The 115,343-nt window shown below is 48.7% G+C and carries 83 protein-coding genes, 15 pseudogenes and 2 riboswitches (2 of these 100 only partly in view); of the genes and pseudogenes, 76 read left to right on the forward strand and 22 right to left on the reverse strand.

Annotated elements, in window-relative coordinates; genetic code table 11:
- Positions 1-351, forward strand: partial view of a peptidoglycan D,D-transpeptidase FtsI family protein gene (locus ASL14_RS19865; RefSeq protein WP_189338185.1) — the 3' portion only. 1,458 nt of this gene lie to the left of the window's left edge; only the last 351 of its 1,809 coding nucleotides appear in the window; the start codon falls outside the window, past its left edge; its stop codon occupies positions 349-351.
- Here the strand turns inward: ASL14_RS19865 and ASL14_RS19870 are convergent.
- Positions 306-1,459, reverse strand: a pseudogene (locus tag ASL14_RS19870) (AI-2E family transporter). The gene ASL14_RS19865 and the pseudogene ASL14_RS19870 overlap by 46 nt on opposite strands.
- Positions 1,460-1,727: 268 nt before the next feature.
- Here ASL14_RS19870 and ASL14_RS19875 point away from each other — a divergent pair.
- Positions 1,728-3,176, forward strand: a complete 1,449-nt coding sequence (locus tag ASL14_RS19875; protein ID WP_134913174.1) for a polysaccharide deacetylase family protein — start codon at positions 1,728-1,730, stop codon at positions 3,174-3,176.
- An 89-nt stretch (positions 3,177-3,265) separates the two neighbouring features.
- On the opposite strand, the gene ilvD is transcribed toward ASL14_RS19875, so the two are convergent.
- From ilvD to ASL14_RS19890, 3 genes are all read right to left on the reverse strand, one after another.
- Complete coding sequence (ilvD, locus tag ASL14_RS19880; RefSeq protein ID WP_187644804.1) at positions 3,266-4,954, reverse strand: dihydroxy-acid dehydratase; 1,689 nt, start codon at positions 4,952-4,954, stop codon at positions 3,266-3,268.
- 236 nt (positions 4,955-5,190) lie between these two features.
- A complete protein-coding gene (locus ASL14_RS19885) occupies positions 5,191-5,439 on the reverse strand; it encodes a KGG domain-containing protein (protein ID WP_014282920.1) in 249 nt (82 codons plus the stop codon).
- Between the two features lie 175 nt (positions 5,440-5,614).
- Positions 5,615-6,649: an acyltransferase family protein gene (locus ASL14_RS19890; RefSeq protein WP_134913175.1), complete on the reverse strand. Its 1,035-nt coding sequence runs from the start codon at positions 6,647-6,649 to the stop codon at positions 5,615-5,617.
- 316 nt (positions 6,650-6,965) lie between these two features.
- Here ASL14_RS19890 and ASL14_RS19895 point away from each other — a divergent pair, with 316 nt between their 5' ends.
- The 4 genes from ASL14_RS19895 (at position 6,966) to mgrA (ending at position 10,403) form a co-directional block, all read left to right on the forward strand.
- Positions 6,966-7,772: an alpha/beta fold hydrolase gene (locus ASL14_RS19895; RefSeq protein ID WP_134913176.1), complete on the forward strand. Its 807-nt coding sequence runs from the start codon at positions 6,966-6,968 to the stop codon at positions 7,770-7,772.
- Between the two features lie 16 nt (positions 7,773-7,788).
- A complete protein-coding gene (locus ASL14_RS19900; protein WP_134913177.1) occupies positions 7,789-8,568 on the forward strand; it encodes an HAD family hydrolase in 780 nt (259 codons plus the stop codon).
- Positions 8,556-9,299 carry an NAD-dependent protein deacylase gene (locus ASL14_RS19905; protein ID WP_134913178.1) on the forward strand — a complete coding sequence of 248 codons (744 nt, stop codon included), beginning with the start codon at positions 8,556-8,558 and terminating at the stop codon, positions 9,297-9,299. The genes ASL14_RS19900 and ASL14_RS19905 overlap by 13 nt, the downstream gene beginning before the upstream one ends.
- Positions 9,300-9,383: 84 nt before the next feature.
- The gene (gene mgrA, locus ASL14_RS19910) at positions 9,384-10,403 is read left to right on the forward strand and encodes an L-glyceraldehyde 3-phosphate reductase (RefSeq protein WP_134913179.1); all 1,020 of its coding nucleotides are present in this window, start codon (positions 9,384-9,386) and stop codon (positions 10,401-10,403) included.
- Positions 10,404-10,598: 195 nt separating this feature from the next.
- Here the strand turns inward: mgrA and ASL14_RS19915 are convergent, their stop codons facing one another.
- A complete protein-coding gene (locus ASL14_RS19915; RefSeq protein ID WP_134913180.1) occupies positions 10,599-11,465 on the reverse strand; it encodes an AraC family transcriptional regulator in 867 nt (288 codons plus the stop codon).
- Between the two features lie 219 nt (positions 11,466-11,684).
- Here ASL14_RS19915 and ASL14_RS19920 point away from each other — a divergent pair, with 219 nt between their 5' ends.
- The 10 genes and pseudogenes from ASL14_RS19920 (at position 11,685) to ptsP (ending at position 24,589) form a co-directional block, all read left to right on the forward strand.
- Positions 11,685-12,863: a galactokinase gene (locus tag ASL14_RS19920; RefSeq protein ID WP_134913181.1), complete on the forward strand. Its 1,179-nt coding sequence runs from the start codon at positions 11,685-11,687 to the stop codon at positions 12,861-12,863.
- Position 12,864: 1 nt separating this feature from the next.
- Complete coding sequence (gene galE / locus ASL14_RS19925) at positions 12,865-13,854, forward strand: UDP-glucose 4-epimerase GalE (RefSeq protein ID WP_134913182.1); 990 nt, start codon at positions 12,865-12,867, stop codon at positions 13,852-13,854.
- Between the two features lie 18 nt (positions 13,855-13,872).
- Positions 13,873-15,516 carry a UDP-glucose--hexose-1-phosphate uridylyltransferase gene (locus tag ASL14_RS19930; RefSeq protein ID WP_134913183.1) on the forward strand — a complete coding sequence of 548 codons (1,644 nt, stop codon included), beginning with the start codon at positions 13,873-13,875 and terminating at the stop codon, positions 15,514-15,516.
- 187 nt (positions 15,517-15,703) lie between these two features.
- Entirely contained in the window at positions 15,704-16,867 is a 1,164-nt protein-coding gene (locus ASL14_RS19935; RefSeq protein WP_134913184.1) for an iron-containing alcohol dehydrogenase, read from the forward strand.
- Positions 16,868-17,041: 174 nt separating this feature from the next.
- A pseudogene (locus ASL14_RS19940) lies at positions 17,042-17,556 on the forward strand (protease).
- A 48-nt stretch (positions 17,557-17,604) separates the two neighbouring features.
- Positions 17,605-19,139, forward strand: a pseudogene (locus ASL14_RS19945) (SPFH domain-containing protein).
- A 192-nt stretch (positions 19,140-19,331) separates the two neighbouring features.
- A pseudogene (gene glcT / locus ASL14_RS19950) lies at positions 19,332-20,187 on the forward strand (glucose PTS transporter transcription antiterminator GlcT).
- 254 nt (positions 20,188-20,441) lie between these two features.
- Positions 20,442-22,488, forward strand: a pseudogene (gene ptsG, locus ASL14_RS19955) (glucose-specific PTS transporter subunit IIBC).
- Positions 22,489-22,608: 120 nt separating this feature from the next.
- Positions 22,609-22,884, forward strand: coding sequence for an HPr family phosphocarrier protein (locus tag ASL14_RS19960; protein WP_134913185.1), 276 nt, complete (start codon positions 22,609-22,611; stop codon positions 22,882-22,884).
- The gene (gene ptsP / locus ASL14_RS19965; RefSeq protein WP_134913186.1) at positions 22,877-24,589 is read left to right on the forward strand and encodes a phosphoenolpyruvate--protein phosphotransferase; all 1,713 of its coding nucleotides are present in this window, start codon (positions 22,877-22,879) and stop codon (positions 24,587-24,589) included. Before ASL14_RS19960 ends, ptsP begins: the two co-directional genes overlap by 8 nt.
- Positions 24,590-24,706: 117 nt before the next feature.
- Here the strand turns inward: ptsP and gcvPB are convergent, their stop codons facing one another.
- The 3 genes from gcvPB to gcvT form a co-directional block, all read right to left on the reverse strand.
- A complete protein-coding gene (gcvPB, locus tag ASL14_RS19970; protein WP_442953169.1) occupies positions 24,707-26,233 on the reverse strand; it encodes an aminomethyl-transferring glycine dehydrogenase subunit GcvPB in 1,527 nt (508 codons plus the stop codon).
- Positions 26,154-27,584 (reverse strand): aminomethyl-transferring glycine dehydrogenase subunit GcvPA, encoded by a 1,431-nt coding sequence (gene gcvPA / locus ASL14_RS19975; RefSeq protein ID WP_269465359.1) that lies wholly within the window; start codon positions 27,582-27,584, stop codon positions 26,154-26,156. Before gcvPA ends, gcvPB begins: the two co-directional genes overlap by 80 nt.
- A gap of 130 nt (positions 27,585-27,714) precedes the next feature.
- On the reverse strand, positions 27,715-28,815 hold the full coding sequence (gene gcvT, locus ASL14_RS19980; RefSeq protein ID WP_134913187.1) for a glycine cleavage system aminomethyltransferase GcvT: 1,101 nt from the start codon (positions 28,813-28,815) through the stop codon (positions 27,715-27,717).
- An 80-nt stretch (positions 28,816-28,895) separates the two neighbouring features.
- Positions 28,896-28,992: riboswitch (glycine riboswitch) on the reverse strand.
- Positions 28,993-29,184, reverse strand: a riboswitch (glycine riboswitch). It abuts the riboswitch before it with no gap.
- 299 nt (positions 29,185-29,483) lie between these two features.
- Between gcvT and gcvH the strand changes: the two genes are divergently transcribed.
- From gcvH to ASL14_RS20065, 16 genes and pseudogenes are all read left to right on the forward strand, one after another.
- Entirely contained in the window at positions 29,484-29,879 is a 396-nt protein-coding gene (gcvH, locus tag ASL14_RS19985; RefSeq protein WP_134913188.1) for a glycine cleavage system protein GcvH, read from the forward strand.
- A gap of 393 nt (positions 29,880-30,272) precedes the next feature.
- Positions 30,273-31,751 (forward strand): PTS mannitol transporter subunit IIBC, encoded by a 1,479-nt coding sequence (locus ASL14_RS19990; protein ID WP_134913189.1) that lies wholly within the window; start codon positions 30,273-30,275, stop codon positions 31,749-31,751.
- Positions 31,752-31,831: 80 nt separating this feature from the next.
- A complete protein-coding gene (locus ASL14_RS19995; RefSeq protein ID WP_134913190.1) occupies positions 31,832-33,910 on the forward strand; it encodes a BglG family transcription antiterminator in 2,079 nt (692 codons plus the stop codon).
- Positions 33,907-34,340: pseudogene (locus ASL14_RS20000) on the forward strand (PTS sugar transporter subunit IIA). Before ASL14_RS19995 ends, ASL14_RS20000 begins: the two are co-directional and overlap by 4 nt.
- Entirely contained in the window at positions 34,337-35,482 is a 1,146-nt protein-coding gene (locus tag ASL14_RS20005) for a mannitol-1-phosphate 5-dehydrogenase (protein WP_134913191.1), read from the forward strand. The pseudogene ASL14_RS20000 and the gene ASL14_RS20005 overlap by 4 nt, the downstream one beginning before the upstream one ends.
- 268 nt (positions 35,483-35,750) lie before the next feature.
- Positions 35,751-35,986, forward strand: a pseudogene (locus ASL14_RS20015) (DUF454 family protein).
- Entirely contained in the window at positions 35,983-37,857 is a 1,875-nt protein-coding gene (locus ASL14_RS20020; protein ID WP_223264049.1) for an ABC transporter ATP-binding protein/permease, read from the forward strand. The pseudogene ASL14_RS20015 and the gene ASL14_RS20020 overlap by 4 nt, the downstream one beginning before the upstream one ends.
- A complete protein-coding gene (locus ASL14_RS20025; RefSeq protein ID WP_134913192.1) occupies positions 37,850-39,505 on the forward strand; it encodes an amino acid ABC transporter ATP-binding/permease protein in 1,656 nt (551 codons plus the stop codon). The genes ASL14_RS20020 and ASL14_RS20025 overlap by 8 nt, the downstream gene beginning before the upstream one ends.
- Before the next feature lie 293 nt (positions 39,506-39,798).
- Positions 39,799-42,299: pseudogene (gene pulA, locus ASL14_RS20030) on the forward strand (type I pullulanase).
- Positions 42,300-42,531: 232 nt separating this feature from the next.
- Positions 42,532-43,172: pseudogene (locus tag ASL14_RS20035) on the forward strand (50S ribosomal protein L25).
- A gap of 281 nt (positions 43,173-43,453) precedes the next feature.
- Positions 43,454-44,950, forward strand: coding sequence for a methyl-accepting chemotaxis protein (locus ASL14_RS20040; protein ID WP_134913193.1), 1,497 nt, complete (start codon positions 43,454-43,456; stop codon positions 44,948-44,950).
- Between the two features lie 186 nt (positions 44,951-45,136).
- Entirely contained in the window at positions 45,137-45,457 is a 321-nt protein-coding gene (locus tag ASL14_RS20045) for an LD-carboxypeptidase (RefSeq protein WP_257721128.1), read from the forward strand.
- Positions 45,458-45,508: 51 nt separating this feature from the next.
- Complete coding sequence (locus tag ASL14_RS20050; protein WP_269465360.1) at positions 45,509-47,170, forward strand: sensor histidine kinase; 1,662 nt, start codon at positions 45,509-45,511, stop codon at positions 47,168-47,170.
- Entirely contained in the window at positions 47,167-47,931 is a 765-nt protein-coding gene (locus tag ASL14_RS20055) for a LytR/AlgR family response regulator transcription factor (RefSeq protein WP_044647226.1), read from the forward strand. The genes ASL14_RS20050 and ASL14_RS20055 overlap by 4 nt, the downstream gene beginning before the upstream one ends.
- A gap of 190 nt (positions 47,932-48,121) precedes the next feature.
- Positions 48,122-49,369, forward strand: coding sequence for an L-lactate MFS transporter (locus ASL14_RS20060; RefSeq protein ID WP_134913194.1), 1,248 nt, complete (start codon positions 48,122-48,124; stop codon positions 49,367-49,369).
- 178 nt (positions 49,370-49,547) lie between these two features.
- Complete coding sequence (locus ASL14_RS20065) at positions 49,548-50,459, forward strand: serine/threonine protein kinase (protein WP_134913195.1); 912 nt, start codon at positions 49,548-49,550, stop codon at positions 50,457-50,459.
- A gap of 49 nt (positions 50,460-50,508) precedes the next feature.
- On the opposite strand, the gene ASL14_RS20070 is transcribed toward ASL14_RS20065, so the two are convergent.
- A complete protein-coding gene (locus ASL14_RS20070) occupies positions 50,509-52,599 on the reverse strand; it encodes a VWA domain-containing protein (RefSeq protein WP_223264050.1) in 2,091 nt (696 codons plus the stop codon).
- Between the two features lie 631 nt (positions 52,600-53,230).
- Between ASL14_RS20070 and ASL14_RS20075 the strand changes: the two genes are divergently transcribed.
- The 17 genes and pseudogenes from ASL14_RS20075 (at position 53,231) to ASL14_RS20155 (ending at position 70,600) form a co-directional block, all read left to right on the forward strand.
- Positions 53,231-55,399 carry a transcriptional regulator gene (locus ASL14_RS20075; RefSeq protein WP_134914589.1) on the forward strand — a complete coding sequence of 723 codons (2,169 nt, stop codon included), beginning with the start codon at positions 53,231-53,233 and terminating at the stop codon, positions 55,397-55,399.
- A 119-nt stretch (positions 55,400-55,518) separates the two neighbouring features.
- Positions 55,519-55,944 carry a hypothetical protein gene (locus ASL14_RS20080; RefSeq protein ID WP_013311475.1) on the forward strand — a complete coding sequence of 142 codons (426 nt, stop codon included), beginning with the start codon at positions 55,519-55,521 and terminating at the stop codon, positions 55,942-55,944.
- A gap of 131 nt (positions 55,945-56,075) precedes the next feature.
- A complete protein-coding gene (locus ASL14_RS20085) occupies positions 56,076-56,525 on the forward strand; it encodes a J domain-containing protein (protein ID WP_044647230.1) in 450 nt (149 codons plus the stop codon).
- Positions 56,526-56,557: 32 nt separating this feature from the next.
- Positions 56,558-57,106 carry an FHA domain-containing protein gene (locus ASL14_RS20090; protein ID WP_134913196.1) on the forward strand — a complete coding sequence of 183 codons (549 nt, stop codon included), beginning with the start codon at positions 56,558-56,560 and terminating at the stop codon, positions 57,104-57,106.
- Between the two features lie 39 nt (positions 57,107-57,145).
- Positions 57,146-57,673, forward strand: coding sequence for an FHA domain-containing protein (locus ASL14_RS20095; RefSeq protein WP_044647232.1), 528 nt, complete (start codon positions 57,146-57,148; stop codon positions 57,671-57,673).
- A gap of 33 nt (positions 57,674-57,706) precedes the next feature.
- Entirely contained in the window at positions 57,707-58,534 is an 828-nt protein-coding gene (locus ASL14_RS20100; RefSeq protein ID WP_134913197.1) for a PP2C family protein-serine/threonine phosphatase, read from the forward strand.
- Positions 58,535-58,556: 22 nt separating this feature from the next.
- Complete coding sequence (locus tag ASL14_RS20105; protein WP_134913198.1) at positions 58,557-60,449, forward strand: serine/threonine protein phosphatase; 1,893 nt, start codon at positions 58,557-58,559, stop codon at positions 60,447-60,449.
- 47 nt (positions 60,450-60,496) lie between these two features.
- Complete coding sequence (locus tag ASL14_RS20110; protein WP_134913199.1) at positions 60,497-61,816, forward strand: normocyte-binding protein; 1,320 nt, start codon at positions 60,497-60,499, stop codon at positions 61,814-61,816.
- Positions 61,813-62,502 carry a hypothetical protein gene (locus tag ASL14_RS20115; RefSeq protein WP_025685512.1) on the forward strand — a complete coding sequence of 230 codons (690 nt, stop codon included), beginning with the start codon at positions 61,813-61,815 and terminating at the stop codon, positions 62,500-62,502. Before ASL14_RS20110 ends, ASL14_RS20115 begins: the two co-directional genes overlap by 4 nt.
- A 31-nt stretch (positions 62,503-62,533) precedes the next feature.
- A pseudogene (locus ASL14_RS20120) lies at positions 62,534-65,184 on the forward strand (molecular chaperone).
- Positions 65,185-65,221: 37 nt separating this feature from the next.
- Complete coding sequence (locus ASL14_RS20125; RefSeq protein ID WP_134913200.1) at positions 65,222-65,734, forward strand: RDD family protein; 513 nt, start codon at positions 65,222-65,224, stop codon at positions 65,732-65,734.
- Positions 65,735-65,962: 228 nt separating this feature from the next.
- Complete coding sequence (locus ASL14_RS20135; RefSeq protein WP_134913201.1) at positions 65,963-66,739, forward strand: DNA and RNA helicase; 777 nt, start codon at positions 65,963-65,965, stop codon at positions 66,737-66,739.
- Between the two features lie 452 nt (positions 66,740-67,191).
- Positions 67,192-67,509, forward strand: coding sequence for an RNA polymerase sigma factor (locus tag ASL14_RS20140; protein WP_223264052.1), 318 nt, complete (start codon positions 67,192-67,194; stop codon positions 67,507-67,509).
- Positions 67,510-67,529: 20 nt separating this feature from the next.
- Entirely contained in the window at positions 67,530-68,111 is a 582-nt protein-coding gene (gene clpP / locus ASL14_RS20145; RefSeq protein WP_134913202.1) for an ATP-dependent Clp endopeptidase proteolytic subunit ClpP, read from the forward strand.
- Positions 68,112-68,300: 189 nt separating this feature from the next.
- Positions 68,301-68,552: a hypothetical protein gene (locus tag ASL14_RS20150; RefSeq protein ID WP_134913203.1), complete on the forward strand. Its 252-nt coding sequence runs from the start codon at positions 68,301-68,303 to the stop codon at positions 68,550-68,552.
- 331 nt (positions 68,553-68,883) lie between these two features.
- Positions 68,884-69,081, forward strand: a complete 198-nt coding sequence (locus tag ASL14_RS27460; RefSeq protein WP_187644818.1) for a hypothetical protein — start codon at positions 68,884-68,886, stop codon at positions 69,079-69,081.
- Positions 68,987-70,600, forward strand: coding sequence for a cellulase family glycosylhydrolase (locus ASL14_RS20155; RefSeq protein WP_134913204.1), 1,614 nt, complete (start codon positions 68,987-68,989; stop codon positions 70,598-70,600). The genes ASL14_RS27460 and ASL14_RS20155 overlap by 95 nt, the downstream gene beginning before the upstream one ends.
- Before the next feature lie 321 nt (positions 70,601-70,921).
- Here the strand turns inward: ASL14_RS20155 and ASL14_RS20160 are convergent, their stop codons facing one another.
- Positions 70,922-71,926, reverse strand: coding sequence for an LLM class flavin-dependent oxidoreductase (locus ASL14_RS20160; RefSeq protein WP_134913205.1), 1,005 nt, complete (start codon positions 71,924-71,926; stop codon positions 70,922-70,924).
- A 172-nt stretch (positions 71,927-72,098) separates the two neighbouring features.
- Between ASL14_RS20160 and ASL14_RS20165 the strand changes: the two genes are divergently transcribed.
- Positions 72,099-72,422, forward strand: a complete 324-nt coding sequence (locus ASL14_RS20165; RefSeq protein WP_134913206.1) for a DUF3817 domain-containing protein — start codon at positions 72,099-72,101, stop codon at positions 72,420-72,422.
- 137 nt (positions 72,423-72,559) lie between these two features.
- Here the strand turns inward: ASL14_RS20165 and ASL14_RS20170 are convergent, their stop codons facing one another.
- Both ASL14_RS20170 and ASL14_RS28245 read right to left on the reverse strand, forming a co-directional pair.
- Positions 72,560-73,510, reverse strand: a complete 951-nt coding sequence (locus tag ASL14_RS20170) for an acetylxylan esterase (protein WP_134913207.1) — start codon at positions 73,508-73,510, stop codon at positions 72,560-72,562.
- 38 nt (positions 73,511-73,548) lie between these two features.
- Entirely contained in the window at positions 73,549-73,812 is a 264-nt protein-coding gene (locus tag ASL14_RS28245; protein ID WP_134914591.1) for a YkgJ family cysteine cluster protein, read from the reverse strand.
- Positions 73,813-74,109: 297 nt separating this feature from the next.
- On the opposite strand from ASL14_RS28245, the gene ASL14_RS20180 reads away from it, so the two are divergent.
- Positions 74,110-74,367 carry a GlsB/YeaQ/YmgE family stress response membrane protein gene (locus ASL14_RS20180; protein WP_134913208.1) on the forward strand — a complete coding sequence of 86 codons (258 nt, stop codon included), beginning with the start codon at positions 74,110-74,112 and terminating at the stop codon, positions 74,365-74,367.
- A 105-nt stretch (positions 74,368-74,472) separates the two neighbouring features.
- On the opposite strand, the gene ASL14_RS20185 is transcribed toward ASL14_RS20180, so the two are convergent.
- On the reverse strand, positions 74,473-75,774 hold the full coding sequence (locus tag ASL14_RS20185; protein ID WP_134913209.1) for an MFS transporter: 1,302 nt from the start codon (positions 75,772-75,774) through the stop codon (positions 74,473-74,475).
- A 297-nt stretch (positions 75,775-76,071) separates the two neighbouring features.
- Between ASL14_RS20185 and ASL14_RS20190 the strand changes: the two genes are divergently transcribed.
- The 3 genes from ASL14_RS20190 (at position 76,072) to ASL14_RS20200 (ending at position 78,433) form a co-directional block, all read left to right on the forward strand.
- The gene (locus ASL14_RS20190; RefSeq protein ID WP_134913210.1) at positions 76,072-76,923 is read left to right on the forward strand and encodes an amino acid ABC transporter substrate-binding protein; all 852 of its coding nucleotides are present in this window, start codon (positions 76,072-76,074) and stop codon (positions 76,921-76,923) included.
- Positions 76,924-76,997: 74 nt separating this feature from the next.
- Entirely contained in the window at positions 76,998-77,666 is a 669-nt protein-coding gene (locus ASL14_RS20195) for an amino acid ABC transporter permease (protein ID WP_134913211.1), read from the forward strand.
- Between the two features lie 14 nt (positions 77,667-77,680).
- Positions 77,681-78,433, forward strand: coding sequence for an amino acid ABC transporter ATP-binding protein (locus ASL14_RS20200; protein WP_134913212.1), 753 nt, complete (start codon positions 77,681-77,683; stop codon positions 78,431-78,433).
- A 75-nt stretch (positions 78,434-78,508) separates the two neighbouring features.
- On the opposite strand, the gene ASL14_RS20205 is transcribed toward ASL14_RS20200, so the two are convergent.
- Both ASL14_RS20205 and ASL14_RS20210 read right to left on the reverse strand, forming a co-directional pair.
- Complete coding sequence (locus ASL14_RS20205) at positions 78,509-79,789, reverse strand: AAA family ATPase (protein ID WP_134913213.1); 1,281 nt, start codon at positions 79,787-79,789, stop codon at positions 78,509-78,511.
- Between the two features lies 1 nt (position 79,790).
- The gene (locus ASL14_RS20210; RefSeq protein WP_134913214.1) at positions 79,791-81,248 is read right to left on the reverse strand and encodes an RtcB family protein; all 1,458 of its coding nucleotides are present in this window, start codon (positions 81,246-81,248) and stop codon (positions 79,791-79,793) included.
- 551 nt (positions 81,249-81,799) lie between these two features.
- Here ASL14_RS20210 and ASL14_RS20215 point away from each other — a divergent pair.
- From ASL14_RS20215 to ASL14_RS20235, 5 genes and pseudogenes are all read left to right on the forward strand, one after another.
- The gene (locus ASL14_RS20215) at positions 81,800-82,129 is read left to right on the forward strand and encodes an ArsR/SmtB family transcription factor (protein WP_014282840.1); all 330 of its coding nucleotides are present in this window, start codon (positions 81,800-81,802) and stop codon (positions 82,127-82,129) included.
- Positions 82,130-82,159: 30 nt separating this feature from the next.
- Positions 82,160-83,943: pseudogene (locus tag ASL14_RS20220) on the forward strand (SulP family inorganic anion transporter).
- A gap of 594 nt (positions 83,944-84,537) precedes the next feature.
- Positions 84,538-86,163 (forward strand): S8 family serine peptidase, encoded by a 1,626-nt coding sequence (locus ASL14_RS20225; RefSeq protein WP_134913215.1) that lies wholly within the window; start codon positions 84,538-84,540, stop codon positions 86,161-86,163.
- A 643-nt stretch (positions 86,164-86,806) separates the two neighbouring features.
- On the forward strand, positions 86,807-92,311 hold the full coding sequence (locus ASL14_RS20230) for a S8 family serine peptidase (RefSeq protein ID WP_134913216.1): 5,505 nt from the start codon (positions 86,807-86,809) through the stop codon (positions 92,309-92,311).
- Between the two features lie 179 nt (positions 92,312-92,490).
- On the forward strand, positions 92,491-92,841 hold the full coding sequence (locus ASL14_RS20235) for a prenylated flavin chaperone LpdD (protein ID WP_134913217.1): 351 nt from the start codon (positions 92,491-92,493) through the stop codon (positions 92,839-92,841).
- Positions 92,842-92,858: 17 nt separating this feature from the next.
- Here the strand turns inward: ASL14_RS20235 and ASL14_RS20240 are convergent, their stop codons facing one another.
- The gene (locus ASL14_RS20240) at positions 92,859-93,446 is read right to left on the reverse strand and encodes a hypothetical protein (protein WP_134913218.1); all 588 of its coding nucleotides are present in this window, start codon (positions 93,444-93,446) and stop codon (positions 92,859-92,861) included.
- Between the two features lie 574 nt (positions 93,447-94,020).
- On the opposite strand from ASL14_RS20240, the gene ASL14_RS20245 reads away from it, so the two are divergent.
- The 4 genes and pseudogenes from ASL14_RS20245 (at position 94,021) to ASL14_RS28840 (ending at position 96,071) form a co-directional block, all read left to right on the forward strand.
- Positions 94,021-94,389 (forward strand): DUF4190 domain-containing protein, encoded by a 369-nt coding sequence (locus ASL14_RS20245; protein ID WP_134913219.1) that lies wholly within the window; start codon positions 94,021-94,023, stop codon positions 94,387-94,389.
- 92 nt (positions 94,390-94,481) lie between these two features.
- Positions 94,482-94,685 (forward strand): hypothetical protein, encoded by a 204-nt coding sequence (locus tag ASL14_RS20250; RefSeq protein ID WP_134913220.1) that lies wholly within the window; start codon positions 94,482-94,484, stop codon positions 94,683-94,685.
- A 204-nt stretch (positions 94,686-94,889) separates the two neighbouring features.
- Positions 94,890-95,186: pseudogene (locus tag ASL14_RS29645) on the forward strand (DUF4179 domain-containing protein); the annotation flags it as partial.
- Complete coding sequence (locus tag ASL14_RS28840) at positions 95,187-96,071, forward strand: DUF5643 domain-containing protein (RefSeq protein WP_442953268.1); 885 nt, start codon at positions 95,187-95,189, stop codon at positions 96,069-96,071.
- A 186-nt stretch (positions 96,072-96,257) separates the two neighbouring features.
- On the opposite strand, the gene ASL14_RS20260 is transcribed toward ASL14_RS28840, so the two are convergent.
- Positions 96,258-96,410 (reverse strand): DUF1540 domain-containing protein, encoded by a 153-nt coding sequence (locus ASL14_RS20260; protein WP_134913222.1) that lies wholly within the window; start codon positions 96,408-96,410, stop codon positions 96,258-96,260.
- 293 nt (positions 96,411-96,703) lie between these two features.
- Positions 96,704-97,891: an enoyl-ACP reductase FabV gene (gene fabV, locus ASL14_RS20265; protein ID WP_134913223.1), complete on the reverse strand. Its 1,188-nt coding sequence runs from the start codon at positions 97,889-97,891 to the stop codon at positions 96,704-96,706.
- A 189-nt stretch (positions 97,892-98,080) separates the two neighbouring features.
- Here fabV and ASL14_RS28260 point away from each other — a divergent pair, with 189 nt between their 5' ends.
- The 7 genes and pseudogenes from ASL14_RS28260 (at position 98,081) to ASL14_RS20290 (ending at position 107,737) form a co-directional block, all read left to right on the forward strand.
- Positions 98,081-98,440, forward strand: coding sequence for a hypothetical protein (locus ASL14_RS28260; RefSeq protein ID WP_223264053.1), 360 nt, complete (start codon positions 98,081-98,083; stop codon positions 98,438-98,440).
- 26 nt (positions 98,441-98,466) lie between these two features.
- On the forward strand, positions 98,467-99,534 hold the full coding sequence (locus tag ASL14_RS28265) for a hypothetical protein (RefSeq protein ID WP_223264054.1): 1,068 nt from the start codon (positions 98,467-98,469) through the stop codon (positions 99,532-99,534).
- Positions 99,516-103,547 (forward strand): WIAG-tail domain, encoded by a 4,032-nt coding sequence (locus ASL14_RS20270; protein ID WP_223264055.1) that lies wholly within the window; start codon positions 99,516-99,518, stop codon positions 103,545-103,547. The genes ASL14_RS28265 and ASL14_RS20270 overlap by 19 nt, the downstream gene beginning before the upstream one ends.
- Before the next feature lie 156 nt (positions 103,548-103,703).
- Positions 103,704-104,191: pseudogene (locus ASL14_RS29335) on the forward strand (hypothetical protein).
- A 169-nt stretch (positions 104,192-104,360) separates the two neighbouring features.
- On the forward strand, positions 104,361-105,074 hold the full coding sequence (locus ASL14_RS20280) for a response regulator transcription factor (RefSeq protein WP_025683506.1): 714 nt from the start codon (positions 104,361-104,363) through the stop codon (positions 105,072-105,074).
- Between the two features lie 2 nt (positions 105,075-105,076).
- Positions 105,077-106,455, forward strand: a pseudogene (locus ASL14_RS29340) (sensor histidine kinase).
- Positions 106,456-106,670: 215 nt separating this feature from the next.
- A pseudogene (locus tag ASL14_RS20290) lies at positions 106,671-107,737 on the forward strand (ABC transporter ATP-binding protein).
- A 135-nt stretch (positions 107,738-107,872) separates the two neighbouring features.
- Here the strand turns inward: ASL14_RS20290 and ASL14_RS20295 are convergent.
- Positions 107,873-109,156 (reverse strand): pectate lyase family protein, encoded by a 1,284-nt coding sequence (locus tag ASL14_RS20295; protein ID WP_134913224.1) that lies wholly within the window; start codon positions 109,154-109,156, stop codon positions 107,873-107,875.
- Positions 109,157-109,639: 483 nt separating this feature from the next.
- Between ASL14_RS20295 and ASL14_RS28290 the strand changes: the two genes are divergently transcribed.
- From ASL14_RS28290 to ASL14_RS20305, 3 genes are read left to right on the forward strand one after another with little or no spacing between them, the layout of a single operon-like run.
- On the forward strand, positions 109,640-109,936 hold the full coding sequence (locus tag ASL14_RS28290) for a hypothetical protein (protein WP_223264060.1): 297 nt from the start codon (positions 109,640-109,642) through the stop codon (positions 109,934-109,936).
- 4 nt (positions 109,937-109,940) lie between these two features.
- Entirely contained in the window at positions 109,941-110,258 is a 318-nt protein-coding gene (locus ASL14_RS28295; RefSeq protein WP_237171585.1) for a GH12 family glycosyl hydrolase domain-containing protein, read from the forward strand.
- A gap of 45 nt (positions 110,259-110,303) precedes the next feature.
- On the forward strand, positions 110,304-111,041 hold the full coding sequence (locus tag ASL14_RS20305; protein WP_134913225.1) for a cyclase family protein: 738 nt from the start codon (positions 110,304-110,306) through the stop codon (positions 111,039-111,041).
- A gap of 157 nt (positions 111,042-111,198) precedes the next feature.
- Here ASL14_RS20305 and ASL14_RS20310 read toward each other — a convergent pair whose 3' ends face one another.
- Positions 111,199-111,612, reverse strand: coding sequence for a DUF4183 domain-containing protein (locus ASL14_RS20310; protein WP_134913226.1), 414 nt, complete (start codon positions 111,610-111,612; stop codon positions 111,199-111,201).
- Between the two features lie 400 nt (positions 111,613-112,012).
- On the opposite strand from ASL14_RS20310, the gene ASL14_RS20315 reads away from it, so the two are divergent.
- Complete coding sequence (locus tag ASL14_RS20315) at positions 112,013-112,687, forward strand: DUF4183 domain-containing protein (RefSeq protein ID WP_223264061.1); 675 nt, start codon at positions 112,013-112,015, stop codon at positions 112,685-112,687.
- Positions 112,688-112,715: 28 nt separating this feature from the next.
- On the opposite strand, the gene namA is transcribed toward ASL14_RS20315, so the two are convergent.
- Positions 112,716-113,723 carry an NADPH dehydrogenase NamA gene (namA, locus tag ASL14_RS20320; protein ID WP_134913227.1) on the reverse strand — a complete coding sequence of 336 codons (1,008 nt, stop codon included), beginning with the start codon at positions 113,721-113,723 and terminating at the stop codon, positions 112,716-112,718.
- Between the two features lie 237 nt (positions 113,724-113,960).
- Between namA and ASL14_RS20325 the strand changes: the two genes are divergently transcribed.
- Both ASL14_RS20325 and ASL14_RS20330 read left to right on the forward strand, forming a co-directional pair.
- Positions 113,961-114,545, forward strand: coding sequence for a TetR/AcrR family transcriptional regulator (locus ASL14_RS20325; RefSeq protein ID WP_134913228.1), 585 nt, complete (start codon positions 113,961-113,963; stop codon positions 114,543-114,545).
- A gap of 76 nt (positions 114,546-114,621) precedes the next feature.
- Entirely contained in the window at positions 114,622-115,203 is a 582-nt protein-coding gene (locus tag ASL14_RS20330; RefSeq protein ID WP_134913229.1) for an NAD(P)H-dependent oxidoreductase, read from the forward strand.
- A 4-nt stretch (positions 115,204-115,207) separates the two neighbouring features.
- Here ASL14_RS20330 and ASL14_RS28300 read toward each other — a convergent pair whose 3' ends face one another.
- Positions 115,208-115,343: the 3' portion of a hypothetical protein gene (locus tag ASL14_RS28300; protein ID WP_223264062.1), read on the reverse strand. It continues 239 nt past the right edge of the window; the window shows 136 of its 375 coding nt (coding positions 240-375); its start codon lies off the right edge, out of view — the gene reads right to left on this strand; the stop codon is at positions 115,208-115,210.

Below are 115,343 nucleotides of genomic sequence, written 5' to 3' on the forward strand. Positions count from 1 at the left end.
TCTCCATCACCCGAAGGAAGCCATCCGATTCACGCTTCCACAGCTCGTACGCTTCGCGAAGCGATGGAGAAGGTCGTAGCCCACGGCACAGGTGCATCCTTGCGTGGCAAGTCGTGGCATCTGGCTGGAAAATCGGGCACAGCCCAGGCTCTAAAGGATGGTCAACCCGTGAATCACCAATGGTTTATCGGGTATGGCCCGGTGGAGCACCCTCGTTATGCCGTTGCCGTCTTGGTACAAAATGCGCCACAGCATTCTGCAAATCAGGCAACAGCACTGTTCGGTCAAGTGATGGACCTGTTAGCTCAATTTTCCTCGGTCCCACGAGAAGCTACACGCTCTTCCTCCTGAATTTTGACGATAAAGGGAGGCTCCTCGAATTCCTCTGTCGGAAATCGAATCCATTGCTGCAAATAGCCTTGCTGCCATAATTCCTTCAGTAAAATGATCAGGATTGGAGACAGGATCAACCCGGCCAATCCGAAGATCGACAACGAGATGATGGCAAAGGAAAGCATCAGATAAGCGGATGAAATGCCGATGGAATTACCGGTGATTTTAGGCTCTGCGAGCTGGCGGACGATTACCGTAACAGCCATGACTATGAGCAGCCCTACAGCCAGGCCGGTGTTGCCCGTGATGAACAAATAGACTGCCCACGGAATAAAAATAACAGGTACACCCAGCAGTGGCAAAATATCGAACAAAGCCGCCACAAGAGCCAACGACAGGGCATTATCCACCTGCAAAATGAGTAAACCTATAAATACGAGAACAAAGGTAATTCCCACCAGCATGGCTTGTGCCTTCAGAAAGGCTGAAATCGCTTTGAGTACATGATTTTTTAGAAAAAGATAAGCGGTTTTAAGCGTCTTGGGTGTTTTACTGCGAGCAATGCCCTTCCAGAGATTGATCTCCATACTTAAAAAGAAAGCTAAAATAATGGCAACTGCAAAGTTGCCCATAAAGACAGTGAAGGAGCTGAGAAACTGTATGAAAAGGATAGCCCCAGCTGTGCCCATTTGGTGGCAATGGCGGTCGCAGTTTCAAAATAATCATTAACACGTTCGGTAATCCCCGGCGGTAAAGCGGCAATTTTATCTTGGGAAAGATGAAGATACCGCGTGAATTCCGTTTGGATAATTTGGGTATACTGTGGGAGATTTTGCGCCACTTTCGTAAATTGCGTAACCAGAATCAGACCCAGTCCAAAAAAAATAGCGAGTAAAAGGATGATAAACAGCAAAACGGAGAGCGCGGAAGCGAAGGGCTTCTTCATACCTTTGCGGTTGAAATAACGGGCCACAGGTTCAATGCACCAAAACACAACGAACGACAGGAACACAGGGGCCGCGAGCTGATACAGCTTACTGGATACGAACATAATTAAATACACGGTTAATACAATCAGGCCGATATCAAAAACGGTCCGCCAATATTTTTTGTACAATGGTAACATATGTATACAACGACTCCTTTAAGATTTTTACCTATTGTACACTAAATTGGATCTCTATGCTGCTTGTATAGGTACTCAAAGTAGAGAATCCAGATCAGCAGTATAACCGCCTTGAGCAGCATTGGGTTAGATCCGTAGTTGATTGTTATGCTCAAGAAAGAATGCAGCAAAATCTCGGCACGCTTACGACTTTGTGATAACATATAAGTAAGTGAGTTTTCCTCAGAAGCCTGCTTGGTAGTCAGAAATAGAAAAGTGGGGATAAAACGTGCAGACTTTGCTGTTATGGATGTTTTACATTTCAACTTTTTATGCTTTTATTCCGGCGCTGGTCAGTCGAATGTTTGGATTCCGGGTGTTCCGGCGGGGCAAAAGTGAGCAAGAGTATGCGCTCACCTTCGATGATGGTCCTGATCCGGTGTATACCCCGCAGTTGCTTGATTTGCTGAAACGTTTTGATGCCAAGGCTACTTTTTTTGTTGTAGGCATGCATGCGGAAAAACACCCGGAGCTTTTGAAACGCATGCATGACGAAGGTCACTTGATCGGTATTCATAATTATGTGCACAAATCGAATTGGCTTATGCGGCCCGTCACGGTCAGAAGACAAATTGCCCGGACAGAGGCAGTGATTCGCCGGGTAACCGGAGAGGGAACGACCTTTTACCGCCCACCATGGGGAATTGTGAATTTCTTTGATATTTCCAACGCGAATGGTCGCCGAATCGTATTATGGTCCTCCATGTTCGGGGACTGGAAGGCAAGCATCGGAGCAAAACAGTTGGCTGAGCGGATGCTCAAAAAGCTGAGAGGTGGCGAGGTGATGCTGCTCCATGACTGTGGTACGACACTGGGGGCAGACGCAGGCGCTCCGCAAAATATGCTGATTGCGCTGGAGAAGCTGTTGGTGGTTGCCCAAGAACGGAAGCTGCGCAGCGTACGTGTCGATACCTTGTTTTGTCGTCAGTCTGCCAGAAGACCCGCTACGACCGAAATATCCAGTATGGGCTGGTTTAAAAAAACGTTGGTATTCGGATGGTTGCTGTATGAGCGGCTATTTCACGCCTTGTTCCGTCTGCGTCCGGTGCGCAAGGAGGACACGATCTTTTACTACCGTCGGTGTATCTATCATGGGCCAAATGTGAACATGGAGAACGGCAGGTGGCTGGAAAAAGGGGACGCCATCGTCGAGCTGCATTTTGATAATAAAATGCTGTTTCAATTAGGCACAACCGCCAAGTCTATGGTACATTTGGCTATTCAACTGATTCGGATTGTGAAACGACAGCTTCCTGATCTAGCCTACCGGATTGCAGATGACCCCAAAATGAACGGTATTAAGGCCGTTTATGCAGTGAGTATGATTAACCGGGGCCCAGAGAAACTGGGTTTTCAGATACGAGATCTTCCCAAGGGACTGTTCAGGATAGTGTCAACCATATATTTAAAGCTGCTATTTAGTGTTATCCATCCTTCCGGCCCAGAGCAGTTGCATGAAAAAAGGGACGTAATGGTGCCAAAGATGATTGTGATGCCGATTGATACTCTGTTTGACCGTTTTTGGACAGGAAATTCATACCATACGGGTCAAGGCCAAAGCACAACCGACTCACGGGACGCTGCTCCTGTTCTCCACAGCGGAGTGACCCAGGATGCTAACGCTATTCAGGAAATAGTCAGAGCCTCACAAGCAGCGGATACAAGATCAAGTAGTTGAAATTAATGCAAAAAAGCCTCCCAACCCCTGTGATCAGGGTGTTCGGGAGGCTTTTGTTTATTCGTTTTTAAAACATATCATGATAAAGATTAGATTTTCATAATGCCGCCGTTGCTTGCATTGGTCACCAGCTTGGAGTAACGTGCCAGGTAACCTGTTTTAACTTTCGGCTCGAAGCCTTTCCAATTTGCGCGACGATGTTCAAATTCTTCGTCACTAATTTGCAGTTCAATCGTACGATTGTTCAGATCCAGCTCAATAATATCGCCGTCCTCAACAAAAGCAATAGGGCCGCCTTCTGCTGCTTCGGGGGAAATGTGACCGATGGAGATACCACGAGATGCGCCTGAGAAGCGTCCGTCTGTAATCAGGCCGACCTTGGCACCAAGTCCCATACCAACGATTTGTGAAGTTGGAGCGAGCATTTCAGGCATACCTGGTCCACCTTTAGGACCTTCATAACGGATAACAACAACATGGCCTTCTGCGATTTTACCGTTTGCGATGCCAGCCAGCGCATCTTCCTGTGAATCAAAGCAGATGGCAGGACCTTTGTGATAACCACCAACAGACGGATCAACTGCACCGACTTTAATGATGGAGCCTTGCGGTGCCAGGTTACCAAACAATACTGCCAAACCGCCGCGTTCGGAATAAGGGTTGTCCAGCTTGTGGATAACATTGGTATCCAGAATTTCCTGACCCTCTACGTTTTCACGGATTGTTTTTCCGGTTACAGTAATACAATCACCATGCAGCGCGCCCGGCTTCTTCAACAGTTCATTCAGCACTGCGCTGACGCCGCCTGCATTATGAACATCCTCGATATGGTAGTCGGAAGCAGGTGCCAATTTGGACAAATGAGGTACGCGGTTCGCCACTTCATTAATCCGTTCGATAGGGTAGTCTACTTCAGCTTCATGAGCCAGTGCCAATGTGTGCAATACTGTATTGGTAGAGCCACCCATTGCCATGTCCAGCGCAAATGCGTTATCAATAGCTTCTTTAGTCACGATATCACGTGGTTTCAGGTCCAGCTTGATCAATTCCATCAATTGACGTGCAGATTGTTTGACGAATTCTTTACGTTCTTCCGCTACTGCGAGAATGGTGCCGTTACCGGGCATAGCCAGACCCATCGCTTCTGCGAGACAGTTCATGGAGTTCGCTGTGAACATACCTGAGCAAGAGCCGCAAGTTGGACAGCCGTATTGTTCTAATTCCAGCAGGCTTTGATCGTCGATTTTACCAGCCTGATATGCACCTACACCTTCGAAGACGGAGGTCAGGGAGATCGAGCGTCCATTTTTGTCTTTACCAGCTTTCATGGGGCCGCCGCTGACGAAAATAGTCGGGATGTTCACGCGCAATGCGCCCATCATCATGCCGGGTGTGATTTTATCACAGTTTGGAATGCAGACCATGCCGTCAAACCAGTGAGCGGAAACAACAGTTTCCAGGGAGTCGGCAATAATTTCGCGGCTTGGCAGAGAATAACGCATACCAATGTGTCCCATGGCAATGCCGTCATCTACACCAATGGTGTTAAACTCAAAAGGTACGCCGCCTGCTTCACGAATGGCTTGCTTGACAATTTTGCCGAATTCCTGCAAATGAACGTGGCCCGGTACGATGTCGATATACGAGTTACATACTGCGATAAATGGTTTGTCAAAATCTTCTTCTTTAACGCCCGCTGCGCGCAGCAAGCTGCGGTGAGGAGCGCGGTCAAAGCCTTTTTTAATCATATCGGAACGCATTTTCGTCTTAGCTGTCATGATGCTGGTTTCCCCCCAAAGTATAAAATAGTATGGCGTTCAATGGACGCCGTAATAGCGCAGATGTTTTCTAAAGAGTCTATCATACATGTGCGCATATTTCTACATATATAGAAAGTAATCGATTGGATTTTTGTGATGTCGGCCAAATATGAAAAAGCCCACTCCGCAATAAAGCGGGATGGGCTTGAGCTTGCTTTTATAGTGATGAAGGGTATTTTATGTGGTACTGCACATTAATTTCTGCCGCCTTTGCGTCCAATGTCCCTGTAAAAATCTTTGTCATGGGACTCAGCCGTAGCATCGCCGCCACGTTTACCAATTTCCTGATAAAATTCTTTATCATGGGAGTTAGCGGTGGCTTGCCCGCCTTTTTTACCAATCTCCTGATAAAATTCCTTATTGTGCTTCTTGGATGTAGCTTCTCCCCCCATACGACCTGCCTCTTCGCGACTCATTTTACCCTGATCCTGATTACGTGCCATGACAAATCACTCCTTTATGAAAAGTTGTTTTTTGTTGCGCGCATCCATTACTTACCACATCACGCCTTGATGAAACAGGCCCTTTGCTAAGTAAAGAGGGTCAGGGTCCGCCTGATTTTTCGTCTGATAGCGGATTGTCGCGTGCAGATACTTGAATCAGAATGGACATAAAAAATTATGCGGATCGTTTAAAAAGGTAAGGAGACGGTTTAAGCATCCAGTCGACCCGTGGCTCGATTAAAGGATGTGTTGCATTCCGCACCCAAGGCAGAGTCAGCAGACAGCACAGACCCGCAGCACACGCTACAATCAGCATCACTTCTACCGGAGTGTCTATATAATCGTAAATTCCCTTGGCAACAGTGGTGCGGACAATCAGACCATGAAGTAAAAAGACGTATAATGTCCGCCGCCCCATTTCAGTTATACGTCCAGTGACGGCTGGAACAAAGCTCAGAAACGCGATAGCCGCTATGAATTGCACTCCGTAAATGCCAATGCGGTAAATCCCCGCATACCATTCGGTATGACCAAGCTCACCATAAGTCATGCTGCCATACAGCCAGCCTGCCGGAATGCCGTAGTACGACGTTCCCGCCAGTACCATAAGCAGAAGGGATACAACGCCTGCGATCACACGAACTGGAGTCGTGAAGAAGCGGCGAACATCGGCATAATGCAGATGATACCCTGCTACGAAAAAGGGCAAATAAACAAAGGTTCTGCTTATGCTGAGCCAGATGCCATCCACTGGTAGATACCCGACAAGGATACCCAGCAGCACGGAGATACCTATTTGGACAACAGGCGGCATTCCCTGGAAAGCAAGCATCAGCAGTCTCCAGCAAATATGACTGGCAAGGAACCAGAGCAGCAAATAAGGTGCAAAAAAAGAATGATGAATATGAGGGACATGGAAGAGCGCAGCATCCAATATCGAATAGAGGGTTTGGAAAATAAGATATTGCATACCGATCTGAAGCAAGACTTTCCGGCCTGCGTGCCCAGCTAACGAGGTTTTGGCAAAGTACCCTGTAACGAGCACGAACAACGGCATATGAAACATGAATATCCAGCTAAACCATTGTTGGGCGATGTGAAGCGAGCCGACCAATGGCTCCAGAGCATTGCCTGCAAATACGCATATGATCAGCATAAAGCGCAAATTGAGAAAGAAGCTTTCTCCTTGTATGTCATGGCTTGTCGTCATGTAATTCCCTCCGAACGGCACTCAGCCGAGTAAACTCTGTATAAAATAATCCTTACAAGGAACAAGGTACGATACTCTGAGCCTTATCATTGTGATTTTATTCACAATAGTAAGCGCTGTCATGTCCTTATTATGTGGCGGAAGCTTGAACAGGGGGAAAAGACCGGGCTAATGTCTGGAAATGTCTTCTTATTTGACCCTGTGTGCGCAACGATGGTACCCTAACAAGGCTATAGATAAGCTGATTTGCGCAGCAAAAAAATTTCATACACAAGTCATGAATCATGAGGTGCGAAATACGAAAGGAACATTTAAAATGAGAAGAAGAACGAGAAGATCATACAGCTCATATGGGACACGCGGTCCCCGGAAAATATGGAAAATTCTTTTGGGTATCCTGATTGTCATTGTGCTTATCGCAGGCTGGGGAGCATGGAAGGTATTTACGCCCTATCAGCCTGACAACACGGCCACTGCCGCATTAGCAGAAGTAGCCGATGCTGTGAAGGTGAACGAACAGGAGCATTGGGTTGGTTTTGAGCCTGCAAAAAGAAATGGTATCGGAGTTATTTTGTACCCGGGTGCTTTGGTGAAGCCTGAAAGTTACGCTCCTTTAGCCCACCGTCTGGCGCAAAAGGGTCATCATGTGATCATTGCAAAAATGCCGCTGAATCTTGCATTGATTTCCCCGGATTTGGCGGGTGAGGTACTCAAGGCATATCCGAAAGAAACTTTTGTGATTGGAGGCCATTCGTTAGGTGGTGTTATAGCTGCCCGCTATGCGGCTGCACATCCCGATCAGGTCAAGGGCGTATATTTCCTTGCTTCCTACCCAGACAATAAGGGTAATTTGAAGGATAAAAATCTGCCGGTCATTTCCCTGCTTGGAAGTGATGATGGAGTTATTAAAATGGATAGTGTTCAGAGTGGAAGAGCTTATCTACCAGCCAATACGCTGTATTTTACAGTTGAGGGCGGCAATCATGCCCAATTCGGCAGCTACGGAGCCCAAAAGGGGGATAGCCCAGCGAAAATTAGCCCAGCCGAGCAATGGAATCAGACGGTTTCAGCTTTGCAGGACTGGATGAAAGAGAGTGTAGATTCAGCTCCAAAAAACCAGTAATGAGGAGGCGGGCTGCATGTCTGAGTTAGTCGTTCAGGGACAGCGCTTTCCATGCCGTGGCATTTTATTGGACAAGGATGGCACACTGCTGGATTTTATTCAGTTGTGGGGTCCCTGGGCCCGTTCTATACTGGATATGCTGGAACAGCATCTTGCCGTGGCAGGTACAGATTTTATGGTGGAAAAAGGCAGCATTCTGGGTACGATCCACGACCCTGAGGGGCGCGTGATCGGCTATGATCCTTCCGGCCCGCTGGCGATGGGGACAGTGGATGAAAGTACGGGCGTACTGGCTTGGCAGCTTTATACTGCCGGTGTACCATGGAATGAAGCAGTGAGGCTGGTTCGGGATTTTAACAAAGCGGCGATGGCTGATGTGCGGCGACATCGGGCAGCGAAGGTGTTTCCGGGCTTACGGACGCTACTGGAGCAAAGCTGCCGTGCCGGATTGAAGCTGGCAGTCGTGACCTCTGACAGTACAGAGGCTGCGCAGGAGCACCTGGAGTGGATGGGGCTGACGTCATATTTTGACGAGGTCATCGGACACGACAGGGTTACATACGGTAAGCCGGATCCGGAAATGGCTGAAAAAGCTTGCTCCTTGCTGGGACTGTCACCAGCGGATGTAGTTGTCATCGGAGACAGCAACGGGGATATGCAGATGGGCAAGCGTGCCGGGGTGCGGCGGGCCATCGGATTTGCGCCAGAGCCGGAACGTTCCGGTCATTTGCTGGATGCGGACATCATCGTCCGCGGATATGAAGAGCTGGAGGTGCGTGAAACATGGACAAAATAAAAACGTTGGCTGATTGGATACAGCAATCACAAAACATTGTTTTTTTCGGCGGGGCGGGTACGTCGACGGAGAGCGGTATCCCGGATTTTCGTTCGGCGGCCGGTCTGTATCAGAGTGAGGAAAAATTGCCTTATCCCCCAGAGGTTATGCTTAGCCGTTCCTTTTTTGTGAAGCATCCTGAAGTGTTCTTCGGCTTCTACCGTAGCAAAATGCTGCATCCGGATGCAGAGCCGAACGGCTGCCATCGTTTCCTTGCGTCACTGGAACAGCAAGGCCGCCTCAAAGCAGTCGTGACGCAAAACATTGACGGCTTGCATCAGGCCGCAGGCAGTGTGAATGTGCTGGAACTTCACGGCTCGGTGCACCGCAATCATTGTATGGAATGCGGGCGCTTTTACAGTTTGAACGAAGTAATGGACAGCTCCGAGGCAGTGCCCAAATGTCCGGTAGACGGGGGAATTATCAAACCGGATGTCGTTTTATACGAGGAAGAGCTGGATCAAGATACGCTTGTCCGGTCCATTCAAGCCATTTCGCAGGCCGATCTGCTATTCATCGGCGGAACCTCGCTGACGGTGCATCCTGCGGCGGGGCTGATTACTTATTTTCACGGTAAACATACGGTACTGCTTAATACAGACCCCACTTCATATGATCACAAGGCGGATCTCCTGATTACCGATCCCATCGGCAGGGTTATGGGAGAACTCGGCAGTCAATTGAGTTTGTAATCGTTTTCTTGTCAACGGCTGGATAAAGGCGCTATGATGTTGTTGTAATGGACATAACAATGTTTCGAGAGAGGCTGGGATAGCATGGTTTATTTGGCTGGCGATGATCGTTATGAAAATATGAAATACAACCGCACAGGGAGATCGGGCCTTAAGCTTCCTGCCATTTCACTGGGCTTGTGGCACAATTTTGGCGGGATTAACAATGCGGAGAACGGCCGTAACATGGTTACCCGCTCCTTTGATTTGGGGATTACGCACTTTGATCTAGCTAATAACTATGGTCCTCCAGCGGGTTCGGCAGAGGAATTTTTTGGGCAAGTGTTGGCGAGTGATTTGAAGCCGTACCGGGATGAGATGATCATTTCGACCAAGGCTGGCTACTATATGTGGCCGGGGCCTTATGGTGAATGGGGCTCACGCAAGTATGTGATATCCAGTCTGGATCAGAGCTTGAAGCGGTTGGGGCTGGATTATGTCGATATATTCTACTCCCACCGTTTTGATCCTGATACGCCGCTGGAGGAAACAATGCAGGCACTGGATCATATCGTACGTTCCGGCAAGGCGTTGTACGTGGGCGTGTCTAATTATAGCGCGGAGCAAACGGCAGAAGCCGCTCGTATTTTGAAAGAGCTGGGAACACCGATGCTGATTCATCAGCCAAAATATTCTCTGCTCGACCGCTGGATTGAAAACGGATTGCAGGATGTACTGGACGAAAATGGGATCGGCAGTATTGCCTTTTGCCCACTGGCTCAGGGACTGCTGACCAATAAATATTTGAACGGAATTCCCGAGGATTCTCGGGCGGCGAGTACGTCTGTTTTCTTAAATGAGAACCATGTGACGCCAGAAACGCTCCGTAAGGTGCGCGCCTTGAATCAGATGGCGGCTGCACGCGGACAAAGCTTGGCCCAATTTTCACTTGCCTGGTCTCTGCGCGGCGGTCGCTTAACCTCTGCTCTGATTGGGGCAAGCCGTGTGAGTCAAATTGAAGAAAACGTTGCTGCCTTGTCCAATCTGGACTTTTCACAGGAAGAACTGGATCGGATTGATTCGATTCTGAATGCCGGGAACGGACAGGACGGCGGCACAGCCTAAAGGCCCCAAAATATTTCATCATCATCGGTATAACGTGCATGTTATCATATCCGAAATACACGCAACAGCCCGCATCGTTGAAGGATGCGGGCTGTTTGCCATGTTCCGAACCATACGGATTGGTCGTTGCTTATGCTGCAACGGAGGATCAATCCCCGAACGGAGCAGGCAGAATAAATGAACGATTAAAGTCTGCTAAGGTTGCGGATATTGCTGAACCTTGCTTCGATACTGAGTTGGCGACTGACCGCAGAAGCGCCTGAATTGACGTGAGAAATACAAAGCGTCGGTCAATCCCACCGAAGCGGCCACCTGCTCCACCGAAAGCTCGGGACGCTCGCGCAGCAGTTGGCGAGACTTGTCAATTCGCAGCTTGAGCAGATAGGTAACAGGGGAGACGCCTGTTTCCTTCTTGAATATGCGTGACAAATACGCACGGTTATAACCAAGTCCTTCGGACATTTGTTCGATAGAAACGGGATGTGCATATTGAGTGGACATATATTGGACCATCTGCTTGACCGTCCGCCGAATTTGCGAATCCGCCCCGGTCGGGTCAGACCAGTCGCTTAAATGATTACCCGCTTCCCCCATGATCAGATACAGGTAACCGAGGGCTGCAAGATGTGAGCTGGATTTTCGGCTGTAAAAGGCTAACTGCATCTGCTCCAAATAGCCGGGGATCAGGCTCTCACCGGAAGCGTGGAAGACAGGCTGATGCACGTGTAGCCCTGCTTCCTGCACCATCTGTTCGGTATGCTGTCCCGTAAATGCAGACCAGCGATACCGCCACGGTTCCTCTTCATCGGAGGTGTAGCTTACAAGCTGACCGGGATGAATCAGGAAAAAATCATTTTTTTCAAGCTGATATGCGTGCTGCTCTGTTCGGAAGATACCTTTTCCCGATTCCACGAAATGGAGTAGATAGTAATCATAGAGCTTCGGCCCAACAGCATGACCGGATTTGGTTTGGCTCTCCCCGGCAAAAAGCACGTGCAGTGGGCTATTTTCATAAAAGACCGGATTGGAGGCCACAGCATAACTATATGAATGCGTTTGCAAATATGGTCATCCTTCCTAGATTTGTGAATGGTTTAATAGATGCGGTATACTTACATTGTACATATCCAAGTCACATTTATCCATAGCTTTAACACATGGATGCATTACATTATTTAACGCTTTCATTTATACTGAAATCATAAGAAGTGTCAACCTGATTAAGTTTGTTACAGGGAAGTCAGGGGGGCCTTTACTAACGGTGATGAGGTGGATGCGGATATGAACACTACTGAAATAAAGAAACGTTTTATCGACAAATATGGTGAAAGCAGCCATGAGCTGCGGATATTTCATGCTCCCGGGCGTGTCAATTTGATTGGGGAGCATATCGACTACAACGGTGGTTATGTACTCCCGGCTGCACTGGAATTCGGTACAACGCTGATTCTCCGTGCACGAAATGATGATGAAATTCATTTTGCTTCGACAAACCTGTCATATGAAGTGTCCATACCGCGTGGAGAAATAGGTAACAACAAAACGGACGAATGGGTGGACTATCCAGTGGGTGTGATGGTGGAGCTGGCTAAAAAGGAAGTTTATCCGTCTAGCGGATACGACCTGCTCTATCATGGAGAAATACCGAATGGTGCCGGATTGTCATCATCTGCTTCCATTGAGGTCGTAACAGGCTACGCGCTGCTCACTGCCGAAAAGCAGGCAACAGACACGGTTGAAATTGCGCTGTTGTCCCAGCGGGCAGAAAACAATTATGTAGGCGTCAATTGCGGCATTATGGATCAGTTCGCCGTAGCCAACGGTGCGGCCGATCATGCGATTCTGCTGATGTGCGATACGCTGGAGTACCGCAAGGTGCCTTTTCGTACGGGCGTTTATAAGCTGGTCATCGGCAATACGAACAAACGTCGTGGGCTGGTAGACTCAGCCTATAACGAGCGTCGCAGCCAATGCGCCGAGGCGTTGTCGATATTGCAGCAGCAGGAGCCGTCACTGGAATATCTCGCTCAGCTGGATGAAGCCCGCTTCGGTAAGCTCCAGCATTATATTGCGGATGAAACAGTACGCCGCCGGGCACAGCATGTGGTGGAGGAAAACGCTCGTGTGCTGGCTTCTGTCGATGCCCTTGCGGCGAATGATCTTGCAGCCTTTGGACAGTTGATGAACGCTTCACATGATTCGCTACGCGATCTGTATGAGGTCAGCTGTACGGAGCTGGATGTAATGGTGGAAGAAGCAAGACGTATTCCCGGCACGCTGGGCTCGCGTATGACGGGAGCCGGATTTGGGGGCTGTACGGTTTCACTGGTTCATGAGGACGATGTGGAACGGTTTGTGAAGGAAGTCGGCGAAGCTTATCAGACCCGGACAGGGCTGGAAGCCAGCTTTTATGTATGTAAGGCGGGAGACGGAGTTAAAGAACAGAAGGAGGACGAATAACATGGCCATTTTAGTAACAGGCGGAGCCGGATATATCGGTTCACATACCGTAGCAGAACTGTTGGATCGGGGAGAAGAGGTTGTGGTGCTGGACAATTTGCAGACCGGGCACAAGGCAGCACTGCTCGGAGGCAAGCTGTATGAAGGCGATCTGAGAGATAAAGAACTGCTGTCCAGACTGTTTTCCGAAAATAGTATCGACGCGGTTATCCATTTCGCAGCCAACTCGCTGGTTGGGGAAAGTATGCAAAATCCGGGTAAATATTATGACAACAACGTATTCGGCGCGTTGAGCTTGCTGGAGGCCATGAAGGATGCTGGTGTGCGCAGGATCGTATTTTCCTCCACTGCGGCTACCTATGGCGAACCGGAAAAGGTGCCGATTGAAGAGGGAGACCGTACAGAGCCAACGAATGTATATGGTGAAACGAAGCTGATGATGGAGCGCATGATGTCGTGGTTTGATAAAGTATTGGGCATCAAATATGTGTCCTTGCGGTATTTTAATGCGGCTGGTGCGCATGAGAGCGGCAAAATCGGCGAGGATCATCGTCCGGAAAGTCATCTGATTCCGCTGGTACTTCAGACAGCACTGAAACAGCGCCCGCACATTGCGGTGTTTGGTGAGGACTATGCTACACCTGACGGAACATGCATCCGGGATTACATTCATGTGAGCGATCTGGCAGATGCCCATGTGCGTGCGGTGAATTATTTGCGCGAAGGCCATGACAGCAACGTGTTTAATCTGGGCAACGGACAGGGCTTCTCGGTGAAGGAAGTTATCGAGACGGCGCGCAAGGTCACTGGACTCGACATTCCGGTCGTTACAGAGCCACGGCGCTCGGGTGATCCGGCAGTATTGGTTGCCTCTTCTGACAAGGCACGTTCGGTGCTGGGCTGGAGTCCGGCGCGTACCCAACTGGAGGACATTATCAGCGGAGCTTGGGGCTGGCATCAGTCGCACCCTCAGGGCTACGGCGACGAATAGACGGGAGACGATGACATAATGAGCGAGAGTCAATCCGCAGCTAGAGGCCAAGACCGGGACCATTCCCGGCCTGTGGCCCATGACATCGACGAAACTGTACAGCAATCCGCTCTGTATGCGATTGAGCAGCTGGTTGCATTCGCACAAAACCGGGGATTGATCGGTCCGCAAGACACAGATTACAGTCGTAATCTGCTGCTGGAGCAGTTCGGGTTCTCTGAGCCTTACTCCGGCGGGGAGGCAGGGGGCATCACAGCCCCCGAAGTTCTCCAGCCTGTGCTTAATGTATTGATTGATTATGGCTATACGATTGGACTCATATCGGAAAACACAGCTACGTACCGTGATTTGCTGGATTCCAAAATTATGGGTCTCCTGATGGCAAGACCGTCTGAAGTCATCCGTGACTTTCGCCAAACGGAGGCTGAACGCGGCATAGAGGCGGCGACAAATGCTTTTTATCAACTGTCCATCGACTCGAATTACATCCGAATGGGCCGCGTTGCCAGCAATGTGTTCTGGAATCAGCAGACACCGTACGGAGATATGGAAATCACGATTAATCTGTCCAAGCCGGAGAAAAGTCCAAAGGAAATCGCAATGGCGAAGCTTCTTCCGCCGCCCGTTTATCCAAAATGTCAATTATGCCGTGAAAACGTTGGGTATGCCGGAAGGGTGAATCATCCGTCCCGCCAAAACCTGCGTATCATTCCGCTGGAATTGAACGGGGAACCGTGGTTCTTCCAATATTCGCCCTATGTGTACTACAACGAGCATTGCATCGTATTCCATCACGATCATGTGCCGATGAAGCTTACGAAGGATACACTGCGGCGGTTGCTGGCATTTACGAAAGCGTTTCCGCACTATTTTATCGGTTCCAATGCCGATCTGCCGATTGTCGGGGGCTCTATTCTGACTCACGATCATTTTCAAGGTGGACGTCATACGTTCCCCATTGAAAAAGCGGAGGTGGACGTTGTGTACCGCAATGAAGCCTTCCCGCAAGTCACAGCAGGTATTGTGAACTGGCCGATGTCAGTGATCCGCTTTACTTCAACGGATGTCGAAGCGTTGCTGGAGGCGGGAAATGCCGCTTTTGAAGCCTGGAAGACATACAGCGATCGCGCAGTGGATGTCCTCTCTCATACGGAGCAAGACGGAGAAGCGGTGCCGCATAATACGGTTACACCGATTGTACGTCGGGATGCGGAAGGAAAGTACCAGATGGATCTGGTGCTGCGCAACAACCGGACGAGTGATGAGTACCCGGAAGGTATTTTTCACCCTCATCGGGAGATGCATCATATCAAGAAGGAAAATATCGGCCTAATCGAGGTTATGGGGCTTGCGATTTTGCCGGGGCGGCTTAAGGATGAACTGGATGAAATTGCAGATATTTTGTGTGGGAACGACGAGCTGGCTGTAGCTATGCAGCAGGAAGGGCATCCGCTATTCAAGCATGCGGACTGGATTTACCAGTTGAACACCCGATTCGGTCGCCTGCCTGACAAGGAGACGGCTGTTCGTACCGTACAAAATGAGGTCGGACTGAAATTCAGTGAAATATTGGAGCATGCAGGGGTGTACAAGCGCAATTCGGAAGGTCAGCAAGCGTTTGGACGATTTATACAGCAACTGGGTTATACTACAGGGGAATAAAACAAATGCAGGCAGCGCATAATACAGTGCGAGAACCCTCCCAAGATATGACATGGAACCATGCTCCTCAGGAGCGTGGTTTTTTTTTCTGAAAAAGAAGCAAATTTGTTTCCTGTAACTGAAAAGGTTATAATAGAGGAGTTCCTTAACATTAAACTTTAGAAAATATTGGAGGCGAACGTTTGCGATGAAAGCATTCGAATTTTATAATCCTACTCAATTGATCTTCGGTAAAGGGCAATTAGAGGCTCTCAAGCGTGAAGTTCCTAAATACGGTAAACGTGTACTGCTTGTATATGGCGGCGGCAGCATTAAGCGCAGCGGCTTGTATGATAATGTAATAAGTCTGCTTAAAGAGATTGGCGCAGAGGTAACGGAACTGGCTGGTGTAGAACCAAATCCTCGCTTGTCTACAGTACATAAAGGCGTGGAATTGTGTAAAACACATCAAATCGACCTCGTACTGGCTGTTGGCGGCGGTAGTGTGCTGGATTGCTCCAAAGCGATTGCTGTCGGGGCGAAATATGATGGCGACATGTGGGATTTTGCAGAGCGTAAAGCGGCTCCGCAGGCAGCATTGCCTTTAGGTACAGTTCTGACGATGGCAGCTACCGGTTCCGAAATGAACGCAGGTTCTGTCATTACGAACGAAGAAACACAGGAAAAACTGGGATGGGGCAGTGTATTTGCGTTCCCTGCGTTTTCCATTCTTGATCCGGTGAACACGTATTCTCTGCCACAAAATCAAACGGTGTACGGAATCGTGGATATGATGTCACATACGCTGGAGCATTACTTCCATTTGGAATCTAACACTCCGGTTCAGCTTGGCTGGTGTGAAACGATTTTGCGTACAGTTATTGATGCGGCTCCTGGCCTGGTCAACGATCTGGAAAACTACGAGCTGCGTGAAACGATGATGTACTGTGGTACGATGGCGCTGAACGGCTTCCTGAACATGGGGCTGACAGGTGACTGGGCAACTCATAATATCGAGCATGCAGTGTCTGCTGTTTATGATATTCCACATGGCGGAGGACTGGCGATTTTGTTCCCGAACTGGATGAAGCACAATCTGCATGTGAAGCCTGAACGCTTCAAGCAACTGGCTGTGAATGTGTTCCATGTGAACCCGGAAGGCAAGAGTGATGAAGAAGTAGCGCTGGAAGGTATTCAGGCGTTGCGTGATTTCTGGAACTCGATTGGTGCGCCAAGCCGTCTGGCTGATTACGATATTGATGATTCCAAAATCGACGTTATGGCTGATAAAGCTGTGAAATTCGGTTCTTTTGGTGGCTTTAACAAGCTGAATCGCGAAGATGTAGTGGAAATTTACAAAGCATCCCTGTAATTCAGTTTTTAGATAATTGTAAGCGCGTTTGTACGTCAATAGACGTATGGACGTGCTTTTTTGGGTTTGATTTGGAATTTAAGAGGAAAATTTTGAAACTTTTTAAGGTTGAATACGTAAACATAGTTATAGGCTGGAAACCAGACTGAAAAGGTACATGGAAGGAGGAGCCGCATGGAAACCATATTTTGGTGGTTATTGGCAGGGGCGCTATCTTTACTGTGGTCAGTGTATTGATCGGGGATGTACTTGGTGGCTGGCTGGATGGATTGGAGCTGCCGGGCCTCGATTGGTTCAGACCCGTCGTTTTACTTGGAGCGATGACCGCTTTTGGCGGGGCTGGTGTGTTGCTGACGAAATATACCGGGCTGAGCATGGGCTGGGTCGTTGTGTTTGCCTTTGCGATTGCATTTGTGATCGGAGTGCTTGTGTTTTTTGCGTTTATCAAGCCCATGGCGAACTCGGAGGTGTCCAGCGGCTTCTCGATGCGTGAGCTGACCGGAAGGATCGGTGAGGTCACCGTTCCGGTACCTGAGGTTGGTTACGGGGAGGTTATGATCCGCTTGGGTGCAGGCAACACCATACATACAGCATCGAGCTTTGATCACAAACCGCTAGCTGCGGGAACCCGTATCGTCGTGGTTGAGGTCGCAGAGGGTGTCGTCCGCGTAGCGTATCTGGATACGTAGACGGCGCATTCGCTTAACTTGAAGGGAGCGTGAACGGGAGTGTCAAGTTTGCAGGATATTGTGTTGGTCCCGGGGATTGTCGTCATCGTTATCGTCATATTAGGGATTGCTTTTTGGGCCCGTTACAAAACGGTAGGACCGGATGAAGGAATGATCGTTACGGGTTCATTTTTGGGAAATAAAAATATTTCCGAGGATGATTCCGGTCGTAAAATCAAAATTGTGCGCGGCGGGGGTGCCTTTATATGGCCTATTTTTCAGCAGTCCGAATTTATTTCTCTATTGTCCCACAAACTGGATGTAACAACACCGGAAGTGTATACGGAGCAAGGAGTTCCCGTGATTGCGGACGGTGTGGCGATCATCAAGGTCGGCAGCTCCATTGAGGATATAGCAACAGCAGCGGAGCAGTTCATCGGGAAGCCGCTGGAGGCCCTCAGGGGAGAAGCTCAGGAAGTGCTGGAGGGCCATTTGCGTGCGATCCTCGGCTCGATGACAGTGGAGGAAGTATATCGTAATCGAGATCGGTTTGCGCAGGAAGTACAGGGCGTGGCTGCTCGCGATCTGAAAAAGATGGGTCTGCAAATTGTCTCGTTCACGATTAAAGATGTGCGTGATAAGCACGGATATCTGGATGCGCTTGGTAAGCCGAGAATTGCCGCTGTGAAACGGGACGCAGAAATTGCCGAAGCCGAGGCGGTACGGGATGCCCGGATACAAAAGGCGCGTGCCGAACAGGAAGGGCAGAAGGCTGAACTGTTGCGTGATACAAACATTGCCGAGGCAGCCAAGGAGAAGGAACTGAAAGTGGCTTCGTTTAAAAAGGAGCAGGATACAGCCAAGGCGGAAGCCGATCAGGCTTATCACATTCAGGAGGCCCGTGCCAAGCAGACTGCCGTCGAGGAGCAGATGAAGGTCGAGCTGGTGCGCAAGGAGCGCGAAATTGATCTTCAAACCAAGGAAATTCAGGTACGTGAAAGCAATATGATGCGGAAGTGAAGAAGAAGGCGGAAGCGGATCGGTATGCGGTAGAGCAAGCCGCGGAGGCGGATAAATCACGTAAAATGCGTGAGGCGGAATCGCTGCAATACTCGATTGAGACACAGGCTAAAGCGTCTGCTGAACAAAAACGACTGAATGGGCAAGCGGAAGCGGATGCGGAACGCGCCAAAGGTACGGCGGATGCTGACGTCATCCGTTTGCGTGGTCTGGCGGAAGCCGAGGCCAAGGAAAAGCTGGCGGAGGCGTTCCAGAAGTTTGGTGAGGCAGCCGTACTCGATATTATCGTGAAAATGCTGCCTGAACTGGCCGGCCGGATTGCTGAGCCAATTGCGTCCATTGATAAATTAACGGTTGTGGATACAGGCAAGGGAGAAGGAGCAGCGCGTGTCAGCAATTATGTCACAGAGCTAATGGCTACAGCTCCAGAGATGCTCAAGAGTGTGTCCGGTATTGATGTAGAGCAGTTAATTAAGGGGCTGACCACGGGGAAAAAGGGCCTTCATTCCGTATCGTCCTCCGGTGAAACGGATAAGCTGCACATTCATGCCCCGGTTGAGGTTGCGCCGCGGGATAAAGAATAGCCGCAGGGCTTACAGGAGCAGATACCCCTTAACAGAAAGAACGCTTTTCATCACAGCTTTTCCCGGTTATTGTGATGAAAAGCGTTTTCTTTTTATTGACCTTTAGCGGAATATTTGGTACTTTAACGTGGATTCCTCTGAGCTTCATGCTCTAATTCTTAGGATCAAGGTTCAGATAAAAGAGGTGCGGATGTGAGCAGCCTACAAGTGGCGAAAGCGCTGAATAACAATGTGATTATCGGGATGCATCCCGAGCATGATGAGGTTGTTGTGATTGGAAAAGGAATCGGTTTCAATCGCAAAAACGGCGATCTTATACCGTTGGATTCAGTTGAAAAATTATTTATATTAAAAGCCATGAGGAGCAGGAGCAATACAAGCGATTGCTTCCCGAGCTGGATGAAAAGCTCATTGAGGTCATTGGTGAGGTGCTTCACCATGTTCAGCTTCAAGCGAAGAAGCCTCTGAATGAGCACATATTGATTGCTTTAACCGATCACATCGCCTTTTCCATTAATCGTCAGAAACAGGGCATTACGATCCATAATCCGTTTTTGTATGAAACGAGAGAAATTTACCCTCAGGAATACAAGATGGCTGAACAGGCAGTCTCTTTGATCAAGGACAAGATGGGTGTGGATCTGGGAGAAGATGAAATCGGATTCGTGGCCTTGCATATTTACAGTGCCATGACGAACCAGCATATTTCCGAGGTCAGGAAGGATTCTCGATTGATTGCTGATATGGTACAGGTAGTAGAGACTACGCTGGATTATCGCATTCCTCTCCAATCCCTGGATTACTCACGTCTGCTGACTCATCTGAGGTTTGCGATTGAACGTGTACGTCGGGGAGAGATTGTGCAGGAGATTTACCGATTGGACAAGCTTTGAATGAAGAGTATCCGGAAATGTATATGTTAGCCTGGAAGCTCACGAAGATTATGGAGAAAAGGCTTCGCAAACCCGTATATCCGGCTGAGGTTAGCTATTTGACGATGCATTTACAGCGGTTGTCCCAACGCAAAGAGCAGGGAGATCAATGTTAGAACAGCTAGAATCGAAAAAGTATTGCCTCACTTTTGGCAGAATGCTATAATGAATTTCGTAATGAGCAAGACAACAATTGAATATCTAACGTGTTACTGATTCGATCAGGCATGAGTTGTTTTAAGTTATGATTGTTTACAGCCTACCGGGGTAAGCTATATCCCAAGGTTGTGTTCAAACATACTTAAATCGGCTCATGCCTTTTTGTTGTTTTGCCTCTCTATTCTAATTTTCAGAGAAGGAAGTGGAACGTATGTTTAAAAAGCTTTTCGGTGTTTTACAGCGTGTCGGCAAAGCTTTAATGCTTCCTGTGGCCATTTTACCGGCAGCGGGACTTTTATTGGGAATCGGCAACATGTTGGTCAATCCCGATTTCTCCAGTACATTCCGGCATTAAATGCGGGCTGGGTTCATCGGTAGCGACGATCATGATGAATGCCGGACAAATTGTTTTTGATAATCTGGCACTGTTGTTTGCAGTCGGCGTAGCCGTCGGTCTGGCAGGCGGTGAAGGTGTAGCAGGTTTGGCTGCGATCATCGGTTACCTCGTCATGAACATTACATTGGGTACAGCTGTGGGTGTTACACCGGGTCTGATCGCTCAAAAATACCGGGCTATGCGAACGTGCTGGGGATTCCAACGCTGCAAACCGGGGTGTTCGGCGGGATTATCATCGGTATACTGGCCGCGGCCATGTACAATCGCTTTTTCAAAATTGAGCTTCCTTCGTATCTGGGCTTTTTCGCAGGTAAGCGCTTCGTTCCGATTGCAACAGCAGTATCTTCGTTGTTGATTGGACTATTGCTGGTCATTGTATGGCCTCCCGTACAATCTGGACTGAACGTCGTGTCTCACTTCATGGTTGATTCCAACCCGACACTGGCCGCTTTCATTTTTGGGGTCATTGAACGCTCACTTATTCCTTTCGGATTGCATCACATTTGGTATTCACCGTTCTGGTTTGAGTTCGGCGAGTACGTGAACAAGGCAGGTCAAACGATTCATGGTGACCAGCAAATCTTCTTTAACCAGCTTCGTGATGGAGTTACATTGACAGCAAGTACGTTCCAAGTGGGTAAATTCCCGTTCATGATGTTCGGTTTGCCAGCCGCAGCGCTTGCAATGTATCATGAAGCAAGACCGGAACACAAAAAATATGTAGCAGGTATTATGGGTTCAGCAGCTTTGACCTCGTTCTTGACAGGGATTACGGAGCCACTGGAATTTTCCTTCCTGTTCGTAGCTCCATTGCTGTTCGCGGTGCATGCTGTGTTTGCAGGGCTGTCGTTTATGACCATGCAAATTTGAATGTTAAAATCGGTATGACCTTCTCTGGTGGATTTATCGACTTCCTGATTTTCGGGATTATTCCGAATCGTACGTCTTGGTGGTACGTCATCATCGTCGGTCTGATTTTGGCGGTTATTTACTACTTCGGATTCCGATTCATCATACGGAAGTTTAACCTGAAAACACCAGGGCGTGAAGAAGCTACAGAAAATGTTGAAGGAGCCGCAGTCGGTACCACAGACGAGCTTCCAGGCAATATTTTGGCAGCTTTCGGCGGGGCGTCCAATATCAAGCATTTGGATGCTTGTATCACACGTCTTCGTATTGAAGTTAACGAGAAGTCCAACGTTGACAAGGCTCGTCTCAAACAGCTTGGCGCAGCGGGTGTACTCGAAGTCGGCAACAACGTACAAGCCATTTCGGTACACGTTCCGACACGATTAAAACGCAAATGGCTGATATTATGGCGGGACGCACACCTGCTCCGGCTCCGGCTTCGTCTCAACCTGCTCCGCAAGAAGAGAAGGAAGCTGGTGAAGAAAAACAGACCATCATCGTTGAAGATATCGTGATGCCTGTTAACGGAGAATTGGTTGATATTTCGACTGTTCCTGATCCGGTATTTGCAGAACGTATGACAGGAGACGGTTTTGCTGTCGTGCCAAATGATGGAACGATTGTGTCACCTGTATATGGTAAAGTATTCAATGTATTCCCAAGCAAGCATGCCATTGGTATCCAATCTGACGGTGGTAAGGAAGTGCTTGTTCATATCGGGGTGAACACAGTAAAGCTTAAAGGCCAAGGATTTGACGTTTTGGTGAACGAAGGCGATCTTGTGTCAGCCGGTCAACCGATTATGAAAGTAGACCTGGAATACGTGAAGGCAAACGCAAAATCCATCATCTCACCAGTCATTTTTACCAACCTTCCCGAAGGTTCTTCGGTAACTTTAAACAAAACTGGAGTATTGAAGGCTGGCGAAGATGGTATAATTACGATAAAATAAACTCTATGTGTTTCGGATTAGTAATCAGGCGGCTTAGGTCGCCTGATTATCGACCCGGTTTCACTACACGTATACTGCGTGTAAACAAATATTATCCATAGGAAAGTGGGAGGAACAATTATGCAAACAACTTTTAGAATTACTGATGAAGACGGTATCCATGCACGTCCTGCAACTGCGCTGGTAAATACAGCTAATAAATTCAGCGGTGCTGAATCTTTTGCCGAAGCTAACGGTAAAAAAGTAACTTTGAAATCCATTCTGGGTGTATTGTCTCTCGGTCTGGAACAAGGCGATATCATCAACATCATCTGTGAAGGCACTGAAGCTGCTGACGCTCTGAAAGCTCTTGAAAATGTAATCGTTAACGAAGGGCTGGGCGAAGTTCATGCTTAAAATTTCCGGGATTGCCGCTTCGGCAGGCATCGCTATTGCCCGGGCGTTTATCTTGGAGCATCCGAATTACGCTGTAGAGAGACGCGCGGTTGGTGATGCTGAAGCTGAAATTGCAAGATTGGATGCGGCTTTAGTAAAATCTCAAACCGAATTGGAAGCGATTAAGGAGAAAACTTTACAGGAACTGGGCGAGAAAAAAGCAGAGATTTTTGCTTCTCACCTGTTGATCCTGAATGATCCTGAACTGATCGATCCGGTTAAAGCTAAGATCAGAGACGAGCAGCTTAATGCTGACTATGCTCTGAACGAAGTAGCTACACAGTTTATTTCCATGTTCGAAAACATGAAAAGTGCTTATTTGCAAGAACGCGCATCGGACATGCGTGATGTAACCAAGCGGATCCTGAATCACCTGCTTGGTGTTCATTTTGTCAGTCCTGCAGAAATTGCCGAAGAAACGATTGTACTTGCAGAAGATTTGACACCTTCCGACACAGCTCAGCTGAATCGCGAATTTGTTAAAGGTTTTGCAACCAACATCGGCGGACGTACTTCGCACTCGGCTATTATGGCTCGTTCACTTGAAATTCCTGCGGTTGTAGGAACGAAAAATATATTGTCCCAAGCTAAAAGCGGCGATTTGATTATCGTCGATGGTCTGGATGGTCACGTATTTGTGAACCCTTCCGAAGAGATCGTTGCGGAATACCAAGCTAAACAGGTGGCATACGACAAGCAACGCGAAGAGTGGCGCAAGCTGCGCGGCGAAGCTACAGTTTCCGTCGATGGTGTGCATGTCGAACTGGCAGCCAATATCGGTACGCCTAACGATGTAGCTGGCGTTCTGGATAACGGTGGCGAAGGCGTTGGCCTGTATCGTACTGAATTCTTGTATATGGGACGCGATAAGCTTCCATCCGAAGAAGTACAGTACACAGCATACAAAACCGTTCTGGAAAGAATGGAAGGCAAACCGGTTGTAGTCCGCACGTTGGACATCGGTGGCGACAAAGAGCTTCCTTATCTGGATCTGCCGAAGGAAATGAATCCATTCCTCGGATTCCGTGCTATTCGTCTGTGTCTGGATCGTCAGGATATTTTCCGTACTCAATTGCGTGCTTTGCTGCGGGCAAGTGTACACGGTAACCTGCGGATCATGTTCCCAATGATTGCTACACTGAACGAATTCCGTGAATCCAAAGCTGTGTTGTTGGAGGAAAAGGAAAAGTTGGTAGCCGAGGGTGTAGCCGTATCTGAAGAAATTCAGTTGGGCATCATGGTAGAAATTCCTTCTACAGCGGTATTGGCTGACCAATTCGCAAAAGAAGTTGATTTCTTCAGTATCGGTACGAACGATCTGATTCAGTACACAATGGCAGCGGATCGTATGAACGAGCGGGTTTCTTACCTGTATCAACCATATAACCCATCCATTCTGCGTCTGGTGAAAATGGTTATTGATGCCGCTCACCGTGAAGGACGTTGGGTTGGTATGTGCGGCGAAATGGCAGGGGATACAACAGCAATTCCATTGCTGCTGGGTCTGGGACTCGATGAGTTCAGCATGAGTGCTACTTCCATTCTGCCAGCACGCAGTCAAATTTCGAAATTGTCCCGCGCGGACATGGAGAAACTGGCTGCAAAAGCTTTGGATATGCAAACAGCCGAGCAGGTTGTTGAATTGGTTCAAAGCATTGAAGGCTAAGGAAGGGTATCACATTTTCAAGGTATATCTTTTTCCAACAAAAATTGCTGTTTACATACAGCGGCCGGTATCTAACAGATACCGGCCTTTTTGTATGCCCCAAATTGGAGTTTGCTTTTAGCTGCATGAGCAATTCAATATAGGCTTGCGAGCTGCAGTTGCTTCGTCCAGTCGCGTGACTGGAGTGGTATATGGAGCATTCAGCACCAATTCAGGCGTTTCCTCCGCTTCCCGCGCAATTTGGATCATGGTGTCAATGAAGGCATCAAGCGTCTCCTTGCTTTCCGTTTCTGTCGGCTCGATCATGATACATTCCTCTACATTCAGCGGGAAATAAATCGTAGGCGGATGGTAGCCGAAATCGAGCAATCGCTTGGCAACATCAAGTGTACGCACTCCGAATTTCTTTAAGCCGCGCCCAGACATCACAAATTCGTGTTTGCAATAGCCTGGATAAGGGATGTCAAAATGCGGAGCCAGCCGATGCATCATATAATTGGCATTCAGTACGGCACATTCGGATACCCGCTTCAAGCCGTCAGGGCCATAGCTGCGGATATAGGCATAGGCACGGACGAGAATGCCGAAGTTGCCGTAAAAGGCTTTGACCCGTCCGATGGAATCTCCCTGCTCTCGATCCCAGTGGTACGTGCCCTTAGGATCACGCACGACAAGCGGCTTGGGCATATACGGAATGAGCCGTTGCTTTACCCCGACAGGTCCCGCGCCGGGGCCGCCTCCGCCATGTGGGGTACTCATCGTTTTGTGCAAATTGAGATGCACCACGTCAAAGCCCATATCCCCGGGGCGGGTGATCCCCATAATGGCGTTGGAGTTCGCGCCGTCATAGTAGAGCAGGCCACCTGCTTCATGCACAATCGCGGCAATGTCAGCGATTTGCTTCTCGAACAGCCCGAGCGTGTTCGGGTTGGTCAGCATAAGCGCAGCGGTGTCGTTGCCTACGGCTTGACGCAGCGTGTCCAGATCCACCAGCCCCTGCGGTGTGGAGGGGAGGGTGATCGTTTCGAAGCCTGCCACAGCGGCGCTGGCGGGGTTCGTTCCGTGCGAGGAATCCGGCACGAGCACTTTGGTACGCCGCTCACCACGCGCTTCGTGGTAGGAGCGGATCATCATCAGCCCGGTCCATTCGCCATGGGCGCCCGCGGCGGGCTGAAGGGTGACGGCATCCATGCCGGTTAACGCGGCCAGATCGCTTTGAAGCGTATGGAGCAGTGCCATGGCTCCCTGGATGCTGCCCTCTGGCTGGTACGGATGGATTTTGGCGAAGCCTGCATAACGGGCGACATCCTCGTTTACCTTGGGGTTATATTTCATCGTACAGGAGCCGAGCGGATAAAATCCGTTGTCCACGCCAAAATTGCGCCGTGACAGGGCGGTATAATGTCGAATTACGTCTACTTCGTATACCTCGGGCAATGCCGCAGGCTCGCTACGCTGCGCATAATCCGGCAAAAGCTCTGCCACCGGACGGCGGGGAACATCGCATTCGGGCAGGGAATAGGCGATACGGCCTGATCTGCTCAATTCAAAAATGAGCGCCTGATCATGCTCTTTCATCTGATTTCGACTGGATTCGACTTCTGGATTCGGTATACCCTGATCTTGTCCGGTGGTGTGTGTCATAGCAATCCCCCAAGATGTGTACGAATTGATCGATCTCTTCCTTTGTTCGTTGCTCTGTCACGGCAATCAGCATGTGACCTGCATATTTCTCATAATCCCGCCCTAACTCGTAGCCGCCGATAAATCCGGCAGCAAGCAATCCGGCTTGCAATTTATTCATATCAGTACCCTCAGGTAACCGCAGGGCAAACTCGTTAAAGGTGGGTGCAGTAAAGGAGGCTGTCACGCCCTTCAAGCCGAGTAGTTGCTCCAATGCGTAACGACTTTTGTGCAAGTTTAGCTCGGCTACTTCCGCGATGCCCTGTCTACCCATGACGGACAAATACACAGAGGCGGATAAGGCGAGCAACGCCTGATTGGAGCATATGTTAGAGGTGGCCTTTTCCCGGCGGATATGCTGTTCCCGTGCCTGTAAGGTCAGCACGAAGCCGCGTTTACCGTTGCGATCTGTGGTCTGGCCCACTATACGTCCGGGGATACGGCGCATATGCGCCTGAGAAACGGCAAAGTAACCACAGGTTGGGCCACCGAGGGAGGAGGAGATGCCGAGCGGCTGCGCGTCTCCTACGACAATATCCGCGCCCTGCTTACCGGGTGCTTCCAGCAAGCCCAGCGCCAGCGGATTGGCGCTGACAACCATAAGACCCTTGTGGGCATGGATCAGGTCAGCCATCGGCTTCAGATTTTCCACGGCCCCGAAAAAATTAGGGCTTTGGACCAAAACTGCCGCCGTCTGCTCCGATATGGCCGCCGTTAATGCCTTCACGTCAGTTACACCATCTGCACAGTCGATCTCTACGATATCCAAATCCAGCCCGCGCGCATAGGCAGCCAACACCTGACGTGCCTCCGGATGGACGGTCCGCGATACGATAATCTGCTTGCGGCGGGTGGCAGCGGCAGCCAATGAGCCTGCTTCTGCCAGCGCAGTCGCTCCATCATACATGCTGGCATTGGCTACAGCCATGCCTGTTAATTCGCATATATACGATTGAAATTCGAAGATGGCTTGCAGCTCGCCCTGGCTTACCTCCGGCTGATAAGGAGTGTAGGCTGTATAAAATTCCGAGCGCGAAGTGATATGCTGGATGACGGACGGAATATGATGATCGTAAATCCCTGCGCCGAGAAAGCTGGCGTGCGTGTCTGTATTGGCATTTTGCCCGGCCAGTCCTGATAAGTGGCGGGTTAAGGCTCTTTCGTCTAATCGAGAAGACAGGGGCAGCTCCCCTTTATACCGGATCGCCTCAGGAATATCGCTGAATAAATCGTCGATGGACGATGCGCCGACCACGCGCAGCATTTCAGCTTGATCCTGCTCGGTCATGGGAAGATAACGATGCTGTTTCATTGGGTCTGGCTCCTTTCAACCAACAAGATCGTAAAAACGTAAAACGATTAATAAACGATTAATAAATGATTGCCAACTGGGCAGCGGTTAGTAACGGATCACGATAGTTATAGTAAGACGAGCGTTTAAATCAGTGTGGACGTTTATAAAAGGGTGCGGCTACCACCTCGGCGCGCAGGCGCTTGCCACGAATCTCGACCTCCAGCGGCGTGGATAGGGAACTAAAACGACTGTCCACCAGAGCCAAACCCAGATTACGTTTTAAGGTGGGCGACTGGGTTCCCGTTGTGACCTCGCCGATGTGCTGTCCTTCCGCAAAAACGGGATAATGGGCACGCGGTATGCCACGGTCAAGCATTTCCAGCCCGATCAGCTTGCGCGGAATGCCTTGTTCTTTCTGGCGTTGCAGAGCCTCTCTACCGATAAAATCTCCCTTATTCAGCTTGACGAAAAAGCCTAAACCAGCTTCCAGCGGTGAAATCGTGGCGGACAGCTCCTGTCCGTACAGCGGCAGCCGCGCCTCGAAACGCAGTGTATCCCGGGCTCCAAGTCCGGCGGGAACCAGACCATACGGCTCACCGATGCGAAGCAATCCGTCCCACACTGCCGGTGCATTCGCAGCAGGCACATAAAATTCAAAGCCGTCTTCCCCCGTGTATCCGGTGCGGGAGACGAGCGCTTTTGCTCCGAATAATTGCACATTCTCGCTGAATCGGAAGGAAGCCAGCTTTGTAATGTCCGTGTCTGTCACGGCTGCGGCAATACGTGCAGCTTCAGGTCCTTGCAACGCCAGCAGTGCCACCGCATCTGATATGTTTTCCATATGAACGGATGCAGGCGCATGGCGAAGCAGCCAATCCCAATCCTTATCGATGTTGGAGGCATTCACAACGAGCATGTAACGCTCCGGCCCTTTGTAGTAGACAAGGAGGTCGTCTACTACACCTCCATCCGGGTAACACAGGAGCGAATATTGGGCCTGGCCCGGCTCCAATTGGCTGACATCGTTCGTCGTCACCTGTTGCAGAAATGCTTCGGCTTCCTGGCCCTCGACCAAGAATTCACCCATATGCGATACATCGAATAATCCTGCACGTTGCCGGACGGCCTCATGTTCCTTTTGAATGCCACTGAACTGTACAGGCAGCTCCCAGCCGCCAAAATCAATGCAACGAACCCCCGACAGCGTGCTGTAGGATGAATGCAGCGGCGTTTTTCGCAAGTTAGTCATTTTTCCACTCCTATCCGGTGTGATCGGCTAAACAAAAAAGACAGGCCGAAAAAAACGTATGGACGGCAGTCCACACACTTTTTTTCAGCTCTGTCCTTGATACCTGAGAGTTACCCCGGTGTGTACCGGGTTTCCCCTTGGGTGATCCGCCTGTATGGCGAATGCTCTCCAGAGATGCGTCCGGCAGAGGTCCTTTTGCCTGAGAGATTCACCTGCGGTGCAGGTTTACTCCTTCGGCGCTGCCTCTGGATCAGCTATACGTCATCCGGTCCTGCCGGTTGGTTACAGCTTGATCCGACTCGCTTGCTGCCTTGTTTTACAGGTGGCAACAGCGATGCGAGTGTTGACAGTCTCTCCCTCCACGTTCATCCGCGTTTACAATTATCGGGTGTTTCCAAAAGCACTTGTTATAACCCATTAATACGCAAATTTATTCGAAATGTCAACAAAAATGTCATGAAAAACATTGTTAAAAACATTTTATTCATAAATAAGGATATGTAAGCGTTTGTTATAATCTGTCGTATTTTAGTTAGAAAGATATATGGAGTAATGTGAAATATTTTTGTTAGTATTATTGACATGATAGTTCTAGTTGTCATAATCTTAACCTGTCATAGACGGGTAGGCAAAACGATGTAATCCATATGAAAGCGAGGCGGAGCAGGATGAGTGAAGTGAAGCAGCAATTGTGGTACACGGAAGAACATGAATGGGTTCAGCGCACAGAGGATGGAACGGTACGAATCGGTATTACGGACTTTGCACAGCATCAACTGGGCGATATCGTTTTTGTGGAGCTGCCTGGGGAGGGAGCAGCGATTGAGCAGGGGGCGGAGATTGGTACTATTGAATCGGTAAAGACAGTATCCGACCTGTTCGCTCCAGTAACGGGAACGGTGTTGAAGGTGAATGAAGCGCTGGAAGGTACGCCTGAGCTGGTAAACGAATCGCCCTACGAAAAAGGCTGGATGATCGAAGTGAAGATTGGGGAAGATCTGGAGGGAGCATTAAGCAAGCTGCTGTCTGCGGATCAGTACGAGCAGTTGACTGCCAATGAGTAATAATGGGGCAATGTAGATTGGATAATTGAATAAGGGCGGCGTTTGTCCGCTCGATTTTGTATAAAAATAGTCGCGATGAATTGGCATAGCGGCTATTTTTGCTGTCTTTTTTTGCAAGCGTAATTACGTGTTTTTCTCTTGTTTAGAGGATAGACCTCATACATAAATTGTACCGATGACAGGATGGTTTTTCAACTAAACACTCGTGTTACAGGCCATATTAAGAGGAATTATGCAGAATGATTTCGCGCCTGTTTATCTTAAATTTAAATGTTGTCATCAACGTTCATGACGAAAGTACGTTTTCATTTCGTTGATGAAGATAGCGTTGTCATTTAGTATGAATTTTAAGAAAAGGTAGTGATGCTTTTTACCTAAAAGGAGGATATGAATATGAGCACAGTGGACACAAAGTCCAGTTCAAACGGAGGAGCGCGCGTTGCCGTACAGCGTTTTGGCCGTTTTCTCAGTGGTATGGTTATGCCCAATATGGGGGCCTTTATCGCATGGGGATTGATCACGGCACTCTTTATTCCGACCGGATGGTTCCCAAATGAGGGGTTTGCACAACTGGTTGATCCGATGAAAAATTATTTGCTGCCGCTGCTGATCGGTTATACAGGTGGCACAATGATTCACGGACAGCGCGGAGGTGTGATCGGGGCCATTATGACGATGGGTGTCATTGTCGGGGCGGCCATTCCGATGTTTCTCGGCGCGATGGTAGCTGGTCCGCTGGCTGCATGGATATTGAAGAAATTCGACAAAGCGATTGACGGCAAAGTTAAATCAGGCTTTGAAATGCTGGTCAATAACTTCTCGGCAGGGATTATCGGGGCGATTTTAGCGTTGCTTGCCCATGTGGCAATCGGCCCGGTAGTACAAATCATCAGTCAAGTGTTGTCAGCAGGGGTACAGTTCCTCGTGAACGCAGGGCTGTTGCCGCTCGTCAATCTCATTATTGAGCCCGGAAAAGTATTGTTTTTAAACAACGCGCTGAACCACGGAGTATTGAGTCCGATTGCGCTGGAGGAAGCTTCAAGAACAGGCAAATCCGTTTTGTTCATGCTGGAATCCAACCCTGGACCGGGGCTTGGTATTTTGCTGGCCTACTGCCTGTTTGGTAAAGGTTCTGCGAAGTCGTCGGCTCCCGGTGCGGTCATCATTCACTTTTTCGGCGGGATTCATGAAATTTATTTCCCTTATATTTTGATGAAGCCGATTCTGATTCTTGCTGCTATAGCAGGGGGCGTAGTGGGAACGTTCTGTTTCATGCTGACAGGTGCCGGACTGGTTGCAGCTCCTTCACCGGGTAGTATCATTGCTTATTTCCTGATGACGCCAAAAGGTGGATATTTGCCAATGCTGAGCGGTGTGATCGCTGCTGCGGTCGTATCGTTTGCTGTTGCTGCTGTGTTACTCAAGACAGGTAAGCAAAAAGAAGAGGATCTTGAGGAAGCGGCATCCCGCATGAAGGATATGAAAACTCAAAGCAAGGGTGCAAGCGAAAACGCTACTGTAACGGAAGATAACCGCGAAGCTGATCGTGCTGCGGAGATTGCCGAAGTTCAAACGGTCAAGGATAAATCAGATGTGAACAAGATCGTCTTTTCCTGTGATGCAGGTATGGGCTCAAGCGCTATGGGCGCCTCGATTTTACGCAAAAAAATGAAGCAGGCGGGTGTGGACGTTACGGTAACGAACACGGCAATCAGTGAGATTCCGCAGGATGCAGATATTGTCATTACGCAAAAAACGTTGACAGACCGGGCTAAAACGGTAGCTCCGAATGCCGAGCACATTTCCATTGACAATTTCCTGAAGAGCCCTGAATACGAAGCGCTGGTGGAACGTCTGAAATCCGATTCTTAATCCACCGTAGTAGTCAGGCCGCCTGTGTGCAGTAGGTATTCTGCGGAGGGGATGAGCTTGGGAAGGAACGGTATGCGCTTATGAATATTACGAAACGACAACGTGACATCGTGGAATATCTTCTGGAGCAGTCCAAAGAGGTAACTGCCGGGGAAATTGCCGAGAAGATCAATGTCAGCACAAGGACGGTTCACCGGGAACTCAGTGCAGTCGAGCATTGGTTAGCGGCTCATGAGGTAAAGCTGGAGAAAAAATCAGGGATTGGAATCTATGTGGATGCCGACTCAGATCAGCTTGTATGTCTGCGGGAGCAATTGATGCATACGAAGTCGGACGAATATTCGGCTGAGGAAAGAAAGATCGTGGTTCTCTGTATGCTGCTGGATACACAGGAGCCGATCAAGCTGTTGGCGCTGGCTTCTGATTTGAAGGTCACGGTAACTACTGTCAGTCATGATCTGGACGAATTGCAAGACTGGATCGGGGAACGGGGACTCGTGCTTGTGCGCAGACGCGGGTACGGAGTCGAGATTACAGGCAGGGAGACAGACAAAAGACGGGCGATTTCCGAGCTGGCTCTCGAAAATTTGGACGAATCGGATCTGTTTTCCGGCCGGGAAGAACCCCGCCCCTTGACGCGTGTCGCCGATAAGCTGCTGGAGATGATTGGCAGAGAGAACCTGCTGACCGTGGAAAATGCCCTCTGGCAGCCCCATGAGAAATGGCTGGAAAACATGGTGGAAAGCAAATATATGGAGCTGCTGATTCAAATTTGCGTTTCGTTGGCACGTTTGCGACTCGGATACGTTGTGGATCATCGTCTCTCGTATTCGAAAACGGATTCGGATGAGAATGTCGTACTGCGTACAGCTATGGTGGAACGCATATGCACAGAGTTGTCAGAGGCGCTGAATATTGAATTTCCGGAGCCGGAACGATCTTATTTCAGAATGCTGTTTCGTGATGCCGAGGATCATTCTACCCGGCTACTGCCGTTGGATGATCTCGTACTGTTGGAGTCGGTTCATGAGTTGATTCGTCGCGTGGAGGAAGAGACAGGCACGCCATTGGCAGAGGATCGGGTTCTGCGTGAAGGACTGATTGCACATATGGCTCCGGTACTCAAACGTCTGAAGGAAGGCAGATCCATCCGTAATCCCCTGCTTCAGCAAATCCGCAAGGATTACGGCAGCTTGTTCGACTCGGTGAAGAAGGCTGCGGCGGACATGACAGAAATGGAAGTGCCGGATGAAGAGATCGGATTTCTCGTCATGCATTTCGGCGCTTCGCTGGAGCGGCTACGGCAATTGCGGCGGGAGGTGCGGGCCATCGTTGTCTGCACGAGCGGCATTGGATCATCCAGGCTGCTTGCTACAAGGCTCGCCAAGGAGTTGCCACAGATCAAAATCGTGGATAGGGCCTCATGGTATGAGGCGGCGCGGATTCCGAAAGAGGATTATGATCTGATCATTTCGACGGTGGAGCTACCGCTTGAACCGGATCGTTACCTTAAGATCAGCCCGTTGCTGACGCAGGAGGAGAGTGACCGCCTGCGTCATTTTATCCAGCATATTACACTCAAGCATCCCCATAATCAGCAGCAGGAACAGGCCGTTCAGCCCGGTCAGGGCATGGAGTGGCTCACCGGGCTGCGGAAAAGTCTCGAGGAAATTGTACACATTGTGCAGCAATTTCAAGTGTATCCGCTGGAAAATCAGAGGATGGATATGCGGGCTACCGTACAGGCTATCTGCATGCTGGAGGCGGGGCGGGGGAACGTCACAGAGCCTACTGCCATTGCTGCACAGCTCATGGAAAGAGAGCGCCAGGGGAGTCAGGTTATCCCTGATACCTCCATTGCTTTAGTCCATACGCGTAGCCGCTATATCCGCCAGCCTTCGCTTACCTTGTATAAGCTGGCAGAGCCACTGCTGGGGGATGCAGGCGAACAGGTAGATTGCGTGCTGCTTATGCTGGGACCTCGCGAGCTGCCGAGAGAAAGCTTGGAGGTATTGAGCGAGATTAGTGCATTACTGTTGCAGGAAGACATGGTTACGCTTCTGGAACACGGCAGCCGTGAGCATATTGTCAATTATATATCAAGTGAACTGGCTGAATTTTTTCACAGTAAATTAGGGACAGGGAGGAACCTACCGTGAGCATTATGACGATAGATAAAGTAAAAATGAACGCAACCGCCAAAGACAAATACGAGGCGATTCGCATGGTCGGACAATCCTGCTGGATGCCGGACATATTACAAGTGAGTACATTGACAAGATGTTGGAACGCGAGGAGATCGTGTCTACCTATATCGGGAACGGGCTGGCTATTCCACACGGCACGAAGGAATCCAAGACGTTCATTCAATCGACTGGCATCTCGATCATTCAGTTCCCGCAAGGTGTAGATTTTGGGGAAGAAAAAGCATACATGGTGATCGGCATCGCAGCACAAGGCGGCGATCATATGGAGATTTTGACGAGTATCGCTGTGGTGTGTGCGGAGGAAGAAAATATGGAGAAACTTCGCAACGCGGTGACCCCTCAGGAAATTATGGATCTGTTCGAAAGCGAGATGGAACTATGAGAGCCGTCCACTTTGGAGCAGGAAATATCGGTCGCGGCTTTATCGGATTGATTCTGTCGCGTGCAGGCTATGAGGTTGTCTTTTCGGATGTTAACGACACCCTTGTATCCGAGTTACGCCGCCGCAAGCAATACACTGTAGAGCTGGCGAATGATACCAAGGATACGGAGATGGTCACGAATGTAACCGCGATTGACGGCAAAGATGCAGGGGCTGTAGCAGACGCGGTAGACCACGCTGATTTGGTAACGACCGCAGTGGGTGTCAGCATCCTCAAGCATATCGCGGCAGGCATTGCCGAGGGGATTAAGAGGCGGATAGAGCGCGGCGCAGCGCCGCTACATGTGATCGCCTGCGAAAATGCAATCGGAGGCAGCGCTCAACTGAAAGAGCATGTTTTTGCGCTACTGGATGAGGCGACTTGTGCCAAGGCAGAGGCTTCGGTGTATTTTCCAAATGCTGCTGTAGACCGGATTGTGCCGATCCAGCATCATGAGGACCCGTTGCATGTGCAGGTAGAGCCCTTTTACGAGTGGGTGGTGGATCGTTCGCAAATGGCCCCTGACCATGAAGAGATTGAAGGTATCCTATACGTGCAGGATCTGGAGCCTTATATTGAACGCAAGCTGTTCACGGTGAATACGGGGCATTGTGTGGCGGCCTATCTTGGCTATAACGCGGGTTATGCTACCATTCAGGAAGCCATGAAGGATAACAAGGTGGTGGATTCGATACAAGGGGCACTGGAGGAAACAGGGGCGGTCCTTGTAAAGCGCTTCGGTTTGGATCAGGGGGAGCATAAGAAGTACATCTCCAAAATTTTGGATCGCTTCCGCAACCCTAATCTGACAGACGAGGTCACTCGGGTCGGACGTTCGCCGTTACGGAAACTGTCTCCCAATGACCGTCTTGTACGTCCGGCACTGCAAGCGGAGGAGTATGGTATCCCGACGGATCATCTGGCGTTAGGAATGGCTGCTGCCTGTAAATTTGATATTGCGGAGGACCCCGAGGCAGTCGAGCTCCAGCAGGTGATCCGCAGCGAAGGACTGGGTGTGGCGCTGACACGCTATACATCCATACCGGCAGATCACCCGCTACTCCGGCAGGTAATGGAGCAATATGATATTATAAGTTCATAAAACAACGAAATAACGCGCGTTATTTTCGATAATCCTCTTGAAGACAAACATCCACATCCACATTAACGTGTTCTGTAGGGATGTGCTTCAAGAGGATTTTTATATGCGTGATTTACATCACATAACAACTTGTCTAAATTGGTTATATTGATAATGATTATCATTATCTACAAAATGGAGTCATCATCATATCTATTTAGGGAGGATTACAGTGAAACCGATCTATGTTACCTTAGGGTTTCTATTTTTGGCGCTTGGAGTGATTGGCGTGGTAGTACCGTTGCTGCCGACTACGCCGTTTTTGCTGCTGGCAGCCTTTTCTTTATGCGGGGGTCTGAACGGATTCACCAATGGTTTTCGAATACCTCTTTGTATCATAAGTATCTGGAAAGCTTCGTCCAAACGAGATCGTTGAAGCTGTCCACGAAAATCACCACTCTGGGATTGGCGTCAGCCATGCTCATTACCGGCTTTATTTTAACCCCCCAGTGTGGGCCAAAGTGATTATCGCGTTGGTCATCCTCTTCAAATATTATTACTTTATATTCCGGGTCGGAACGGTGAGAGGCACTACAGGGGAAACTCCATCCCCAACTCCATCTGTAGCTGCACTTGCTGATACCACGAAGAAAAGGGCTAAAATGGTCGACAGCCGTCTGCTCGGTCTGGTGGAGCATTCCCGAAAATATATCGTTTTGGGTGTGCTTGTGCAGTGGATCGGTCTTTTGGGAAGTATAGCCGCTGTTTTGTCCATGTCCTTTGTTTTGCAACAGGCATGGACGGGACAAGTTACCCGTAAGCTGATTCTATCTGTGACGGCCATTGTCATTGCTGCGATTGCAGTCCGATGCTTGTGCAATTATGCAGCCAGTATGCTGTCCTATCGGGCCTCCGTGAATGCCAAAAAAACGCTGCGCTCGCAAATTTACGGCAAGCTGCTGAAGCTGGGGCCGGCGTATACGGATCATACCTCCACGTCGGGGGTTATTCAGGTTGCTGTAGAAGGAGTGGAGCAGCTTGAAACCTATTTTGGCAGATACATGCCCCAGCTATTTTACAGTCTGCTTGCACCCGTAACGTTGTTCATCACACTATCCTTTGTCAGCTTCAAGGCTGCCATTATTCTGTTGATCTGCGTTCCGCTGATTCCGGTGTCGATTATAGTCATTATGAGAATGGCTAAAAAGCTGTTTCGAAAATATTGGGGCAGCTATGTCAATCTGGGCCACAGCTTTTTGGAAAATGTACAGGGCCTGACCACGCTTAAAATATACGGGACAGACCAGGAGAAACATCAGGAAATGAACACGGCTGCCGAGGATTTTCGTAAAATGACAATGAAAGTACTGACCATGCAGCTTAACTCGGTGGCAGTCATGGACCTTATTGCATTTGGCGGTGCCGCTGCTGGTGTTCTGGTCGCAGTGAGCGAATATTCGGTTGGTCATATCGGCTTGGCGGGAGCGCTGATTATTGTGCTGCTATCGGCGGAGTTTTTCATCCCGTTGCGCCTGCTGGGCTCTTACTTTCATATCGCCATGAACGGGATGGCAGCGAGTGACAAAATATTTCAAATTCTGAGTACAGAGGAACTGGTACAAGGAAAAGAAAGCATCAAGACTACCGATATTCGACTGGATCAGGTGAATTTTGCCTACGACGAAAGGGACACCCTGCGAAATATATCTATGGAAATTCCTCAGGGCAGTTTTGTTTCCATTGTCGGGGAATCTGGCTCTGGTAAAAGTACAGTAGCCGGATTAATCGTTGGTCATCATGAGGGTTATCAAGGAAGTCTGACCGTTGGAGGAACCGAGCTTGCCGCCATTTCAGAAGAAAGCCGCATGCGGCATATGACCTGGATCGGTTTCAACAGCTATATCTTCAAGGGCACGGTCGAAGCTAATTTGAAAATGGGCAATGAGCACGCGAATGAGGAACAAATGCTGGAAGCCTTGCGGCAGGTGAAGCTGTATGACTTTGTTCTCTCGCAGGGAGGACTGGAAGTAGAACTGGAGCAGCAGGGAGCGAACCTGTCAGGGGGACAGCGCCAACGGCTAGCGCTGGCAAGAGCGCTGCTGCATGATAGTAGCGTGTACATTTTTGATGAGGCTACCTCTAACATAGACAGTGAGAGCGAGGAAGGTATTATGGAGGTTATACATGCGTTGGCAGGCAGAAAAACCATTATTCTCATCTCGCATAGACTGGAAAATGTTGTCCAATCCGACCGTATTTATGTGCTGCAAAACGGCTTGGTGGCAGAATCGGGAACGCATCATGAGCTGTTGAGCCAGCAGGGACATTATGCGGAGTTGTATCTCAGTCAACACCGGGTAGAGCAGTTTGTAAAAGGGGGTGCTGTATATGCGTAGACACGGATTACGGATCATGGCCCAATTACTGGTACTGGCCGGGCCTCTTTTACCAGTGCTACTCATAACGATTGTTACAGGAGTGCTTGGATTTGCTTGTGCTATTGGCATTATTGTCTATGGAGCCCTTGCCCTGCTTACAGCAACGGGCATCACGACAGGCTACAGCATGACGTTTCTGCTCACGGCCATCGTGATTTGTGCTGTACTGCGTGGGGTGTTCCGTTATGGCGAGCAAATGAGTGGTCATTACCTCGCCTTCAAACTGCTGGCTGTGCTGCGTGACAAGGTGCTTCAAGCCCTGCGCAGACTGGCGCCAGCCAAGCTCGAAGGCAAGGACAAAGGAAATCTGATCTCGCTGATTACGAGTGATATTGAGCTGCTGGAAGTGTTTTATGCACACACGATAGCGCCTGTTATGATCGGCATCATCACTTCACTGCTAATGGTATTCTTTATCGGTTCTTATGAGCCTCTATTAGGCTGGCTCGCTGCGCTTGCTTACATAACAGTCGGCCTGTTCATTCCCTTGTTAACGTCACGTATGGGCAGACGGCAGGGTATGGAATACCGTAGCAGCTTCGGTAAGCTGAGCAGTTATTTTCTGGACAGCCTGCGTGGCATGAAAGAAATCGTGCAATACGGACACGGGGAACAACAACTGACGGAAATTAACCGTCGTACGGATCAATTGGATGCCAAGCAGAAGAGCTTGAAGCATCATGAAGGTATCACAAGAGCGATAACGGATGCGGCGGTCGTGGGATTTTCATTTCTGATGCTGCTGGCTGGATTGTATGGTATGTCCAAGTTGCAGGTCAGCTTTACAGGGATGCTTGTTTCCGTCATTGCCCTGTTTAGCTCGTTTGGCCCAGTAGTTGCGCTTAGCAATTTATCCAACAATCTGCTTCAAACGCTGGCGAGCGGGGAACGAGTGCTGAGTCTGCTGGAGGAAACCCCGGAGGTCGAGGAAAATTTCGGGGGAATGAGCGTTGCCTTTACCGGGGCGCAGGTGGACAAGATAACTTTTGCGTATGAGGATCAGACGGTGCTGGATAATGTAAGTCTTACCATCCCGCACAAGCGGATTACAGGTATTCAAGGGAAAAGCGGCTCCGGCAAGTCCACTTTGCTCAAGCTGCTGATGCGATTCAGGGACCCGCAGCAGGGCGGGATTTTGCTGTCTGGACATGATTTGAAGGAAATTGGAACGAAGCATTTGAGAGGTCTGCAAAGCTATGTGGATCAGGATACGTTCCTGTTTGATGATACGATTGCGGCCAATATTAAAATTGGAAAACCTGATGCTACGCATAAGCAGGTTGTGGAAGCAGCCCGCAGGGCGTCGGTGCATGATTTTATTATGACCTTGCCTCAAGGATATGACAGCCGTGTCGGAGAATTGGGGGACAGGCTGTCCGGTGGTGAACGTCAGCGGCTGGGGCTGGCCAGAGCCTTTGTTCATGATGCTCCGCTCCTGCTGCTCGATGAGCCTACCAGCAATTTGGACAGCCTGAACGAAGCGATCATTTTAAAATCGTTAAAGGAACAGCAGCAGGATAAAACAATTGTCCTTGTTTCCCACCGAAGCTCCACCATGCGGATCGCAGACGATCTGTTTCAGATGGATAACCGCAGGCTGTCCTGATTTTTTGGCCGTTTTTAGCGTGTATGTGAAGGGTTAAAGGGAATTATTTATGGTGCTTGGAGGGCTGCTGCTGTAGCCTGTTCATAGTTTTGTCATAAAATGGAGTGTGCGTGTGAAATGAAAGCAGCATCCGTATTTGAAATCATCCGACTTTTCAAGCTTGTCTTATTTTGATAGCCTAGTAGGTAAGGATTTTTGCAAAATCCTGAGGTATATTGACAAGTCGTAAACATCATAAATGATGGATGAACAGAGGCTGAAAGCCGATGTACAGAAATGGGTGGTGAACAGGAATGTCTGATTTCAATCAACTCAAGGAGCTTGAGCACACAACATATCCCACATATGAAGGCCATGATTTGGGTCTTACTTATACGCCTGCGGGCAGCATGTTTAAAGTATGGGCACCGACTGTAAAGCAGGTCCATGTAGCGCTGTATGACAACGCTGGATTGTACGACCAGGAAGGTAACGTTCAGGACCATAGCGGTGGCCGGGAATTTCCGATGAGCTGTGATGAGCGTGGTGTATGGTCCGTAGAGCTGGAAGGCGACTGGAACAAGTATTATTACATGTACAGGCTGGAAGGGGCAGACAGTACCCTTCATTATGCCGCCGACCCTTATGCGACAGCGGTATCAGCCAATGGACAGCGCACGGCAATCGTTGATTTGGCTCAAACCCATCCGGACGGATGGAAAGAGGATGCTGGACCCACACTTGCCCGGGCTACGGATGCCATTATATATGAGCTTCATGTGCGTGATTTTTCAATGGATACACATTTTAATACTGGAGAAAAAGGCTTATCTGCCGCACAAGGACGGTTTGCAGCCTTTACGTATACGGGACTAAAAGATTCGGTGGGCAACAGCATCGGACTGGATCATTTGCTGGAGCTGGGCATTACACATGTCCATCTGCTTCCGGTAGCTGATTTCCATACGGTAAATGATTTTGCGGAACAGGGCACGGAATATAACTGGGGCTATGATCCGCAGCACTATAATGTGCCGGAGGGATCTTATTCTTCCAATCCGGCTGACCCGGAGGCACGTATACGGGAGTTGAAGCTGCTGGTGCAATCCCTGCATACTGCTGGCATCGGTGTCATTATGGACGTCGTGTACAACCATACTTTCTCGGTGGAAAAAGGGCCGTTCGACCCTGTTGTACCGGGTTACTATTACCGTACGGATGAGCATGGGCAGCTTTCCAACGGCTCGGGTGTGGGTAATGAGGTGGCAAGCGAACGCCCGATGGTTCGCAAGTATATCAAGGATTCGCTGCGCTATTGGGCAGAGGAATATCATATAGACGGCTTCCGTTTTGATCTGATGGGACTGATAGATACGCCGACTGTAGAGCAGCTTACACAGGAGCTCCGCTCTGAGGTTCGTCCCGATCTGCTTATCTATGGAGAGCCTTGGACGGGGGAGAATCCCCGCAGCCTCTGCTGACGTTAAAAGGAACACAACGGGACAAAGGCTTTGCCGTCTTCAATGACAACTATCGTTCTGCTATTAAGGGTGACAGTGATGGTACCGCAAGTGGCTTTGCCACGGGGGCATGGGATCAGGAGGAACTGGTGCTTAAAGGTGTTTTTGGAGCTATTCATGATTTTACAGCCCAACCTTCGGAAACGGTCAATTATGTCACGGCTCACGATAATCTCAATCTGTGGGATAAAATTTTGACGGTGCGGCATTTGCGGGAACACTGCGGTTTTCCTCAATGGGAGCAGGGTCAGCCGCAGGATGGGAGAGCGGCCGAACAAGCCGTGGTGGAAGCAGACCCGTACCGGGAAGTGAATGAGCATGATTTGCTGGGGAATGAAACCGTACGCAAATCCTTGCTGGCAAACGGCATGGTGCTGACCTCCCAGGGCATTCCCTTTATTCATGCAGGTGATGAACTGTTGCGCTCCAAATATGGAGACCATAATAGCTACCGTAGTGTGGATGTGGTGAATGCTATTCGCTGGGAGAACAAGGCGAGATTTCGTCCCGTATTTGATTACTATCAGGGACTAATCGCTTTACGGCGCAGTCATCCGGCATTCCGGATGGATCACCGGGAGCTGGTGGAGCAGCATATGGAAGTGCTGCACAGCAGTGGGCATGTGGTAGCTTTTGCATTGAGGCACCATGCTAACGGCGATGCCTGGAATCAGATTGTGGTGATTTATAACGGCTCGGATACGGAGCAGACGATACTGCTGCCTGCGGAATCGGATCGCTGGCATGTCGTTGTGGATGCTCACGGGGCTGGAAATGAGATACGGTATGAAGTAGCAGGCCATCGTGTGACCGTTTCGCGCTGGTCGATGATGGTACTGTATGATCAGGAGGAACCCGCTCAGCCATCCTTTTTGACCGGACAGGATCAGACTAACGAGCTGGCGGAGAACGGATTGGAAGGTTCGGATGAGGGAACAGACCAAGAAATCGCAGGTCACTACGAAGAAGCGGCGTTGTATCGCACCATTGAGTTGATTTACGAGCGTGCGGATCGACAATATTCCGGTTGGAATGTGTGGGTATGGGGCACCGGATGCCGGGACGGACATGTAGAATTGAGTGAATTGGATGACGGTCGCGCAGTAGCGCGTATTCAAGTGGCTCCTCATGTGCGGCGGATCGGCTACATCATCCGTCTCAATCAGTGGGATGCCAAGGATATTGAGGCCGATCGGTATATTGATGTAGACCTGAACCGATCTGTGATGCAGGTATTGATTCACAGTGGCAGAGAAGAATATTTGCTGTTGGTCAACGACAACCGGGCGGGATAGCTTTATAGGGTTGGTTGTCTTTCGTACATTGAATAGCATTTTTCGATTATTTCGAGAGATGCTATTTTTTTATGCAAACGTGTGTCATTTTCAGAAAAAAGGGGTAATATAGAATTATGGACTTGTTTGATTTTGCCAGCTTGCTGGCTTATACCTTGTAGTGCGACTGGTGAACAGGCAAGATTCTTGAGGAATAATCATTTGTAAGGTAACCTGAAGGAGGTTGTATATCATGAGTTCTAATGGAGGAAGTATTCAACTGACCGCCCAGCCGAGAACAGAGAAGAAGGGTTCGGCACTTCGTGGATTGAGGTTAAAAGGACGGATTCCAGCTGTGGTTTACGGCTCTGAGCTTGAAGGAACCCCTGTACATGTCGATACCAAAGAATTTAATAAAGTAGTCAGAACCGGACGTTCGGAGGTGTTCAACCTCACCGTAGAGGGTGGAGAAACCATTCCGGTCATCATTAAGGATTATCAGCAACGTGACAACCAGTGGTTGCATGCCGATTTTTGAAAATTTCCAAAAACAAGCCGCTTCGCGTGCGTGTTTCTATTGATTATCAGGGTACACCTGTAGGTACAAAAACGGGCGGTATTCTGCAAATTCAGGAAAACGAAGTCGAAGTCGAGGGTCTTCCTGCTGACCTGCCATCTACCATTGAGGTGGATGTATCCGCACTGGATGTCGGTGACAAGCTGAGCGCGAGCGACCTGAAACTTCCTAAAGGAGTAACGTTGCACGTTCCTGAGGAAGAGTTGCTTGCTTCCATTATCGTTCCGCGTGCGGTTGAGGTGGAAAATGCTGCTGTGGCAGGCGATGCAACTGCAACAGAAGGTACAGAACAGGCTTCCGAAAACAAGGAATCCTGATGCTGTAGGTCATCGGATAGATGAGTGTCTTCCTGCTGAAGACGGCTATTTAAAGATAAATCTAAAATCGCTCCCTGATCAGGGGGGGCGATTTTTTGCGTTTAAATAATATGCGATTACATCCATCTAGAGATGATTTTATTATTTGGTAATTAAAGGTAGAGAATAACTATTGTACGATCTCGTTCAATACGCGTTCTGATATGTCGATATATAAAGTAAGGCGTTTACATTTTCTTTTATAAATACCTAATATATATCTAAGGAGCGCGTACACAATTATGGACAGAATGACTGAATTGTTGTGGCAAAGAAACAAATTGGTGATCTTTGTTTTTTGGATTATGGCCTTGAGTGGCATCGTCCCGGCATTATCTAATCCCTCGATGTGGGTGTCTAATGGAGTAGGGTTTGTCGTCGCAGCGGTTATGACGATTTTGAATATTAAAAAGAAAGGAATTCGTCTCATTCCGTGGGTCACCACGTTTTTTAGCGTATTGGTATGTATATTTTTGAATTTAACGAGCGTCGAGGTGGTCACCACCATATTGATTTGCTCTTTATTTTTATTGTATCCGTCTTACCGATATTTTCTGGTTGCTATGACCTTAAATCTGTGTAATATTTTTGTGCAGATTTCGATCGGTACGCCCGCAGTTCCTCCTGCTACCGGTTCTTTGCGCTATGTTCACGAGTTTATAATTGTTTTATTAATTGGGTTTTTGCTGTTAGTGGTATCGATATTGAACCAAAAGCAGTTTCAAAAAAGTGAAGAGCAAAATAAAGATATTAATGCGACAAGGCAACGTATTGAGTTTCTGTTTGAGCAAGTTAGACAAGCTGTGGCTGGATTGTATAGCTTTACCGAGCGTTTTAGAAATCAGGTAGATGCCACCGGCATTGTGACGAATGAAGTCGCTATCGGTTTTCAGGAGGTCGCCAAAGGTGTAGAAATGCAAGCTTCGAATATCACCGAGGTTACGGATAACTTGTCCCATTCGGATCAGCATATCCGTGATGTCGCAGGTCATTCCAGAGAGCTGAAGCAGCTATCCGAGGGTACTAAAAATGCGGGAGGAAAAGGAAGCAGCCAGCTACTCGCATTAACGTCCCAAATTTCCGATTTGGGTCAGGTTATGAGCCGTACCAAGGAAGAATTGGATGAATTTAAAGTACAAAGTGATAACATGTCTGCCATGCTTAACGATATTACTCGAATCTCGAAGCAAACGAATTTGCTCTCCCTAAATGCATCCATTGAGGCCGCCAGAGCAGGGGAGCATGGCAAAGGATTTGCCATCGTGGCCGGAGAGGTGCGTCATTTGGCTGAAATGGTAGGCAGCACCTCGGTGGCGATGGAGGGCATTTTGACCCAACTGAGAACTCAAATGGATTCGGTTGTAAGTCAATTTGATATCGGCCAGCAAAGATTACAGCAAAGTATGGAATCGGCATATTCAACGGAAGTTGTACTGGAAGACATCTTGCAAAATGCCAACAAAGTGCTGCTTCAGGCTGTGGATGTGGAAGCCAGCACGACCAGTATGCAGCAATTTTCATCTCAGGTTGTTCAAGAGATGACGGAATTTGCAAGTGTAACGGAGCAAGCCAGTGCGGCATCGGAACAAATATTAGCTGGTGTAGAGGAGCAACGGAACATAACCTCCAACATGGTGGCTAGCTTCGGGGAGTTGGAGACGCTGATTATCCAATTGAAAGAGCTGGTGCAGGAAAAGAATGAAGACAGTAGTCATACCACAACCAGTAAAAGCAAGTAATCGAAAAGCTTCATTAACGGGCTAGTGCGCCGGGGAATATCGCTATTAAGCGGTAATCCCCGGTTTTTTACTGCTGTATGAAGGAGAGGGGAAATGGAGAGCGTATTTCTAAAAGCTATAATTTGATGGAAGTTGATGGTATAATTTGTGGCAGTTTAAATGCTTCGTATATAGGGGGGAATGACCATGATCATAGGAAAGCAAGCGCCCAAACTAAAGGCTGGAGACGAGATACCCATTCTTTCGCCGTCCAGAAGTTTGTCTATCGTTTCCGAGAAAAATCGTCTAATTGCCCAGCAAAAGCTGGAGCAACTCGGGTTTGCGGTGAGCTTTTCGCAACATGTGCTGGAAAGCGACGATTTTGCATCTTCTTCAATAGAATCCAGAGTAGCAGATTTGCACGAAGCTTTTGCCGATCCGAAGGTGAAGGGCATTCTGACTGCCATTGGCGGGAAGGCGAGTATCCGTGCCCGGAATGACATGATTGATCTTGAAATATGTGAATAGTGAGAGTGGTACAAGGCTTGATGAATGGGTTTATATTTGGGAGGAACGCATGTGAACGGCTTTTTGGAGATGCTGATGCAGCTATTTGAACGCGCAGCGTTGTTGCTGATTTGTCTATTTTTTATTACTCGTATTCCCCGGTTTAAGGAGACCTTGCAAAAGAACAGTCATTCCCCGGCAGAGCTGACGCTATTAACGATGATTTTTTGCATGTTTGCGCTGTTTGGCACGTATACCGGAATCGAAGTGGAAGGATCGCTCGTCAATGTCCGGATTATTGCGATTATGGCGGGTGGCATCTTATTTGGACCGTGGGTCGGGATTATTACGGGTATTGTATCGGGTATTCACCGTTATCTGATTGATATCGGGGGAGTGACCTCGATTCCGTGTCTGATTACGAGTATTCTGGCAGGTGTGGTATCGGGATATATCGGGCGCCGGGTCGACCGCTCCAAGAGGTGGCTGGTCGGTATTGCCGCCGGGATGATCTGCGAAACATTAACGATGCTCCTTATTCTGGTGATGGCACAGCCGTACGAGCTTGGTTTGGACATCGTTTCAAAGATCGGTCTGCCGATGATTATCGGGCAAGTCAGCGTCGGTCTGATCGTTCTGCTGATTCAGAGTGTCGAGGGGGAAAAGGAAAATATCGCGGCCAGACAGGCCAAGCTGGCACTGGATATTGCCAACAAGACGCTGCCTTATTTTCGCTCCATTAATGCTGAGTCGTTGCATACGATTTGCTCGATCATTAAGGAAGATATCAAGGCCGACGCGGTGGCGATTACGGATACTAGAGATGTACTGGCCTACGTCGGTTTTGGCGAGGAACGTTATCATATCGGCGACGAGATCATTAGCGATGTGACCAAATCGACGATCCGCAGCGGTAAAATCACGATTCGCAACCATATTGCCGACGATAAAACACCCCAAATCCAGTCTCTGCTCATTATCCCGCTGGAGGAACGGGGAGAGGTGACCGGGACCCTGAAAATTTACTACCGCAAAGCTTATAAAATTACGTATCCGTTGCAAACGATGGCGATTGGCTTGTCCCAAATTATTTCCACATTAATGGAAGTATCGCGGGTGGAGCAAATTAAGGAAGCGGCGAATAAAGCCGAGTTGAAGGCGCTCCAGACTAAAATCAATCCGCATTTTCTGTTCAACGCGCTGAACGCCATTGCCTCTACGACGCGCACCAAGCCGGATAAGGCACGAGAGCTGATCATTAATTTGTCGGGATATCTGCGTTATAATTTGGAGCTGAATGATGATTTGATCGAAATTCATAAGGAGCTTCAGCAGGTGTCTGATTACGTGGAAATTGAAAAAGCCCGCTTCGGGAACCGGCTTCAGGTGGAGTATGTGATGGACGAGGTGTCCGTGCGCATTCCAAGCCTTATCATTCAGCCGTTGGTTGAGAATGCGATTAATCATGGAATTCTCAAGAAAAAGGGACCGGGTACAGTGACCATTTCCGTAAAGGATCGGGGAGAAAAGGTGCGGATTTCTGTGGCAGATACAGGAGTAGGCATACGGGATGATGTCGTGGATAACCTGTATCATGATCGGGTTCCAGCCAAACAAATTGGCTTGTATAATGTGCATAGACGACTCAAGCTCATGTATGGAGAAGGGGTTATTATTCTCAAGCATGAGCAAGGCACCGAAGTTTATTTTGACATACCAAAGGAGCAGTCATGAAGGCCATCATTGTAGAAGATGAAATTCCGGCGCGTGAAGAGCTGGAGTATCTTATTCAGACCCACAGCCATATTGAAGTGACGGACAGCTTTGAGGACGGGCTGGACGTGTTCCGTTTTTTGCAGGACCATGAGACGGACGCTATTTTTCTCGATATTAACATTCCTTCTCTGGACGGGATGCTGCTGGCGCAGAACATTAGCAAATTTGCCAAAAAGCCTTATATTATTTTTACGACCGCCTATAAAGAGCATGCCGCGCAGGCTTTCGAACTGGAGGCATTTGATTACATCCTCAAGCCGTATGATGAAAAGCGGATCGCCGCCATGCTGCGCAAGCTGGAAAATGCTTACGAGCAGCGGAACGTTCAGGTACAGGAGAATGCCCAACCTGCGCAGCCCCGACCTGCTGAAACCAGCATCGTTAGCGCCCCGGGCCGTATCAATCTGCTGAAAAACGACAAAATCATTGTAACGGATGCCAACGATATTTATTATGCGTGCGCACAGGAAAAGGTTACCCTTGTCTTTACAAGACATGAGGAATACACGATGCCGATGAGCATTTCGGAATTTCATGCCCGACTGCCGCAGCAGGACTTTTTCCGCTGTCACCGATCCTACACGGTTAATCTGTCACAGATCCGTGAAATTGTACCTTGGTTCAATCATACGTACCTCCTGCGCTTGCGCGGTCTGGACGCGGAGATTCCGGTAAGCCGCAGCAAGGCCAAGGAATTTCGGCAAATTATGCGGCTATAAAGGCATTTCATTCCGCTATAGGTGCATTTCATTCCTCAAACGATTTCTGGCTAACATGCAGCGTTATAATGATCCATGTAGAGAGAATCCTTACAGACTTGCTTCTCCCGAGGCGCAAAGCGTACTGGATTCCCGGTCATCATGATAACGAATTGAAGCTATAGAGCCGGAATGAAAAGAGGAGATTCATATGAAAACAAACAGCGGAAACCGTTGGCTGGTCGTGCTTGGAACGATCATCGTCCAAATGGGATTAGGAACGATTTACACATGGAGTTTATTCAATCAACCGTTGGTGGACCGCTTTGGCTGGAATCTCAGCTCGGTTGCCATTACATTTTCGATTACCAGCTTTGCGCTGGCGTTTGCTACATTGTTCGCAGGTAAGCTACAGGATAAATGGGGATTACGTCGTCTGATTTTGTGCGCGGGCGTTGTGTTGGGCGCAGGACTTATGCTCAGCTCACAGGTAACTTCCCTGTCCCTGTTGTACATTTTGGCGGGTATTGTTGTAGGATTTGCGGATGGTACGGCTTATATTACATCACTGTCGAATCTGATTAAATGGTTCCCCGAGAGAAAAGGACTCATTTCCGGTATCTCGGTTGGGGCATACGGAACAGGCAGTCTTATATTTAAGTATATCAATGGTTCGTTAATTCAGTCCGTTGGCGTATCGCAGGCGTTTCTGTATTGGGGAATGATCGTGCTGATCATGATTGTGGGCGGTTCCTTCCTGGTACGGGAAGCAGCAGTCGTGAACAAGCCTTCGGTACAAAATGGAGTTGTGCAGCGTGATTACACTGTAAAAGAAATGCTGCGCACCAAGCAGGCTTATCTGTTATTCGTCATGTTCTTTACGGCTTGTATGAGTGGCTTGTATCTGATTGGAGTTGTAAAGGATATCGGCGTACGGATGGCGGGGCTGGATGTAGCTACAGCCGCCAATGCGGTTGCTATGGTCGCTATTTTCAACACGGCGGGTCGGATCATATTAGGTGCGCTGTCGGATAAAGTCGGTCGTCTGAAAGTAGTAGCAGGTGCGCTGCTAACAACAGCGGTCGCAGTTACAGTGCTGAGTCTGGTACCGCTGAATTACGGTTTGTTCTTTGCCTGTGTAGCAGGGATTGCCTTTTGCTTCGGCGGTAATATCACAGTCTTTCCTGCCATCGTGGCGGATTTCTTCGGTCTAAAAAACCAAAGTAAGAACTACGGCATCGTGTATCAGGGCTTTGGCCTCGGTGCGCTGGCGGGTTCCTTTATCGCAGCCTTGCTTGGCGGATTCATCCCGACCTTTACCACGATTGCTGTACTGTGTGTCGTATCGTTCTTGATTGCACTCACCATCCGTACTCCGGATCAAGGCAATTTGCGCAGCCAACGGAAGAAAAATACCAACAGCATGCGCAGCATGAAGCCTGAAACGAAACTGGGTTAAAAGGGATTAAGAACAAAGTACCAGATGAATGCCAAAAGACCTGTCATCATTTCTCTGAGGGAGATTATGGCAGGTTATTTGTTTTTCCATTATTCGATTTTACGGTATAATGAAAAGATATGTAATAAGCCGATATATACAAATGACATAAGCTAAGAACCTGACAGGAGGATGAGTCATGATCGTGGATACAAGCGGGAGCCTGCTTGCCCGCAATACGAAGCTGCGAAATACATATCAAATTCGAAGCGCCTTGTCCCGCAGTGAGCTGGCCATCGTGTATACGGCAAGGCTGTTGGATAATCGAGAAAAGGTCATTGTTAAGGAGTTTTTTCCGAATGCGCTCGCTTTACGGGGATCGGATCGAAAAACGGTGACTTGCAGTGCATCTATGCAATTCAAATATGTGGAGTTTATGCATTATTTCTTGCGTGAAGGGCAGATGCTCAAGGAATTAAGCCATCCGGGTATTGTCGGTTATATAGATCACTTTGAAGAAAATGGAACCGCTTATCTGGTCATGGAATACTGTGCCGGCAAGACGCTGGACCTGGTGATGAAGGAAGAGGATGCTCCAACGTCTGATCCTGCTTTTTTATATCATTCACTGCTGCCTTTAATTGATGCCATGGAGTATATTCACGACAAAGGCATTATTCATCGGGATATTAAGCCGGGCAACATTATGATCGGGGAGAATGGCAACATCAAGTTGCTTGATTTTGGATCGGCTGTGCATTTTGAAGGCAAAGAGCATCCGATCTTCACCACGGCGGGCTACTCTCCGCTGGAGTTCTACTCTAACCGCTCTCAGCAAGGACCCGTATCGGATATCTACAGTCTAGCCGCCACGCTGTATTATTGCCGAAAAGGATCACCTCCACCGGATGTGCCGGGCAGATTGTTTGCAGATCAGGCTGACCGGATTCAGATCGAAAATGCAGGTCTTTCCCTGCTGCCGTATGTGATTCGGCGTGGTCTGGAGGTACAGGCGAACAAGCGTTGCCGCTCGCTTAGATGGTTTAAAGCCGCACTGCGTGCGGAATATTGGATAAAAAAAGGGAAGCGCCCTACTCTTACGGTTCGTTAATCGTAAGAGACGGTGCTTCCCTTTTTTTGTTTCCGATGGACGTTATCCATTATCCTGTCGGAGCTTGAATATGATCGGTGTACACGGAGGTATTGGGCTTGATCGCCTTGTACCGCAGCTCGATTTCAGTTACACCGTCCTCGAACGTAATGTAGAGCTTGTCGCTGTACTCCAGCACGGCCTTTTTATTGCGCCCAATTCTGACTTTCCCGTGCTGCAAGGCGCAGCGTGTATCATGTTTGACCACCAGAGTCCCTTTTTTACCTGCGGAAAAGACAATCCGCTCCGCTTCCGGCAGCGGTTCGTGAACGTCAAGCGTACGGAACAACTCCTGCAAGCTGACCTTCCGTCCTGGAAAGGAGGTAAGCGGCCAGGATTTTACCGGAATCTCCTGTCCACTTGCTGTCGCGAGGAAATATCCTTCGATTCTTCCCGCAAACTGCGGTTTTGGCCGCAAGAACCAGTACAGAAGTGCTGCTACTACGATACTAACAGCTACCGTCCATTTGATGGCTGTATACCGGGACTGTACGGAAACGGTCAGCGTAGCGCTACTGGATGCTCCTTCCGAATCGGTAGCGGTAATTTTCAGCTCGGAGTCGCCCGTGTGAAGCCCGGACAACAGCAGATCTGTGTCGTTAATCTCAGCATTCGCCGCATCCCCGGAGGCTCCTGAATCCAATTTATAGGTGAGCTTGTCATGATTAGGATCAACAAAAAATTCGCTTAAACTCCGGCGGGCATCCCCGTCTTCCTTCACCAGACGAATCGTCAGGTCCTTTAAAGCCTGCGGTGCTACATTCGCCGCATGGACGGTATGGACTGCTCCCTTGCGATACCATTGCGGGCTGTCCAAAGACAATTGCCACGTATAATCTCCCGTTAGAGGGAACGCGTATTCGGTCTGGAAGAATCCTGACTTGTAGGTCATAGGTACCTTTTTGCTTGTACCACCCTTTACGGGTGTAACCATGATATTGGCTTGAAGCGATTTGTATACGGCTTCGTCTGTAAGCTTTTGACCGTCCGGCAGCAACAACTGGGCCTTGAACGGTATGGCTTGTCCTTTAAGTAGCTGCACGGGTTTGTTTCCACCGGCTTGTGTTTCCTTGATTCCCGTCATGGTAGCCTCGGCTTCCAGTCGATAGCTGCCAAGCAAATTGATTTTGACCAAATCTCCGCGTATGCCCCTCAGTTTCAGCTTGACTTTGCCTGCCTGTGGATGCTCAATTTTTAAAATCGCATATCGACTCGATTTGTACCTGCGGACATTTTCTGAATTGGAATAGAGCTGTGTTTCCTGAAGAGGATGCTCCGACAAAAGCACCAGATTGGCTTCTTCCATGCTGGAGTCCGGTATATCTACTGTTAATTCTTGCATTTCGCCGGTGGTCGTAATCGCCGCGACTGGAACGAGCTTGGAACGAATCTGGCTGGCAAAAATACGGTTCAAAATTTCCGGCAGATCCTCGGCGCTGCTCGTTATAAAAGAGGCTCCTCCCGTTTGCGAAGCGATTCGCTCCAGTTCTTGTCGGTTCACCGTGCCGTCATGATTCAGTCCAATGGTATACACAGGGTATCCTTTGGTCTGTGCAGACTTAATGACGGAGGACACGTCATTACTTGAGTCCCCTTTGGATCGGGAACCGGAAGAGGCTCCAAAATCAGTCTCTCCATCGGATAACAGGATCATAAAAGGCTGACGTCCTTTGGAAGTCCCTGCGGCAAGCAGTTCCGAGCCTTTACGCAATCCAAGCCCCAAATCTGTATAACCGGAACGGTTCAGCGTTCTGATTTCCTGCTGAATTTGTGATTTTTGCGCTGCTACCGCAATAGAAGTCAGCGACTTCGAGGCGACTACATGATGGTTGTAAGCGACGAATCCGACGCGTGTACGGTCTGCATCACTCAAATCCATAAACATATTGATAACTTCGGCCGCAATGCCCTCGGGATCGGTATCCCTCATGGAATAGCTGGTATCCAATACAAAAACGGCATCATAACCTTCGACCGAAACAGTTCCCAAAGATGCGGCATTGGCCTGATTTACAGTCCAAATGACCCCGTTTGAGCCAATTTGAAAAAATAGTACAAAAGTCATAAAAGCAATGATTCCCAATTTCCTCATTCTGAACATAAGCCCCTCCATCGACGAGGCCAATGCGGGCGCGCCCACTCTCCTAATCCTTGGTATATAAGGGATAAAGGATCAAAACAGACTGTTAACCCTCACATTAGCCATGAATTTGATACTTTTACGCTTAACAGAAATATCCAATGGATTTCTATCGGCAAATGAGTTCCATTTGTGAATAATTCCCTGAATAAACAGGTCTAACATATCATGAAAATTACGTATTTACGCATAAAATGAGTCGAATTGCCCTGTTTCAATCTGGGGCTACAGAAATTGACAAAACTAACGGGTACTTTGTATGATAGCTCTCGTATCAACGGCAAAAAATGGGATAACAGTAGGATCACGGAATAACAGAATCGCAATTTTCCTTGTTACCTGAACGATATATCTCCGTTTGTTAATTTTGCCATTAAAAGTTAAACGAACGCTTCGGACTGATTTTCGAGGTTACATGCCTGTACTGCGTATAGCAGTATGAGCCGAATCCTTTGGCCAATTTGAATGTTATGTAGGGGGGAGGAGGCAAAAGAACTAAGCGTGGAAACCCGATTGCTCTAAATTGGACATCCCGTGTCCGTGTATGGGGCTTTCGACGTATATCCATACTTTAATTCGTTTGCCGACAGCGATGGAAATCATTTATCAAACAAACCGGACAATGCTTTTTGAAGAAATCAACCCGGAAAAGCTGGACCTGATCACAATTGTAGGTGATGTGAAGGGCATTGACAGCTTGAGTGATGAGAAAATCAAGGAAATTAACCAGCACCTTCTGGTGCGCAGCTTCGACGAATTTTTGGATAAATTTTCGCCGACTGTGTATTCGTTTTTTAACGCGGCTAATCAAAAAGTGGTCTATACCCTCAAAAAGCCGGAAGGGATTGATGAGGACAGCATTTCTGAAATTCGTGTGAACCAAAGTAATGATTTTCTGAAAATGTTGTTTACGCTCATCGATACCAAGCGCAGCCAAGGAATCACAAACGTGGATTTCAAGTTTGAAAATCTGCTGGATATGATTTCTCCGAAAAAGGTTATGGACGATATTCGCCAAGTCCGCAAAGAAATTCACTATATGTATGGTGAATATGACAAGCTGGATGATGGCGATCCGAAGAAACTCGACATGGGCGACAAGCTGAATGGCATGTTCGAGGAAGCAAGCCAGAACTATAACAACGTTATGGCGATGCTGCCATTGGCGATTGAGGATATCAAAACCCGCCTTTTGCTCGGTGGTGCCCAGGAGGAAAACTCCGGTGAGCTGATCCAGGTGGGTATGCTTTCTATTGGGGAAAGCGGCGAGCTGAAAATTATTGAAGCACCGAAGAGTGACAGCACTGAGCTGATGCTGCTGGACGAGAACAGCACGGGCGATTTGTCACAGGTGTTCGAAGAAGATTACAACTCGATTACCGATACGCCTTCCGACTATGTGAAGGATTTGGTGGTTCGCACATTTGTGCCGCTGCCGGCTGTTCAGACCAAGGTTGATACAGCAGTTGAAGTTCAGAACTACAACACGTATCTGGAGTTCTATAAAAATGCCAAGGATGATTTCGTAAAGGCGGTTAAGCCGCTTGTGGAAAAAATCCTCGGTGTAAAAATGTTCTTCGATCAATATGCAACGAAGAGCAAAGGTATGTTGCCGACCATGCTGGTGGCCAATAACAAGCTGGACATGCTGGTGAAAAGCAGCAATATCCCGCGTCTGGAAACATACCTGAACACCGTGAATGCCAAAAATGAATTCAGCGACACGATCTGGTTCGGTATCGTTCCATCCGTCGAGCTGGAAGCAGCCGGTAAGGTGAAGGTTTCACGTGAACGCTTTAAGGGCAACGAGAAGGTCGTTAAGCAGGGCGGAAATTCTATGGAATCACTCTCGATGCTGCTGCAAGTTGTGAAGGATTACAAAATTCAAATGTTCTTTAATTTTGAATCCGGTGAAGAAACGACTTTCAACAGTATGGCGACAGCAGGTATCGACAAATATGTCGACAAATGCGCCAGTCTCGTTCGCAGAGAATACAGCGAATTTGCGATTCCTTGTGTACCGAACTTCACGATTATTCCGAAGGACAAATCGGGTGTCATTATCGACAGCAAAATGCTACAGACCGAAAGCGGTGTGCAGCTCTCCAAGGAGAAAGAGGATATTCTCAAGCTGTGGATCGAAGGCGTTTATGTGGGTGCAGCCTACGTTGCCGCTGGTTTGGTCGCTTCTTATCAGTGTCCTGAATACCTGCGTGAGACGTTCAAAACGGTCAACAAAAACTTCCCTGGCGTACGCTTTGACATTGAAGCGGGAGACAACGGTCTGCGCACGGTGACGACGATGGCCAAGGAAATCACCGGGTTCACCAACACGATCAAGGATGCCATCAACCGTAAAAACTTCGGCTTTGTATTCTCATCCGAGAATGCTCAGATTCAGGATAAGGATATCCGCCGGATTACCGTCTACAAGGCGAGAAGCATGGCGATGTCCGAGGATGGCTTTGACTCCATCTACAAGACGCTGGTCAGCACGTACATTGAACGTATTTTGCGCTACCAGACAGGAGACTTCAAGCACGAAAATATCGTCCGCTTCTTCAGTAACAATCCGAGCAGCCAAAAGAGTAAGTGGCTGGGCAGCAGAGGATCTGTGAACTCGATCATTCAGGACGGAGACGATATGAGCTTTATTATTGATGAGAAAAGCAATATGTGCCATATCGATCTGGTCTTCAATGGCAATGTGAAGAACCTGGAAGTCATGATTACTAAAGGAACCAGCTCGGTCAAATCATGATCCGAGCGCTACGAAAGATGTTAGAGGCGTTTCTATCCAGAACCGCCTTTATACATAAATTGCGGAGAAGCTCTGCTTCTCCCGCCATCATATTACCTAATTTCAAGGAGGCAACACACATGGGATTCAGACTGAAAGTTGAAGGACAAGAAACAATCGAGCTGGGCTTGGATAACATCCAAACGGTTATTTATGACACCGATACACCGGACGACTCCAATGCACGCTCCACTGACGTAGGCTCCACGTTGCGCATCAGCGGTAAAATTATCACAGCCGTAGACGGCGACAGCGCGGATGACACGCTGAAACTGGCTTTGTGGTCCCTGGTTCCTGCTGAAAAAGCAGACAGCTACCGTAAAGTAACACTGGAAGTTATCGCAGCTGACCAAGTTGTGCGTAAAATCCACTTCCCGAACGCATTCGTTGTAGACTACAACGAGCACTTCGGTGACACAGAAGGTGTAGGTGCATTTACACTCTACATTAAACAAAAGAAAGACAAAACCGAGCTGGCTACGATCGACGGCGGATATCCGGTTTAAGCTTGACGTCCTGACGTTAAGCGCAGCTTGAACACACACTCACCCCCGCGTTTAAGTGCAGGGTGGATCAATATTAAGAGGCCCCCGGGTCTCTTAATATTTGTTTTTTTCGGAGAGGGGAACATCACACAATGACCAACTATTATGAGCTGCTCGGTGTCAGCCGGGATGCTTCGGAGACAGAGATTAAGCAGGCTTACCGCAAACTGGCCAAAAAGTATCATCCTGATACCAACCAGGGAAGCGAGGAAGCAACGCGCAAGTTCAAGCTGATTCACGAGGCTTACAATACCTTGCGTGACGAAGCATTGCGGCAGGCATACGATGCCGAGCTCATCCGAAAAACAGAGGGAGCTGGCGGACCGCAGCAAGAGAGAGGAAGAGGCTCAGCGTCTTCCAGCGGTGCGCGCACGGCAGCCAAAGGGTTTAATCCGGCTGATATAGGAACTGATTTTGAGCAATTTTTCGGTTTTCATCCGAAAACGAAGGAAGGCTCACCGGGGAAAAAAACGAAAAAATCCGGTGATCCGACGGATACCTCGGCGATGTTTAATCAGTTTTTCGGTATTCGTAAAAAGTGATAATTTCAGGATAGAAACGGGGGAAGCAAGCAGTGAAAACGGCGCAGAACAGATGGGTTTTCATCATAGATGTTGCCATGTTCGGGCTGATGCTGGCGATCGCCTTTTATATGTTTAGTCGTACAGGCTATAGCGGTTTGAAAACCGTGGTCGTGATAGGTATCGGAATCGGCGTGCTTGTATACATATTGCGTAATCTGGTGTCAGTTGAACGTGTAGCGAAGCCAAAGACACAGCGCAATCGGATTGCCAAGCTGATACTGATGGATGAAGAGGGTGAGTCCATTAAAGAATGGTATATCGAAGGCGAAACTTCGCTCCTGATCGGCAAAACAACGGCTCGCTCCGAGGCGGATATTGATTTGGCAGGTACAGATTATGCATCTCTTGTAAGCGTGGAGCATGCGGTGCTCAACCGGGTGAACAGCGACTGGTTTGTGGAGGATGTGGATTCCGGTAACGGTACCGGGTTGCGGCCTGCGAACGAAAGTGTAACCAAGAAGCTGGAAAGCGGTGAGCCATACCGGATTTACACAGGTGATTTATTATATATCGCCAATACGAGACTGCTCGTGAAATAGCTGAAAAGACAATCATGACAATGGGGGAAGGAACCGATTATGAGTTTGACAAGATGCCCGAACGGACACATGTTCAGTACACGAAAGCACGGAAATACGTGTCCTTATTGTAATACGGTGGTAAATGTAGCCGCACCCAAAAGTGTTGAACCAACGGCAAAAACTAACGGTGCGGGAGACGATGATAGAACGATGCCGTATTTGGGCGAAACCACGGGGATTCACCCAGTAACCGGATGGCTGGTATGCATCGAAGGTGCGCAGGTGGGTCAGGACTACCGCATTATGGCTGAGAAAAACTTTATTGGACGCGCCGAGGAAATGCATGTCCGTATTATTGGTGATAACACGATTTCCCGCAGAAATCATGCGGTCATTGTGTATGATCCGAAGAAGCGTAATTTCTACTTGCTGCCGGGGGATTCGTCAGGCTTGGCGTATCACAATAACGAGGCAGTATATTCACCAGCAGAGCTGGCTGCTTATGACGTGATTCAACTGGGACACAGCAAATTTATCTTTATCCCGCTGTGCGGCGCCCATTTTGAGTGGGATAACGAAAACTAGGACGGAAGTGGCATGGTGCAGGGAGGTAACGAAATGCAGCCTTATTTTGTTGTATGCGGAGCTGCGGTGCTATTCGCTGTTCTTCTCATGATCCGCATGCGGCTGACGCGAAGTCCCGGCAGCCGTACCGTGAGAATTGAGATCGGAAATGGTCAAACGATCGGGAGCCGAAGCGAGCAGGACGATTATTTTGCAAGTATGACAACACCTGTCGGTACGCTGGCGGTTGTCGCAGACGGCATCAGCGGGCTGGCTAATGGACGCATGTCCAGTACATTGGCGGTGACGACCTTTACGAAGGCGTTCGCCAAGCTGGAGGATGCGTCGAACCTGAACGGATATTTTGCAGAAACGGCAACTCAGAGCAATCGCGGTATTTTGCAAAATTTGAATGGGCAGGGCGGCGGGACGACGCTGGCGGCGGTTATCATTTGCGGCTATCAGTTGTATTACGGAGCGGTAGGAGATAGCCTGATTACGATTTACCGTAACGGTCATTTTCAGAGCGTCAATTCCAAGCATACGGCGGAAACCTTGCTGGAGGAACGGGTGCTGGCTGGGCAAATGACCTCGGAAGAGGCCAAGACGAGTCCGGTTCGCAATCAATTGGTCAATTATTTGGGCTATGAGGGCTTTGAGAGCATGGAGCTTGGTGCTGCGCCGATTCGCCTGTACGCAGGCGATCATGTTCTGTTGTGCAGCGATGGAATTCAGGAGGCACTGACGGAGATTGAGCTGGAAGAGATCATGCGCAAGGGTGGAACACCGCAGGAAATGGCGGAAGCGATGATCGATACGATTAATGATAAAGGTTTTAAAAGTCAGGATAACGCGACAGTGGTTATGTTGGCGATAGGATGAAACAAGAAAGACGGGGGTAGCGATGCGCAAGGACAACAGCGATTTTAGTACCGCCTTTGTGTCGGAAGCGGGCTCTTACATAGACAACCGGGACTATTTTGCATTCATGGAGACGGACGACATGGCCTGTTATGTCCTCGCAGACGGTCTGGATTCAGATCAAGAGCTGCGCAGCGCAGAAATGGTTGTCAAAACGGTGCTGGAAAACTTCATGGAGAAGCCTTCCATGTCCAAGCGTCGCCTGATGAGAGACCTGCGTGAAGCGCAGGAATGGCTGCAATTTGAAAGCCGCCGTGTGCGGCTCAAGGCCAGTCTGCTGATGGTGGTGACCAACTACAACAAAATGGTATACGTTTCGTGCGGTAATGTGCGGCTGTATCATTTTCGCAATGGACGGCTTAATTTTCGCAGTAAGGATCATAGCCTGGCTCAGTCATTGGCGGATGACGGACGTATTCCCGACGAAGCGACCAGCACGCATGAGGAACGGGGCAATTTGCTGGAATATCTGGGAAATCCGAATGGAGTACATGCCCATTATGCCAAAAAGACGCAGCTTGCAGATGGAGATGTAATGCTGCTTGCCACATCCGGGATGTGGGAAGATGTCGAGCTGGCGGAAATGCTGGGTGCGCTGGAGGAAGCAAAGGACCCGGTCATGCTGACGGATACGCTGGAAGAGGTTCTGCTGAGCAAGCAGCGCCGGACGGTGAACAATTATACGGCTGCCGCCATTTATGTGAACAAAATTTTTCAGGAAAAGCCTAAGAACCGCCGCAAGCTGATCAAACGGATTTTGATTGCGTTGCTTGCCTTTGTGATCGTAGGCGGGGGAGCGTGGATTACCCTGGCTCGTATGGCTGCGAACAAGGCCGCTGCGCTGGAAACGATGGTCGAATCGGCTCAGGCCGCGGATGATTATGCCAGGGCAGGAGATTATGCGAAGGCGCTCAAGTCCTACAGTGAAGCGAAAAACGCGGCAGTTAAAATTAACGATAAGATTCACAAGCGACTGTATACGGCAGAGCAGAAAGTATCTCAACTCATGGTTGACGGGGACGGATATGTGGAAAAAGCAGACTTTACCAAAGCCGAAGCCAGCTACGATAAAGCGCGGAAAAGTGCCGGTCTGTACCCGCCGTTTAATGTGAAGGATATTGAGAAAAAAATCGACCAGCTGGACAGCTATGCCGAAACGGCGAGCTGGATGAAGGATGGGGATCTGAAATTTCAGGGCGGCGATTACACGAGTGCGCTCAAGCTGTATACGAAGGCGAATAAAGCTGCGATGGAATCCGGCTATACATCTGCGCAAAAAGAGCTGGAGAAGAAGATTACCGAGACCAATGATAAAATGACGGCCATCCAGCAGCAGCTCAAGGAAATTCAGGCTGGCAAGCTACAGGCCAGAGGGGATCGGCTGATGAAGGATCTCGATTATGAAGGAGCCATTGACGCTTATAGCGGAGCACAGGAGATTTATCAGGAAATCGGTAAGCTTGAAAGCGTACTGGCACTGGAGCGGAGTATTGCGAAGGCAGAGGAGAAACAGAGCGCGGATCAGCAGAAAAATGGTCAACTTACTGCTGGAGCGGGACTATCTGACGGAGCGCTAAACGATGCAGGCACCGGGGACGTAGCGGACGAAGCTGCTACTGCTGTGCCCCCTGCTACAGCATCGCAAACCAAGGCTGCGGCAGCTACGGGTAATGCTGCAACAATGAAATCAGCGGATACAGCAGCCGCGAAGAAGGAAGCTTCTTCAACTGCCAAGAGCGGCAGTACGAGTGATGGGAATGCCTCTTCGACGAAGGCACCCGCCAGCAAGGAGCAAGGAACTGCTGATTCCGCTTCCAAAGAAGCGGGTGCGTCTGATTCAGGCAGTCAGAATCAGGCGGCTGCGAACGGAAGTTAAGGTTTTCATGTTCAATGAATGCTGGAGCCGGGAAGGAGTGAGACGTCGTGAAAGAGCTGGTGCAGGACCGTTTGAGCAAGATGGACGATCTGGAGCAGAGACGTTTGCTGAAAAATATGATGGCGGGGGTGTTTATGAACCTCGTCGAATATCAGGAAGAAATGACCCGCCAGCTGGAACGGCGGGTATTTGAGGAAATTGAGAATACGGAAGAGAAGTTTGACGTGTACGTGTCATTGACATCACGTGAGGACTATGATCCGATTCATGAATTTTTATATCCGGTGTTGCCGTCAGATACCAAGGACAAGGTCATGGATATCAGCCGCGTGGCAGAGGTCGTTCGGGAAGGCGGAGCGTTGCCGCTATTTACTCTTTTTCTGGAGATGGAGACCGAGCAGATCACCGCGCTTGTACGCAGCAAACGGGTTTTCGGGGGAACGTTGGTAACGGAAACGGGAAGCTATCCGATTCGTTTTCGTCTGGAGCACAACCGTTCTTATATTTTGGAGATTGAGAAGCTATATCTTATGTTCATGCAAAATGGCATGCCGTGGAAGACCATTAATCATCCGTATGCTTATAAATTTGTCGATTGTGTACTGGTTGGAGGAGAAGGCGAGCCTGACGCTGATGAGGAAATCCACGAAATTACGATCTCATTGGAGGAATTCGATGGTTTTAAGAAGGTGGATGTTTTTCCACTTTGGAACATTGAACGACTGTCTCTGAAAAACAGTGGTTTCCCAATACCGGCTATAGATCATGTGAACTATGAGCATGTGCTTCCTTTACGTAAAACAGGACCTGAGCACGGCTACCTGATTGACGGAGTGGAAGGCGATATCCGGTATATCAAGCGCACGGAAGAGGAACTGACGATTGTCACGCCTCGTGATAAGTCCGGTGAATGGAATGTGTTAAAGGTTACGAAGCCCGTCCTGACGCGACTTAGTCGTCAGACCTATCCGGTGTTGTCCAATCGGCGGCAGGACAGCTTTTTGGGCCGCTATGCAGGCAAACAGGCTGTGATCGTTCGAGCCAAAGCTGAGATTACGCGCATTGTACATTCTTTTGAAGCTGCACAGGGATTGGAATTGGAGCGTGTGGACATTTGGGGAGGCACAGGCAGAAATGATGTGAGCAAGCTTTTATCCAAATCCCAGACGTATCCGTTAAATCCGTTTGTCAGTGACAACGTGCGGACGGAGGAAGGCAAGCAGATCATGCGATTGGGGTTCAGACACGGTTCTGCGGAAGCTTCGTCAACATTTCCTGCATACATTTTATCCGACTTGATGAGCTTTCTGGTGTCGGAAGTGCAAATGTATTTCCCGGAGTACAAGTGTGAAGGAGAATGGCTGTGAATTACGTCTGGGATTTGCTTATGCGCGCAAAGGAACAGGAGTTAGATGTTAACAGCTTCCGGTTTGTACCCGCTGTTAGCTACTCCCCGTATATGGAGCTGAGTCTGACCGAGCTGAATACATCCGAGCTGGAGCAGGTGGTGGAAATCAATCCATACTACCGCTTTTATTCTATTTTTCGGGACCTGTTTCCGCCGGATGCTGAGGAGTACCTGGAGCTGAGAGAATCGCTATTCGATATTATGATACATTTTCTGGCAGAAACTGATTTGTATCAAGGGATGAATCGGCGGGAGTACCATATCCGGTTTGTTCAGCGTGACATTGGGAACGGCATTTTTGGCCCTAAGGTGAGCGAAAGCTTTGCACAGTTAAACCGTGAGGAGCAGGATGCCATTGCCGAAGGATTGCTGCGGCTGTATGAGACGGGGGAAGCTGTACATCTGCTAAAAGAAACGATGCGCCGCGTATTTCACCGTTCGATCATTTATACCAATTGTGAGGAAAAGGACGAATTGCTCATCTATATCGGTCAGGAGGAAACGCAGTTATCACGGATCAAAGCAGATTTAATTTTGGACCTGTTTCTTCCGGCGCGTTTTACGATTGAGCTGTATTGGACACGTCATTTCGGTATTTTGGAGGCAGACCCGACGATGAAAATAGACGCTATTGCCCTCTATTAAGGCCAAATGGCAGAGAAAGGACATGTGAACGATGAACGGACCCTATACATACAGGCTGCTTGACCCGCTCACTGATCGAAAAGGCATTCGCTTCACGGCGAAATACACGCGGGCGGAGCTAGAGCAAATGACGACCTTTCAGCTACGCGGAATATGTGATAAGGAGCGTCTGGTCGAGGGCTTTGCTAATCGTCTGGCACGTGAAGAACTGATCCGCGTGATTTTGCGGTTTCGGAGTGCAGAGGAGCATCTGCTCATTACCCGGCCCAACCCCGGCGGCTTCGAGCGCATCGAATCGGCATTGCGGCGAAATTGGAATGACCGTCGGCAGGAGAGCGGCGGTATCCGGGTTCCCGCCAAAATCACGCTGTATCAGGGTGTGCGGACAGGTCGTATGGACAATTATCGGATTGAATCCGACCTGCCTTGGCTGAACGCGTCTAATGTGCTTCTAGTGAATGCGGTAGGCGAACTATGCGGTGTTTTGAATTTGGTAAAGGACGAGGGACGGACAGGCGTATATTACCTTTCCCGCCATCTCGACGCTGAACTGCGGGAGACGGCCAACCATAATTACAGTCTGCTGTTTTTGCGAAGACAGGAATCGGAATATTTTTATAACCTCTACTATGGAGATAAGCCGATGCTGCCATTGAAGCTTCAAGGTCAACGTATTCCGGTGGCTGAGCTGATCATTCGCGGTACTGAAACGACAGATGCAGTATTGGCAGTTGATTTTGGCACCTCGAACACCACGGCAGGCGCATATCTGGATAGCTCCTATGTTACTGCCCCGGATGCGGGCATGAGCAGTACGGTACGGCTGAATGCGATTAATTATGTGTCCTTCCCCGGCCCGGAGGGAGCAGAGGGGGATTGGATCGAAGTGTTGCCGACCGCCATTCGTGTCGCGGACTGCTCTAACCCGGAGCATATCGTATACGTATTCGGAGAGGAAGCACTGCGTGGAACGGATGTAGCGGGCAGCCGGGCGACGGTACTGCGGGGCATCAAGCGCTGGGTCAATGACTATAAGCGAACTGAGGAATTAATGGATTCCGAGGGGAATACGGCGACCGCTTCCCGCAGCGAAATTTTGGCGGCTTTTATCCGCTATGTGATTGCGACAGCCGAACAGCAATTCAAGTGCCGGTTTCGTAACCTGCATTTTTCGGCACCCGTCAAGCTACAGCCGCAGTTTATCGAGATGTTTAGCGATATTTTGCCGGATTACCGGATTGAAGCAGAGGACGCGCTGGATGAAGGGCTGGCTGTGCTGTACAACACGCTGGCGGACCAGATGGAACGAGGGACGTTTGCGGACGGTGAGGAATATCAGGCCCTTGTTATTGATTGCGGTGGAGGTACAACGGATTTGTCATCCTGTCGATTCCGCATTGAGGATGGACGCATTGCCTATAAGCTTGATATTCACACCACATATGAAAATGGGGATACCAATTTTGGCGGAAACAATCTGACGTATCGGATTATGCAGTTCATGAAAATTGTGTTTGCAGGCTATTATGCAGCGGAAACGCGATTGCCTGACACCGATATTGATGCCTTGATTGGCATTCCTTCAGGGGATTTGTACCGCCATGTGGATGAGTTTGGCGTAGATGCTGTGTATGCAGGACTGGAGGAACGTTATCGAGAGGCAGAGGCCATCTTGCCTACGGCGTTCAAACAGTATGAGCATGCCACACGAGATGAATATCAGCGGGTGCTGAGCAATTTTCATCTATTGTGGAGCGCGGCGGAAAATATGAAAAAGGAATTTTCTTACGCACAGGTATCCTGCGCAGCCGCTTCGAATCGGAGCAGGTATTTTCAGCCGAAAGTGACCTGAACATTGCGGTGATGGATCGTTGGCTGGTTTCAGTTATCGAAAATGGACGTTTTCGTGATGAATACGGTTTGCCTGATGTGGTGTTCAATATCCGTGAAATACAGCAGCTTCTCAAGGGGGATATCTATAATATTGTACGCAAGTTTCTGGATGATTTTTATCAGGAGGGGCGCTTGCAGGACTATTCGATTATCAAGCTGACCGGGCAGTCCTGCCGAATTGACGTATTTCGCGAGGCGCTTAAGGAATTTGTGCCGGGGCGCAGCATTGAGTTCCGTCAGAAGGCGGAAGACCTGAGCCGAGTGCCTGAGCTGAAAATGGCCTGTTTGCGCGGCGCTATCCGTTATCTGAACGCCAAAAAAATGGGTACGATTGAGCCTGTCATTACCAATCATATTCCGGCCATTCCGTACACCGTCAGTGCATGGACGCATACGGGGTGCGAGAAGGAACTGATTGCGAGCTTGGAGAGCAACCGGGTGCGCGGCTCTATTTCCAGGCCGTCCCATGCGGCCGAGGTGGAATTTTTCCTGACGGCGAACGGCGGCAAGCTGCGTCAGCGCCATGTATACCGCAGTCGGCCAGAAGCTTTCGAGCCGATGCCGTATGAGGAAATCGCCGTGCTGTACGGGCGGGATATTCCGCAGGATGATACCGACTCTATTCGCAACGGCGAGACGAAATATTTCGTTTTTGCAGGCGACAGCCGTTGGGGCTTTTATGTGGTGCCGATTACCCGCCGGGATGAATTGCTGCATCTGGGACCCAAACGCTTTTTTGCCTTCGAAAACGATCTCTCCGAGCTGGATTTCTTTGACGGTACGAAGTAAGACAACAAGAAAATATACAACATTGGGAGGCAACAGCATGCTGTACGCAGGTTTTTGGAAACGGGTTTTGGCGAGTATTATTGACAATCTGTTGATGTGGTTCGTGTTTATGATTCTGGGTCTGATCTGGTTTGTGATTCAAGCCATTGGGGACTGGGGGTCTTCTTCGGCAGAAACCTCTTTACTCACAGACGGATCGCCCCCTATTTTTACAATGAAGATGGTTGGACAGACTTTGCTTAATTGGGGTGCGATGTGGCTGTATCACGCGATTATGGAATCTTCCAAATGCAAAGCCTCGGTGGGCAAGCTGGCTCTCGGGATCGTCGTGGTAGATGAGTTTAACCAGAAGCTCAGCTTTGGACGTGCCAGTGCCCGCCATTGGAGTAAGTTTATATCCGCTATCATTCTGTGCATCGGTTTTATCATGACCGCTTTCACGGCCAAAAAACAAGCCCTTCACGATCTGATCGCTCGTACCTACGTCGTGGACAAACGTGAGCTGAATCATATCCTGCGTGAGCAGGCCGAGCGGGGAGCCGGGATGTAAAGGTAGATAAATAGATCTTAAAATCCTAATGAATCGCAGTTTTCAATCAGGGGGAGCACGATGGATATACGCAGATTTTAGAAAAGAATTTTCGCCTGTTTACTGGATTACTCGGAGGAAGTAAAGCTCAGCCCACCGATGATGGAGTTACTGTTCCGCCTCCTGCGCCCGGTGTGAATCGGCTGTCTGTTCCCCTGAATAAAGAAGAATTGTGAAAGGAGGGAAACCATGTTAACCCATATCGTTCCGAAGTTTGAGAAAGGCCGTATTCTTAAAACCGAGATGCTGGAAAATCTGCGAGATTATCCTCGCAGTTTTCTGGATATCCGGTATCAGGATTATTCGGATGGCATTATTACCGGGATGAACGTCACTGTCGGGGAGCATACGCTGACCATTGGCAGAGGCATTGTAAAGCACAAGGGCAGGCTGTACCTGCTGGAGCAAGAGCAGGAAGTGCCATATAAGGCTATGGGGCGGCTGTCGGTGTTGAAGCTGCTATTTATGGAACAAACGGATCGACCGGATTTCACTGTTCATTATGCGGATATTGTGCTGGAGGATGAGCCAGAGATGGGTCTGGATGAGCTGGAGCTGGGCAGGTTTAAGCTCAAAGATGGAGCCGTGCTTCGCTCGGATTATCAGGATTTTGCTGATATGGCTACCGAATTCAATACATGGAGCGATATCCATGCTCCCTTTGCAGGCTTGCATCAAAGTACATTGCGCCCGGAAACGATGCGGTATTTTGCATCCGAGCTGCTTAAAAGTGGCGCAACCGATCCGATGGATTGTATGTTTGCGCTCATGTGCCTGAACCTGGAAGCCGTGGACAGAGAATCTATCCAGCATTACATTGCAAACCGAAGCGGTGCGGAATACAGAGACTATTCCCAGGTACAGCTACACAGACAGTTAGTTCTTATTCTGGAAGGCGCTGGACGAGGGAAACGTACAGCAGGTCGCTGGCAAGGCGGCGGAGCCGGACGGATGATTGTGGATTAGTCTCAAAATTCGACAAGCCCCCAATATGGAAGTAGGATGCTTTAACGTACCCTTTTAAACAAAAATTTACATATGTCCAAAAGTAGGAATAAAGTCACTGAGACTATAGGCACTCGTTTGATGAATTGAAACTTCCCTTATTTGCGAAAAATCGACATTTATTTTGACAGAGGTACATGTGTTGGAGGGAGTTATTAGTAAATGGAGTTGCCGTATCAACGAACTAGGCCCCGTGAATCAGCTGTTTTTTGTTTAATTTACTTGTTACAATAAAACCATTAAACGACCGTATCCTTTTGATATACAATTCCGTCTACCTCAATGAAACACTCAAACTCAAATGGACTGAACAAAGGGGGGCCCCAAATATGGCCTTTGTGATATCCGAACGGATGAAAAATGAATCTTCCCACACTAAGGGGAGTGAACCATTCTGAAAAGTACTTCCTGCGTTGTACCGCTACTGTCTTTCGTTGACAGGCTCGATATGGGATGCCGAGGATTTGGCGCAGGCGACTTTCCTGCATATGCTGCAATCTGAGAAAAAACTGCATGAACTGGAGAATGGCGAGGCTTATTTAATCCGTTCCGCACGTAATCGATGGATTGATGACGCAGGAGACGCACAACGCTGGATTACGCTTGGTTTGAACGATATGGCTGAGCCAATAGCGGTTGCCGGATCAGTGCTATATCAGAGCTTTTATTCTTCCGGCGCTCAAATGAACTCTAATCCTTCCCATGGCATGCAGGCTAGGATGGCCGCTTAACAAGAGGGGAGTTTTGGAAAATGAGTACCATTCCTTATGTAATTGAGCAAACGAGCCGCGGAGAGCGAAGCTATGATATTTATTCGCGGCTATTAAAGGATCGTATCATTATGGTGTCGGGCGAGATTGAGGATCATATGGCAAATGTTATTGTAGCGCAACTGCTGCATCTTACCGCCGAGGATTCCGAGAAGGACATACAGATGTATATTAACAGTCCGGGCGGGTCCATTTCAGCGGGGTTTGCCATTTATGATACGATGCAATTTGTGAAAAATGATATATCTACCCTATGCACAGGCATGGCGGCAAGCTTTGGTACGATTTTGCTGACCGGAGGTACAAAGGGCAAGCGGATGGCGCTGCCCAACAGTGAAATTATGATTCACCAGCCGCTGGGCGGAGCCAAGGGCCAAGCTTCGGATGTGCTGATTTACGCTGAGCGTCTGATCAAGAGCCGGAAACAGTTGAACCGTATTTTGGCAGATCATACTGGGCAACCGCTGGAGCGTGTGGAAAAAGATACTGACAGAGATCACTTCCTTACGGCTGAGGAAGCGGTAGCATATGGCTTGGTGGATCAAATCGTTACTCGCCTCTAGCTTTTATTGAAAATTTTATGTGATCCCTCGCTAATTCTGAAAAAATTCAAGGTTTGTTCATTGCAATTGATGAGTAATAGGTTTATAATTTCAAACGGATTCAAAGGGCTTATCCCGGAATCCATGGGAATTCATCCCATCTGAGCCTGCGTATGCATGCTCAAATAAGAATTAAGCGAGGGATTTACAATGAAAACCTGCTGCACTATCCAGGTAGATGAAGACAGTTTAGTTATTGATTTGCCAGAAGAAGGAACCACGCTGGATTCCCTGCTCGGTGATATTGAGAGCTGTGGAGGAAGTGAAGAGCCTTGGCTGCAACTAATCGACAAGGTAATGGGCAACTCATCTGAGACTATACTGACGGGTCAAGTGACGGATGGCGGCGATACGAAGGAAGATCAGACGACCAAAGAACCTCAGGCAACCGCTCAGGGGTAATAGGCAGATCATACGTTAATACGATTTTTTAACACGATACGATTCACATACATGATCATGTATAAGACTGCTATACCGGGCCGAAGGGCGTCGGGAAGCAGTCTTTTTTTAGCATGATAGAAAGTTGAAATTCTCTCTCTATCCGCTAAAATTCGTCAAATTTTGCAGTCCGCAGATGAGTCTTTTGTCCCTCCTGCTCTCTGCAATAGCAAACGTAATGGCAAACATCCCGAAACCGTGACTTCCTGTTCATTTTCCACCATAAGGTCGAAATATAACATGGAACTAACTATAATAGTAGTAACATCCATATACAGGTAAGTGACACCTAATGTTGGACCTGATCCTCTTGCTGTATAAAGGAAGGGAGCAAAAAGGCGGAGAACAACGTACTGATAAGCTTATCCACTTTATTAAAAGGAAGGAATGTGTAAATGATGAATGGGCAATGGGTCCTGCCAAGGATCGCAAAAAGAGTAGCGGTGATGTTAACGGCGGTATTACTGTTGACGTTAACGAACGGATTTAACTGGAATGAGCAGACCGCAGAGGCTGCCAGTATAACTCCTGTGGAGCGTTACGGACAACTTTCAGTGAAGAATGGTAAGCTGGTGGATAAAACCGGGAAGCCTGTACAGCTCAAAGGGATCAGCTCTCATGGTGTCCAATGGTTTGGGGATCTGGTGAATGAGGACTCGATGAAATGGCTGCGGGACGACTGGGGCATTTCCGTGTTCCGGGTTGCGCTATACACTGAGGAAGACGGTTATATTGCCAATCCTTCATTAAAAAATAAAGTGAAGGAAGCCATTGAAGCAGCACAGAAACTGGGTCTGTACGTCATTATCGACTGGCATATTCTCTCGGATGGTGATCCGAACATTCATAAAAATCAAGCCAAGGCTTTCTTTAATGAATTTGCAACTCAGTACGGGAATTTACCAAACGTGATCTACGAGCTTGCCAACGAACCGAACGGAAACGTGAACTGGAACAACCAAATCCGTCCTTATGCGTTGGAGGTATCTCAGGTCATTCGGGCCAAAGACCCGGACAATATTATTATTGCGGGTACAGGCACGTGGAGCCAGGATGTACACGATGCAGCAGATAACCCACTTCCAGACAAAAATACGCTGTACACCGTGCATTTCTATGCGGGTACGCACGGACAATACCTGCGGGATCGCGTCGATTACGCGCTGAACAAGGGCGTGGGTATATTTGCTACGGAATGGGGAACCAGTGATGCTTCGGGTAACGGGGGGCCGTTCCTGAATGAGTCTAAGGTATGGACAGATTTCCTGGCTAGTCGTGGAATCAGTTGGGCAAACTGGTCGTTGGCTGATAAAAATGAAACCTCTGCTGCGCTTTTACCTGGCGCTAACCGTAAAGGAGGATGGTCTGATTCACAATTGTCGGCTTCTGGTAAATTCGTAAAACAAGCCATTCTGGACGGCTCCAACAACAATACTGGAGGCGGCAACAGCGGTGGTGACAGTGGCGAAGATGGAAACAATGGTGGGGATAACGGTGGTGGAGACAACGGCGGCGATAACGGCAACGGAGGAAGCACACCAGGCGGAGACGATCAAGGGATTGTGCTTCAATATCGCACCGGAGACACGAATACCAAGGATAACGCAATCCGTCCTGAATTTAATATCAAAAACACAGGGAAAACAGCTGTCAAGCTGAGTGATTTGAAAATTCGCTACTATTACACGGATGAAAGCAAACAGGGTCAGCAATTTTTTGTAGACTGGGCCAAGGTTGGAAATGAAAAGGTAAAAGCGACTTTTGTAACATTGCCAGAGCCGAAGGCCAAGGCTGATAAATATGTGGAAATTTCATTTCATGATGGAGCAGGTACTATTCAGCCCGGCGGGGAAAGCGGAGAAATTCAACCCCGTATCCATGCTGCGAACTGGAGCAATTTTGATGAAACCAACGATTATTCATATGGTGCTAATCAAACGGCCTTCGCAAACTGGGATCGTGCAACCGTTTATCAACAGGGCAAGCTGGTATGGGGTATAGAGCCTTAAGAAAGAGTGATTATACCCGGAATGAGTAAATAACATAGGACTTTTGGGTCCGGACTTTTCGAAATTTGGAATATATAATATGCGCCTTTGGTATATGGGGGCTGGAACTTTAGGAGGGCATATGCGGCCCTTTAGTTCCGGTATATATACTACTAAAGTACCATGTGGTATTCGACTTTCGTGGTGCTTGAACTACTTCCATAGCACAGAGGGTTTGGTCCTAATGGACCGTTCCTCAACAAAGAACCCCCGCTTTTTGCCATTACAGGCATGCGGGGGTTTTGTGTTCCCAAAGCTTAGCAGCTCCAGGTTGAGCCATGTTTAAGCCAAATCAAAAGCTTTGGCAAGCAGACGATAGGACTGAACACGCTTATCAAAGTCATGAATGGAGGAAACAACCAGCAGCTCATCGGTACGATACTGTTCAGCCAAGCGTAGCAATTGCTCCTTACACTGATCGGGTGTACCGACAACGCGCCATGATGCGGACTGACGCAGTCGTTCACGATCAAACTCCGTGTACGGATAGGATAGCGCTGTTTTCACCGATGGCAGTGAAGTCATTTCTTTGCCTTGCATGAGCAACAGGAAAAACAAGCTGGCGCTGGAAGCCAACTGTTCGGCTTCTTCTGTAGTTTCAGCGCATGATACAGTAACTGCCGCCATGGAGCGGGGTTTATCCCCAAGAATGGAAGGCTGGTACTGATCGTGGTAACGTGCGGTAGCTTCCACCCCACCCGGTGTGCCGAAAAATTGGGCAAAAGCATAGGATGCACCCATCATCGCGGCTAATCTTGCGCTTTCTCCACTGGAACCGAGCAGCCACAGCTCAGGAATAGTCGAAATCGTCGGTGCCGCACGAAGCCCGGCAAACCGATGGTCGGCAGGCACAGAATCATGGAAATAATCAATTAAATCGAGAATCTGTTGTGGATATTGCTCGACGGATTGGTACTTACCTTCCTGCAAGGCACGTGTAGCCAGCGGCAAACCGCCGGGAGCACGTCCCAGACCCAGATCAATTCGACCTGGATGAAGCGCCTCCAGCAGCCGGAAATTCTCAGCGACTTTATATGCGCTGTAGTGGGGCAGCATAATGCCGCCTGAGCCGACGCGAATACGTGTTGTATTCGCAGCCAAATGTGCGATCAGTACCTCAGGGCTGGAGTGTGCAAGCATTTTGGAAGCATGATGCTCAGACACCCAATAACGGCTATACCCCAGCTTGTCGGCTTCACGCGCCAACGCAGTTGTATGGGATAAGGCATCCTGAGCAGTACCGCCTTCAGGAATATGAGACTGGTCCAGTATACCCAGTTTAAGCATTTTGCAATCACCTCTTACACAACTGTATCAGACACAACTCATTTGGTCAAAACTTGAAATTGGATGGTTTGGTGTTAAAGTTGAATCGGTTGGAGTTTAGGAATCTTTTCGTTATAATGAAGGAAGTGCAGGATGAGAGAACATCCTTGCTTTTGGAAAGGGGAACGAACGTGTGTTAAGAACACCTTTGGGGCGTGTCCGGCTCATGCTCTGGATTCAAGGTATAGCGTATTTGGCGATATTATTCACCCATCAGCCGCTGCAAGCTGCGGGCATGACCCAGACGGTCATGGTGATCGGTAACATATACCGGATCAGCTTTCTGCTGCTCCTTGTCGCTTTGATCTATGGTAAAACAGCGCTGAATTGGTCCCTCCGGCGGCCTTTATTCATTATATTTGCATCCTTCATTCCTTTTGGCCTGATCATTATGGATTGGGTGTGGGTGAGAAAATGGACAGGGGATTCGGCAGCAGAACAGCGAGCCGCATCGTAATATTTTAGTATAGGCCGAGTGTGATTTCGAGGATTGATCCTTAAACCCCACAAGCGGGACTAGCCCTGGTGCAGCAGAGAAGAGAGCATTGCGCAGTTTGACGCGTGGTGTTCTTTTTTTGTGCACCGGAAGCTAATTTAATTGAATGCGTTCATTAAAAATTCAGCAGCTTTACGTCTTTGAAAGCCTTCCACCCAATGTCCCGTAAATGGATAAACTTCAATTGTTTTAGGTGATTCAATGCGATTATAAGCAGCAAAAATCGTCTCTGGCATGCAAACAGTATCCTTAAGTCCGACTGATACCATCACTGGAATACGAATGCGATGAGCAAGATTCATGACGTCAAAATAACTTAATGTATGTAGCACCTGCTCCAAATGCTCCGGGAATCGGTTTGCGAATTCGGCAGCTTCCGTCAGCGAACTGGTAGAATTCATCATACCAAAATCCATATGGCACATATTAGGAATGTCAGCTACCGTAACAGCAGCTTTATCACTGAGAGCACCCACCATTAGTGCAAGCCCGCCACCCTGGCTGGCCCCAGAGATTGCAATTTTGCTCGCATCCACATCCGGCTGCTCCGCCACCCAATCCACCGCTCTGAGGGCATCCGTCGTTATCGTTTTGTAGTAGCAAGTATCTTTATCCAAAATCCCTTTCGTTACCCAGCCTTTAACCGTACCATGAGGATCGTCCAAACGGTCTCCTGTTTCACCACCCTGACCACGTACATCTACGGCAAATACAGCAAAGCCAAGCATCAGCCAGGACGAGTAATCCTCAGGATAGCCCTTGCCCCCTGTGTAGCCATGGAAAAGGACAATACACGGCAGCTTTTGATTACCGGCAAATTGGGGACGTATATACCATGCATGCAGCGGCGTATCATCCACACCTTCAAAGGTAACCCGTGAGGCATGAATATGAGGATACGGCGTTTCCACTGGAGTTTTGAACGCGCGCACGGGCTTAGCCTGTACATCTTCCAGTGTTTTGTCCCAGAACAGCTCGATATCCTTAGGGGCGGTAAGATCCGGCTGATACTGCTTCAATTCGGCAATTCTTTTGTCAATGATATTCATAGTAAAAAAATCCTCCTTCATATAGAACGAGTATCTACTCAAGCTTTCCCCGGTAAAGTAGACTCTTCCAGCGCTCTTAGCCGCTCAAATGCTTCTTCGTTTGTGCTTCCGCACGTATCTTCATCAGCATGAAATCCACTGCATACTGCTGGACGCTCAGGTTTGCCAAACAATCGGCAGCGGTAATCCGTAGTGAGCTGAGGGCAAGGGACACCAGCCGGTTTTCCATCGGGCATGCCGGGAATAGGGGATGAAATCGTAATAGCAATACAGCACGCGGCACATCCGACACGACACTCCAGTTGGGGTCACTCCTTAACATCTGTTATTTTTGAAATGTATGCATGAAGCGACTTCAATGAAGCCATAATGTGAGGATGGCACAAAAAAAGCAGGAACACAAGGATAACTGTATTTTATACACGCTTTGCACACAAGGGTTATAAATAGGGAGGTAGGCACGTAGGATGATATCAAGCTCCTAAGTCATTGTTCTGTTCATTAGGTAATATTAACCATTTGTGCTCAGTGTGTTCAAAAGGAGTTCGAGTGGTTAATAATAGAACACAACGATAAAAACTTAAACGAGGTGAAGTAAAATGAGTTGGTTATGGGCATTGATTGTTGGAGGTATTATTGGTTGGTTGGCAGGAGTTATCGCAGGTCGTGATGTTCCGGGTGGCGTGATTGGTAACATCATCGCTGGTTTTATCGGTGCATGGTTGGGTGGTTTGATCCTGGGCGACTGGGGTCCTGAAATCGGATCGTTCTACATCGTCCCTGCATTAATTGGTGCGATTGTGCTGGTTGTTATCGTAAGCTTGATCTTCCGTTCCATTGGACGGAGCAGGGGCTAACACATAAAACATCGATTCCACTAGCCCTTATAGGGCATAAGGGTATCAAATGAAAAGAAGCTGCTTCAGCAAGGTTCACAAATGAACCTGCAGGAGCAGCTTTTTTTATTGAAACCGCCTGATATGAGGCACACATAAAACGCCCAACACGATGCACATGCCAATGGTTGAAAACAGGCCGATGGTGAAGATGCCGCCAAGCTTGTCCGCGATCGCACCCACAGCCAGATAACCTACAGGCAGCAGGGCAAAAGAAAACATCAGATCCAGACTGGCTACACGGCCAAAGGATTCAGCGGGCACCATTTCCTGAAGGCTTGTTTCCCAAATGATCGCAAATATCATAATGCCGAACCCTTCAAGCATCATGCTCATAATCAGCCCCGGCATCCAGGTGACTACAGACAACAATAGTAAAGCAAGCCCGCTGACAAAAGCCCCGAAGTAAGCGAGCAGACCGCGATGCTTCCAATGCTTGCGAGACCCGTATACAAAGGCACCCAGCATAGCTCCAACGCCGCTACTTGCCATCGCAACGCCATACACGACTGAACTGTAGCTATGATGAACCTTGAACAGCCACGGAATGAGTACCGCAATAATACCGGAGTAACAAATATTAATGAAGGAAAAAGCCAGAATCGTAATCCACAGCCACGGATGACTTTTAAGAATCGTAAAGCCCGCAATAAAATCTTTGAGAAAATGCTGTCCTTCCTGATCTTGCTGTTCTGCATTTGCCTGCCGTTTACCGATGAGCGAGGCCAAATGACTGCTCAGCATCCAGAAGCAGGCAAAAGATATCAGATAGGCGATAGAATCCAGCCCAAAGCCGACTCCTGCTGAAGTAAAGGATACAATGAAGCCGCCCAGTGGAGGCCCGAGCAGACGGACAGCTTGAATACTAATCTGACTGAGCGCGTTAGCCGCATTGCGAATATCCGGCGTAAACACCTGTGCGCGCAAGGCAGAATAAGCCGGATTAAAGATCCCGTCCATCAATCCGTATAAGGCAAGGCCAACGAACAGATACGGCAGTTTCATACCGTCGGTAAACATCAGCACCGCCGCAGCGAACATGAGTACGAAGCGAGCAATGTTCGTGAACAGAAGCAGACGGATTCGGTCGATCCGATCCACGATCATCCCGGCAAAGGGCAGAATAAGCACGTTAGGCAGCATATAGACAGTCATCGCCAGCCCCATGATTGTAGTCGAGCCGGTCAGGGAATAGATAACCAGTGGCAAAATGACGGTGGTGACCGAGGTTCCCAGCATAGCGATCCAATGTCCAAGCCACAGTAGAGTGAACGCTTTGGATTGCCTTAAAGGCGAAGTGAAGGTGGCCCAAGCTGAACGTTTTCCTTCGGGTGAAGCAGAGGATAGGGTTGAATTTTGGGTTTCCATAATGCCTTCCTTTCATTCAAAGACGAGGTAAATATTACTAATCTTCATATAGAAATCTATTATACGAGACCTCTGACATAAAGGTACAGAAAAAAGTTACTGTGAGGATAGATACAATGAATAGTCTGTCTATGAATGAGTCAACCTAGGATAACTTTGAGCCCAGAAATGCTATAGCTCACCTTTTGCATAGGGATTATTGGATAAAAGCATTGACGTGTAAAAATGAATGATGTACTATTCAATGAGCCAGCTACGTGCTAGGTTATCAAGAAAAAGGAAAAGAGTGTGGTTAACATGAAAAAATTTAGATTTTTACCAGTCGTACTGATCGTAATGGCTTTGCTGGTTTCGGCCTGCGGCAACAACGACAAAGGTGCTAATTCAAATAATGCTTCTACCGGGGATGCCGGGCCTAATAATGGAAAAGCAGATACAACCGCCACAGCTACTTTGGAATCTGTAAAAGCGAGCGGTAAGCTGCGAATCGGTACGGAAGGTACCTATGCTCCATTTACCTACCATGATGCTGCTGGTAAGCTGACAGGCTTCGACGTCGATATTGCAACTGAAGTAAGTAAGCGTCTGGGCGTACAGCCGGAGTTTATCGAGACGCAATGGGATGGTATATTCGCGGGATTGAACTCCAAACGGTTTGACACGGTGTTCAATGAAGTGTCCATTACAGATGAACGCAAGCAAAAATACGATTTCTCCGATCCGTACATTGTCTCCAAGGCAGTGCTGATCGTGAGCGAAGATAATAATGACATCAAAAAGTTTGCTGATCTGAAAGGTAAAAAGGCCGGGCAATCCCTGACCAGCAACCTGACTCAAATTGCGAAGAGCAATGGCGCGGAAATTGTGGCAACGGACGGATTCAATCAGGCGATTGATCTCCTGACATCCAAACGAGTGGATGCAACCGTCAATGATGGTTTGTCCTATCTTGATTTGAAAAAGCAAAAGCCTGACGCTCCCATCAAAAAGGTAGATGAATCTCCAGATGCTTCACACAGCGCGGCTGTTTTTAATAAAGGTAGCGAAGACTTGATCAAGGAAGTCAACAAAGCGCTGGCTGACATGAAGGCTGACGGTACGTACCTGAAAATTTCCGAGAAATATTTTGGAGCCGACGTATCCAAATAACACACGAATAACCGGAGTCTCGCTATGTCGAACCGGACTTTCGTAAACTTATCTTTTTAAAGGATGTCTGCACAATGGATGATCGCCAGATACAAATTATTATCGATTCATTATTGCCTCTGCTGAAAGCAGGGGTTTCTTTCACGATTCCGCTCACACTCATCTCTTTTGCTCTGGGCTTGATATTGGCGCTGGTTACGGCGTTGGCTCGATTGTCCAAATGGAGAATACTCAAGCTGATTTCCGGCTTCTATGTGTGGGTGATTCGGGGAACACCGTTGCTGGTGCAATTGTATATTATTTTCTACGGTTTGCCATCAGTTGGCATTACGCTGGACCCTTTTATAGCTTCAGTGATCGGCTTTACGCTCAGCGTGGGGGCTTACGGCTCTGAAATTATGCGTGCGGCAATTATATCCATTCAGGAAGGCCAGTGGGAGGCGGGATATTCCTTGGGGATGACGCGCTGGCAAGTGCTGCGGCGTATCGTGCTTCCACAAGCAGCCCGTGTGTCCGTACCGCCGTTAGCGAATTCTTTCATCAGTTTGGTAAAGGATACTTCGCTGGCTGCGACCATCACCTATGTGGAAATGTTCAGAACAGCTAACCAGATTGTAGCCACCACGTATGAACCGTTATTGGTGTATACCGAGGCGGGGGTTATTTATCTGCTGTTTAGCACCGTCTTGACCGTGCTGCAAAATTACCTGGAGAAGCGGTTGAGCCGTTTTTCCGTCAGATAAAGGAGATTGTACCGGTGATCCAAATTCGGAATATACACAAGTCGTTCGGTTCGCTGGAAGTGCTTAAGGGTGTTAATGTGACGTTGGATAAAGGGAAGGTGCTGGTGATCATCGGCCCGTCCGGCTCTGGGAAAACAACGCTTTTGCGCTGTCTGAATTTGCTGGAGGTTCCTGATCTTGGCGAAATTCAGGTGGGGGATATTGCACTGAATTTTGCCAAAGGAACGAAGCTGCGGCAGGAAAGCATCTTGGCGCTGCGCAAGCGAACGGGTATGGTGTTTCAATCCTACAACCTGTTCCCGCATATGACAGCAGTTCAAAACGTAATGGAGGGCCAAGTCACCGTTCAAAAGAAAAACAAGGACGAGGCACGCAAACGCGCATTGGAGCTGCTTAAAAAGGTGGGACTGGCGGACAAAGCGGAATCCTATCCCCATCAGTTGTCGGGCGGACAGCAACAGCGGGTCGGTATTGCCCGGGCAATGGCGGTCGAGCCTGAGGTGCTATTGTTCGACGAGCCGACCTCCGCGCTTGATCCCGAGTTGGTAGGCGAGGTGCTCAAGGTCATGAAGCAACTGGCTGCCGAAGGCATGACCATGGTCATTGTCACCCATGAAATGAAGTTTGCCGCCGAGGTCGCGGACCATGTGATTTTGATGGATCAGGGCGTGATTGTGGAGCAGGGTTCACCTCATGAGGTGCTTGAACGCCCGACCAGTCCACGAGCTATTCAGTTTTTAAATCGATTGAGTGGGGAAGCGGAATAAAAACGAAGCTGGAAAAAAGAAGAACCTCTAAATGCGCCATTATGGGCATCAGAGGTTCTTCCTTTTTATGATGATTTAGAAGAACCCAACTCGTCCTTCGACCACATTTTTTAACCAGTCCTGCTTACGGCTCTTATCAAGCTCGCCTCTCATACCTTTAATAATCAGCTCAATATCTGTTTTTCCACTCTCATGCCATTCCAGTGCAGTGCTGACATACAGCTCTCCGAGCTGGGCCAGGGAGAAGCCGTCAGTCATCGCTGCCGCCTTCTGTGTACCTGTCTCTCCTGCAAAGACAAGGAAGTTGCGCAGCTTGAGATACGCTAATCGCAGCGCTTCGTCAGGCAAACTGATTTCATAGGCGCGATCGAAACGACCTGCCCGGTTCATCAGACCCGGGTCAATTTTTTCAGGATAATTGGTCGTTCCGATCAGGAAGATGCCCTCCTTGGATGTAGCGCCGTCGAGGGTATTCAGGAAAAAGGAACGAACCTCCTGCGGCATGGAATCAATATCCTCAATGACCAGCACCATCGGAGCTAGGCGGGTAGCCGCCTCGAACACCTCTTTGACCGATTCACTGGTTGTATACTCCGTAATTTGCCAGTAGGCGGCCGGACCCGGTACGCTGCTCGCAATAGATTTAACAAGCGTCGTTTTCCCGTTGCCCGGATGGCCATACAGCAGAATACCGCGTTTGTAAGGAATATTATAAGTCTGATAGAAGGTACGATCTGCTTCAAAAAACTGATCGAGTGAACGGAAAATATCCCGCTTGATTTCCGCTTTCAAAATAACGTCATCCCGCGTAATGGCACGGGTAATCGGCTCCGCCTGCCGGGATAATCCGCGGCTTGTGTCCGTAAAGACGGTGACCCGCTTCATGTTCTGCTTACGTTCACGTCCGCGTACCCCCGCGAGGAAGCCTTGCAGTTCCTGATCGCCTGTCGCAAATACGTAATCTTCATTATATACGCCATTTTCACGGAAAAAGGGAACCCGCGCCAGCGCGATGCCCCACTTGGGATAGGCGAATACATTATTACGCATCGACAGGTGCACGCCGTACTCTGGAGTCGGCCCGTCATCGTCATATTGGATGGTGCGTTCCTCCAGGCGATCAAAGACCCGTGCCACATGCTCCAGATCCGGGCTGCCTGAACGAATGTCCTCCTCCAGCAAGTCCCAATACTCAATATTGGGATCGTCGCTGGCATACAGCTCATATTTTACGCCATAGCGGTTATATAGGGCTTCACTGATGCCGTCGATCAGACGGGCATAAGCGGCATAGCCAGTAATACGCCCATCCGTACGTTCATCAAATTTATAAATAGCCGGTGTATCTATACTCAAATTATTTGGCTCCTTTCAGGGCGGCCAGCGGCTTACATTTGGCTACAACGGCTGCGAGTCCTGCCCCGGTGACACTTTCAATAATATCATCTACATTTTTGTAGGCTTGGGGAGATTCGTCGAGAATGCTTTCCAGCGATGACTGATTGACCACAATCTCGTCGTCTGTCCCTACACCAAGTGCTCCGGCAAAATCGTCCACACTTACGAGCCGTTTGGTCGCAGAGCGTGAACGGATACGGCCCGCTCCATGGCAAATGGAGTGGAAGTTATCCTGCCCGCCTGGCAGACCGACCATAATATAGGAGGACGTACCCATAGAGCCGGGAATCAATGCCGGATGTCCTGTTTCCCGGTAAGGTTTCGGATTGTCGGGATGTCCGGCTGGAAGAGCACGGGTAGCCCCTTTACGATGCACAAACACGTTACCGTGATCCGGGTGAGATTCCTCCCAACCATAATTGTGCATCAGATCGTACAAGGTGCGCAACTCGCACTTTGTACCAAAGACATCACGGAAGGCTTCACGCACGGAATATGCGATCAAATGTCGGTTCACCACCGCATAGTTCAGCGCCGAGTACATCATATTGATGTACTGCGCAGCTTCGGGATGCTCCAGGGGGGCAAATACCAACCTTGGATCAGAAGTTCCAAGCCCAAGGCGACCCATTGCTTTGGCAATGGCAGACGAGCTGGTTTGGCTGACCGCTCCACCCCAGGCACGTGATCCGGAGTGGACCATGACGGCAACCTGACCGTCGAACATTCCCCAGGCTTCGGCTATTTCACGGTTGTGCTCGGCAATCTCAATCGCCTGAATTTCAACGAAATGATTGCCTCCACCCAGCGTGCCGAGCTGTCGGTGAGCCCGGTGCCACGTGCGATCTTCGACAAGATTGAGTACCTCCTCATCAAATGAGAACTTACTGTGTTCTACATGGGTGAGTGAGGTGGATTTTTTAGGCGTGTAGCTGTCCGGAATATATTTATTAGGTAATCCATGCAGACCCTTGCGTACAATATGCTCCAGCCGGATATCTGAATAATGTCCGCGCTGGTGGGCTTCCATCGGCAAATATTTATCAATGGTCTTGACCAGCTTGCGGCGCAGCTTGGTTTCCTTCAAGGCATCCTTGTGCAAATTTGTCAGGTGTACGCGCATGCCGCAGCCGATATCGCTGCCGACAATGGAGGGAGATACATAGCCGTCCTCCATTCCCCATACGGCTGTCGTGCCGATGCAGGTTCCGACGCCTACATGCACATCCGGAGTATAGCCCATATAGCGGATACCGGGAATTTGTAAATTGTTATTAGCCATCTCGAACACCTTGTAATCCAGCGAGGAGAAAAGCTGCTGAGAAGCATATACGGTCAAATCGCCAGCCGGAAGCTTCATAAGATGGCTGTAAGGTCCCTTTTCTAAGAACGAGTCTGTTGTGTGTTGTATATTCATATGGTTGGATAGTTCCCTTCTTCATGTAAATCTAAAAATACATACAAATTAAGCTTTAAAAAAGAAAATAAAAAAAAGCCGCAGACTTGTCGTCTACGGCTTCCTGCACCGAAAGTGTCATTACACGTCATGATCTATACATCATTAATACGTAAAATAACCTGTTCTTCCAATAGCATTTAGATACAATTAAGCCTGGTTAATCACGCCGTCAGACAGCGCGATGTCACCCATCATGTCGCCCGAACGGGGCCGATGAGACGAGAATTCAAATATGTGGTTTTGTCATGCTGCCTGTCTGTCACCATCATGTAAAACTCAGTCATGTCTGTCGGCCCCCTTTTCTTAAAGTTAATTGCAATGTTAATGGAAACCTGTGGAAGCTGTCAACCCTGAAAAGAGGGAGAATGGAAATATGTGACTTTAATCATAGTGAAGTGTGAGCTATATCATAGTTCAAATGACCCGAACCTGTTACTGTCTAAATATTCAAATATTCAGAGATTGTTGATGGTTTACAGGACAATTTTTGTGAGGGGGACGGAGCAAGCATGGAAGGAGATCTCCAGAAGTTTAAGGCCGACTTTTTCAAAGCATTGGCTCACCCTCTGCGCATCCGCATTCTGGAGGTGTTGAGTGAAGGGGAGCGGAACGTAAATGAGCTACAGACTGCGCTCGGTTCCGAAGGCTCTGCCGTATCGCAGCAATTGGCCGTGTTGCGCGCCAAAAATTTGGTGAGCAGCATCAAGGAAGGCACGACGGTCGTTTACTCGTTGCGGGACCCGCTCTTGACGGAACTGCTTGCGGTGGCGCGGCAAATTTTTGACAATCATCTGGTCGAAGCTATCTCGTTGCTGGAGGGTATACGGAACGAGAAGTAATGCTACTACAGAAAAGAAGGGTTACAGGGGATGAAGTGGATGGGAAGGTTCGAGGGATATAACGCAGGAGCTTTGCGAAAGGACCTGATTTCCGGAAGTATCGTGGCAATTGTGGCCATTCCGCTCGGTATGGCGTTTGCCATTGCATCAGGAGTAAAGCCGGAATACGGGCTGTATACGACCATTGTGGCAGGAGTTTTGGTTTCACTGTTAGGAGGGTCCAAATTTCAGATTGGCGGACCTACGGGCGCTTTTATTCCGATTTTGCTGGCTATTGTCATGCAGTACGGTTATGAGAATTTGCTTATAGCTGGTTTTATGGCGGGATTATGCTCATCTTAATGGGCGTGCTGAGGCTAGGCGCGTTAATTAAGTTCATCCCCAAGCCAGTAACGATTGGCTTTACGGCGGGCATTGCCGTGACGATTTTCAGCGGTCAGATTGCTAACTTTCTCGGCTTGCGCGGAGTAGAGCGGCATGAAACGTTTCTGCCTTCTATGGCAGAACTGATCCATCGCCTGCCTTCACTGAATGTGTACAGTATTCTGACGGCGTGTATCTGTCTTGCCGCCCTCATTCTGGTGCCTAAAAAATGGCCCAAGGTACCCGGTTCACTCGTGGGCCTGCTCTTATCCACGCTGGTGGCAGCCTGGCTTTTTCCGGGTCAGGTGGCAACGATCGGCTCCGCATACGGCGCAATTCCGGCATCTCTGCCTGAGCTGCATGTTCCAGGCGTGACCTGGGACCTAATTGTGAAGCTGCTGCCGCCCGCACTTGTTATCGCAATGCTGGGAGCTATCGAATCACTGCTTTCGGCGGTGGTTGCGGACGGCATGACGGGAGCCCGGCATAACAGCAATCGTGAGCTGGTTGGACAGGGTATTGCCAACTTGCTCACACCGCTATTTGGCGGCATTCCTGCGACGGGGGCGATTGCGCGCACAGCCACAAATATCCGCAGTGGTGCCGTGTCTCCCATGTCGGGTATTGTACACGGCTTGGTTGTGCTGCTTATTCTGGTGGTTTTTGCTCCGTATGCATCCAATATTCCGCTGGCGAGTATGGCTCCGGTGTTGATGGTGGTCGCCTGGAATATGAGCGAGCGCAAACATTTTGCACACATCCTCAAGACACGGACAGCCGACTCTATCGTACTGGTTGTCACCTTTTTGCTGACGGTATTTACGACGCTGACCACGGCTGTTGAAGTAGGTCTGATTCTGGCGGTCGTGCTGTTCGTCAAGCGTATGAGCAGTACACTTTCAGTGGATAAGGTGTTACCCGATCCTTCTGTCAAGCATGAAAAAGTCGGCGCGCATATGGTTACAGATCAGCATGATTGCCCGCAGGTGGCGATTTATAGTGTGGAAGGCCCTCTATTTTTTGGTGCCGCTTCGGCATTGGAAAATTCGGAGATGGGAGGTCAGGCTAACCGCCAGCAAGGGATTTTGCTGCTGCGTATGGGTAAGGTTCCCTTTATGGATATGACAGGAGAATCTAACTTTACCACATTGATTCAGAAATATCGGAAATCCGGTGGAACGGTGCTTGTTTCTGGCCTTCAGCCGCAGCCTCTGGCATTACTTCACAAAACCGGATGTTACGACATGATCGGACATAATCATTTTTTCGAGCATACAGGAGAAGCCCTCACGGCAGCCATAACACTGGTGGATCGGGATACATGTCGTGGGTGCAGCCAAATGGCTTTTCGGGAATGTGCTGCTCTATGCGGCAGATCGAAAGCACTATCAAAACCATCCATTTCGGATGGAGCTGTTCCGGTTCCCATACCTGTAAACAGCGGCAGATAGCCCTCTCTGAACTCTTCTATTGGAGTGCAGAACGAATGCCGAAAAATCTCTTTTATTTTTACGATTAGCAGTGCACCCTCAAGATTAGCACCTGCTCGTAAAAACGGAAGAGGTTTTTTGCTTTTCTAAGAAAAAGGGAAAAAATTCAAAAAAATGCTTGTATATCTGTTTTTATGACATTATACTAGATTCAAAAGATACCATTTGTATCATTCTTTTGTTTTAATTTGGTTTTTAATGCACAGATATTAAACCCCTCGATAACTTCTAGCTTCCTACCCTACTTTTTCTTCACGTTTTTCTCTCACTTTTTCCAAAGCGATATAAGCTGAATTTTAAAAATTTACATGGGAACGAAGTAGGCAGAATGGTGCTGTACGAGCATCAGCGGTCACCTTTGCCCAAAGGATTACTGTTTCTTTCGGTTCTGCCCTCTTGGTTGTTCACCACAGAATCATGACCTATGGATTCCATGCTAGAATCTATATTTTTTGAAGGAGGTGAGGACCAAAGGCTATTTTGTGAGCTTTTCACGCGGATGTCGGCAGGTTGTTCTTGAGAACTACAAAACCAAGTAAAGGGAGATGGAAAGTATTGATTAAGTCGAAAAATATCAAAAGGACGCTATCGGCTAGTTTTACTGCTATTCTTGCTTTTTCTCTGATTTCTCCGGTGTACGGAGATGCGAGCACAACCACCGCAGCAGGAGCTTCGACCATTTCCGCCAAGGTTTCAGCCAAGCTGAACCAGCAATTCAGTGACAGCGAGTACGTCACCTATCTGGTTAAATTAAAAGATCAGGTAGATACAGAGTCGGTTGCCAAGCATGCTTTCCAAAAGGCTTCCGCAGACCAGATATCCCCCGCTGCCGCTAAGCTTTCTGTGCGTACAACGGTTGTGAACTCTCTCATTGATACTGCTGAAAAATCTCAACAGCCTGTGGAAGAATACTTAAAGAAGGAAGTCAATAACGGAGGCGTCAAAAAGTATAAGAGCTACTTTATCGTGAACGCGCTTGCGGTAACGAGTACCAAGGAGGTACTGGACAATCTGGCCACGCTTCCTGAGGTAGACAAAATTTTACCGGATGAAACGCGCGAGCTGCAAAAGGTTGAAATAGATAAGGATGCCCAACCAGAAGTCGGGGAACCGGCAACTGAACAGGCGGTTGCCGATCAAGCGGCTGTAGACACGGCTGTAACGGAAGAGAATGCACAAAAATCCGTGGAGGAATCCGTATATAAGGATGCTGTAACGCCGAGCCGAGCCGAATGGAATATTTCCAAAATTAAAGCACCACAGGTTTGGGCCAAAGGCATTGACGGCAAAGGGGTTGTCGTTGCCAATCTCGATACAGGCGTAGAGTACACTCACCCGGCGCTGAAAAGAAAATGGCGCGGCTTGAATGCTTCCGGTCAAGTCGTGAATCCAGAGCTGAGCTGGTATGATGCGGTTAACGGAGCATCACTGCCAACAGATTCAAATGGACATGGTACACATACGATGGGGACGAGTGTTGGCTCGGACAGTAACGGTACGAATGAAATCGGTGTTGCTCCCGGTGCCAAATGGATTGCCGTACGGGTATTCAACCCGTCAACGACAGATTCCATCCTGCTGGACGGAGGCCAGTGGTTGCTGGCTCCAGTAGACAAAAATGGTAAGAAGCATCCTGAGCTTGCACCGGATGTGGTGAATAACTCATGGGGTGGCGGACCTGGGCTGGATGAATGGTATCGTCCTGTCACCAAAGCGTGGAGAGCGGCTCAGATTTTCCCTGAGTTCTCCGCAGGCAACACGACACTATCAAATCCGGGCGGTCCTGGATCGGTAGCGAATCCGGCGAACCTGCCGGAAGCCTATGCTACAGGAGCGACTGATGTTAACAACAAGCTGGCCAGCTTCTCGTTGCGCGGTCCTTCTCCATATGGCGAAGTGAAGCCTGAAATATCGGCCCCTGGCGTAAACATCCGTTCCTCTGTTCCTGGCGGAGTTTATGAGGGTGGCTGGAACGGTACATCCATGGCAGGCCCGCATACGGCCGGATTAGCGGCATTGCTGCTCCAGGCCAAGCCATCCTTGACAGTGGATCAACTGGAGGATGTTATTTCGAAAACAGCGACGCCGCTGACAGACAGCCAATATAAAACTTCACCGAATAACGGCTATGGATATGGCCTGATCGACGCGTTGGCTGCGGTCAATTCGGTACTTAACTAGAATGGTCTGATCGTGTTTTAGAAAGACTTCGGAAATCCCTTGAAGCGGCTCGTCCAGAGATTTGCATACACCTGCTAACCGTGTAATGCAACATTTACGCAGCCGCTATAAAGGGGTTTTCGTACATAGAAAATACAAAAATTATAAATTTCAAGGAAATTGCAAAAAATCACTTGTATATCTGTTTTGATAACTTTATACTATCCATAATATATGTTTTTATATCAATTTTTAATATAAAATGTAACGATATAACATGTCGTGTTACAGCATGTTCTCTCTTCGACATTCTCCTGCTTGTTCTCCTTGGTATCTGCTGAATTTCATCGCTTTCTATTTTGGATTGGCAAACTCACCTATGAAATACATTCACCTATGAAATAAACTCACCTAAGAAAATTCAAATCGTTTTATACCTGAGCATTTTGCAACAATCCCAAGAGCGATTTCAAATTGTACTTTCGAGCTCCGGGGATCGAATGATGCAAAATGATGACCTCTATATTCTATGAAGGAGGTGGTTGCCAACCATATCATGTTGTGCAGCCCGTAGATTTGATGTGAAGGCAAGAAGGCATGAGGTCTTACTCTCGTACAGGTTATACCAGAAATATTAAACCTAGTAAAAGGAGTGGAGAAGTAATTGATTAAACCTAAACGATTTAAGAAACCACTATCTATCGGACTATCTTTGCTTATGGCCTTTTCTTTTGTCCAACCCGCTTTGGCGAATAACACCCCGGATGGCTCCAAGCTGGAGTTGAAATCAGCTGCGCACAAGGTAACGACCGCGAAGGTATCTCCTAAACTAACCAAACAGTTTGAGGAGAACAACTATGTAACCTATCTGGTCAAATTAAAAGAACAGGTAGACACGAACAAGGTTTCCAAAAATGCTCTCCAAAAGGCCTCGCTTGAGAAAATAACACCCTCTGCCGCCAAAATGGCTGTCCGCAGCAATGTGATCAGCTCTCTGCGTGAAACCGCTTCAAGAACCCAATACGGGCTTGAAAATTATTTGGATAAACAATCGGAGAGCGGCGGAGTGAAGGAATATAAAAGCTACTTTATTGTCAATGCCATGGCAGTCACAAGCACCAAGGAGGTGCTGGACCATATTTCACAGCTGCCAGAGGTAGACAAAATTTTGCCGAACGAAACACGTTATCTACAAAAGGTGACAGTTGACAAGCAGGCAGAGGGAACAGCCGCCAAAACTGCTGAAACAGCGACAGCAGACACGGCAAAATCTGCAACGGCAGAGAAAGCGGTAGAGCTGGAAAAGGACGATAGTAAAACATCGGCGAAGCCAGGCAATGCAGGTAAGAACGCTGTAGACCCATCTACCGTGGAATGGAATATATCACATATTAATGCACCCCAAGTATGGGAACAAGGAATCGACGGAACCGGAATCGTCGTGGCCAATCTCGATACAGGCGTAGACTATACTCATCCGGCCCTGCATCGCAAATGGCGCGGTCTGGACGCGGCAGGCAATGTCGTGAATCCCGAGCTGAGCTGGTACGATCCGCATAGTCATGCGACGTTGCCGGTCGATCAGGAAGCGGATTCCCACGGTACGCATACGATGGGAACGATGGTCGGCTCCGAGGAAAATGGAACGAACCGGGTCGGCGTTGCGCCTGGCGCGAAGTGGATTGCCGTTCGGATTTTTAATCCGGAAACGACGGATGCGATTATACTCGACGGCGGTCAATGGCTGCTTGCGCCAAGGGATGCCCAAGGCAATCTTCATCCCGAGCTTGCACCGGACGTGGTGAACAATTCGTGGGGCGGCGGACCCGGCCTCGATGAATGGTTCCGACCTGTGGTTCAAGCATGGCGGGATGCACAGATATTCCCCGAGTTCTCCGCAGGTAATACATCTCTTTCGAATCCGGGCGGTCCTGGATCGGTAGCGAATCCGGCTAACTACCCGGAATCCTTTGCCACTGGAGCAACCGATCTCAATGACAAGCTGGCCAGCTTCTCCCTGCTGGGACCGTCGCCATATGGCGAAGTGAAGCCCGAGGTTTCTGCACCGGGTGTAAATATTCGATCATCCGTTGCTGGCGGTGCTTATAAAGGCGGATATAACGGAACTTCCATGGCGGGCCCTCATGTAGCGGGACTTGCGGCTTTGTTGCTGCAAGCGAATCATTCGCTTACCGTGGATCAACTGGAAGAAATTCTGGAAAATACAGCTACACCACGCACGGATAGCACATATCCGACCTCTCCGAACAATGGCTACGGACATGGTGTCATTAATGCATTGGATGCAGTCGGCTCTGTCGTTCAGGGCTTGGGCTCCGTATCTGGTAAAGTCGTAACAGGTGGAGATGATCTGGAAGCGCCTGTTCTGGAGCATACACCGTCTGCTGCGGCATTCGAGGGCATTGATATACCTCTGACTGCTCATGTAACGGATAATGTCGGGGTGACAGCGGTTGAGGCATTTGCCAGAACAGCGGGTACGTCAAACTATGTATATATTCCGTTGGAACGGACCTCCGGCGACAGCAAAGATGGTACATATCAAGCGTCCATTCCGACTTTCTTGGTGGATAGCACCGGTCTGGAATACTATATTCGCGTGAATGATTACGGCAATAACGGTTTTGAAACCGAAGTGTACAAGGTTAATGTCTCCAAAGGCGTCAAACCTGGCTACACACAGGATTTTGAAAAGGATATTGCTGGTATTAATATCGGTGGACAGGGCAGTGTCTGGAAATGGGGAACCCCGGTAAGCGGCCCTGGTAGTGCACACTCGGGAACGAAGGTCCTGGCGACCAATCTCGAAGGCCAATACCAGACCAATTCCAACAGTTATTTTATGGCTCCTCCAATTGATCTGACCAAAAGCCCGAAAGGGGCACTGGTTAGCTTCAAGCATTGGTACGATCTTGAAAACAATTCTGATTTCGGCAAGGTGTATGTAGCCACCACCAACAATCAGAATGCATTTGAGCAGGTATTATCATTTACAGGCACCAGCAACGGCTGGAAAACACAATATCTCGATCTGCGAGCATTTGCAGGTCAGAAGGTATACCTTCTGTTCAACTTTACAAGTGATAATACGGTTGTAAAAGATGGCTGGTATATCGACGATCTGTCGATTCAGGAGCCGGATACCGTTGCACCTGCCGCGCCAAGTAATCTGACTGCCGAAGCGGATACAGTCGGCAACGTCTCGCTGGCCTGGAATGCTTCATCCGATGAAGACGTGAAGCAGTACAAAGTGTATCGCTCCACCCAATCGGGCAAAAATTACACTTCGTTGGGTACAACCTCAGCACTGACATTCACAGATACCATCACGGTCGGTGGAGCGACCTATCATTATGCAGTGGCGGCTGAGGATTATAGTGGCAATGAAGGAATCAAGTCGAATGAGGCTTCTCTGAGAGTAGACGTGCCGGATACGCTGTATAGCGATTCATTTGACGGCAACTCGGATAACGGCTGGACTCATTCTGGTACCAAGGATGAATGGGAACGTGGCATCCCCAAAGAAGTGGGACCAGAAAGTGCAGTATCCAGACCAAACGTATGGGCAACCGATCTCGATAGTAACTATGAGAGCGGAGCTGACTTTTCGCTGGTTTCTCCAAAAATGAATTTGAATGGTGTGCGGAACGCAACACTTACCTTCAACCACTGGTTTGAAATTGAGTCCGGCTATGACTTCGGTTATGTGGAAGTGTCCAAAAATAATGGCGACACCTGGACCGAGCTGGGCAAATTCTCTCATAACACAAATGGTAAAAAATGGACTCCAGTTTACTACAATCTGGATAGCTATACCGGCAATGAGATTCAAATTCGCTTCCGCTTGAAATCGGATAACAGTGTAAACAAAAACGGTTGGTACATTGACGATTTCCGTGTGCTGGGCATTCCAGCTTCGACAGTGACCAAGGATGTAGTACCTGAGTCGAATATCAAACTGGAAAAAGCGGAAGAACAATTCCCGCTGTACAAAATTACAAGCACTGAAAAGAGTGAATTCCAGGAAAAAGTGAAGCCGAAGGAAACAACGGTGGACAGCGGACGTGTCGGCCTCGACAGTCTTCCAGCCAGCGCCACAGTTACCGTACTGGAAACTGGACGTTCGGTGAAAACAGACCCGACTACGGGTAAATACAGCTTCATTCACGTAGCTGGGGATTATACGCTGAAGGCTGAAGCCTATGGCTATGTACCACAAACGAAACAGGTCACGATTGAGAATAATAAAGTAATCAGAGCGAACTTTAGTCTCCAAGCTGTACCTCATGGTACGATTCACGGAGTTATTACCGATAAGCAATCCGGTGAACCGATCCGAAAAGCGAAAGTGCTTGTGCTGGAGGATGCACGCATTGCTCCAGTAGAGACGAATGAGGCTGGAGAATTTACGCTGGATGTGCTGGAAGGGACCTATACATTATCCATTGCAGCAGAAAATTATTACAGCGACAGTGTCACGGTCACAGCACCTCCGAACGGCAGTGTGGAAGCGAATGTCACATTGAAGCCATTTATCGGCTTCCAGGGGGGCATCGCTTACGATGACGGTACCGGAGAAAATGCCAGAGCCTTTAACGCGGCAGGCAACTCCTGGGCAGTCAGAATGACACCTGAATCAGAGGTGGCTCAAGTGACAGGAGCGTCGCTTCTGTTCTGGAATTCAGCCTTCCCGAATCCGGGAGGAACGGCGTTCAAATACTCCGTCTATGATGCCTCTGGTGCAGCAGGCGCACCGGGACGTCTGCTGGCTGGTCCATTTGACGGCACAGCCGTTCGGGATGAAACACAGTGGACGACCGTACAATTCCCTGAACCCGTAACGGTTCAAGGCGACTTCTATATCGTCTATACGCAGCCAAGCGCAGGCACGCAAGCTCCGGGTCTTGCTACAGACGAGAGTGGACCCAATGCGCTTCGTAGCTGGCAAGGTGTAAGCGGCGCATGGAGCCAATCACCGGAGGATGAGGGCAATTACATGATCCGGGCGATCGTCAGATATCCGGTTAATGCGCCAACGATTACAACACCGACCAAGGCAACGTATACGAAGGAAGAGACAATCACAGTTACAGGTACTTCCCCGGCAGACGGGGCGGACATCCAGCTCTTTAACGGTAATGAACTGGCTGGCACAACCAAGGTGAAGGATCGTCAGTTCAGTCTGGCGGTCGATCTTCAACCGGGTGCCAATCCACTGAGTGTTCAGGCAGCGGTATACGGCAAAGTAACAGATCGTTCCGAACCTGTGGTCGTCATATTTGACCAGACTAAACCGGGTCTGATCTTGACTTCGCCAGATGAAGGAGCCCGTACAAATGCGGGTGTCGTCAGTGTAACCGGTACGGTTTACGACGAGTTCCTCACCGACTTGACGATTAACGGTGAACCAGCCGAATTTGGAAGTGACGGCAGCTTTAACAAGCGTCTGCTTATCAATGAAGGGGAAAATCAAATTACGGTAACGGCCAAGGATCTTGCCGAGAACGTAACGACGGTTACCCGTTCAGTGTATGTCGATACAGCTCTGCCGAAGCTGGAAAATATCAGTCCTGCTGAGGATGTGCGTATCACTCCAGGGCAGCCGGTGCGGGTATCCTTCGACAGTGCGTCCGGATTGGAGGCATCCTTCCGTGTGGAATTGCCTTTCAATCTGACCACCTTGGCCCGAAACGAAATTCCGTTAAACGAAACTTCGTCAGGTCATTATGAAGGAACTTACTTCACTTCCTCTTCTCTGAGCCTGGAAGGCGGAGTCATCGTGATCCGGGTAAGGGATGCAGCAGGAAATGAAGTGGAGACGGAAGCACCGGGAAGATTGTATGTAACCAAGGGTGGAGGACAGGACCCTGATCCGAATCCACCGACCTCTAACGAGAAACCAGTTGCGATCATTCAGGCGAATGATTCAGCCAAGAAGAACAAGAACGTTCAGTTTAACGGAAAAGCTTCACGTGATGTAGACGGCGAAATCGTCAGCTATAGCTGGAACTTTGGCGATGGCGATACAGCGTCCGGTTCCAAGGTTAAGCATAAATTTACCACAGCCGGAACGTATACTGTGGAGTTGACGGTGACAGATAATAACGGCGCAAGCGGTAAAGCTGCGCATACCATCACGATCCGTTAATAAGGTGCATGGAATGTTTCTTTTAAAATAACAACAGAAGACCCACAGCAAGCCACCATTTACGGAGGTCTGCTGTGGGTCATTTTTGAATTGTGGAACAGGTCTGGAAGAGATAGAATGAATAGAAACATATAAAGTGAATCTATTCACAATATTTTTTTAAGGTGGGAGAGAATCGTATGATTCATTTGCAAAAAGAAAGCGGGCGTATCCGCCTTGTGCTGGATGCCTATTTTATGGGAGAGGACATAGTCGTACTTATTTCCGGCGGCGATCAGCCCCATCTGGGAACGATTACAGCAGGCGCCAGACTGGAGCCGATCCAAACCGTTCAATTGCAAGCCCACAAGGAATTTTATATTACCGAAGAAATTGCCGTTCGTTTGCGAAAAGAGTTTGCGGGTAACTTTGCAATTTGCTGCGGGGCGCATATGGACCATGTAACGAAGGACGAAATCCGAATGTTGACGGAAATGGCTATACAATTGGGTAAAGAGCTGATCGATCAACTCAAGCAAAAATGTCTGTAACGATTGTAGCGACCTTTTTAAGAAAACTCCCGAATGAGCAGATTTCGGTATGGATATTTACTGTAAGGATACTTAAAAAGCAACGCAAAGCCATGATCCTCGATTTGTACGGATTTCAGTGCAGTGGATGGAATCAAGCTGCGGATCATCAGAGTAACCGCACGCTGGTCTTTCTGGTTGATGGCTTTGGCTAAAGCAGAAGCAAAGCATCGATTGCGTGCCAATTCGAGATACAGCGGAAAAACGGCTCTGGCGATGGCGCGGTGAACCCTCGGCTCAAATGTAAACTGCACCGTACCGGGTGGAATCGTCGTTCCGTTCGTATAATACAGCATTGGTGGATGGGCCAAAAAGGAGATAAAATAGCCGATACCGTTTGTGCCCAGTCCTTGCTTGGCAGCAAATGGCGCTACCGAGCAGAGGAGGGCCTTCATCCGATCCAAATTGCCATGCACTACAGCACGTGACCATTGGACGGCGAAAGAACGACGGGTGGCAATGGCCTTGTAAAATGGCAGCATGGCAGCGGATATTTTCCTGAGCATGTCAGCATTTAAGCGTTTGTGAGGCGAACCCCTTCTGCGGGATGTTGCACGATATACCATAGCTCCGACCTCCTTGGCAGGATGCTCTCAGGGAGCGCATTTTCAAGTAATAGGTAAAATACTATATGCCCGATCACCTCGAAAAGTGCTTATGTACGTGAGGTGAGTCTCTATAATACAAACTGAAGTTAAAAGTTACCTATCGTGCCACTCCGCAGACGGATGGTGCTCCCATCGCCCCTGCTTGGCTTGTTAATCGTCACGCTTGTTATTGCATTGAACCAAAACAAAAAGAAATAGATCGCCCCGTCGAAAGGTAAACGATCTATTTCCCCGATTGAACCTACTGCTGACCGCTCTTCAAAGCGGCTGCTGCCAAAGAGTGAGGATGTTAGCGCATCCTTGCTATTTTTTATTATGAGCTTCTTGACTACATTTTATATAAAGGCCAATGATCTCGACAATTAAGTACAGACGTATTGCGGTAAAATGTATTGTGAACTTTAATCAGAATTGCATATGGCTTTAAAAGATAAACATCATTTTTTAAAATAAGTACTGTCCTGATTTGTAAGATTGTGGTACCCTAGAACGTATATATTGTTATTTTACATATTGGAGTTGAATCAGACAAATGAGTAATTTATACAAAGACCCCCAATCGTCCGATCCTTTTCAGGAGACGAATGGTTATAACGCCCCATTTAATCCGCCCCCACAGCTTCCGCCTACAAACAGTAAAGCTGTTGCTTCGATGGTGCTCGGTATTCTAGCTGTCGTCATTCCCTATCTGGGGTTCATTATCGGCATCATCGGTATCATTTTGTCCAGTCTTTCCCTGAAGGAAATTAACCGTCATGGCGAACAAGGCAGGGGTATGGCTATTGCCGGATTGGTATGCAGCATTATCGGGACACTGATTTATGCGCTGATCATCATTTTCTTAATCGTTGTTTTTGTTTTAGCAGCCTCAAGTGGCGACAATCCGTTTTCCGACATTTAATGAAATCAGTGAGCTCATACACTTGTACCTTTCACGATGGGGATTCCAGATGCTATGATGAATGGAGTCCAATCAAGGAGAGTGAAAGTCATATGGCACGTACTCAAACACAAAAAGCGCTAAGCAAGGCGAAGCGCGCTGGAAACTACTGCTCTGCACAGAGCCGCAAAACCAATGGTCATTATGGCGAGATATCTCAGCATGTGCGAATGAAGCCAAACAAGCAGGAACAATTACAAAGAGTCAAGCACAAGAAGCGAATCGTTCAGAGCGACGCTTCTTTTTTTTGCCGTTAGCGTCATTTTTTTTGTTTTTTTTATACGTGGATGTCACAAACAGCAACATGGCATTCGTTATACAGGATGGACGGACACATAAGAAGGTGATCCTATGGAACGGTTTAGCCCCGGGGCCGACCAACATATAAAGAATATAGAATCCGTCGTGGAACACGTCAAATCTGGCGATCAACAGGCTTATGCCACTGCGATGAACGCGAAGTGGAAGAACTTTTGATGAATTTAAATTCGGAAGAAAGAAATCTTGTGCTGTTGAAAGCTGTTGAGCAGTACAGCTTTGAGGAGATCGGACAAATTATGGATTGTAAGCCTGCAACCTTGGGAAGCGGCTTTGTGTCTCCGGCTATGGCCGAAACGTTAAAAAACATCCCGTTGATTGGCAGCGTATTCCAATATACCTATGACAACGGACTGCGGACTGCTGGTAAATCAGGGTTAACGACAACGCTACCTCTGAGCGAAACCCAAGATGGGGTGACGTTGCACATCAAAGAGGTAATGTTTGACGGACTTATAGCTCCTACCGGCCCGCCTAAGGAAGCCGTGCTATTCGATACATCAGAGAATAAGGCCTGGAAAGAGGCAGTATTGAAGAAAGCTGAAAAGGGGTATTTGTCGACACCTGACGTCATTATTCAGGGCGAAGAGATTAAGGGTGAGCAACTACTTGTCCTTCTCCGTTATGGAGGAGTTGACCAAGGGAAAGTGGGTCAAGGTAAGCAGCTCCGGGGGACATTTACGGTTGCAAATGGCGAAAAGGAGCTCACCGATAATATGGTTGTTTATGAAATCAGCCGGGGTTTGGCAGAGAAACAGCTTCCAGACGAATTTAATATTACGGTGAAACTTAATGTTAGTGGTATTCGGGCCCCATTTGTATTTCAGGTACCGGTGCAAAATGTATTCAAACATAAAATTTTATTGAGGCCTGAAAAAACACAACGGAGCGGATCGTTCAGCTACACGGTGAAGCAGATCGAGTTGACCCCCGTGACAACCCGCTTAATTATAGACAGTAAGGGCAAAGTGACAAGCACACCGGAGAAGTCAGGTGATTTTAGCCCAAGCAGAATGTACTATGACATTGTGGACCAACGGGGTCACACGTTAAACCTCAATCAAACTTCTTTTCTGGACCAGCATCTGAGTGGTCTTGATTTCCGATTCAGGAATCTGAACGGTTGGCGCGGAATAAAGAGCGAATACCTGAATGAGGAGCTCCTATACGATCCTGTCGTATCCACATCACCCTTTATTATCATCAAGCCGTATACGTATACTTTACAAAAGAAGGATCGGTCCATTGTAGAGGGTCAGGAGGGGTGGATGAAAACGTATTATAAGGACTTGGAAATGACCATTCCTCTGGAGGCTAATCCATGAATGGAGCTTAGCAACCAAACGTTGAGCAGAGAAGTGATTGTATAGAAGCGGATAACGCTTTTCTATAACTTAAGCCGAAAAAGACTTGATAATAATTATCATTCTTGTTAGAATATCATAAGAAAGAAGGAACCCAGACACGGGCTCCTTCATTATAAAGCTATGGTTTGTCTTGAGATCAAAGATTTACTTGGCTTCAAAGGTTTTGCAGTCAGTTTCTTCTGATTTGTGAGTGTGCGCCGGACTGTTGCTTACGATATAAATGGAGCTTGCGCTGCATTTATTGTCTTGAGCCCAGTAAGTACACGAGTTTACTTCACACAAAACGTCTTTTGCCATGTTGTTCATCTCCTTTGATGGATGTAATGGGCTGAGCAAAAAAACTGTCAGGCAAGGTAGGACTTGTCTAACTGTGTTTACCCTCTTGTCGAAAAGAGGGATTTTGCTATGCCTACCTGTACAATATCAAAGGAATCCTTGAATTGCAATGTCTGCTTTTGTTTGCTATGCGAAGCGGACATGTATCTCCTACTATATTAAAACAAAAGCTGTCCTCCCTGTAGAGCCGAATGTCTCTCTGCCGGAGAACAGCTTTTTTGTATTTCCCTTCCTATATAAGGGTACTACAATAATTAGCGAATGGAGGGAATGCTGACGATCGGGTCGATGTCAGCTTCATAATCCACGTCATCGAATTCAAAGCCGAATAGCTGGAAAAATTCGCGGCGATATCCTTCAAGATCGGACAGTTCGTAGATATTGTCTGTCGTCAGCTCGTCCCATATTTTTGCAACCTCTGCCTGTACGTCTTCACGCAGTTCCCAATCATCAATGCGAATACGTCCTTCTTCATCTACTGGAGTTTCCGGAGCATACAGACGCTCGGCAAACAGACGGTAGTTCTGCTCCACGCAGCCTTCATGTAGCCCTTTTTCCTTCATCACTTTATACAAAGCGGAAATATACAGAGGTACGACAGGGATGGCAGAGCTGGATTGGGTAACCAGTCCTTTGGTAACTGCGACGAAGGCGCGTCCGCCTGTGGCTTTTAACTGATCGTTCAGCTCACGTGCTGTCGCTTCCAGATGATCCTTTGCACTTCCGATCGTGCCTTCTCTATAGACGGCTTGGGTAATGTCTGAACCGATATACGAAAAGGAGAAGGTAGTCGCGGAATCAGCCAACACACCGCCCTCACGCAATGCATCGATCCACAATTGCCAGTCCTCGCCGCCCATAACCTCTACAGTTCTCTGCACTTCTTCTTCTGTCGCCGGTTCCAGTGTAACACTGCTCACTTCGCCAGTATGGAAGTTGACGGTCTTGTTGGTGTAGGGTTTGCCGATGGGTTTAAGCACGGAATTAAACGTTTCACCTGTGCGGGGATTCGTGCGACGACCGGAAGCGACACTGTAAACCACCAGATCGACTTGTCCCAGCTCTTCGCGAATGACCTCCACCGTTTTAGCTTTGATTTCATCCGAGAAGGCATCACCTGTCACGCTAAAGGATCGGAGCCCTGCTTCCTGAGCAGCTTTTTCAAATGCAGCAGAATTGTACCAGCCTGCCGATGCTGTCCGTGTGGCCGTAGCGTTACTAGGACGATATACGCCGACCGTATTGGCCCGCGCTCCGAATGCAGCAGTGATGCGGGAAGCCAAGCCATATCCGGCAGATGCCCCGATCACAAGCACATTACGAGGTCCCTGGATAGCAGGACGGGCCTGCACATAGTCAATTTGCTTCTGAACATGTTGGGCACAGCCCACCGGATGAGCAGTGGTGCATATAAAGCCGCGTGTTCTTGGTTTGATAATCATGTTATTGTAATTCCTCTCTTCTTCTAGCGATCTTCACCCTTACTATTTTAACTTTTAACTATATTTTTTCAAACGTGGATTTCAGGTGAGTATTCTTTCACTAAAAAGTGTATCGCTTAGCAGGGTGGCAAGTGCCCAAGGGCCTGCATATGATGCTGTAACGATAAATATGAGAAGGGAGAGAGCTGCTTGAAGAACAAGAGCCGAAAAACCACCAGAAACAAAAAGCCGCTCTATCGTGTAATTGACCCGGATATGAATGAATTAAGTATGATACAGCGCTTGAAGCCACAGCCTGCGGAGAGGGAGACAGAAGCAAGACTTCATCAAGTTGCTTCTCCGCCTCCCCCAATAGCAGAGGAGCCGGAGCTACAGACAGTTGTCGAGCCTGAAGTCCATATCGAGTACGGGACTGAGGTTGAAGATGAGGTTGAAGATGAGGTTGAAGAAGAGCCTGAGGTTTTGATGGAGGAACCAAAAGAGCCTGAGCCACTGCCTGATCCGATTGACGTCGAGGAAATTTTGAATAATAAAAAGCGCCGCATGTAAATAATGCTTTCATTTATACAGACGATTTGAGCGATCTGGCTGTAACTGGGGAGAAGATTGCTCCCGGCTCCATAGATTCCAGTAAGCTGAAGCCAGAGAGCATCCAAACGGAATACCTGGCAGATTATGCCGTTCATACGATTAAAATAGCCGACGGTGCAGTGACTTCTTCCAAGATTGCCCCGAATTCCATTACGGTGGAGCATCTGTCGGACGCATCGGTGGCAGGCAGCAAATTGCAGGATCGTTCCATTGGTGGTGAAAAACTTCGTGATGGCAGCATCACTCCAGAAAAGCTGGCTGATAAGATTATCAGCGGCGATCATATTGCGAATGGCTCCATTGAGAGCCGTCACTTCAAGCAATGGATTGTATCTCCAGACATGCTTCAAGATCAGGCGGTCACCTCCGATAAAATTCGCAGCGGTACGATTCAATCTAACAATTTGGCTAATGAGGCCGTCGACAGCTCCAAGCTTGGAGACCAGTCTGTCACCACTTCTAAACTGCGGGATGGGGCTGTGGATGGTTCTAAAATACAGGCTGGCAGCATTGAGAGCGCACACCTGACCGAGCATGCCGTTAATTCCCGGCATCTGGCCCCTGGTTCGATTAACCGCAAGCAGCTATCCAACGGAATTGTGGGCAAGGAACAATTGGAGGAAGGAGTTGTCAGCGGGCGTCATCTGGAGCCTGAGGCGGTCACCAGTGCGCATATTCAGGCCGGAGCGATTGAAAGAAAGCATCTGAGTCCTGGCTCCATCGGGGAAGAGCAGCTTGGAACAGGCCAAGTGACAGCCCGCCATCTGGCGGATCGGAGCATTCAGTCCAATAAACTGGCGGATCAGTCTGTAGGCTCGTTGCAAATTGTCGATCAATCCGTCACTTCATCCAAATATCGGATCAGAGCATTTTACCACACAAAATTGCCGATGAGGCGGTACTTACCAGACATATTGCTACAGCAGCCATACAAAGCCCTCAGATTTCCCCAGAGGCAGTCTCTTCCTTACATCTTCAGTCCGAAGTCATTCGGAAGGATCATATTGCATCGGAGGCGGTTACGGAGCGGCATTTGCAATCCGGGGCTGTGACGAGCGAGAAATTAGGGAAGGGCGCAGTTCTGGATCACCATGTGGCGAATCAGGCTGTCAAGGAAAATCACATTGCTTCGAACGCTATTAAGTCTGACAAAATCGCTGACGAAGCAGTTACGGAAACCAAAATTGCCGCAGGAGCGGTAACTGGAAATAAAATTGCGCCTCAAGAAATTGCAGAGGTACACATTGCACCCAGGGCTATTCGCGAAAACCATCTGGCGGATAACAGTGTGGGTGGAAAGGCATTGCAGTCTCAATCCGTCAGCTCGGCACATTTAGCCTCCAGCTCTGTGCTGAGCGAACATATCGGGAACGGCAGCGTAGGAACCTCGGCCTTGCAAGGGCAGTCTGTTACCGCAGACATATTGGGTGAAGGCGCAGTTCAAACAGGGCATCTGGCGAGTGGAGCGGTATACTCCCATCATTTGCAGGATCATGCCGTCACTTCGCTGAAACTGTCGCCGGAGAGTGTGGCTACGGATAAAATTAACGATTTGGCGATTACAGCGCCTAAATTGGCAGAGGGAAGCGTAACTTCCTCCAAGCTGTCCGCACGCTCCGTGCAGCCATGGCACATTACGGATAAAGCAGTACAGAGCAATCATCTGGCTGTTGAAGCGGTGGAAGCGAATCATCTCGCTCCTGAATCCGTCACCTCCAACCATTTGCAATCTGCATCGGTCCTGACCAAGCATCTGGCCCCGGATAGCGTATCCGGTCATGTACTTCAGGCGGAAAGCGTCACCTCGGAGAAGTTGGCGGCTCGGGCTGTGCAAGCACCCAATCTGGCGGAAAGCAGTGTCGGCCCTGCACATTTGGCTGCGCAAGCGGTACACACCCGGCATTTGGCAGCTGGATCGGTACAGGAAACTGCGTTGGGCCAGAACGCTGTAAAGTCTACACATCTTGCGCCCGAATCTATCCAATCGGAGCACTTGCAAAACGGAGTCATTCAAGGAGAGCACATTGCATTGCAGGCTGTGGCTACCCCGGCCTTACAGGATGAAGCGGTCACCTCTGCCAAACTGTCAGAGGGAAGCGTAACTTCTACCAAGCTGTCTGCCCATGCGGTGCAGTCCGGTCATATTACGGACGAAGCTGTACAAAGCAACCATTTGGCTGTGGCGGCTGTGGATTCGGCACATATGGCTGCCGGAGCGGTCACCTCGGTGCATCTCCAGGCTTCCTCGGTGCTCACGAGACATTTGGCCCCGGATAGTGTGTCTGGTCGTGCGCTTCAAGCGGAAAGCATCACCTCGGAAAAGCTGGCGGCGCGCTCGGTACAAGGAATGAACCTCGCGGAAGGTAGCGTCGGTCCTCCGCATCTGTCTGCGCAGGCAGTACACACCCGGCATCTGGCAGCTGGAGCGGTACAGGATAGAGTGCTGGCAGAGGGGGCAGTGAAGTCGGTGCACATCGCATCGGAGTCCATCCAGCCGCACCATCTGCACGTCGGAACGATTCAGGGCGTGCATATCGCATCACAGGCGATATCAACCCAAGCCTTGCAGGATGAGTCGGTTACGTCCGACAAACTGGCGGATGAGAGCGTGACGGCCGCCAAGCTGTCTGCCCAATCGGTACAGCCGTGGCATATTACGGACGAAGCTATACAAGGAAACCATCTGGCAGAAGAGGCTATCCAGTCTGGACATTTGGCCCCGGAAGCCATCACCTCTGCCCATTTGCAGGCTTCGGCGGTGCTCACGAGCCATCTGGCCCCGGATAGTGTATCCAGTCGTGCGCTTCAAGCGGAAAGCATCACCTCGGAAAAGCTGGCAGCACGCTCGGTGCAAGGAATGAATCTTGCGGAAGGCAGCGTCGGGCCTTCACATCTGTCTGCACAGGCGGTACACACCCGGCATCTGGCAGCCGGAGCGGTACAGGACAGAGCGCTGGCAGAGGGGGCAGTGAAGTCCGTGCACATCGCACCGGAGTCCATCCAGCCGCACCATCTGCAAATTGAAACCATTCAGGGCGTGCATATCGCATCACAGGCGATATCGACCGATGTTTTGCAGGATGAGTCGGTTACGTCCGACAAACTGGCGGATGAGAGCGTGACGGCCGCCAAGCTGTCTGCCCACTCGGTCCAGCCTTGGCACATTACGGACGAAGCTGTGCAAGGAAACCATCTGGCAGCTGGAGCGGTACAGGATAGAGCGCTGGCAGAGGGGGCAGTGAAGTCGGTGCACATCGCACCGGAGTCCATCCAGCCGCACCATCTGCACATCGGAACGATTCAGGGTGTGCATATCGCATCACAGGCGATATCAACCGATGCCTTGCAGGATGAGTCGGTTACGTCCGACAAACTGGCGGATGAGAGCGTGACAGCCGCCAAGCTGTCTGCCCACTCGGTCCAGCCTTGGCACATTACGGACGAAGCTGTGCAAGGAAACCATCTGGCAGAAGAAGCGATCCAATCAAGCCATTTGGCCCCGGAAGCCGTCACCTCTGCCCATTTGCAGGCTTCAGCGGTGCTTACGAGCCACCTGGCCCCGGATAGCGTATCCAGTCGTGCGCTTCAAGCGGAAAGCATCACCTCGGAAAAGCTGGCGGCGCGCTCGGTGCAAGGAATGAATCTCGCGGAAGGCAGCGTCGGTCCTCTGCATCTGTCTGCACAGGCGGTACACACCCGGCATCTGGCAGCCGGAGCGGTACAGGACAGAGCGCTGGCAGAGGGGGCAGTGAAGTCCGTGCACATCGCACCGGAGTCCATCCAGCCGCACCATCTGCAAATTGAAACCATTCAGGGCGTGCATATCGCATCGCAGGCGATATCGACCGAAGTTTTGCAGGATGAGTCGGTTACGTCCGACAAACTGGCAGATGAGAGCGTGACGGCCGCCAAGCTGTCCGCTCACTCGGTACAGCCGTGGCACATTACGGACGAAGCTGTGCAAGCCAATCATTTGGCAGAAGAGTCCATCCAGTCGAGTCATTTGGCCCCGGAAGCCGTTACCTCTGCCCATTTGCAGGCTTCAGCGGTGATGACCCGACATATTGCACCGGGTAGTGTATCGGTTCACGCGCTTCAGGCGGGGAGCGTGAACGCTGAGAAGCTTGCACTTCGGGCGGTGCGTGCTTCGAACCTGGCAGAAGCCAGCGTAAGCTCCGTACATCTGACGGAACAAGCGGTACACCCCCTACATCTGGCCGATGGGTCGGTACAGGAAGCGGCGCTGGCAGAAGGTGCGGTGCAATCAAGGCATATCGCGCTGGATTCCGTCCAGTCGGAGCATCTGCAAGCAGGTGCCATCCAGCAGCAGCATATAGGCTGGCAGGTGGTGTCGGAAGATGCATTGCAGGAAGAAGCGGTTACGTCCGGCAAGCTCTCGGATGGAGCCGTACAGTCCCGGCATGTGGCTGAAGAGGCGGTTGAAGGCCGTCACATCGGAGCGGAAGTGATTGACACGCATCACCTGAAGCCGGGCGTGGTGACGATGGCTCAGTTGTCTACAGATATTCATCTGTCGGGACTTTTGCCGGAGGAAGGCGTCAGTGGTGACAGACTTCAGGCGGAGAGTGTATCCCGCCGTCATCTGCAAGTTCAGGCTGTCGACAGTGAAGTACTGAGCCCCGAAGCCGTGGGACCAGAGCATTTACAAGCCGCTGCAATACAAAGCCATCACTTGGCAGAGCGAAGCATCGAAGGGCATCATCTGGCGGAAGGCTCCGTAGGCTCACGTGAGCTGGAGCTGAACGCAGTGAAGCCGGAGCATTTGAGCATCACCCCGGTTCGTACCTGTGCCAATCAGTCCGCATTGCAGCAGTTCGGCAGAGCGCCGTTTCTTTTGAAGGGTAGCGAAGGAGAGACGGAAGTGACCATTATATTCTCAGAGCCTTTTATGAACCCGGACTATACGCTGGTAGCGATGACGAACCATCCTCTCTTTCATGCGACACTGAAATCGCAAACACCGGATGGGGCAGTAATCGTAGTAACCAAGTGGAATGAAACCGCGCATAACTACGGTATTGTTTCCTGGATTGCCATCGGTTAGTGAATATAATTGGGTAAAACTTATAGTGTGCAGACTCACGTATTTTCTGAATACGGGGCTGCACGCTTTTTCATATACTTTTCACACATTTGTTCCACAATTATCCCGAATTCTCCTGATAAGCTAAAGATACTTTAAAGGAGAGGTGATACAATCATGAAAAAATGGACTAAAAATGCAGCAGCCGTATTGACGGTAGTAAGCGTATTGGGAGGAGCAAGCAGCGCATTCGCCGCTACAGCAACTCCAACCACAACTGCACCAGCAACGAAAGCCCCAGCGGTTACAACCCCGGCTACTAAAGCACCTGCGACAAAAACACCAGTGGTGAAAGCACCTGTTAAAAAAGCTGCAACAGCTCATAAATCAACAACAAAAGCGAAAAAAGCTCCAGTCAAAAAGCGGTTGCTAAAAAAGTAGCCCACAAAGCAAAAGCAGTAAAAGCGAAGCATCGTACCGTTAAACATCATGTGAAAAAACATCATGCCGTAAAAACAAAAGCAACTGCTCACAAAACTGCTGCACATCATGTTGTAGCTAAAAAAGTGGCTCCTAAAGCTCCTGTTAAAAAAGGTGCTCCAGCAAAAACAGCAGTGAAAACCGCTCCAAAAGCAGCAGCTAAAACAGTAACAACCAAGAAATAAGGTTGGAGAGCAATTCGCTTCCAGCTCGCCTGGCATATACAGCAGCGATTTATGATAAGAAAAGACGGGACCGGGAACGGTATACCCGTCTTTTGTCTATTTTGCTGGGCTTCTGTTAAGCTTATAGAGAGGGTACAATCATCCAGAACAACGGCAAGGGGTTAAGGCCATGACGAAAATAGTAGTCGTAGATGACGACGTGTTCATTTTGCAATTAATATCTGAATATTTGAAAAAGGAATCCTACGAGGTGACTTCCTTTTCCAGTGGCAAAACACTGGTAGAGCATATCCGTTCCGACCGTCCGGATTGCCTCGTTCTCGATATCATGATGCCCGGAGTTGACGGGCTTTCCCTGCTGACTCAGCTGCGCGAATTTACAGAAATGCCGATTATCATGATCTCCGCTCGTGGGGAAGAAAGTGACCGTATTCACGGGCTGGAGCTGGGATGCAGCGATTTTTTAACCAAACCGTTCAATCCTCGGGAGCTGGTTGGCAGAGTCAAAGCGATGCTGCGGCTGACCAAGGCCGGAACCTCTGCACCGGACGATAAGGAGGCGGTAGAGACAGACGGAGATGTATGTCGTGCGGGCAATCTGTGTATTTTCGCTGAATTCCGTAAGGTTACGGTGGACGGTCAAGAGGTGAATCTGACCTCACGTGAATTTGATCTGCTGCTGTTTCTTTCAAATCATCTGGAAAGACCTTTTGGCAGAGAGCATCTGATTCAGCAGGTGTGGAGCTATGATTTTATCGGTGATGTGAGAGTTGTAGATGATCTGGTCAAACGTATTCGCAAAAAACTGGCGGAATATCACTCCACGCTTGTCATTAACACTGTATGGGGGTTCGGGTATAAAGCAACGGTACAGGAGCTGTAGCCATGCGTACGATGAGAGCTAAAATATTGCTGTCCCTGTCCCTCGCGATGCTCATTACCGTCTGTATAACGCTGTTCCTGTTCATCAGGCTCATCGACGACATTCTCGTCAATCAGGCCAAATCCAAGCTTCATGATCAAGCACGTAAAGCGGTCCATATTATGAGCGACGGGGGCTTTGACCGACTGGACAGCGCTGAGTTTAACTATGTCATCAAAGGTGTGCTTTTGTCTGCCGATTACTTTATTTTAAGCACGGATAACCGCGTCGTCGATTCCAGCGTCTCCGGAATGGAGGGCAAGAAGATAGAACAATTACTGTTGATCCGGCAGGGATTTTTTGCATCGGTTCATCCGTCTTCTCGCGATCTGGCCTCTACACACGAAGGGGTGGCCGTGCTCCAAGGTAAAAAGATACTGTTTACAAATGAAGAACTGCCCGGGCAGCCTTTTCGCATATTTGTATATTCTCCGTTGTCTTCTTTAAGAGCACTATATGTGCCGTTAATGAGAACCACGCTGCTATCTATTGTGGCGAGCTTTCTTGTCATTCTCGTCATTGGACTGATGGTCGTTTCACGCTTGGTGCGTCCGCTCAAACGATTGAAGGAGGCCGTAGGCAACTATGAGCCGAATCAACCGCAGGACAGTGATTTCCACAAGCGGATAAAAGTGAGATTGGCGAGCTGATCGGTACTTTTCATTCGATGTCCACCCGTATCCAGCAGCATCACCACGGTCAAATTGAATTTTTGCAAAATGTATCTCACGAGCTAAAGACACCGTTAATGTCCATTCAGGGCTACGTATACGCCATTCAGGATCAGGTGGTCTCCCAGGACGAAGGGCTGAGTATTATCAAAGTACAGTCACAGCGGTTGATTGACATGGTGGAAAAGCTGCTTCAGCTATCGAGGCTGGAGGCGCTGGATGAAGAATGGCCTGTCTCGCTCATTGATCTGAAAAGCATGGCAGAGGACGCCATTCATTTGCTGATGCCAGTGGCTGCTGAACGTTCTGTCTCGCTTCGAGTGGAAGGCGAGGGACTGCATGTGGCTGTTCCGGCTGAACAGTTATTCCGCATGATGCTGAATTTGTTGCAAAATGCGGTTCGACATACCTCTACCGAGGTTGTTATCCATTTGGAGGCGGGAACGACCCCGGAGGTCGTATGGGTAATCCATGTGGATGACGACGGAGAAGGATTGACTGAAGAAGAGGCGGCAGAGGTATTTGGACGATTCTATACGGGCTCGAACGGCGTCACAGGTCTGGGATTGGCTATTTGCCGTCAAATTGCCTCCCGGCTGAACGGGGAACTGATCTGCACGCGTTCACCCTTGGGTGGAGCGAGGTTCAGCTATATTCAACGCATGTTATAAATGAGTGCAAGAAATGGTTAAAAATGATCGTTTTTCTGGATAAACATCCCGTGAATGTAACACGATATGACAGGTTTTAGGTATTATTGCAGATATAGCTTGACTGGCGGGTACTAAACTGAGTAAAATTAATCGTATATACCTTGACTCTTGAACGTCGTTTTTTTAGATAGTGGTCAATAATAGTGGTTAATAATAAATGAAAGAGTGATGAGATGAACCGCCTTTTGGAAGTGAAGGACTTAACGATATCTTTCAAGACCCGCCAGGGACTAGTGCAGGCCATTCGTGGCGTAAACTTTCATGTCAATAAAGGAGAGACGCTGGCGATCGTGGGCGAATCCGGCTCAGGCAAAAGTGTAACCTCACAGGCTGTGATGAAGCTGATTCCGACCCCTCCCGGTATTTATCAGAAGGGCCAAATTATGTTTGACGGACAAGAGCTGATTCATAAAACGGAAAAGCAGATGCAGAAAATTCGTGGTAAGGAAATCGGTCTGATTTCTCAGGACCCGATGACCTCGCTTAACCCGACGATGAAAGTCGGCAAGCAGATCACGGAAGTGCTTTTCAAGCATGAAAAATTTCCAAGGATGCTGCTCACAAACGTGGTATTGAGCTGCTTAATCTGGTAGGTATTCCGCATCCTGAGCAGCGTTTTAACCAATATCCGCATGAATTCAGTGGCGGTATGCGTCAACGTGTCGTTATCGCGATGGCGCTGGCTGCCAATCCGAAGCTCCTGATTGCCGATGAGCCGACAACTGCGCTGGACGTAACGATTCAAGCTCAAATTTTGGAGCTGATGAAGGATCTTCAAAAGAAAATTGATACGTCCATCATCTTTATTACCCATGACCTCGGTGTAGTAGCGAAGATGGCAGATCGGGTTGCGGTTATGTATGCCGGACAAATTGTGGAAACAGGTACGGTTAACGAGATTTTCTATAACCCGAAACATCCATATACATGGGGGCTTCTCGCTTCTATGCCAAGTTTGGACAGCCACGGCCAGAAGCTGGCGGCTATTCCGGGTACACCTCCTGATTTGCTTCATCCGCCTGTAGGGGATGCTTTTGCAGCCCGCAGTGCTTATGCGATGAAGATCGATTTTGAAAAAGAGCCTCCGCTCTTTCAATTATCCGACACGCACTTTGTGAAATCATGGTTGCTGCATCCGGATGCACCTGCGGTTGAGCCACCGGCAGCGGTAAAGGCCAAGATTCGCAAGCTGGATAATGAATTTGAAAAGCCGGTTCTGGTGGAACAATACGGCGGTTAATGTGTGATATAAAATGATTAGAAAATGAAGAAGGGCTGTTCTCTCCGTGGAAGAATCTACGGTGGGAACAGCCTTTTTGGTGTGAAACCGCAGGTTGTGAAAGCCTGTGGTTGTTTGTGTTAGCGGGGCAGTTTTTTACAGCTTGCCGGAACCGGCTTGGGAAGTGACTTCTGCCTTCACGCTGGCGGATGGGGAAATCTTATCGTTCAGCGATGGTTTCCAGCCTACAGAAGAGCTAAGACCCGCACTGGAGCCTGCATTTACGGCTTGTCCATTCAGGAGAGTGCCTGTGTCGGACAGGGCGGTGCCTCCAAAAACAGTTACGATTTTAGCTGCAGATAAACCGGCAACGTCAATGACATTGTTTTCGGCAAAGATTTTGGAGGATTTACCTGCGCCCCATATATACAGCGAAGGATATTCGGAGCGTTTTACATCACCTGTATAGTAATTGTTGTACAGATGTACTTGTCCATACCGCACGCGTGGTGTGCGTTGTACTGTGTTTTCATAATAATTGTGATGCAGGGTTACACGTAAAGCCCCTTCATCTGCTGTTTTGCTGTCGCTGTTGCCAATAATCGACGTTTTATCATGATCGTAAAAGTGATTGTAAGAAGCAGTAACCAGATCACCTTGGTTAATCACATCGAGAAGTCCATCATGATGCTGGTATTCTTGACCGTAAAAGGTGCCGTTTCCGCTATCGGGGTGAGACCCATCATTGAAGGTATTGTGGTCTACCCATACATGTGTGGCGCCATTAATTGTAATGGTGTCATATTCCGAATTCCAGTTGCCTGTACTACCGTCAGTTGGGTCCCACTGAGGGAAATAATCGTAGGCATCCTGGAATTCAATATTACGGATAATAACGTTGTCTGTCCCTTTTTTCAGTTGGAAGTTTGCGCCGTTAATGACGGCATCGCTACCCAGACCAACAATCGTTGTATTGGACGGAATATCAATGACGACACGACTGGCCTGATTTTTTTGTGAGGCCTCACGTGCCTTTTCCAATGTGCCAGACGGAAGCTTTTTACCCCACTTAGATGGATCATATGCTTTGAGGTATGCATCAAAATCATATTTAGGGTCCTTGTAATCATTCAATCCTAACGGCTTGTTATTGTCATCGACATTGGCATTGATCGTGCCTTTGACATAAATGATTTTAGGAGTTGTATTACTGCTTTTACCTAAGGCATCCACAAGTTGTTTGCGATTTGTTACAGTGAAAATATTGGAAGCTGTGGCTGCAGATCCGCCTGTCGTGCCTGTAGAAAAGGCTGCCCATCCGTTCTTGCTGCCGAGCACCTCCTTACCAATATCGCCTGCCGCATGAGCGGGAGTGCCAACAGGAGCAAGGGTAGTGAACAGCAGAGCTGCTGCAATGCCGAGTGAAAATCTCTTTTTCATAAAGTTACCTCCGTATATGGGGTTAGTGGAGTAGATAAACGAAGGGAGTCCCGGGTGCTCCTGTGGTTTCTACATTTTCTATCATACTTCGTGTTCCAGTATTTGTTAATATAATAAAAGTTACATACTAAAATATTTGTCGAAAATTTTACATAACACAATGTACCCCTACTTTTTTCCATTCATAGCGAAGTTATACTAATGAAAACGTTAACAATCACATGGAATGGGAATTGTATATATGAATATATGGAATTGTTTTTGTATTTTTTACTCGAAAAATCATTATTTTCCGTATTCGGAATCCTCGCTTTCCGTGGAAAAATACTGGGAAGCCAACAAACTTCATGCTATAATCGAAATTGGTAAATATAACAAAATTGAGCATGTTTACCACAACACTAGCAATAGGTCTTACACTAAACAAATGGAGGTGAGCATGGATTAGTTGAGAATGTTAACGATTTCAACCCAAGAGTCATTTTGCAGGTTCAAGGCTGGACACAAAGTATTTTCCATAACAGTGACAGCAATTTGGGCTGGAGCTGGAATTGGCCGAGTAATACCTCATCCGTCAAAGGTTATCCTTCCGTCGTCAGTGGATGGCATTGGACAGCGGATTATACACCAGGCAGCGGGTTACCCGCACGTCTGTGGGATAATAAAAACATGAACACCAGTGTGAACTATCCCATTAAGGCTAACAGGACCTACAACGCTGCTTATGATGTGTGGTTCCACGAAACGGACAAAGCGAGCTGGGACAACTCCGACCGATGAATTGATGATTTGGCTGAATAATACGAATGCCCGTCCGGCTGGAACTTATGTGGAAACCGTCTCCCTTGCGGGAAGCAACTGGGATGTGTACAAAGGCTGGATTGATGCAGGCAGTGGTAAGGGCTGGAACGTGTTTTCCTTTGTGAGAAAGTCCAATACGAATAGCGCGTTGTTCAATATCAAAAATTTTACCGACTATATGATCTATACGAAAAAATGGATGAGTAACGCGAAATTCGTCAGCAGCGTGGAATTCGGTACTGAAATTTTCGGCGGTAGCGGCTCTATCAATATCAACAAATGGAATGTTAACGTACAATAAATATCAAAACAATTCTTATAATATAGCTGAGGAGGAATGGGCATCATGGCAGAGCACTTAGCAGATATCTTGAAGTTATTGAAGCAAAAAGAGTGGGTGGATTTGTCCCACGCCTTTTATCCTGAAATTCCTCATTTTCCGGTATTCGATAATGTTCAGGTTGACACGCTGTTTACTCATGACGATGGTTTTTTTGTGAAGCAATACTGTTTTCCGGGGCAGTATGGCACGCATATTGACGCACCAGTTCATTTTGTGAAGGGCAAACGATATTTGCATGAGCTTTCCTTGAAGGAGCTGGTTCTGCCGCTGGTCGTTATTGACCGTTCAGTAGCCGTAGCCGCTAATCCCGACTACGAGCTTACGGTTGCCGACATTGTGGCTTTTGAGAAGGAGCATGGACGAATTGTCGATCAAGCTTTTGTAGCCTTTCGCAGTGATTGGAGCAAGCGTTGGCCTGATTCGGAGGCCTTTTCGAACAAGGATGCAACGGGAGACGCACACTGCCCGGGCTGGTCACTGGAAGCGTTGCGCTTTTTGGTAGAAGAGCGGAATGTTGCTGCCATCGGACATGAAACGCTGGATACCGATTCCTCCGTGGCTTATCGCAAAGCAGGCAAGCTGGTAGGGGAATATTACATATTGGAACAGGATCGTTATCAGGTTGAGGTGCTGACGAATTTAGACAAGCTGCCTCCGACGGGTGCTGTCATTTATAATATCGTACCGAGCATTCAGGATTCCCCCGGATTTCCGGTGCGTTCGTTTGCTATTTTGCCTTAATCATTTGATACCGGGTTGTTTGAATACGATTATACAATCATCTTGAGCATAAAAGACCGGTTCAGATATATCTGAACCGGTCTTTTATGGTTTATTCGGGGTAGTGAACAGTATGCTTGATTGCTCAGTCCAGCTTGAATCTAAATAGTGGAATAGCTTAAGTGATAATAGTGACGGTAGGAGCAGAGATGGTAGGCTGTGTTGTGATGGTGGAGGTCGTGCCGCTAAAGTCTGATATTTCTATGACAACTGGAACACCCGGTGTAATATCCACGGAGGCAATGACCAGACTTGCTGTGCTTAGGGTGAATAAGGAGCTCTGCTGAATAACTCCGTTAATATAATAATTAGAAGAATCCGTAGCTGTTAATGTTGGCAAAGCAACCACTGGAGCATCAGCGTCATCTACAAAGCTTGCAGCAGGAACGGTTGTTGTTGTAGCTCCGATCATCCCGGCTGTAATCGTTGCAAAAAAACGAGTCACGGCTGGGGTAATGGTCGTAGTTACGGCACCACCAGAGGCTACGGGGGCAGTAGCTACTGCTGTATACACAGGTTTTATAATTGGCATAGGGCTCATCTCCTTTCTTGGATGGTTTGAACCATGCAATGGCTCATAATCAATAAATGAGTGTGATCCAGATTCGGAAACGGCATATTAACCTTTATGTTAACAATTAGGGTGGATGAAGGAAGCCCTATTTTTCCGCAAATATGGATGGAAGCGGTTGCCTGATAGCTGTCTGTTACAAATGCCTAAAACCCTACAGGATGATGTGCATACAATATCATAGAAATGAGAAAAGGAGGTGTAAACGGCTGGTATGGGCAAACGCGCTTCATCACGAAGAAGGCATGGAAAGCGAACCGCACTTTGCAGATTCATCAGACGTAAGAAATGTAAAGCAAGTTTTAAATTCAGACGGAGAAGAAAGACGAGGTTACATTTCAAAAAACATCCGAAGCTGACTATGCATCGGCAGCATAGTAGCGTTCCTGCCAAACGGCGCAGAAGATTGAACCTGACGGGAAAGCAAGGTATGCCGGGTTCGGTAGGGCAGCAGGGTAAGTCCGGCCTGGCAGGAGGGCAAGGCGTAACCGGCTCGCCGGGTGTGCAAGGTCCACCAGGACTGACAGGTGCACAAGGCATTCCGGGTTTGGCAGGAGCGCAGGGTGTACCCGGAGCAGCGGGAGCACCTGGAACTCCGGGCCCGGTAGGTGCAGGGATATCAGGAGCGACAGGTGCAACGGGCATACAGGGCCCGACAGGAACACAGGGAGTATCCGGCTCAACGGGAGTGCAGGGTGTAACAGGTCCTTCCGGTCCAGCATTCGACATTGCAGATATTGAAATTGTTCCTACCGCTGAACGGTATTTTTATTTTGCCCCCGATGATATTCAATCTTCGGTCACGATCAGGGTGGATCAATTCTCTGTTGATGGAGTCCAAGAGGCTTCTCCGCTATTTAATGTCGGAAGTAACAGCTATGCCAATTTGTATATTAACGGGATGATACAAGAAAGCACTCTGTATAGCCTGACGCCTTCTTCGGTGACGATTCATCTCGACGAAGGAGAAACGATTTACTCCGGTACACCTATCATTGTGGAAACTGTCCAATTTAGGGCGCGATACAGTGCGTAATATAGCACGCTATACGATGTACAGTTATTCAAAACCAGAACTGGTTATATGGCGCTGGTCCTTCCATGCGGACACCGAGTTGTTCGGCTGCCTGTCTGGGCCAGAATGGATTACGCAGTAGTTCCCGTCCTACCGCCACCAGATCAGCCCGACCGTTACGCAAAATTTCCTCTGCCTGAATCCCGTGAGTGATCAGTCCTACGGCAGCAGTCGGAATATCAGCAGCCTGACGAATGGCCTCCGAGTACGGCACTTGATAGCCCGGATACACGCTCGGCACGTCCGGCAATACACCGCCAGTGCTGACATCGATCAAATCTACACCTTGTGCTTTCATATAGTGGGCATATTGAATGGAATCCTGTAATCCATTGCCTAGTGGGCTATATTCGTCAGCGGAAATCCTCACAAACAACGGGCCGCTCCACACCAAGCGAATCTCATCAATAATCTCCCGCAAAAATTGATAACGTCGCTCTTCCGAGCCACCGTATGCATCTTCCCGTTGATTGGTATACTTGGACAAAAAATCGTTAATCAGATATCCGTGTGCCGCATGTAGCTCAATGACGTCTATTCCAGCTTGCGAAGCCCGCTTGGCGGCTTCCTTGAAGGCAAGCACAAGGTTATGAATTTCTTCAATGGACAGCGCATGGGTCGCCCGTTCGCGGTGAGGCAAACCAGAGGCAGATACAGCTGTTTCCTGAGGCAATGAGCCTTTGCGCCCGACGTGCCAGAGCTGGAGGCCAGCTTTGGAGCCTTGATCATGGATGGCTTGTACGACTTTTTGCAGCGGGGTAATGTGCTCGTCGCTCCATAAGCCGAGGCTACCCGAATCTTTCCCCTGCGGGGTAACCGCATGTACCTCAAGCATGACCAGTCCCACCTGTCCAAGCGCCCGAGCGCCGTAATGTAGCGTATGCCAATCGGTTGCTTTTCCATCTTCTTTGGCTGAAACTGTACCCATGGGTGACATCATAATCCGGTTTTTAAGCTCTATATTACGAATTTGAAGCGGCTGAAATAATAAGCTCATTGGATTCACTCCTCTTTATTCACGGTTTAGAACATCCGTTTTTTATTTGGTTACATATCTATTTTAAATTAATAAAATGAGATGATACACATAAAATTTAATGTTTTAACCATTTTAACTTATAAAATAATGTTATTTTTTTATATTAACAATGAATTTTAAGGTTGGGATATGGATACAGGAAGAGCTGCATAAATATCATTTGCAATTTAGTTAGTTATCACTTACTATATGCTTATGAACAAGAAAACACATGTAGATAGCAAGAAGAAGGATATTATGCAAGCAGCTATGCGCTTATTTGCGACCAAAGGCATCGACGGCATTTCTGTCAAAGAAATCGGAGAGGCTGCCGGTGTGACGGATGCCGCGATTTATAAGCATTTTAAGAGTAAAGATGCGATGGCCTTGGAAGTATTCGGGCAGTATTGCAACAGCTACACTACGTTGATTGACTTCTATCGCAAGCAGAGCGGGAGCTTCATTAGCCGTTTTCATCAATTGGTGGACGAGGTGCTTGTGATGCACGATAAAGATCAGTATGGTCTGCTTCTGTTATCACAGCATCATGAGCTATATGTGGAGGCAAGCCAAAGCTCGAATGTCCGGGAGCCGCTAGAGGCGTTAGTCGAATTTATTGAGCAGGGGATTCGGCACGGAGAACTGCCCAAGCAGGATGCCCAGCTATCCGGTGTGCTCATTATTGGAGCCATTACACGCTTGTCCGTGTCCAGTCTGGAGGGTGAATTGCCCCAGCAGCTTATTCCGTTTGCAACGGAGGTCAAGGAACGTTTAACCGCTTTATTAAGTCAAGGTCAGTAGTGACCTTTTCTTTTTAAATATAAAGTTAGTGTTTTCTAACTAAAAAAATAAAATATGAGGGTAGGAAGTGGCTCGAATGTCTAAAAAGATATTGGTTATTCAGGGAAATCCGGTCGTTGGCAGTTATGGAGAAGCGCTGGCTCAATCCTATGTAAAAGGAGCGGAGGCTGCGGGGGCTGAGGTGCGTTTATTGCAGTTGTCCGCGTTGGACTTTAATCCTAATCTGTTAGGTGGATATCGCAATAAATTGCCGCTGGAACCGGACTTAATCAAGGCTCAGGAATCCATTAAGTGGGCGGAGCATCTGGTTTTCGTTTTTCCGATCTGGTGGGGGAGCTTGCCTGCATTAATGAAGGGTTTCATTGACCGTACCTTTATGCCGGGATTTGCGTTTAAGTATCAAAAAGGAAAGCCTATGCCTGATAAGCTCTTAAAAGGCAGAACGGCCCGCCTCATCACAACGATGGACGGACCGCACTGGTATTACCGATTTTTCCAGGGTCAGCCTGGGCATCGAATGATGAAGGATTCCACGCTGCATTTATGCGGTGTCAAACCGGTGCATTCTACTGCGATTGACCTCATGAATAAGAAAACTGATCAACAGCGCAACGATTGGCTGAGCAAGGTCGAGCAGCTAGGACGAAGCATGAGCTAAGTTTTCATGATGAAGGGATCAGTTTCTGATTTTTGAACTGGGCGAACAGATCGAGAAATACGGTTTCGCTGTCGGCAACTTCGTGAAAACCAAATTGTTTTATTTTTGTCGTATCAGTGATCACATCATATTCACTTCCC

It is taken from the genome of Paenibacillus sp. IHB B 3084, assembly GCF_001447315.1.
GTDB lineage: Bacteria > Bacillota > Bacilli > Paenibacillales > Paenibacillaceae > Paenibacillus.

Excerpts from the sequence above, each read along its gene's own strand:
- ASL14_RS20100 (WP_134913197.1), top strand. The coding sequence starts at position 57,707 with ATGCAGCCTTATTTTGTTGTATGCGGAGCTGCGGTGCTATTCGCTGTT.
- ASL14_RS20330 (WP_134913229.1), top strand. The coding sequence starts at position 114,622 with ATGTCTAAAAAGATATTGGTTATTCAGGGAAATCCGGTCGTTGGCAGT.
- ASL14_RS19905 (WP_134913178.1), top strand. The coding sequence starts at position 8,556 with ATGGACAAAATAAAAACGTTGGCTGATTGGATACAGCAATCACAAAAC.
- ASL14_RS19890 (WP_134913175.1), bottom strand. The coding sequence starts at position 6,649 with ATGACGACAAGCCATGACATACAAGGAGAAAGCTTCTTTCTCAATTTG.
- ASL14_RS20310 (WP_134913226.1), bottom strand. The coding sequence starts at position 111,612 with ATGCCAATTATAAAACCTGTGTATACAGCAGTAGCTACTGCCCCCGTA.
- ASL14_RS19900 (WP_134913177.1), top strand. The coding sequence starts at position 7,789 with ATGTCTGAGTTAGTCGTTCAGGGACAGCGCTTTCCATGCCGTGGCATT.
- fabV (WP_134913223.1), bottom strand. The coding sequence starts at position 97,891 with ATGATTATCAAACCAAGAACACGCGGCTTTATATGCACCACTGCTCAT.
- ASL14_RS20295 (WP_134913224.1), bottom strand. The coding sequence starts at position 109,156 with ATGAAAAAGAGATTTTCACTCGGCATTGCAGCAGCTCTGCTGTTCACT.
- ASL14_RS20160 (WP_134913205.1), bottom strand. The coding sequence starts at position 71,926 with ATGCTTAAACTGGGTATACTGGACCAGTCTCATATTCCTGAAGGCGGT.
- ASL14_RS20025 (WP_134913192.1), top strand. The coding sequence starts at position 37,850 with ATGCGTAGACACGGATTACGGATCATGGCCCAATTACTGGTACTGGCC.
- ASL14_RS20125 (WP_134913200.1), top strand. The coding sequence starts at position 65,222 with ATGCTGTACGCAGGTTTTTGGAAACGGGTTTTGGCGAGTATTATTGAC.
- ASL14_RS28840 (WP_442953268.1), top strand. The coding sequence starts at position 95,187 with ATGTTTGACGGACTTATAGCTCCTACCGGCCCGCCTAAGGAAGCCGTG.
- ASL14_RS20245 (WP_134913219.1), top strand. The coding sequence starts at position 94,021 with ATGAGTAATTTATACAAAGACCCCCAATCGTCCGATCCTTTTCAGGAG.
- ASL14_RS20060 (WP_134913194.1), top strand. The coding sequence starts at position 48,122 with ATGAAAACAAACAGCGGAAACCGTTGGCTGGTCGTGCTTGGAACGATC.
- clpP (WP_134913202.1), top strand. The coding sequence starts at position 67,530 with ATGAGTACCATTCCTTATGTAATTGAGCAAACGAGCCGCGGAGAGCGA.
- ASL14_RS20055 (WP_044647226.1), top strand. The coding sequence starts at position 47,167 with ATGAAGGCCATCATTGTAGAAGATGAAATTCCGGCGCGTGAAGAGCTG.
- ASL14_RS28295 (WP_237171585.1), top strand. The coding sequence starts at position 109,941 with ATGATTTGGCTGAATAATACGAATGCCCGTCCGGCTGGAACTTATGTG.
- ASL14_RS20325 (WP_134913228.1), top strand. The coding sequence starts at position 113,961 with ATGAACAAGAAAACACATGTAGATAGCAAGAAGAAGGATATTATGCAA.
- ASL14_RS20260 (WP_134913222.1), bottom strand. The coding sequence starts at position 96,410 with ATGGCAAAAGACGTTTTGTGTGAAGTAAACTCGTGTACTTACTGGGCT.
- ASL14_RS20180 (WP_134913208.1), top strand. The coding sequence starts at position 74,110 with ATGAGTTGGTTATGGGCATTGATTGTTGGAGGTATTATTGGTTGGTTG.
- ASL14_RS19990 (WP_134913189.1), top strand. The coding sequence starts at position 30,273 with ATGAGCACAGTGGACACAAAGTCCAGTTCAAACGGAGGAGCGCGCGTT.
- ASL14_RS20315 (WP_223264061.1), top strand. The coding sequence starts at position 112,013 with ATGCATCGGCAGCATAGTAGCGTTCCTGCCAAACGGCGCAGAAGATTG.
- ASL14_RS19920 (WP_134913181.1), top strand. The coding sequence starts at position 11,685 with ATGAACACTACTGAAATAAAGAAACGTTTTATCGACAAATATGGTGAA.
- gcvPB (WP_442953169.1), bottom strand. The coding sequence starts at position 26,233 with ATGACACACACCACCGGACAAGATCAGGGTATACCGAATCCAGAAGTC.
- ASL14_RS20185 (WP_134913209.1), bottom strand. The coding sequence starts at position 75,774 with ATGGAAACCCAAAATTCAACCCTATCCTCTGCTTCACCCGAAGGAAAA.
- ASL14_RS20045 (WP_257721128.1), top strand. The coding sequence starts at position 45,137 with ATGATCATAGGAAAGCAAGCGCCCAAACTAAAGGCTGGAGACGAGATA.
- ASL14_RS27460 (WP_187644818.1), top strand. The coding sequence starts at position 68,884 with ATGTTGGACCTGATCCTCTTGCTGTATAAAGGAAGGGAGCAAAAAGGC.
- ASL14_RS20105 (WP_134913198.1), top strand. The coding sequence starts at position 58,557 with ATGCGCAAGGACAACAGCGATTTTAGTACCGCCTTTGTGTCGGAAGCG.
- mgrA (WP_134913179.1), top strand. The coding sequence starts at position 9,384 with ATGGTTTATTTGGCTGGCGATGATCGTTATGAAAATATGAAATACAAC.
- ASL14_RS20210 (WP_134913214.1), bottom strand. The coding sequence starts at position 81,248 with ATGAATATACAACACACAACAGACTCGTTCTTAGAAAAGGGACCTTAC.
- ASL14_RS20250 (WP_134913220.1), top strand. The coding sequence starts at position 94,482 with ATGGCACGTACTCAAACACAAAAAGCGCTAAGCAAGGCGAAGCGCGCT.
- ASL14_RS20075 (WP_134914589.1), top strand. The coding sequence starts at position 53,231 with ATGGAAATCATTTATCAAACAAACCGGACAATGCTTTTTGAAGAAATC.
- ASL14_RS20215 (WP_014282840.1), top strand. The coding sequence starts at position 81,800 with ATGGAAGGAGATCTCCAGAAGTTTAAGGCCGACTTTTTCAAAGCATTG.
- gcvT (WP_134913187.1), bottom strand. The coding sequence starts at position 28,815 with ATGACTAACTTGCGAAAAACGCCGCTGCATTCATCCTACAGCACGCTG.
- ilvD (WP_187644804.1), bottom strand. The coding sequence starts at position 4,954 with ATGACAGCTAAGACGAAAATGCGTTCCGATATGATTAAAAAAGGCTTT.
- ASL14_RS20190 (WP_134913210.1), top strand. The coding sequence starts at position 76,072 with ATGAAAAAATTTAGATTTTTACCAGTCGTACTGATCGTAATGGCTTTG.
- ASL14_RS20085 (WP_044647230.1), top strand. The coding sequence starts at position 56,076 with ATGACCAACTATTATGAGCTGCTCGGTGTCAGCCGGGATGCTTCGGAG.
- ASL14_RS20170 (WP_134913207.1), bottom strand. The coding sequence starts at position 73,510 with ATGAATATCATTGACAAAAGAATTGCCGAATTGAAGCAGTATCAGCCG.
- galE (WP_134913182.1), top strand. The coding sequence starts at position 12,865 with ATGGCCATTTTAGTAACAGGCGGAGCCGGATATATCGGTTCACATACC.
- ASL14_RS20235 (WP_134913217.1), top strand. The coding sequence starts at position 92,491 with ATGATTCATTTGCAAAAAGAAAGCGGGCGTATCCGCCTTGTGCTGGAT.
- ptsP (WP_134913186.1), top strand. The coding sequence starts at position 22,877 with ATGCTTAAAATTTCCGGGATTGCCGCTTCGGCAGGCATCGCTATTGCC.
- ASL14_RS20280 (WP_025683506.1), top strand. The coding sequence starts at position 104,361 with ATGACGAAAATAGTAGTCGTAGATGACGACGTGTTCATTTTGCAATTA.
- ASL14_RS20240 (WP_134913218.1), bottom strand. The coding sequence starts at position 93,446 with ATGGTATATCGTGCAACATCCCGCAGAAGGGGTTCGCCTCACAAACGC.
- ASL14_RS20005 (WP_134913191.1), top strand. The coding sequence starts at position 34,337 with ATGAGAGCCGTCCACTTTGGAGCAGGAAATATCGGTCGCGGCTTTATC.
- ASL14_RS20065 (WP_134913195.1), top strand. The coding sequence starts at position 49,548 with ATGATCGTGGATACAAGCGGGAGCCTGCTTGCCCGCAATACGAAGCTG.
- ASL14_RS20155 (WP_134913204.1), top strand. The coding sequence starts at position 68,987 with ATGATGAATGGGCAATGGGTCCTGCCAAGGATCGCAAAAAGAGTAGCG.
- ASL14_RS20080 (WP_013311475.1), top strand. The coding sequence starts at position 55,519 with ATGGGATTCAGACTGAAAGTTGAAGGACAAGAAACAATCGAGCTGGGC.
- gcvH (WP_134913188.1), top strand. The coding sequence starts at position 29,484 with ATGAGTGAAGTGAAGCAGCAATTGTGGTACACGGAAGAACATGAATGG.
- ASL14_RS20040 (WP_134913193.1), top strand. The coding sequence starts at position 43,454 with ATGGACAGAATGACTGAATTGTTGTGGCAAAGAAACAAATTGGTGATC.
- ASL14_RS19895 (WP_134913176.1), top strand. The coding sequence starts at position 6,966 with ATGAGAAGAAGAACGAGAAGATCATACAGCTCATATGGGACACGCGGT.
- ASL14_RS20195 (WP_134913211.1), top strand. The coding sequence starts at position 76,998 with ATGGATGATCGCCAGATACAAATTATTATCGATTCATTATTGCCTCTG.
- ASL14_RS20095 (WP_044647232.1), top strand. The coding sequence starts at position 57,146 with ATGAGTTTGACAAGATGCCCGAACGGACACATGTTCAGTACACGAAAG.
- ASL14_RS19995 (WP_134913190.1), top strand. The coding sequence starts at position 31,832 with ATGAATATTACGAAACGACAACGTGACATCGTGGAATATCTTCTGGAG.
- gcvPA (WP_269465359.1), bottom strand. The coding sequence starts at position 27,584 with ATGAAACAGCATCGTTATCTTCCCATGACCGAGCAGGATCAAGCTGAA.
- ASL14_RS20150 (WP_134913203.1), top strand. The coding sequence starts at position 68,301 with ATGAAAACCTGCTGCACTATCCAGGTAGATGAAGACAGTTTAGTTATT.
- ASL14_RS19935 (WP_134913184.1), top strand. The coding sequence starts at position 15,704 with ATGAAAGCATTCGAATTTTATAATCCTACTCAATTGATCTTCGGTAAA.
- ASL14_RS19960 (WP_134913185.1), top strand. The coding sequence starts at position 22,609 with ATGCAAACAACTTTTAGAATTACTGATGAAGACGGTATCCATGCACGT.
- ASL14_RS20070 (WP_223264050.1), bottom strand. The coding sequence starts at position 52,599 with ATGTTCAGAATGAGGAAATTGGGAATCATTGCTTTTATGACTTTTGTA.
- ASL14_RS20305 (WP_134913225.1), top strand. The coding sequence starts at position 110,304 with ATGGCAGAGCACTTAGCAGATATCTTGAAGTTATTGAAGCAAAAAGAG.
- ASL14_RS20135 (WP_134913201.1), top strand. The coding sequence starts at position 65,963 with ATGTTAACCCATATCGTTCCGAAGTTTGAGAAAGGCCGTATTCTTAAA.
- ASL14_RS19885 (WP_014282920.1), bottom strand. The coding sequence starts at position 5,439 with ATGGCACGTAATCAGGATCAGGGTAAAATGAGTCGCGAAGAGGCAGGT.
- ASL14_RS19930 (WP_134913183.1), top strand. The coding sequence starts at position 13,873 with ATGAGCGAGAGTCAATCCGCAGCTAGAGGCCAAGACCGGGACCATTCC.
- namA (WP_134913227.1), bottom strand. The coding sequence starts at position 113,723 with ATGAGCTTATTATTTCAGCCGCTTCAAATTCGTAATATAGAGCTTAAA.